Here is a 113,410-nt window from a genome sequence, read left to right on the forward strand (position 1 = left end):
ATCATCTTTAGCTAGAGTGCTTGCGGCGTGAAGCAGCCGCACCGGGATGTGGGGTGCCCCGCACCCCACATCACCACTCCGGGGGTCCGCAGCCCTCAGCGAGGCGACTCCGGTGGCCGCTGGCGTGGCATGTTCGGCCGTGTGCCCGGGGGCAGCGGGTAGCGGCCGGCCGACGACCCGCCCTCGCCCCGGGGCCCGCCCACGCCACCCACGCCGCCCACCACGGACTGGATCCCCAGCGGCGCAGGCCCCGCCCGGAACTCCACCATCCAGTCCGCCGTCTCCGACCGCACCAGCTCCGTCACGTCCTCCGAAAACCGCCGCAGCACACCCAGGCACCGCTCGGCCGCCTCGCTCGCGGTCCCCTCGGCAGGGCCGAGGACCTCCCGCACACTCTCCGACGCCCAGTCGAACTGCAGCGCCTGCAGCCGCCGGTGCACCGCCTGCGCCGTGGCCATGTCCCGCATCCAGCCGGACGTGAGCCCGAAGTACCGGTCGCAGCCCATGCACGCCGCGCCGATCAGCAGCGCCAGGTAGCCCCACACCGCCGTCCCGTCCACCGCCCCGGCCAGGTCGACGAGCGGCAGGGCGGCCCCGGTGATCACGCCGGCCGCTGTCCCGATCCGCAGCGCACGCGCGCTGCGGCGCTTCCACGACCGGTCGGCCAGGTACCAGTCGGCGGTACGCAGCGCACCCGCCTCCACCCACTGGTAGAGCTCGTCGAGACGCTCGGCGGGCTCGCCCCAGTCGCCGAGCGGGAACGGCCGCCCGGTCAGATCGGGCAGATCGCCTTCGCCGTTCGACCGCCCCGAGAATCGCCCGTACGACCGCCCGTGCGACCGCCCGGGCAACCGCTCGTCGGCGCCCCTGCTCTCCCTCCGGGCGGGCCCCTCGGGCTGCATCTCCGGCTGGCTCACCGGGCACTCCTCTGCGCTTTGTTCATGACGTGCGGGACGTGACGTTACGTGACGCAACATGACGTGAAGTAACGCCTGATGCGCGCAGCGCATACGCGTGCCCTTCCTACCGCCGAATGGTGGGCGGCGGGGCCGACATGCCGGTATTTCCGGCCGGAAGGAGGTCTTGGTCAGGTAGTGCGCGCAAACCTTCTCACCCGAAAGAGTCGCTTCGTACGGCATGGGGCAGGGCGCCCGGCGAACACGTAGGCTCGCCATACCGAACAACCGTCGTCGAAGTGCCAGGAGTGACCGTGATTCCCGGTGGTGGCCAGCCCAATATGCAGCAGCTGCTCCAGCAGGCCCAGAAGATGCAGCAGGACCTCGCGAAGGCCCAGGAAGAACTGGCGAGGACAGAGGTCGACGGCCAGGCCGGCGGCGGCCTCGTCAAGGCGACCGTGAACGGCTCGGGGGAGCTCCTCGGTCTCACGATCGACCCCAAGGCTGTCGACCCGGACGACACGGAGACGCTCGCGGACCTGATCGTCGCCGCGGTGCAGGCCGCGAACGACAACGCCCAGCAGCTCCAGCAGCAGAAGCTCGGCCCGCTGGCCCAGGGTCTTGGCGGCATGCCCGGCCTCCCCTTCTAAGGCGGCCCCGCAGCAACTACCGTACGTATTGAGCAAGGCCTGCAGGACAAGCAGCACCAGGACGAGCAGCACCAGGACGAGCAGTACCAGGAAGGCAATCCGTTGTACGAAGGCGTGGTCCAGGACCTCATCGACGAGTTGGGCAGGCTGCCCGGCGTCGGTCCCAAGAGCGCGCAGCGGATCGCCTTCCACATCCTCCAGGCCGAGCCCACCGACGTCCGCCGCCTTGCCCACGCCCTCCTGGAGGTCAAGGACAAGGTCCGGTTCTGCTCGGTGTGCGGCAACGTCGCACAGGAGGAGCGGTGCGGGATCTGCCGCGACCCGCGCCGCGACCCGGCGGTCATCTGTGTCGTCGAGGAGCCCAAGGACGTCGTCGCGGTCGAGCGGACGCGGGAGTTCCGCGGCCGCTATCACGTACTCGGCGGGGCCATCAGCCCCATCGAGGGCGTCGGCCCGGACGATCTGCGGATCCGCGAGCTGCTTGCGCGCCTCGCGGACGGCACCGTCACCGAGCTGATCCTGGCCACCGACCCGAACCTGGAGGGCGAGGCAACCGCCACCTATCTCGCCCGGATGGTCAAGCCGATGGGTCTGCGGGTGACACGCCTGGCCAGTGGACTCCCCGTCGGGGGAGATCTTGAGTACGCCGACGAGGTCACGCTGGGCCGTGCCTTCGAGGGGAGACGATTGCTCGATGTCTGACGCAAAGCCTGACGTCAACGCGAACGCCAACACTAAGCTGCTGCATGCGGTCGCGCAGGACCCGGACGATTTCGCCGTCCAGATCGCGGACCAGATCGAAAGCTTCATCGTCGCGGTCACGGAAGTGGCCAAGGGCGACGAGCCCGACAGTGCGGTCCCGTTCCTCCTGCTGGAGGTGTCCCAACTCCTCCTGGCAGGCGGTCGGCTGGGCGCGCACGAGGACATCGTCCCCGACGAGCGGTACGAGCCGGACCTCGGCCCGGAGCCGGACGTGGACGACCTGCGGGAGCGCTTCGCCCGCATGCTCGACCCCATCGACGTCTATTCCGAGGTCTTCGACCCGTACGAGCCGCGCAAGGCGCCGGTCGCCTGCCGGATCTCCGACGACCTGGCCGACGTCATCACCGACCTCCGCCACGGCCTGGCCCACTACCGCGCAGGCCGCACGTCCGAAGCCCTGTGGTGGTGGCAGTTCTCGTACTTCTCCAACTGGGGCTCCACCGCCTCCGCCTGCCTCCGCGCCCTCCAGTCCCTGGTCGCGCACGTGCGCCTCGACCAGCCCCTGGAGGAGCTGGACGGCCTGGACACGGACCAGGACCTCGGCGAGGAGGAGCTGGAGAAGCAAGCCGGCAAGGTCATGGCGGAGGAACTGGCGGGCCCGCTCGGCCTGCGCACGGTGACGTGACCGTACGCCGCCACGAGCGGTGACCGGCATGTGAGCCACCCCACGTTCCGCGTACCGGACGTGCGCCGGGGCAGGCATCCTCACCGAGCAGGTCAGAGCCTGCCCGGGTTGCGTCTTGATCACATCATGAGCGGGACATCTCAGGATGTGATACGGCGTGGGCGGGCCCGGCCTGCTCGGTAAACTGAGCCGACCGCAGTAATGACTAGCGAGGAGCGCACGTGGGCCTTGTCGTGCAGAAGTACGGAGGCTCCTCCGTTGCCGATGCCGAAGGCATCAAGCGCGTCGCCAAGAGAATCGTCGATGCCAAGAAGGACGGCCACCAGGTCGTTGTCGTGGTTTCGGCGATGGGCGACACGACGGACGAGTTGATCGATCTCGCCGAGCAGGTATCCCCGATCCCTGCCGGACGTGAATTCGACATGCTGCTGACCGCAGGTGAGCGGATTTCCATGGCCCTGCTGGCCATGGCGATCAAAAACCTGGGCCACGAGGCCCAGTCGTTCACGGGCAGCCAGGCAGGTGTCATCACCGACTCGGTCCACAACAAAGCGCGCATCATCGATGTCACGCCGGGCCGTATCCGCACCGCCCTCGACGAGGGCAACATCGCCATCGTCGCCGGCTTCCAGGGTGTGTCCCAGGACAAGAAGGACATCACCACCCTCGGCCGGGGCGGCTCGGACACGACCGCGGTGGCGCTGGCCGCGGCGCTCGACGCCGAGGTCTGTGAGATCTACACCGATGTGGACGGTGTCTTCACCGCCGACCCCCGGGTCGTGAAGAAGGCCCAGAAGATCGAGTGGATCTCCTTCGAGGACATGCTGGAGCTCGCCGCCTCCGGCTCCAAGGTGCTGCTGCACCGGTGCGTCGAGTACGCACGTCGATACAACATCCCGATCCACGTCCGCTCGTCCTTCTCGGGCATGCGCGGGACCTGGGTCAGTCACGAGCCGCAAGGGGACCAGCAGGTGGAGCACGCGCTAATCTCCGGAGTCGCCCATGACGTCTCCGAGGCCAAGGTCACGGTCGTCGGTGTGCCGGACAAGCCGGGCGAGGCCGCGGCGATCTTCCGTGCCATCGCGGACGCCGAGATCAACATCGACATGGTCGTGCAGAACGTCTCGGCCGCGACCACCGGCCTGACCGACATCTCCTTCACCCTCCCCAAGACCGACGGCCGCAAGGCCATCGACGCCCTGGAGAAGGCGAAGGCCGCGATCGGGTTCGAGTCGCTTCGCTACGACGACCAGATCGGCAAGATCTCCCTGGTCGGCGCCGGAATGAAGACCAACCCGGGCGTCACGGCGGGCTTCTTCGAGGCGCTGTCCGACGCGGGCGTGAACATCGAGCTGATCTCGACCTCCGAGATCCGCATCTCGGTCGTGACCCGCGCCGACGACGTCAACGAGGCCGTGCGCGCCGTGCACACCGCCTTCGGCCTGGACAGCGACTCCGACGAGGCCGTCGTCTACGGGGGCACTGGAAGGTGACTCGCAAGTGACTGGCAAGCCGACACTCGCGGTCGTCGGAGCGACCGGAGCCGTCGGCGCCGTCATGCTCCAGATCCTGTCGCAGCACGCCGACGTCTGGGGCGAGATCAGACTCGTCGCCTCCCCGCGCTCGGCCGGCCGGAAGCTGGTCGTACGCGGGGAGGAGACCGAGGTTCTGGCGCTGTCGGAGGAGGCTCTGACAGGCGTCGACGTCGCGATGTTCGACGTACCCGACGACGTGGCCGCCCAGTGGGCGCCCATCGCGGCCGGCCTGGGCGCGGTCGTCGTGGACAACTCGGCCGCCTTCCGGATGGATCCTGAGGTGCCGCTGGTCGTGCCCGAGGTCAATCCCCATGCCGTACGGGTCCGCCCGCGCGGCATCGTGGCGAGCCCCAACTGCACGACGCTGTCGATGATCGTTGCCATGGGCGCGCTGCACGCCGAGTTCGGACTGACCGAGCTGGTCGTGTCTTCGTACCAGGCGGTGAGCGGCGCGGGCCGGGCCGGCGTCGACACGCTGCGCACCCAGCTGTCCCTCGTCGCCGGTACGGAGCTGGGCATCAGCCCCGGCGACGTACGACGGGCCGTGGGCGACGACAACGGCCCCTTCCCCGGCCCAGTGGCGCTGAACGTGGTGCCGTGGGCGGGATCGCTGATGGACGACGGCTGGTCGTCGGAGGAGCTGAAGGTCCGCGCCGAGTCGCGGAAGATCCTGGACCGGCCCGATCTGCGGGTCTCGGTCACCTGTGTCCGGGTGCCGGTGATCACGACGCACTCACTGGCCGTACACGCCCGCTTCGAGGGCGAGGTCACGGTCGACCGGGCGCACGAGATCCTGGCCACGGCGCCGGGTGTGGTGCTGTTCGACAACCCTGCGGCGGGCGAATTCCCCACGCCCGCGGACGTGGTGGGGACGGACCCGACCTGGGTGGGGCGCGTGCGGCGGTCGTTGGACGACCCCACCGCACTCGAACTCTTTGTGTGCGGCGACAATCTCCGTAAGGGAGCCGCCCTCAACACCGCCCAGATCGCGGAGCTCGTCGCAGCGGAGCTTCGAGCCGCGTAACTCCGGGCGTCGTAGAGCGGAATTCTTTGTAGGATCTGTGAACGCTCTGTGATCAAGTCGAACCTTGAACGACTTGGCTGGATTTCACTTGAACGCGGGCGTTGGTGTGTTCGATTATTCGCTCCCCGCCTTACTGCAACCGGCAGTTGGGAGGGGAGCGTCTTTGCGGTCGCCCCGACAAGGCGTCACGACATATGGGGCATTCAGGAGGGCGGGTACGCATGAGGGCGTTTGTTACACCGTCAAAAGCGGTGCCTCGCGCGTACAACCCTGGCGGGGGGAAGCGTGTCCAACAGGCGTGGCAGAGGTTCTCGACATCACAGTGGTCCCGGCTCGCGGCGTGGCAGTGCGCCCCCTCCGGCGACCCCGCACACCCGGCGGCATGCCGGTGATCGCACCCATGCCGACGGCGCGTCCCGCCCGTATCCCGTCCCCGCGCGAGGGCACTGACGACGCCATGACCGCGGGCACCACAGTCGACCACCTCACCGAGACCTACCGCGCGCACTACCGCTCGCTGCTCGGCCTCGCGGCCCTGCTGCTGGACGACACGGCCTCCTGCGAGGACGTCGTCCAGGAGGCGTTCATACGCGTGCACTCGGCGCGCAACCGTGTGCGCGACCCCCAGAAGACCCTGGCCTACCTGCGCCAGACCGTCGTCAACCTCTCCCGCTCGGCGCTGCGCAGGCGCATCCTCGGGCTGAAGCTGCTCTCGAAGCCGATGCCGGACATGGCGAGTGCGGAGGAGGGGGCGTACGACCAGCTGGAGCGCGACGCGCTGATCAAGGCGATGCGCGGCCTGCAGCGGAGGCAGCGCGAGGTGCTGGTGCTGCGTTACTTCGCGGACATGACGGAGGCCCAGGTCGCCGAGACGCTGGGGATATCGCTGGGCTCGGTGAAGGCGTACGGCTCACGCGGAATAGCGGCGCTGCGCGTCTCCATGGAGGCGACGGCATGAGCGGCAAGCAAGAGCGGCACGGGCCGGACGGGCCGTTGAACGACCTGACTGGAAAAGCGATTGTGAACGACGTGCCGAACGAGAGCAACGACCTCGGCAAGGACGACGTACCCGGCAAGAAGGACGACGTACCCGGTACGGACGGGCTCGGTACGGACGAACTCGCCCTGCGCCGCCTGTTGCACGGCGCCGTGGACGAGCTCGAACCCTCCCAGGGCGCCCTCGACCACCTGCGCAAGGCGGTCCCCGCCCGGCGCGCGAGGCGGCGCCAGGCTGTCGTCGGCATGGCAGCCGCCGCGCTCTTCGTCGGCACCGCGATCCCCGCCTTCGTCCATGTGTCGAACTCCGGCAGCGCGTCGGACGACCGCCCCTCGATCGCCGGCCACGGGCAGGAAGCGCACGGCGGCACGGGCGGGGAGAAGGACGAGGACGGTGGCAAGAAGGAGGCAGGAAACCCCTCGGACAAGCCGACCTCCAAGGACGAGAAGAAAAAGAAGGACAAGGAAAAGGGCAAGGAGAAGGGTTCGTCGGGCGGCGAGGGCACGGGCAGCGGCTCGGGCGGCGACGTTCCCGGCACGGCGGCCGCGGCCGCGCCGACGTGCGATCCGAGCCAGCTCGCCGGCACTGCGGGTGTGGGCGTACCCGACGCCGAGGGCAAGGTGTACGGGACCTTCCGCATCGCCAATGTCTCCGGCCAGGAGTGCGCGGTCGCAGGCAGCGGCGCGGTGAGCTTCCAGGCGATGGGGGCGGCCGACCCGGCACGCATCAACGTGGTCGAGCACACCTCGGGGGACGCGGCGACCGGACTGCCGGACCCGTCCATGGAGACGACCGGCCTGGTGCTCGCACCGAACATGTCGTACGAGGTGAAGTTCGCCTGGGTGCCGACGGACACCTGCCCGACGGTCGACCCCACCCCCGACCCCACGCCGACGGAAGACCCCAGCACGGGCGGTACGACGGACGGCGGCGCCGCGAGTGGTGGCGGTGCCGGCGGCGGTGGCGAGGGCGAAACGGAGCAGACGGGCACCGAGACGCAGCTCGGCAGCGAGGACGGCGGGACCACGGCGGAGGGCAGCATCTCGGTGAGCCACACGCCGGACGTGGGGTCCCCGAGCTCGCAGGCGACGATCTCCAACGCGTGCGCGGGCACGATTTACCGGACGGGCGTGCTGGCGGCGTCATAAGGCGCAAGCCGTCAGCCGTCAGCCGTCAGCCGTTGGCCGTGAGGTGACGGGGCGGGCGCGGCCGGGAGGGCTGCGCCTCAGCCGCCGGTGCCGACGGAGGTACGTCCCTCGTCCTCCGGCAGGATCCCGAGCGCGAGATCCCGGGCGGCCTCCGCCTCCCGGCGCATGAGCCGGAACCACATGAAGAGCACGAATCCGGCGAAGACGAACCACTCGCCCGTGTAGCCCAGGTTCTGGAACGCCTTGAGATCGAGGCCACTGCCCTGCGGCGCGACAGCGGGGACGGGCTCCATCCCGCCGTCGGCCTTGCTGAGGGTGATCCAGGCGTCGTACACGTCGTACGGCACGAGATTCACCAGCGACGCGGCGCTGATCATGCCCAACTGCCCCTGCGGCAGCCCGCCTCCCGCGTGCACACCATCGGTGCCCGCGTTCTCGGAGGCCTGGAGCGCACCGGTCACGGTGACCTCGCCCGAAGGCACGGCGGGGGCCTTGGTCCCGGCCGGCAGCCACCCGCGCACGACGGGCAGGGCCTTGCCGTCGTCGGTGCGCAGCAGGGTCAGCACGTAGGAGCCACGCTTGCCGTCGAGCTCCCGCCCGGGCACGACGAACTGCTCCGCGTACCGCCCGGTGGCCGTGGCAGGCCGCCCCGATGTCTCCTGGTCGACGGGCAGCAGCTCGTCGAGCGGTACGGCGGCCTGCTTGCCGGGGCCGGGCTTCTCCTCGGCGTCCTGGTGGGACTCGACGCGGTCTTCGAACCGCCCGAGCTGCCACGACCCCATGAAGACACAGAAGGGGATGGCCAGCACGACGAAGAGGTGGATCCCCCACCAGCGGGGCGTCAGCAGGAACCGGTACACCCCCCAAAGGTACGTTCCCCCGACCCCCGCCCCACCGCCCGGGGTCCACTCGGCCACCGCGGTGGGGCGCCCCCACCCGCGTCAGCGCAGATACCGCTCCGCGAAGTCGAGCTCTAGCCGCACCTGCTTGATCCGTTCCTCGACCACCAGCGACCCGTGACCGGCGTCATACCGGTACACCTCGTGCGCCGCGCCCCGCTTCTCCAGGCGCCTCACGTAGTTCTCGACCTGGCGGATCGGGCAGCGCGGGTCGTTGACGCCCGCCGAGATGTAGACCGGTGCCCGCACCGCGTCGACGTACGTCAGCGGCGACGACGCCTCGAACCTCTCCGGCACCTCCGCCGGTGTACCGCCCAGCAGCGTCCGGTCCATCGCCTTCAGCGCCTCCATCTCGTCGTGGTACGCCGTGACGTAGTCGGCGACCGGCACCGCCGCCAGCCCCAGCGCCCAGGACTCCGGCTGCGTGCCGAGCCCGAGCAGCGTCAGATACCCGCCCCACGAGCCGCCCGCCAGCACCAGCTTCGCCGGGTCCGCGAGGCCGGACGAGACCGCCCACTCCCGGACCGCCGCGATGTCCTCCAGCTCGATCAGCCCGACGCGATGCTTCAGCGCGTCCGTCCACTCGCGCCCGTACCCGGTCGAACCCCGGTAGTTGACCCGTACGACCGCATAGCCGTGGTCGACCCAGGCCGCGGGCCCGGCCGCGAACGCGTCGCTGTCGTGCCAGGTCGGCCCACCGTGGATCTCGAAGATCGTCGGGAACGGCCCCTCACCCGTGGCCGGCCGCTGCACCAGCGCATGGATGCGCCCGCCCGGCCCGTTCACCCATGCGTCCTCCACCGGCACCGACTCCGGCGCCGTCATCCCCGGAGGGTCGAGCACGACGTCACCCGACGTCGACCGCACCACCGGCGGCTCCGCCGCCGACGACCACAGGTACTCCACCGACCCGTCGGGCCTGGCCGTCGCGCCCGACACCGTTCCGGTCGGGGTCGGAACCTCCACCAGCTGCCGCGTCGCGAAGTCGTACCGCAGCAGCTCACTGCGCGCCTCGAAGCTGTGGGCGACGAGCAGCGCGGAACCGTCCGGATACCACTCGGCCGACACGTCGCCCGGCAGCTCGATCCCCAGTTCGGTCTCCTCGCCCGACCTCACGTCCCACACCATCGGCTCCCAGCGCCCGCGCCGCTGGTGCCCGACGAGCAGCCGGGTGTCCCCGCCGACCGGCGCGAAGCCGAGCACCTCAAGACCGAGCTCGACCTCTCCGCCCTTGGTGTCGTCCAGCTCGGCCACCGTCGTGCCGTCCAGCCGCATCACCCGCAGCGCGGGGTGCATCGCGTCGCCGTGCTCGGTGTGCTCGATCGCGACGAGCGTCCCGTCGTGGGAGAGGTCCCCGACCGCGGCCGACTCCCGGTGCCGGTAGATCTCGACGGGCTCTGCCCCGGGACGTACGACATGGACCGTCGACCCGTCCTCGTCGGTCGACCGCCCCACGACCGCGGTTCCGTCCCGCCCGATCGCGAGCCCGCCGGGGTACGACGCCTCAAGACCCGGCGTCGCGGGCTCGTCGTCGCCGCCGCCGAAGGGCTGGCGCATCCAGACTCCGAACTCGTCCCCGTCCGTGTCACTGAACCACCAGATCGACTCCCCGTCGGGAGTCAGCAAGCCGTCCGTTGTCCCGTTCGGCCGGTCCGTCGCCCGGCGCTGCGCCCCGGTCACCCGGTCCCAGGCGTACAGCTCGTACGTCCCGGTCGCGTTGGACACGAACAGCGCGCGGTCCGGCGCGTCGTCGGCCCAGTCGGGCAGCGAGACGCGCGGCGCCCTGAAGCGCTTCTCCCAGTCGGGCATGGACCCGGTGATGTCAGTCATTCCCCCATTCTGCTCTGCCCCACTGACAGTCGGTCCGGCGGCCGACGCGGTCCGGCGGCGGAGCCCCAACTACTTCCGCCCACGGCTCAGTTACCGGCCATGGCCCCATAGGCGGCGAGCGCGACGAGAGTGGCAGCACCGGCCAGCACCGCGACGACCAGCCGGGAGGACACCCCCCGCTTCTTCGCCCCCTCCTTCTTCGCCGGTCTTCGTTGCCGAGCCGGTCCCGATCGCCGCGTCTCGGCGCCGGTGCTCTCGGCGGCGGTGGCGGTGTCCGCCAGGAGGCGGCGGCAGGCCGCGGCCAGCTCGCCCGTACCGCTGGACAACGGCATCACAGTCTCCGCGCGGGCGGGTGCGGTCGTTCCGCCGTCGAGGAGGCGGCCCGCCCGTATGAGCACCTCGCCGCGGGTGCCGGTGGAGGCCAGGCTGATCCACCGATGGATGTGGTCGGCTCGAATGACCATGCCGCCGGTCCGGTCGCGGTACACCGTGTGCTTCTGCCACAGAATGGCCGCCAACTGGTGTGTCGTATCGCTGAGTTGTGCGCGCAAGGTCCCCCCTTGTTGTGGCACGTACGGGACAAGACCCGCACTCTAGCGACCGTGACCGACAACTCAGGCGTGGCCCTCCTGACTGGAGGACCACGCCTGACGGGGTGTACGAAGCGTCGCCTACGTGATCTTCGACGAGCGCAATATGTCTGCGATCACCGCACGCAAACGGTGCACCAGCTCCCAGCCGGGGTGAACGGCTGCTGATCGGGCGACGTTGGAGAAGTACTCGGCGCTCGACACCTCCCCCGCCATCCATCGCCGACCGGACTCGATGATCTCTACCTCGGGCTTACCCATTGTGATCCCCCAGGATTGCGGCAGATCGACCTCACGGTAGGGACGCAGGACGTCTAGCGGGTCAATTCGCCTGTCTCAACTCTCCTTACCCGTAATACGGGTAGCCTTACCTCCTTGCTCACCTTGAGCCTGTTGAGGTACGCCAGTTCCACTTCCGCCGGCCGCGCCGTTACCCATCGCGTGAGCGGTACCAAGCAGTCTCGCCACGGCTCGCACATACGACTCGCGTACACGCTTTTTCGTCAGCTGATCGGGATTCGGCGCGTCAATAACAAGAACCCCTTGAGGCTCGTTCCCCGCATAGACCGGCGCAACGATGGCGGACCGGCATTTATTGCCCAGGTCGATGCGCAGATTACCTTCCGTATGCCGGTTGTCGCGAATATAAACGATATCTTTTCCGTTTATGGCGTGGAGAAGGTCGTCCTCGTATCTTTTCTCGAACCGGTCCGGCGCATTCTCCACCTTGTGGGACTCCGCCAGCTCCAGGTGCTTCCCGTCGGCCGTCAGCGCGTAGAAGACCGACCGCGCCTTGGAGTTCGCGTGCTGCGCCGCACAGGTGATCAGCCGCTCCTGGATCTTCGTCAGCCGCTTGGCGGTTTCGGCTGGTCGCGTGGCCAGCATCCCCATCTCGTCGGCCACCGCTGAAATAACCGCTTCGATCTCGATAATTGCGTTGCGCCGGTCGCGTCGCTGGGCTAGTCGGGTGAGGACAGGAGCCAGGCACGCCGACAGGATTCCGGAGGCAATGTAGGTGAACCTCAAAGCGCCGGTGCTCCGGGGTATCTGTGTTCCGAAGAAGAAGGTCAATCCCGGTGAAAGGATGGGGAGACTGACAAAGCCGAGCCATTTGTAAATTTTCTTTATCGACATCGCACCTTCTTCGAGAGGCCGAGCCCGCAAAAGTTTTCGTTTTTTCTTCCGATGGGCGGACGAACCGAAGTCAGCATTATGTCGGAACTCCCGGGGGCAGGGAGCCCCTATAGCGGCCGGAAAAGACCAAGTAAGACCGGCGCATCGAGGCACCCCAGCCACCCCGAACACTCCGCGCGCCCCCACCGGGCCACCATCCACGACCGCGGGGCAAGCCGCCGGGGCCCCCGCGAGCGGGGAGCGAGGAAGCAGGGCACAAGAAACAGGTCAGGCCCGGTCCCCCTGAACGGAAGACCAGGCCTGACCTGGTGTTACAGCTGTCGGGGTGGCGGGATTTGAACCCACGACCTCTTCGTCCCGAGTAAGACACGGGACTGACAAGCCGTGAGCTGGCTGCGGAACTCGCCTGGAAACCGGCCCGGGTGAGGGGACTGATGGGGATGCCGGACAGCCGCCCTGTGCTCAGACTCGTCTGACGAGCTACGCGCGGGGCGGGGCCCGATTCGCGTTGGTCAGGCTGCCTTGGGCTGGGAGTCGGCGAGGTCGTTCAGGACCGCGTTGACCACGGGCCAGCACATGTTCAGTGTGTCGCGGTCCGGGGCGTGAGCCTGGCGGATTTCGGCGCGCGGGTGGACGAAGTTCCGGTACTTGCGTAGCTCGTGGCAGAAGCGCTCGACGTCGGCGCCGATCCAGCCTGCGTCGTGGCACGTCTTGATCAACGCGTCCAGATGCACGTTGTCCGGGGACCTGTTGCCGAGCAGTGATGCGTCGCGTTCTTGGACCACATGAACCAGGACGCCTTCGAGGAGGCTGCCGAGCATGATGATGGCGGCCACGTGGGCGCCGTTGGCGTAGCACGTGCGTGCCTCGTCTAGACGGTGCTGGAGGAGGCCAGCCATCTGCTGGTCGCTGATGAGGTCGGTCATGGCAGCTCTGAGTTCGACCGGGCCCTGGCTGCCCGGGTAGGCGAGAGAGGGGTCGCAGGCGACGAGGCGGGGGCGTCCACCTGGGTTCTCCAGGCGTACGCCCTCGTGGACAAGGAAGGCGTTGACCGCGGCGACGACGGCGGGCAGCTGCTCGGGTTCGCCGAAGTATTCGCGCGGGTCGGCGAGTCGGAGCAGGACTTTCTCCAGCTCGGTGGGGTCTTCTCGGCGTTCAGTGAGCCGGGCGAGGGTCCAGTCCATGCGGTAGCCGTCGTACTCCGGAACCTGCTGCCAGTCGGCGTGCTCCAGGAACTGGGCGATTTCATAGCCCTTTCGGTAGTAGAGGTGGTCGTCGCCGCAGATGACGCGGGCCAGCTCCTCCAGGGTATTGACGTCCAGGATGCCGAGTGGGGACTGCGGGGTCATGCCGGGCCTTCCGTGCTGTTGACGTCGGTTTCGTCGTCTTCGGTCATTTCGAGGGCAGCGACCGGATCGGTCGCGTCTGGGCCATCGGGCGAGTCCGCCAGGCCCTCGTCAGAGGAGAGGTCGAGCGGGGTCCACTGCACTCCGGCGGACGCGGAGGCCGCATGGGGCCGGTCGTCGGCGCCGTCGAACGTGGCCGGACGGATGCCAAGCCGGTTCAGTTCTTCCCACAGGCCGGCCAGGGCCTCGTCGGGGTCGAACCGGAACTCGCTTTCGGGGATGCGCCAGAACGTCCAGCCCACCCTCTGCAGTTCGCGATCACGCTGCTGGTCGTGCCGGATCTGTTCGGATGTCGAGTGGTACCGCTCGCCATCGCACTCCACGGCCAGGCGCCCCCGCGCCCCTACGACGACGAGGTCAATGCGTTTGCTTCCTGCCGGGCACTGCGGGATGACGTGATACCCGCGGGCTTTCAGACGCAGGTAGACGTGCTGCTCGAAGAGCGATTCGAATGGCTTCTGCGGGACCTCGCTCGACACCTCCCCGATGTCGTCGGAGTTGGCCAGTGCGGCTGGTGGGTTCTCCATGTAGGCAAGGAGGTTGAGGCGGAGGTCTCCCGACTTCAGGCGGTCTGGCGGAACCGAGTAGAAGAGCCGCATCTGGTCCTGGGCTCGGGATGCAGCGACGTTATAAGCCTGTCGCTCGCTGCGTGCGCCACCTGCGATGCGCGGCGGGTCAGTGGCAACCATCGACAGCAGGATGACGTGCCGCTCGTCGCCCTGGAACGAAGCGGGATTGCCCACCCGGATCTGGTGGCGCTCGCGGACCGGCGCCGGAATCCGCTCGTTGATCAGCTGTTCCAGGAACTTGACCTGGCCGATCGGTCCCTGAAGGGTGATGACGCCCATGGTCTTGTCCCGGTAGGCGGGGTCCTCCACCAGCTGGGCCAGGCAGTCAACGATGGCCTCGGCTTCCTTCGGGTTGCGGAGCCGACTGTCACGTCCCTGGGTGACGGCTCCCTCGACGAAGTGCGTCACTAGAGGGTCGAGGCGCTCACCGCCGAACTGGCGCAGCGGCTGCAGCTTGTTGTTGTAGAAGGTCTGGGAGGACCAGCCGATGATCTCGGGCATGCACCGAAAGTGCTCCTCCAGCCGGATCACCTTCGGGAAAAACGTGGAGAGCAGCTGGTAGAGGTTGGTGGCGGGGCCGTAGAGAGTGCGCAGACTCGGAGGCATGTCCGGCAGGTGGGAGATGAGCCGGTCATGGATCGCCTGGTGACGGCCCATGCCACTGAGCGAGGGCGCGCACTGCTTGTCGTCCCCCACGACGATCACGCGAGGAGCGAGCCACATCAGGAACAGCGCGTCCATGCCCGCCTGACTCGCTTCGTCGACGATGACCACGTCGAACGCGTCTCGCTTGGGCGACACCATCTCAGCCACCTGCGAGATGGGCATGACCCACGCGGGTACCGCTCCCTGCGCCGTCCTCATGGCGTCGTGCGCCGCGGCACGGTAACGGCCCGCGCTCCGGCCCTTGCCTTTGCCGTACGAGGCCATGTGGGTGCGGTATGCCTGGAGTGCGGACCGCTGCTCCTGTGTCATGCGCTCCAGGCAGTGCAGCCGACCCCAGGTGGCGGCGAGTTCACCGGTCAGAGTCTCCAGGTTCCTCTCGCATTGGGCGAGTTCGCCTTCAAGCTGACGCTCACGGCCCGGGGTGCGCTGGCGGCGTACAAATGCGGAAGCCATTGCCCAGGCCCACGCCTCGGCCAGTGAGTCCAGCCGCGCCTCCCATGCCGGATCGTCGGGTTCCTGCGTCAGCTGGTCGGCGAGCAAGGGGTGTGCCCTCCGAACGCTGTCCAGAAGCACGGCGCACCGGCGCCGGCGGTGCTCACGCCGATGTGCTTCCCGCAGTGCCTCGAGCTCCTTGGCGTAGCGGTCGATGTCTTCCTCTCGGACGGCCTGGGCGGCGGCCAGCGCTTCGGCGGCGGGGTGAGAACCTTCCACCGGCGTACGGAGGTGCTCCTCCCATGTGGCCAGCTGGGCCATGGCTTCATCGGCCGCCCGCTGACCGGAGAGGGCAGCCAGGGCCGTGGTGAAGTCCTGCCAGGCCGGGCGGGAAGTGAAGGCGATGTGCAGGCCGTGACGTACGAGCAGTTCGTCGATGCGCTCGCGGAAGGCGCCAAACGCGTCGACGTGCTCCAGGCGTGCGTATGCCTCGGTCAGGGAGGCTAGACGGAGTTCCACCGGGCCTTCGGATATGGGGACTCCGGCCTGGGCCCACCGCTCTGCGAGCGTGGCAACGGAGGAGCGGGCGCGCAGGTGGGCGAGGACGGAGTCGAGATCCTCCAGTGTTTCGGGAGAGCGACCGTTTACGGTGCACGTGTCGAGGAGCTCCTGAGCGGCCTTCTGCGCCTTCGCGGCACGGAAGCTGCCGCGAGCCCGCAGCTTGCCACCCGAGGCGAGGTGGTCGCGCAGTGCAGAGCCGGTCGCGAGCATCGCATCGGCCCGCTCGGCGGAGAGTTGCTCGGGCACGATGACGCGTTTCATCCCCTGCTTGTCCAACTGGTCAGAGACAGCGGTGAGTTGATCAGCGAGTCGGGATACGCGACGCCATAAGGCGAGGTTGTCGCGGGAGAGCCGGTCCGAGAGGGCCTTGGTGGTCCACCTGTCGGTATCCCACTGCCTGGCCCACGGTGGCAGACCGAGGTGGTGCAGGGCCGTACGGCAGTCACCCGCGAGCGAGGTCAGTTCATCGGTGACGGAAGCGTCGAGTTGGGCGAGGTGGCCGCGAATGCCAGCCGCTTCGGGGGAAAGGCCGTCATCGGTGACGCGGCCGGCCGCGAGTGCCTGGGCCAGGTCATTGGGGGAGGGGAGGGTGTCCGGATCCGGCAGAGTGCCGCCCGCGCGTGGCTCAGCCGCGCCGTCGCGCAGCAGGCTCAGCAGTTCTGCTGCCTGCGCGGGGGACAGCGGGGGAACGGATGGGGTCGGCCCCTCATCCGGAACCAGGCCGATCCAGGAGTGACGTTCGGCGTTGTCGCGGACGCACTGCACGATTGCGGCGAGTGTGCCGGCGTATCCGGGGGCGATTTCCCGGTGCCGGTAGACCTCAGCCTCCCGTAGCGCGATCACCTGCTCGGTGAGCGTGCCGATCCTTCCTCGCACCTCTTCCCGGCGTGCGGAGAGCTGACGGATCTCGTCCCGAAGCTGCTCGGGGTCGCTGGCGGCGACCTGGTCGGTCAGGGCATTGATCGTGCGTTCCAGTTCGTCCGTCCCGTCCTGCCGTGCGGAGCTGAGAAGGAGGACGCACAAGTCCCTCACCGCAGGCGGAAGCTTGTCCCGCAGGACCGTCAGGGCCTGATCGCGGGCGCTGGTCACCAGGACCCTCTGCCCCTGGGCGAGTAGTGCGGAGACCAGGTTGGCGATCGTATGTGTCTTGCCGGTACCCGGCGGGCCTTGCACCACCACGCCCGTGTCGTGCTCCAGCCGCCGCAGTACACTCCGCTGCCGTTCGTTGGCCTTCCCCGGGAAGAGCGGGTCGTCCCCGAAGAGGGGCGGGATCTCACGACCGTCCCAGTTCGTGCGCTCCTCGGAGCTCAGGGGCAGTACCAACTGAGCGAGCCCCAGGGGCGCGTGCGCCTCGGAGGCCACGCTGTCCGCGATCCGGTCGTAGAAGCCCAGCAGGGCATTGCGGTCCCGTGGACGCACCACCAGCGCAGGAGCGTAAGTGAGCCGTGCGACTGCCTCCGGCTCGCGTGGCGGCTGCCACTCGGCACTGAACGCCACCGGGCGCTGCAGCACTCGCTCTTGCCACTGGGCCAGCTGCTCCAGGGCCTCCGCTCCAAGCAGGTGCAGCGACTGGGCGGCTATCTCCTCCGCAAGCGCGGCCGAGCGCTCGGGAGCCCAGCCGTCATCGGTGTCGAGGAACGCCTGATCCTCAAGCCGCACCGCCCCCTCGGCCATGAGGCGGACCGTGAGCCGGGCGGTCTTGCGGTCCACCGAGGTCTCCACCCGGTGGGTGAGCAGATGGCGGTGGACGGCGTCACCGCGCGGATCGCTCCACGTCAACAGGCCGGTGACCAAGACGAGTTCGAGCTGGTCGTCCTGCTGGGTCAGCTTCTGGTGCCAGTGGTAGACCTGCTCGTACAGCTCCCGAAGGGCTCGCTCCGCACGCTCCCGCTCCGCCCACCGGCGCCAGCGATCGAGCCACGGACCGTAGACCCGCAGCACTTCGGCCGCATCCTCTCGGCGGACGGTGTGATCCTCCGCCTCCTCCAACCACTGGCGGCCATCCGCGGCTCGCATCAGCTCCCGCCCCGGTCCCTCGATTGCGAGCGGCGGATCACCGCCATCCGCATCCTGGCACCGTTCCGCGGATACCCATCCATCCAGCACATCCGGCAGAGGCGGCGGTGCCGTTTGCGGCACGTGGTCGAGCGTGAGCAGTAGACCGTCGACTCGGTCCGACGGGCGCCGTACGGAGGTGGGCAGGTCAGCCAGCCACAGGCGTTCCCGCGAGCGTCGGTCGTCGCGTAGACGGTTGTGGCTGCTCTGTACGACCTCTTTGAGGAAGCCAATCAGACCGGTGGTCTGTCCAATGACGTCAGGGTCGTTCGCGGCGCGTCGCGGCACGTTCACCTGTCTTCCCTCGGCTGGTGGCGAACGTTCCAGAATGAGGCCGCCCGACAGGCGGGACAACACGTGCACCGAGAATGGCGCGATATACGCGCTGTTCAGGCTGGATCGACGTGCTGTCACGAAGAGCGCGTCGGTAAGCGACGTGAACACTCGGCCGGGCAGGAACGAGGTCGGCATCCACCGGTGCTCGTACCGCCGGAGAACAGACATCAGCCACTGGCCGATCTGTGCCCTTACCGATGTCCGTGGGCGCTGCCGAGACTGCTACTCAAGACAGGGGGAGGCGTGGGTGGCAGCACGAAAACGACGTCGATCGGCTGCGCGGAAGCGCCGCGAGCAGCGGCTCAAGACGGGCTTGATCGGCGGTGTGGGCTGCGTCGTCCTGCTGGTCGTGTTCTGGCAGGCGATCTGGCCGTACCTCGTCGGCGGGCTCGTTCTCGGTGGAGCTGCCACTGGCGCGTGGTGGCTGTGGCGTACGAACCGACTGATCAAGGGACGTGATCATCGGTGGCGCCGGGAGGAGGCTCTCAAGGCCGGCCACCGAACCCTCACCGAGGTGGATGCGATGTCGGGTGGCGAGTTCGAGGACTTCGTCGTGGACCTCTGCCGACGCGATGGATGCACCGAAGTTCGCCGGGTGGGTGGCTCTCACGACGATGGCGCGGATGTGTTGGGGCGTCTGCCGGACGGCCGGAGCATGGTGATTCAGTGCAAGCGTTACTCACCGAAGAGCAGGATCCCAAGCCATGAGGTCCGAGACCTGCTGGGGTCGAGGGTTCACTTCAGGGCCGATGTCGCGATCTTCGTTACGACCACGTACTTCACCGGACCATCTGAGCGGACCGCAGTGCAGAACGGCGTCATCGCGGTCCACCGCGACCATCTCGGTTTGTGGAACAACGGCGCCTCGCTCCTGTCGCTCAGCGAGGTGAACGGGTCGGGGCAGGGTGAGCGCAGGCATCGCGCCCGCTGGAAGCAGACATACGAGTAGGACCTGCCGCCAGCGGGGTGTCGGGTGCACTGACGGCGCATAGGCTGGGCTGGCCGGGTTTCATCGTCTGCTCCGTTGGGCGCTGATTCGGGGACGCAGCTTGTAGGCGACCTTGGCCACGCCCTCGCGCTCACTCCATAGCCCTGACCCTGATCGCATGAGTGTCCAGCCGCTGACCTCGTAGGGCATGAGTTCGCCAACTCTGAGCTGCCCCAGGAGGTGGGTCAGCTCCTTTGCCATCCGTAGATCATGTTCGCGTACCGTGCATGTCCTCCCCATGGCGCAGAACACTGCCGACACGCTGCATACGCTCGCCTGCGACTACCTGCCCGACGAGATCGCCGAGCGGTGGATCGGACTGCTGCGGCCGGGGCCTGCGCCTGGTGAAGGCTACGGGTACAGATCCAATCGTGGGTCGGCCTGCCGGAGGTTCCGCAGAGGAAGCTGCGCGGCGCATTCCGCCAACTTCTACGGGCAGTGGTACGGAACCAGCCCACTGTCGCGGAGAGGAGGAGGACGGCGTCGGCCGCGCGAGGCCGGTGGGAGTGACGTCGACTCGCTCGAGGTCCGCCAGGCCGTCGGCGCGAGGGTGAGCGTCGTCGCTGACGTGGGGGTCGGCCGCCTGGACCTCCGCGCCCATGCCGATGAGCAGCTCCGCGATCCGCGCCGCCGGCGTCTCGCGGGCGTCTCCGGTGTTGGCCTTGTAGGCGAGGCCGAGCAGCAGTATCCGGGAGCCGTTCACGGACTTCTTGCGTTTGTTGAGCCCGTCGACCAGGCGCCGGACCACGTAGTCAGGCATGTGGTTGTCGTCTGGGTGATGCGGGCAGCGTCCGTGCTCCAAACCGTAAGCTGCGACTCGCATATGTCACGGGGCATGCAACCGGCAGGCAGTGTGCGCTTGTGTACCAGGCATGAATCGGAATCTCGCTGGCCCCACAGGTGCCCCTAACCCCAACATGAACGAGCGCACAGTCGAGTTGTGGCGCAAGCGGCGGGTACGGAGGCGCTTGACCCACGTACTGGGGGCGCTTGGGTGTCTGATTCTGCTGATCGGAATCCCATGGCTCGTATGGCGCGGACCGTACATACTCGACGGCGAATACCTGGACCGGGATGAGCTGGCGAAGGGATCAGCGGCGCTCGTCACTGGCCTGCGTAGCGCTCTAGTCTCCATGCTTACCGCGATCGGGGTCGGCGTTGCCCTGATATACACCGCCCGCACTTATCGCCTCACACGGCGCGGTCAGATCACTGACCGATTCAACAAGGCGCTGGAATGCCTCGGATCCGAGCACGAATACGTGCGCATCGGCGGCGTCCTCAACCTGGAGCAGATCGTTCAGGATGCCCCGGAGCAAGCAGCCCCGGACGCCGCCCGCGTCCTCGTGCATTTCATCCGCAACCGCGCGCCGAAGGCACAACACTCTCGCCGCAAGTGGATGGCGCGCATGCGCAGCGGGGACAACACCTCACTGCCACTCGAACCTGCAGCCGACGTACAGGCTGCCCTCACGGCCCTCACCAGCGATGTGATGCGCCTTCACGCCGATCCGCGTGTGGTCGTCCTCGACCTTCACGGACTACACCTGGCGGGATCCACGTTGCCCGGTGTCGACCTCACCGATACGCACCTGGAAGGTGTCGACCTTACCGGCGCGGATCTGAACGGCGCGACGCTGGCGATGGCCAACCTGAACGCAGTGCGGCTCACCTCTGCCAACCTGATTGATGTAGATCTGACCTATGCGGGGCTGGAACAAGCCGATCTTCGAGGAGCAGATCTCCGACTCGCGAAATGGGACAAGACCGACCTGCGCGGGGCTAACCTTTCGGACGCCAGCGGCCTGCCTGCGAACCTTCATGAGCTCGCGCGCATCGATGACCGGACTGCACTTCCGGGATATCTTCGGTCCCCGAAAGGAGCCCGAGGAGCAGTGCGCCGCTGAGCGTACGAGAGTCGGCGGTGGCGCCACGGCTTCGGCCAAGGTCGACGTTGAGGACGGCGCGCTCGCTGCCGCGATCGCCAAAGACGCCGTGGCCGACTTCAGGCTCCTGCTTTCCCACGCAGCCCTATGAGGCCAGGCCGTTCCCGGTTGCCGTCCGGTGCGGCCTCGCTGTCTCTCCAGGCGCTACCGAGAGCCAGCTGCGGTGGGTCCACATCCGGGAGCCGATTCTGTAGTCGGCTCCCAAATGGCTCCCACAACATCGTAATGAGCCCAGCTGATGGCACCCTCGTCTTACTCTCCCGTTGCTGGCGCTCGCCTGATGATGTCGGACAGCGGTCCGCGATAGGTGGTGCCGAGCTTGCTCACCATGCCCATGGTGGGACCGGGGCCGTTCTTCATACGACTCACGTAGTTTTCGGGTAGCAGTACCCGGTCGCCGACCTCAAGCGGTGTGCTCCCGCACCAGCGGTAGGCGTATCCGCCGACGTCCACAACCTGATGGCCGTCGATCTCGTACACGCGCTTCGCGTCGTCCAGTTGTTCCTCAAGCGCTTTGACGCGCTGTTCCAACCGTTCGATCCGGGATCTGGAGAAGCTCGCGCTGCTCTCGCTGCCGGATTTGTAGCCTTCGCTCCATCCGCGTTGGTGAGCCTCGGCCACGGCTTTGTCCTGCTCCGTGGCATGCGTGCCGCACGCCACGTCCGAGCCCGATATCCGGATCTTGCATGGGTTCCCGGAGCGGGTCGGGCGCCCGCAGGTGCGGTTGTGCTGGTCGGTCATGTGAGATCCCCCTGGGAGAAGCTAACCGTGATCCTCTCTCAAGTTTCTGCCGAGGGGACGGCGGAAACCAGACATACCTCGGAACTGTTGATTAGTGCGTGGCGGCGCCGTCGACCTGGCTCAATGGACGTATGGAGACCGGGGAACGCTGGGCGTATCGGGCCACACCGAAGGAGCTGGGTGGCGCGGTGCGCCAGGTGGAGATTGTCCGGGTCCGCGGCTCTGGAAGATCAGGGCGCGTACATGTGCGGTTCCTGGATGGTGATGAGGCTGGCTTGCAGGAGTGGGTGAGCCCCACCTGCCTGGTGGCCTCGTGGAGTGACGTCGAGTCCTTCAGGGCGGATGACACGGCGGAGCTGGCTCTGGCCGAGGCGTCGAGGGAGGTCCGGGGCAGCGCGGAGTTCGAGGCGGCCCGGATGATCCTCGGTTTCGTCCGGCCCAAGGGCCGCTTGCGTCTGCGCAGAGCGGTGGCTGACGCGGGGGTCCTGGAACTGGGCCACCTCGACGAGACGGCACCGCTCGTCGGCGCGGATCCCGCCGGACTACGGGGCGATCCCATGGTCCACGAGGACCGCAACGGCCTCTGCACGGCGGGCTGGCCGGTCACCGAGCGGATCGCACGGCAGGTTGCCCGGCGCCTGGCCGAGGAGATCCTGCCCGAGGTAGACCGCAAGCAGCAGGCAGTGGACGAGGAGCGCGCCCGGCCCGCCTACTACTCGTACCACCGTCGGGACGACCGCAAGCTGGAAGCGGAGGCAGCCGCCTTGCGCACGGTGCGGGAGTGGTGCGGTGAGGACAAGACGGAGCGCTATGACGAGCTGGTCGCCCTACGCGCCGAGGTGCTGAGACTTGGAGAACTGGTGGAACGGGCAGTGAAAGCGCTCCGGGACCGGGGACATGGCGTCATCGCCTCCACCATTGAGCGCGACCTTGGCGTCCATATCGCCAGCCTTGATCCTGACGTACGTCGATGATGCCTCGCCACGGCTCTGGCTCCGGCTTGGGCGGCGCGGGCTGCGTCACTGGTTTCTCCTTCTCCGGTCGGTGTGGGTGCCAGCCGTCGAGAAACGGCCGCAGCTGATCTCCCGTCGGCTCCGCGTGGAAGTTGAGGGAAGCCAGGCCCTTGCCGTTCAGGGTGGGGTCGAGCCGGTCGGCCTCCGCCTTCCCCCAAGCCGACCACTCCCGCAGCCTCTCGGCTTCGATGGCGTTGTCCGACGTGGTGGCGGCGTCATCCAGAGCGGCGCAGAAGGCTCGGATTTCCCCGGCGGCCCGCCACCGCTCAAGGGCCGTTCCGAAGTGCTCGGCCCGACCCGCCTGAACTGCCTTGATCGAAGCGACGCTGACGACCGCCTCCCACTCCCGCCGCGTGCGCTCTTCCCGTTCCGCTTCCAGGCGCTGGCGCTCTGCCTCCTGCCGCTCCTCTCGCAGACGCTGCTGCTCCGCCTCACGTTCCAGTCGAGCCCGCTCCTGCTCCTCCGCGCGTGTCTTCAACGCCCGGAAGACTGAACCGATCTGCTCCTCCAACGGCTTCTTGGCCGTGTCGGCCCATTCCTTCTTCCAGCCGTAGCTGTAGCCCGATTGCTGGCTGACCAGCAGCTCCAGTTCGCCGGACGGCTCGAACTTCTGGGTTGGGGTGACACGTTGCCAGTCGTACGTACGGCGGCCCGGCTGCTTGGGGACGTACCGAACCGGTTTCTGCCGTTCGCGGAAGATGACCTCGTACGTCCTGCCGTGGACGGTGAGCAGCGGCCTCGGCTGTCTGCGCTTCTTCGACACCGCGATCTCGCCGTGGCGTGCGAGGGCTTGCTCAGCGAGGAGCCGGAGCAGGGAGAGTACCCGGGGGAGGACCTGCTCCGAGATCTCGAAGGCGCTGTAGTCCGCGGTGACTGCGGCGATCACGTCCTCGACATCGGTGATCACACGGCTGCGCGCCAGCCGGACTCGGTTCCACTCGGTCTCGTCCTCGCCGGTCACCCTGAGCAGGCCGAGGAAGAAGTCCCCCTTCGCCCGCCCGCTGTACTTCAGGTGGTATCCCTCGGGGGCACACTGCCGCGCAGCGTCGAACGCCCTGCGGTAGCGCGCCCGCTCCCCGTCGCTGGGGTTCGGGATCCGGAGGAACCGCCCAGCCTGCCGTACCTCCGCGATCAAAGCGGCGCCGACTTCCGCAGGCGACGGCCGCGGGGACTTCGCTGCACGCTGCGGCGCTGGCTCCGTCTCGGCCGAGGCCATGGCTTGCTCCTGTGGTGGAGGGACCGGTCGTGCCTTTGGCTCAGAAACCCTCGAACGTCGCTTGCGCGGAGCCGGTTCCGGCCGGTCTGGATGATGGCCGTGCTCCAGGTAGTAGCGTCCCGTGTCGGTAATCTCCGTCTGCCACTTCCCACCCTGCTTGGGCATGGTGATCAGGCCCCGCCCCTTGAGCGCGCGGGCGGTAACGGCGAGCTCGGGGCTGTCCGACGTGACGGGATCGGTTCCGTCTCCGATACGGGTGAGGAGGGCGAGCTGCCGATCATTTAACGGAGACCATGGGTGCATGGCTGTCGTCGTACCGTCTGTGGTCTCCTCGGCACAAGCCGTGGGGGTGGCTCTTCCGGGGCGCACGCGGCGCACAGCGCGCTCGAAGGCGGAGCGCCGCTCGCTGGGAGCCACCGGGGAGCCGGTTCTCGAAGTCGGCTCCCAAATGGCTCCCAAAACGGGTCCGCATAGCAAATCAGGCCCGGTACTGATCTCTCAGTACCGGGCCTGACCTGGTGTTTCAGCTGTCGGGGTGGCGGGATTTGAACCCACGACCTCTTCGTCCCGAACGAAGCGCGCTGCCAAGCTGCGCTACACCCCGATGCCGCGCGCGTTGCGGCGACATCGATTACTTTAGCGGACGCGCGGCCGGAGACGAAATCCGGTTTCTGCGGCCGCTGCCACCGTACGCCCGGGTCAGGGGCGCTCCGTCAGCGTCAGCAGGGTCGCCTCGGGCGGGCAGGCGAAGCGGACCGGGGTGTAGCGGTTGGTGCCGCAGCCTGCTGAGACGTGGAGGTACGAGCGGTGGCCGCCGGCCTCGTGGGTGGAGAGGCCCTTGACCCGGGCGGTGTCGAGGTCGCAGTTGGTGACGAGCGCCCCGTAGAAGGGGATGCAGAGCTGGCCGCCGTGGGTGTGGCCGCCCAGGATCAGCGCGTAGCCGTCGGCCGTGAACGCGTCGAGCGAGCGCAGATACGGGGCGTGGACGACGCCGATCGAGATGTCGGCGCCGGACTCCGGGCCGCCCGCCACCTCGTCGTACCGGTCGCGCCTGATGTGCGGGTCGTCGACGCCGGTGAAGGCGATCTCCATGTCGTCGAGCTTGAGCCGGCCGCGGGCGTTGCTGAGGTTCAGCCAGCCCGCCGAGTCGAAGGCGTCGCGCAGCCGCTCCCAGGGGTTGTGCACGACGCTGACTGCCGGCGCGTTGCCGTTGAGGCCGTGCTTGCCCTGGGCCTTCTCGATGAGATAGCGGGCGGGGTTGCGCAGCTTCGGCCCGTAGTAGTCGTTGGAGCCGAAGACGTAGACGCCGGGGAACTCCATCAGCGGGCCGAGCGCGTCCAGTACCTCCGGCACGCCCTCCGAGTCGGAGAGGTTGTCGCCCGTATTGACGACGAAGTCGGGGCGCAGGCCCGCCAGCGACTGGAGCCACCGCTGCTTCTTGCGCTGCCCGCCGACCATGTGGATGTCGGACACCTGGAGTACGCGCAGGGGCCGCGCCCCCGGGGGCAGCACCGGCACGGTGACTCGCCGGAGCCGGAACGAACGGGCCTCGAAACCGGCGCCGTAGGCGAGGCAGGCCGCGCCAACAGCCGTGATTCCTGCGGTGACTTTCAGGGGGACCCCGTAACGTGCGCGCATACGACCATCGTCGCAGACCACCCGTGCGCAGGAAATCAGCGGGCAGTCATGCGGCCGCACCTGCCACACTGAGCCCCATGACCTCGCTCAAGTCCAAGCTCCAGGAAGACCTCACCACCGCCATCAGGGCGCGTGACGAGCTGACCTCGTCCACGCTCCGGTTGACTCTCACCGCGATCACCAAGGAGGAGGTCGGCGGCAAGACGGCGCGCGAGCTCTCCGACGACGAGGTGCAGAAGGTCATCGCCAAGGAGGCCAAGAAGCGCCGCGAGGCGGCCGAGGCCTTCGCCCAGGGCGGCCGGACCGAGTCCGCCGAGCGCGAGAAGGCCGAGGGCGCGATCCTCGATGCGTATCTGCCGCAGCAGCTGAGCGACGACGAGCTGACCGCGATCGTCGGGCAGGCCGTCGAAGAGGCGAAGGCGGCGGGCGCCGAGGGGCCGCGCGCGATGGGTGCGGTCATGAAGATCGTGAACCCGAAGGTCGCAGGCCGCGCCGAGGGCGGCCGGGTGGCAGCCACGGTGAAGAAGCTCCTGGCGGGCTGATCACGGCAGCGGCAGCGCAGCGGTAGTAGGAGTACGCAGTAGGTACGCGAAAGGGGCCCGGTGGAATCCACCGGGCCCCTTTCGCGTACCTACTGCGTCCTACGGCCAGTTCCCGCCGTTGTCGTTCCCGCCGCGGCCGTGGCCGTTGCCGCCGCCGATCAGATCCGGCGGGATGGAGATGTCGGGCCAGGGCTTGTCGCCACCGTCGCCGGGCTTGCCGTCGTCGCGGCCGTCGTCGTCGCGGTCTTTGTCCTTGTCCTTGTTCTTGTCCTTGTCGGGCTCCGGAATGTTGACCGTGTTGAAGCCGGGCGCGGGTTTGCCGGCCAGCGCGCCGCTCATCGCGTCCTTCCAGATCGGACCCGGGACCTGACCGCCGAACACCTTGTCGTGGTAGACCCCGCCGATCGTGATGTTCACCATGGGGATCTGCTTGGCGCCGGCCGCGCCCACCCAGACCGCGCCGGCCAGGTTCGGCGTGTAGCCGACGAACCAGGCGTTGTGGCGGCTGTCCGTGGTACCCGTCTTACCCGCGTTGTCCCGGCTCGTGAGTCCCGCCTGCCGGCCCGTACCGGAGTCGACCACGCCCTTGAGCAGGGTGTTTATGGTGTCCGCCGTCTCCTCGGACATCGCCCGCGAGCAGGTCGACCGGGGTACCGGCAGGTTCTTGCCCTGTGCGGTCTTCACCGACTCCAGGAAGATCGGCGTGCAGTACGTGCCGCGGTTGGCGAAGGTCGCGTACGCGTTCGCCATGGTCAGCGGCGACATGCCCTCCGTACCCAGCGAGATCGCGGGCACTTCCTTCAGCTTCTCGCCGTTGGCCTGCACCACACCGAGCTTGCCTGCCATCTGCGTCACCGGGCAGATGCCGATCTCGGAGATCATCTGGACGAAGTAGGTGTTGACCGACTTCGCCATGGCCTCCTTCATCCGGTACGGGCCGACCTCGGCCTCGTTCTCGTTCTCGACCTGGTCGCCGCCGGAGTTGACCCAGGGCTTGTCACAGGTCTGTACGGGGCTCGGGTACGGCATGTCGTACGGCGCCGGATAGCTCTTGGTCGCCGGAATGCCGGACTCTATGGCCGCCGCCGCCACGAACGGCTTGAAGGTCGATCCGGTCGGGAAGCCGTAGGCCGAGCCGCCCCTGTTCTTGTCGGCCGAGAAGTTGATCACCGTCTCGTTGGTCCCGAAGCCGTAGGGCCTGGACTGGCCCATGCCGAGGACCTTGCCGGTGCCGGGCTCGACCAGCGTGACGGCCGTCGCGATCTTGTCGGACTGGTAGACGTGGTTCTTGATCGACGCCTGCACCGACTCCTGCGCCTGCGGGTCGAGCGTCGTACGGATCTTCAGGCCGCCCTGATTCCAGATCTTGGCCCGGTCCTCCTTCGTCTTCCCGAAGGCCGGGTCGGCGTGGAAGACCTCGCGCACGTAGTCGCAGAAGAAGCCCGCGCCGCTGACCGCCGTAATGCAGCCGTTCTTCGGCTTGCTGACGTTCAGCTTGATCGGGGTGGCCTTCGCCCGGTCGGCAGCGGCCTGCGAGACGTCGCGGACGTCGGCCATGCGCTGGAGCACGGTGTTGCGCCGCTTGGTCGCCTCTTCGGCGTCGTTGACGGGGTCGTAGCGGCTCGGCGACTGCACGATGCCGGCGAGCAGCGCGGCCTCCTCCAGCTTGAGGTCCTTGGCGGACTTGCTGAAGTAGCGCTTGGACGCGGACTCGATGCCGTACGCCTGCTGCCCGAAGAAGGTGATGTTGAGGTAGTTCTCAAGGATTTTCTTCTTGCCCAGCTCTTCCTCGACCTGGATCGCGTACTTGAGTTCGCGCACCTTGCGGCCGAGCGTCTGCTGGGTGGCCTGGGCGACCTTGGTGGGGTCGTCGCCGGCCTCCTCGACGAAGACGTTCTTGACGTACTGCTGGGTGAGGGTCGACGCGCCCTGCGACACGCCGCCCGACTGGGCGTTGCGGTTGACCGCGCGCAGCACACCCTTGAGGTCGATCGCCCCGTGGTCGTAGAAGCGCGCGTCCTCGATCGCGACGATCGCCTTCTGCATATGGGGGGAGATGTCCTTCAGGTCCACGACGGTGCGGTCACGCGAGTAGACCGTGGCGATTTGGCCGCCCTGCGCGTCCAGGATCGTGGTGCGCTGACTCAGCGGTGGCGTCTTGAGGTTGGCGGGGATCTCGTCGAATCCCTCGACCGTTCCCTTGGCCGCGAGACCCAGCGCTCCGGCCGCCGGCAGTGCGATGCCAGCCAGCACGGCTCCGGACAGCGCGGCGACACCGACGAATTTGGCGGCCTGCTGGGTCCCCGTGAGACCCCCGCCCGAGCGCTTCTTTGGCATGAGGGCAGCCTACGTTCTCATTCGCCGGACACACGTATATGCCTTGGCCTAAGCTGCTCTCAACTGTCACAGCGGTGTGGTTTCGCATCAAGCCCCCTGGCATCAAAGGCCTCAACTCCGTCAGTCCCGAATCTGGCAGAGCTGTGTCCGGAGCTTGTCCAGAGCTGTGTCCGAATCAGCCTTATGCGTCACGTGTTGCCCGTTGTGACTCGGCTGAACTGCCCCGCTTCGCCGGGTTGATCACGTATGCCCTTGCCTCACTCCGTCGGGTGATCTGTCGCTTACGCATAGTCCGTTCGGGCCATTCAAGATTGGGCCCGAAGGGGGTGTTGCGCTGTGCCCACCTTCCGTAACGTCCTCAACTGGTGGCGGTGAATATGCCGCTGCCGCCGTGGGGGAGCCTCGATTCGGGAGAGGACGGCGCCGGCATGGGCTGGGTAACCGACTGGAGTGCGCAGGCAGCCTGCCGCACTACCGATCCGGATGAACTGTTCGTACAAGGTGCAGCGCAGAACAGGGCCAAGGCGGTGTGCACCGGATGTCCGGTGCGGACCGAGTGCCTGGCTGATGCGCTGGACAACCGCGTCGAGTTCGGCGTTTGGGGCGGAATGACGGAACGGGAGCGGCGCGCATTGCTGCGCAGGCGCCCCACCGTCACCTCCTGGCGCCGACTGCTGGAAACCGCACGTACTGAGTACGAGCGCAGCACGGGCATTCTGCCCGAAGGCGAAGAAGACGAGGCGTACATCGAGTACGCAGCGGTGGGTTAGACGGACTGGACAGAAGTGCCGAGGGAATCGGCGTGATCGGTGGCGACCAGGTCGCCGATCGCCCGTAGCCCCGCGAGGTCGTGCACATCGCCGGGCAGGGCAGCCACTTCGGCCACGGCGACCTCGGGGTGGAGTGCGGTGAAGCGGTCGCGCGTTCGCTGTTCACGCGCGAGCACATGCATGCGTTCGGCATGCAGACGCAGCAGACCCGCAGTCAACTGCTCGACGGAGTGGCCCTGGTTGTTGTCCGATGTGTCATTGCCCGGGTTGTCATGACCCGCGTTGTCACTGGCCGGGAGGTCATGGTCCGGGAGGTCATTGTCCGGTGAGGGAGCCGGATCCGGGGTGCCCGGTGCGGTCTCGGCATCGGGAGAGGCGGCCGAGGAGTCACGAACTCCAGCCTTCCCGGCCTCCTGATCCACAATGCGACCCTCGCCAAGATTTTCTGCGGCGGCAAGTGCCCGCTCGGCCGACAGCTGAGGGGCGCCGCTGCCGTGGACCCTGTTGAGTACGAGTCCGGCCAGCGGCATCTCCTCCGCCGCCAGCCGCTCGACGAAATACGCCGCCTCGCGCAGCGCGTCCCGCTCCGGGGCGGCGACCACCAGGAACGCCGTGCCGGGCGCCTGGAGCAGCTGGTACGTCGCGTCCGCGCGGGTGCGGAAGCCGCCGAACATGGTGTCCATGGCGGCCACAAAGGTCTGCACGTCACGCAGCAGCTGGCCCCCCATCAGCTTGCTGAGGGTGCCCGTCATCATCGACATGCCGACATTGAGGAACTTCATCCCGGCCCGGCCGCCCACCTTCGCGGGAGCCATCAGCACCCGGATGAACTTGCCGTCCAGGAACGACCCGAGCCGCTTCGGCGCGTCCAGGAAGTCCAGCGCGGACCGGCTCGGCGGGGTGTCCACGACGATCAGGTCCCACTCGTCGCGGGCACGCAACTGGCCCAGCTTCTCCATCGCCATGTACTCCTGCGTGCCCGCGAAACCGGCTGACAGGGACTGGTAGAAGGGGTTCTCCAGGATCGCGCGGGCCCGCTCGCCGTCCGCGTGCGCCTCGACGATCTCGTCGAAGGTCCGCTTCATGTCGAGCATCATCGCGGACAGTTCACCACCGGCCGACTCGTCCACGCCCTTCACCCGGCGAGGCGTGTTGTCGAGCGCGTCGATGCCCATGGACTGGGCGAGCCTGCGCGCCGGGTCGATGGTGAGGACGACGACCTTCCGGCCGCGCTCGGCCGCCCGTACACCCAGAGCCGCCGCCGTCGTCGTCTTGCCGACGCCGCCCGCGCCGCAGCACACGATGATGCGGGTGGCGGGGTCGTCGAGGAGCGGGTCGACGTCCAGGACGGGAGACGCGTCCATGGTGCTGATGCCGGTCATGCTGTCCGTCGTGGTCTTCACGGTCACGAAGTCCCCCCAGGGGCGATAAGGCTCCGCAGTTCCTTCGACAGCCGGTAGAGCCCGGCGAGGTCCACACCGTCGCCGAGCAGCGGGAGTTCGTACGTCACCAGGTCGAGCCCGGCCAGTACGGCGCGTTGCTCGCGCTCCAGCTCGACGCGCTGCGCGTGCTCGGCGGCCTGTTCCAGCAGTGGGTCGACGAGGCGTTCGGCGAGGCCGCCGCGCCGCGCGCCGCCCAGGCCGGCCAGCGACAGCGTCTTGGCGACGGCGCTGCGCTGCTCGCCCGCCGCGGTGCGCAGCGCCTCCTCGTCGAGGAGGTGCGGGCGGACCATGTTCACGATGACGTTGCCGACGGGCAGCTCGGCGGCGTGCAGCTCGGCGATGCCGTCGGCGGTCTCCTGGACCGGCATCTCCTCCAGCAGCGTCACCAGGTGCACAGCGGTCTCGGGCGACTTGAGTACCCGCATCACGGCCTGCGCCTGATTGTGTATCGGGCCGAACCTGGCCAGACCCGCCACCTCGTCGTTCACATTGAGGAAGCGGGTGATGCGGCCGGTGGGCGGCGCGTCCATCACGACGTAGTCGTACGCGTAACGGTTCTTCTTGTCCCGGCGGCGGACCGCTTCGCATGCCTTGCCGGTCAGCAGCACGTCTCGGAGACCTGGCGCGATGGTGGTGGCGAAGTCGATCGCGCCGAGCTTCTTGAGCGCCCGGCCGGCCCCTCCGAGCTTGTAGAACATCTGGAGGTAGTCGAGAAGCGCGCGTTCGGCGTCTATCGCGAGGGCGTACACCTCCCCGCCGCCCGGTGCGACCGCGATCTTCCGCTCTTCGTACGGAAGCGCTTCCGTCTCGAAGAGCTGCGCGATTCCCTGCCTGCCCTCGACCTCCACGAGGAGGGTGCGTTTGCCCTCTGTCGCGAGGGCGAGCGCGAGGGCCGCGGCCACCGTGGTCTTTCCGGTACCGCCCTTGCCGCTGACGACCTGGAGCCTGCTCACGTCTTTGAGCCTAACCAGTCGATGCCCGGGCTACGCAGGAGGTGTCTGTGGCAGGCACTACAGTCGGCGTATGACCAAGTGGGAATACTCGACCGTGCCCCTTCTCGTGCACGCGACCAAGCAGATTCTGGACACCTGGGGCGAGGACGGCTGGGAGCTCGTCCAGGTCGTGCCCGGGCCGAACAACCCCGAGCAGCTGGTGGCCTACCTGAAGCGGGAGAAGCAGGCATGACCGGTGTGGTCGAGGCGAAGCTCGCAGAGCTCGGCCTGACGCTTCCGGAGGTCGTCCCTCCGATCGCCGCGTACCAGCCGGCCGTGCAGTCGGGCGTGTACGTCTACACCGCGGGCCAGCTCCCGATGGTCGAGGGCAAGCTTCCGTGCACCGGCAAGGTCGGCGCGGAGGTCACCCCGGAAGAAGCCAAGGACCTGGCGCGTACGTGCGCGCTGAACGCACTGGCCGCCGTCAAGTCGGTCGCCGGTGACCTGGACCGCATCGCGCGCGTCGTGAAGGTCGTCGGCTTCGTCGCGTCCGCCGCGGACTTCACCGGACAGCCTGCTGTGCTGAACGGCGCGAGCGAGCTGCTCGGCGCGGTGCTCGGCGACAAGGGCGTCCATGCGCGCAGCGCAGTCGGTGTGACCGTGCTGCCGCTCGACGCCCCGGTCGAGGTCGAGATCCAGGTCGAGCTGGTCCAGGACTGACCACTCGAACATCCCGGTAGTTGGTCGTAGCATCCGGCCATGTCCAATGGTCAGTGGTACCCACCCGAATGGCCCGACCGGATTCGCGCCCTGGCGAACGGTGACCTCACGGCCGCGACCCCGAAGCGGGCCGCGACCGTGATGCTGCTGCGGGACGGCGATTCGGGTCCCGCCGTACACATGCTGCGCAGACGCGCCTCCATGGCTTTCGCCGGAGGCGCGTACGCCTATCCGGGCGGCGGCGTCGACCCGCGCGACGACGACCACCAGGTGGGCTGGGCCGGGCCCTCGCTCGATGCCTGGGCGCTGCGTCTGGGCGTGGACCCGGCGTCGGCGCAGGCCATCGTGTGCGCGGCGGTGCGTGAGACGTACGAGGAGGCGGGCGTGCTGCTCGCCGGCCCGACGGCGGACACCGTGGTCAGCGACACCACGGGCGACGACTGGGAGGCGGACCGGCAGGCGCTGGTCGCCAAGGACCTGTCCTTCGCGGACTTCCTCCAGCGGCGGTCACTGGTGCTGCGCTCCGACCTGCTGGGCGCGTGGGCGCGCTGGATCACACCGGAGTTCGAGCCGAAGCGCTTCGACACGTGGTTCTTCGTGGCCGCGCTGCCGACGGGGCAGCGGACCCTCCCCCAAGCTCTCGACTCCGTTCGAGCAGGGGGAACCCCCATCCAAGCTCTCGACTCCGTTCGAGCAGGGGGGACCCCCATCGCTTCGTCCGAGGCCGACCTCGCGATCTGGATCACTCCGGCGGAGGCGGCCGCGGGCTACGACAAGGGCGAGCTGCTGATGATGCCGCCGACGATCTCGACGCTGCGCGCACTCCAGCCGTACGCAACGGCCGCCGAAGCCCTTGCGGGGGCGGCTGGGCAGGACATGACGCCCGTACTCGCGCAGGCGCGGCTGGTCGGCGACGAGCTGGTACTGAGCTGGCCGGGTCATGATGAGTTCACGAAGCACATCGCGACGGGGCGGGAGGTGCCGGATGAGTGACGCAGCCGCACTGCCGGGTCAGCCCCGTGGCGGGGTGCTCTCCGGGCCCGCCACCGACCGGGCGGTCAATGTCCTGGCGCCCAACGCCTCCGCGATGACGCTCGACGGCACCAATACGTGGATCGTCTCCGAGCCGGACTCGGATCTGGCGGTCGTCATCGACCCGGGGCCGCTCGACGACGTACACCTGCGGACCGTGATCGACACGGCGGAGAAGGCGGGCAAGCGCGTCGCGCTGACCCTCCTCACGCACGGGCACCCCGACCACGCGGAGGGCGCGGCGCGCTTCGCCGAGCTGACGCGTACCTCTGTACGGGCCCTGGATCCCGCGCTGCGGCTCGGGGACGAGGGGCTGGCGGCCGGGGAGGTGATCAGCACCGGGGGCTTGGAGATGCGCGTCGTGCCCACACCGGGGCACACCGCCGACTCGCTCTGCTTCCACCTGCCCGCCGACGGGGCCGTACTGACGGGGGACACGGTCCTCGGGCGCGGCACGACGGTCGTGGCGCACCCGGACGGGCGGCTCGGGGACTACCTCGACTCGCTGCGGCGGCTGCGCTCCCTGGCGGTCGACGACGGGGTGCACACCGTGCTGCCGGGGCACGGGCCCGTACTGGAAGACGCCCAGGGCGTGATCGAGTACTACCTTGCGCACCGCGCGCACCGGCTCGCGCAGGTCGAGACGGCCGTCGAGAGCGGGTATGCCAGCGCGTCGGCGGTGGTGGCCCATGTGTATGCGGACGTGGACCGGTCGCTGTGGCCGGCGGCGGAGCTCTCGGTGCTTGCGCAGCTGGAGTATCTGCGGGAGCACGGCCTGATCTAGGACGCGCGGACGTAGGACGCGCGGACGAGCTGATCCGGCGGGCAGGCGCGGGGCCTGACAGTACGCCGTATGCACGCGAAAGGGCCGCCCCCCTGGTGTTCCAGTGGGCGGCCCTTTCCGCGGTCGTACGGGCGCGTCGCGTACTAGCGCGAGCGCTTCGCGAGGCGCTCCACGTCCAGAAGGATCACCGCGCGCGCCTCCAGGCGCAGCCAGCCGCGGCCCGCGAAGTCCGCGAGGGCCTTGTTGACCGTCTCGCGGGACGCGCCGACCAGCTGGGCCAGCTCTTCCTGCGTCAGGTCGTGCACGACGTGGATGCCCTCCTCCGACTGCACACCGAAGCGGCGCGACAGGTCGAGGAGCGCGCGGGCCACGCGGCCCGGCACGTCGGAGAAGACCAGGTCGGACATCTGGTCGTTGGTCTTGCGCAGTCGGCGGGCGACGGCGCGGAGGAGGGCCGTGGCCACCTCCGGGCGGGCGTTCAGCCAGGGCTGGAGGTCGCCGTGGCCGAGGCCGAGCAGCTTGACCTCGGTCAAGGCTGTTGCCGTGGCCGTACGTGGGCCCGGGTCGAAGAGCGACAGCTCACCGATCAGCTCACCGGGGCCGAGCACGGCCAGCATGTTCTCGCGGCCGTCGGGGGAGGTGCGGTGCAGCTTCACCTTGCCCTCGGTCACCACGTACAGGCGGTCGCCGGGGTCGCCCTCGTGGAAGAGGGCGTCGCCGCGAGCGAGCGTCACCTCACTCATCGAGGCGCGGAGCTCCGCGGCCTGCTCGTCATCGAGCGCCGCGAAGAGCGGGGCGCGCCGCAGAACGTCGTCCACGAGTTCTCTCCTTGTCGACCTGCTCAGGGGGACCGTGGTCACCATGATGCCGGACGGTAAAACAGTGCGATCAATCACAAGTTTGACGTACCGGCGTGCCGGACTGTGCGGCAGGGGGCCGATTGGGTTGGCAATTGGCTGTGACCGGGGCGGATGTCCGTGCCGGGCTTTAGGCTGGCCGGGTGTCCAAAACGCCGGTGAGAGCGCAGGCCAAGGGGGCCGGACAGGTGACTGAAGGCCGTAATTCCGCTGTGGGCGAACAGTCCCCGGCTCAGCCCAAGCATGCCGCAAAAGTACCCAAATTGCCCAAGGCGGCAAAGAGCCCCGCGCCCGAGTCGCGCCTGGCCATGGTCCGCCGCGCCCGCCGGATCAACCGTGAACTGGCCGAGGTCTATCCCTACGCCCATCCCGAGCTCGACTTCGAGAACGCGTTCGAGCTGCTGGTCGCCACGGTCCTCTCCGCCCAGACCACCGACCTGCGCGTCAACCAGACAACGCTGGCGCTCTTCGCCAAGTACCCGACGCCCGAGGACATGGCGGCAGCGGACCCGGAGGAGCTGGAGCAGATCATCCGGCCGACGGGCTTCTTCCGCGCCAAGGCCCGGGCGCTGCTTGGCCTGTCAGCGGCCATCAGGGACAACTTCGGCGGCGAGGTCCCCGGCCGCCTGAAGGACCTGGTCTCGCTGCCCGGCGTCGGGCGCAAGACGGCGTTCGTCGTGCTCGGCAACGCGTTCGGAGTGCCGGGCATCACCGTCGACACGCACTTCATGCGGCTCGCCCGGCGCTGGAAGTGGACCGACCAGGACGACCCCGTGAAGATCGAGGCCAAGATCGCCGAGATCTTCCCCAAGAGCGAGTGGACGATGCTCTCGCACCGCGTGATCTTCCACGGCCGCCGCGTCTGCCATTCGCGCAGGCCGGCGTGCGGCGCCTGCCCGATCGCGCATCTGTGCCCCTCGTACGGTGAGGGCGAGACGGATCCCGAGAAGGCCAAGAAGCTCCTCAAGTACGAGATGGGGGGCCAGCCGGGGCAGCGGCTGAAGCCCCCGGCGGCGTATGTGGAAGCGGGAGGTGCTCCCGGGAAGCCGGCGCCGCCCGTGGGCGAGGCCGGGTGACGGCACTACGCGGCCGGATTGCGCGGCCGCGGACGGCATTACGCGGAACCATCCGGCCCGTGACGGGCGTTGTGACGACGGGGGTGCCTATGACACGTGGGAGCGAGACGTACGACGGCAGGACGGCCGAGGCGGCCGGGCTGCCCGAGGTCACCGTGACGAGCCGTGGGCTGCCCGAGTGGCTCGAACCGGTGGAGCGTGTCGCCCGGTCCGTACGCCCCGAACAGCTCAGCCGCTTCCTGCCGCCCGAAAGCGGTGCGGGGCGCCAGTCGGCCGTACTGATCCTGTTCGGCGAGGGCAGCAGCGAGAACGGCGGGCCCGAGCTGCTGCTCATGGAACGGGCAGGCAGCCTGCGCTCGCACGCCGGGCAGCTGAGCTTTCCCGGCGGCGCCCTCGATCCCGTCGACGGCGACCCGGAGACGGCCGGACCCCTGCGGGCGGCGCTCCGCGAGGCCGAGGAGGAGACCGGACTCGACCCCTCCGGCGTCCAGATCTTCGGCGTGCTGCCGCGCCTCTACATCCCGGTCAGCAGCTTCGTCGTGACGCCAGTCCTCGGCTGGTGGCGCGAGCCGAGCCCGGTCGGCGTGGTCGATACGGCCGAGACGGCCAGCGTTTTCACGGTCCCCGTGGCGCATCTCACGGACCCGGCCAACCGCGTGACGAGCGTGCACCCGCGCGGCCACACCGGACCGGCATTCCTCGTCGAATCCGCCCTGGTCTGGGGTTTCACAGCGGGCGTCATCGACAAGATCCTTCACTTCGCGGGCTGGGAGCGGCCCTGGGACCGCTCCCGTCAGGTCCCGCTCGACTGGCACGCATGACAGGGTGGCTCACGTGAACGTCCTGGACATCGTGTTGCTGGTCGCGGCGGTTTGGTTCGCGATCGTCGGATATCGGCAGGGATTCGTCGTCGGAATCCTGTCGGTGATCGGCTTCCTCGGCGGCGGCCTCGTCGCGGTCTATCTGCTTCCCTTCCTCTGGGACCAGCTGACCGACGGCTCCGAGGTCAGCTCGACAGCCGCCGTCGTAGCGGTCATCGTCGTGATCGTGTGTGCCTCGGTGGGCCAGGCCTTCACCACCCACCTCGGCAACAAGCTCCGCAGACACATCACCTGGTCGCCCGCCCGCGCCCTGGACGCCTCCGGCGGCGCGCTGGTCAACGTCGTCGCGATGCTGCTGGTCGCCTGGCTGATCGGCTCCGCGCTCGCCGGTACCTCCCTGCCCACGCTGGGCAAAGAGGTCCGTAACTCCAAGGTGCTCCTCGGCGTCTCGCGTGTGATGCCCGAGCAGGCGGACACCTGGTTCACGGACTTCAGCTCGGTCCTCGCGCAGAACGGCTTCCCGCAGGTCTTCAGCCCCTTCTCCAACGAGCCGATCACCGAGGTCCGGGCCCCGGACCCGGCGCTGGCGGGCAGCCCCGTGGCCGCCCGCGCCAAGAAGTCCATCGTCAAGGTCGTCGGCACGGCCCAGAGCTGCGGCAAGGTCCTCGAAGGCACCGGTTTCGTCTTCGACAACCGCCGCGTCATGACCAACGCCCATGTCGTCGGCGGCGTCGACGAGCCGACCGTCCAGATAGGCGGCGAGGGCAGGCGGTACGACGCCACGGTGGTGCTCTACGACTGGGAGCGCGACATCGCGGTCCTGGACGTGCCGAGCCTTCGGGCACCGGCGCTCCAGTTCACCAGCACCGACGCCCGCAGTGGCGACGACGCGATCGTCGCGGGCTTCCCGGAGAACGGCGCGTACGACGTGCGCTCCGCCCGCGTCCGCGGCCGGATCAACGCCAACGGCCCGGACATCTACCACCGGGACACGGTCCGCCGTGACGTCTACTCGCTCTTCGCCACGGTCCGTCAGGGCAACTCGGGCGGCCCGCTGCTCACCCCCGACGGCAAGGTGTACGGCGTCGTGTTCGCCAAGTCCCTGGACGACCCCGACACCGGTTACGCCCTGACGGCCGACGAGGTCCGCGAGGACATCCGTCTCGGCCGGGCCGCCAACCAGCAGGTCGACAGCCAGGGATGCGCGCTCTGAGAGGCCTTCACACATGCGTCTGACGATCCTGGGCGGCGGCGGCTTCCGCGTCCCTCTCGTGTACGGGGCGCTGCTGCGCGACCGTGCCGAGGGCCGCGTCACCCACGTCACCCTGCACGACCTGGACCCGGCCCGCCTGACAGCCATCGCCCGGGTCCTCGCCGACCAGGCCGACGGGGTTACGGACGCCCCGGCCGCGCCGTCTGTGAGTGTCACGACCGACCTCGACGACGCCCTGCGCGGCGCCGACTTCGTCTTCTCCGCGATCCGGGTGGGCGGCCTGGAGGGCAGGGCGGCCGACGAGCGCATCGCCCTCGCCGAGGGCGTCCTGGGCCAGGAGACGGTCGGCGCGGGCGGCATCGCGTACGGACTGCGTACGGTCCCGGTGGCCGTCGACATCGCGCGTCGCGTGGCGCGGCTCGCCCCCGACGCCTGGGTCATCAACTTCACCAACCCGGCGGGCCTCGTCACGGAGGCGATGTCCCGCCACCTCGGCGAGCGCGTCATCGGCATCTGCGACTCGCCCGTGGGCCTCGGCCGCCGCGTCGCCCGCGTCCTCGGCGCCGACCCCGCGCGGACACGGCTCGACTACGTGGGCCTGAACCATCTCGGCTGGCTCCGCGGCCTGTACGCCGACGACGCCCCCGACCACGACTTGCTGCCGGCCCTGTTCGCCGACGAAAGCGCCCTGACCTCCTTCGAGGAGGGCAAGCTCTTCGGCGCCGACTGGCTGCGCTCGCTGGGCTCGGTGCCCAACGAGTACCTGCACTACTACTACTTCAACCGCGAGGCGGTCACCGCCTACCGCGAGGCGAAGCAGACCCGAGGCGCCTTCCTCCGCGACCAGCAGGCACGCTTCTACGACGACATGGCGGACCGCACCTCCGGCGCCCTGGCCGCGTGGGACCGTACGCGCGCCGAGCGGGAAGCGACGTACATGGCGGAGAACCGGGAGGCGGCGGGCGCGGGGGAACGTGCCGCCGACGACCTGGAGTCAGGCGGCTACGAGTACGTCGCGCTGGCCCTGATGCGGGCCATCGCGCGCGACGAGCGCACCACGCTCATCCTCAACGTCCGCAACGGCGCCACACTCTCCGTGCTCGACGAGGCAGCCGTCATCGAAGTCCCGTGCCTGGTCGATGCGACCGGAGCCCGGCCCGTAACCCCTGTTTCGCCGCTGACGGGCCATGAGGCGGGCCTGGTGGCCGCCGTCAAGGCCGTCGAGCGGTGCGTACTGGAGGCGGGGGAGAGCGGGTCGGAGCGTGCGGCGGTGAAGGCGTTCGCCCTGCACCCGCTCGTCGACTCCGTCCAGGTGGCGCGGCGGCTGCTGGAGGGCTACCGCAGCGCGCACCCGGGACTCGGCTACCTCAGGCGCGACACTCGCGACACTCGGGATATTCGCGACACCCGAGACGCTCGCGACGCTCAGTCGCGAGGATGACGGAGCCGCGCCGAGACCCAGCGGGCCCGGCGGCGGAGAATGCGTGGAATGCCCATTGCCCGGGGAGGCGGGCCGTGGCCCTGATCCTGCGGACCGCCCCCTTCGTGGGTGCTCAGCGCTGTGGCGGAGCGGCGGTTGCGTGCTGCGTCACCGTAGTCGTGCGTCCAGCCCATACCCCGACGTTTGCCCGTGCCCCAAGGTCCGTAATCGCTTCGGGGGCGGCCAATTGGCCTATGCGCCAGGCAATTGGCTGTTCGTAGGACAAGCGTTCAACTTTGCTTACTGGTCGCGTTCAGCGGTCGGCCTCACCGGTCGGGTTCGGGATCCTTCAGCCAGTTCACCAGCTCCGTCGAGAACGCCACCGGATCCTCCTCGTGCGGGAAGTGTCCGAGACCGTCGAACAGCCGCCACCGGTACGGCGCTTCGACGTACTCCCCGGAGCCCGCCGCGCTGCGTGTGCGCATCACCGGGTCCAGCGAGCCGTGCAGATGCAGCGTCGGCACCCGTACAGGACGCTTCATGCGCCGGTTGAACTGGATGCCGTCCGGCCGTGCCATCGACCGCACCATCCACCGGTACGGCTCGATCGAGCAGTGCGCCGTCGACGGGATCGACATCGCCCGCCGGTATACGTCGACGTCCTCGTCCTCCGGCAGCCGCGGCCCCGACCAGTCGCGGATCAGCCGCCCCACCAACGCCGAGTCGTCCGCGACGAGCTGACGCTCGGGCAGCCAGGGACGCTGGAATCCCCAGACGTACGATCCCGCCCGCGACTGCGAGACGTCGGACAGCATCGCCGAGCGCCAGCGCCGCGGATGCGGCATCGAGGACACCGCGAGCCGCCGCACCAGCTTGGGCCGCATCACGGCCGCGGTCCACGCCAGGTAACCGCCCAGGTCGTGCCCGACGAGCGCAGCGTCCGGCTCCCCGAGTGAGCGCACCACGCCGGTGATGTCGAGCGCGAGGTTCGCCGGGTCGTAACCTCGGGGCGTACGGTCGCTGCCGCCCACGCCCCGCAGATCCATCGCGACAGCCCGGAATCCGGCGTCGGCGAGCGCGGTCAGCTGGTGCCGCCACGTCCACCAGAACTGCGGGAAGCCGTGCAGCAGAAGCACCAGCGGCCCGTCACCGGCTTCCACGATGTGGAAGCGCGCGCCATTGGCCGCGACGTCCCGGTGGGTCCATGGACCATCGGGACGTACGACAGAAGCTGGCGTGCCGGAGCCGTTATCAGGGGCGGTCATGAGGTCGAGCGTGCCACAACCTCGCCCTTGACACCGACCTGGCGGGGGTGCGGCTTGACGCTCTGGAGTACGGCGGCGGTCTGCTTGGCCGAAGAGATGGACTTCTCCGGCGGCTTGACCTTCTTGAACTTCGAGACGGCCAGCAGCGCCAGGAGTCCTGCCAGCAGCAGAAACGCTCCGCCCACGATCAGGAACGACCAGGCGAGCCCGAGCCCCAGGTTGTGGATGCCGTACGCCGCGGCGAAGCTCAGCACCGGCAGGGAGAAGAGCGCGAACACCCCCGCGATCCCAATGGCGGTGCCGCCCAAGCCGACGCGCTTGACGTCCTGCCGCAGTTCGGCCTTGGCCAGCGCGATCTCGTCGTGGATCAGGCCGGACATTTCCGCGGTCGCCGATGCGACCAACTGGCCGAGGCTGCGGTCGACATTGTCAGCGGTGCGGACGGGGTCGCTCATCGCTCTCTCCCTCTTCTCGTCTGCATCCACATCCACAACCACATGCAGATGGTGGATCTGATGTCAGATCATGCCGGACTGTCGTTGTTGGTGCGTGATGCACCCGCGAGTTCCGCCAGCCGTCGGTGCTCCGCGGCCTTCGCCTCGTGGATCGCGGCCATCCGCAGGTGGTACGCGGGCTCGTCCTGCTCGTAGATGTCCGGAATGCCGTCGTGGTCCTCGTCGCGCTCCTCCTCCTCGCAGAGCGCGCGGTACCTGCGTACCCGCAGCTTGAGCAGGATCCCGGAGAGTACGGCGGCGATCAGCGACCCGATGAGTACGGAGGCCTTGACCTGGTCGGTCAGCCCGGCGTCACCCGCGAAGGCGAGTTCGCCGATGAGCAGCGAGACGGTGAAGCCGATGCCGGCCAGCGCGGCGACGGCGAAGACGTCGGGCCAGGCCAGGTCGTCGTTGAGTTCGGCCTTGGTGAAGCGGGCCGCCAGCCACGTACCGCCGAAGATGCCGACGGCCTTGCCGACCACCAGGCCGAGGACGACGCCGAGGGTCTCCGGCCGGGTGAACACCTCGCCGACCGCGTTGCCGGAGATGGTGACACCGGCGGAGAAGAGTGCGAACAGCGGCACGGCGAGGCCGGCCGAGACGGGACGTACGAGGTGCTCGATGTGCTCGCCGGGGGAGTGCGCCTCGTCGGCGTCCTTGGTACAGCGCAGCATCAGGCCCATCGCGACACCGGCGATGGTGGCGTGGACGCCGCTGTTGTACATCAGGCCCCAGATGACCAGGGCGAGCGGTACGTAGATGTACCAGCCGCGCACGCGCTTGCGCAGCAGCACCCAGAAGACGGCGAGACCGGCGACGGCGCCGCCGAGCGCGGCGAAGTTGAGGTCGCTGGTGAAGAAGACCGCGATGATCAGGATCGCGAAGAGGTCGTCCACGACGGCCAGGGTGAGGAGGAAGGCGCGCAGCGCGGACGGCAGCGAGGTGCCGATGACCGCGAGGACGGCGAGTGCGAAGGCGATGTCGGTGGCGGTGGGGACGGCCCAGCCGTCCATGGAGCCGTCGCCGATGACGTTGACCAGGGCGTACACAAGGGCGGGTGCGGCCATGCCGGACAGCGCGGCTATGACGGGGAGGGCGGCGGCTTTCGGGTCGCGCAGTTCACCGGCGACCAGCTCACGCTTGAGCTCGATGCCGGCGACGAAGAAGAACACGGCGAGCAGACCGTCGGCCGCCCAGTGCTGGACGGAGAGGTCGAGGCCGAGCGAGGCAGGTCCGATGTGGAAGCTGCGTATGGACTCGTAGCTCTCGCTGAGCGTGGTGTTTGCCCAGATCAGCGCGGCGATCGCGGCCACGAGAAGGAGCACGCCACCGACGGTCTCGGCGCGCAGTGCGTCCGCGAGGAAGGTGCGCTCGGGGAGTGAGAGGCGTCCGAGGAATTTGCGCTGGTTGGACGGGGTGGGCGTGCGGGTGGGCGCGGGCACGGGCGAGGACCTCCGGTCGGGTGGGCAGCATGAAGCACGTTGCCGACCAGACTTCCCGGCGCACCTGTCGAGTATTGACGCGTTCCTGACGCAGCCAACACTCTACCGGGGGCGCGCAAGGGCATATCCGGCGATCTTCACCATACGAGGAGGAAGGGCACCCGGCGCGCGGAGCCGGATGCCCTTCCTCTGGTTGCGCTCTTGGTTGTGCTTTTGGTCGTGCTTTTGCTTGTGCTTTTGTGACCAGGTCAGTCCTCGCTGCCCGCGCTAGGCAGCTTGGTCTGGATCAGGTCCATGACCGAGGAGTCGGTGAGAGTCGTGACGTCGCCCAGCTGGCGGTTCTCCGCGACGTCGCGGAGCAGTCGCCGCATGATCTTGCCGGAGCGCGTCTTGGGCAGTTCGGCCACCGGGAGAATGCGCTTGGGCTTGGCGATCGGGCCGAGGGTGGTGCCGACGTGGTTGCGGAGCTCGGTGACGAGGCCGTCCGACTCGGCCGCCGTACCGCGCAGGATCACGAAGGCGACGATGGCCTGGCCGGTGGTCTCGTCGGCCGCGCCGACGACGGCCGCCTCGGCGACGGAGGGGTGCGAGACGAGGGCCGACTCGACCTCGGTGGTCGAGATGTTGTGGCCGGACACCAGCATTACGTCATCCACCCGGCCGAGCAGCCAGATGTCGCCGTCATCGTCCTTCTTGGCGCCGTCGCCCGCGAAGTACTTGCCCTCGAAGCGCGACCAGTAGGTGTCGATGAAGCGCTGGTCGTCGCCCCAGATCGTACGGAGCATCGACGGCCACGGCTCGGTGAGGACCAGGTAGCCACCGCCGCCGTCGGGCACCTCGTTCGCCTCGTCGTCGACGACGGTGGCGGAGATGCCGGGCAGGGCGCGCTGGGCCGATCCGGGCTTGGTCTCGGTGACGCCGGGCAGCGGCGAGATCATCATCGCGCCCGTCTCGGTCTGCCACCAGGTGTCCACGATCGGCGTCTTGCCGGCGCCGATGTGCTCGCGGTACCAGATCCATGCCTCGGGGTTGATCGGCTCGCCGACCGAGCCGAGGACCCGGAGGCTGGACAGGTCGAACTTGGCGGGGATGTCGTCTCCCCACTTCATGAACGTACGGATCGCGGTCGGCGCGGTGTAGAGGATCGTGACGCCGTACTTCTGGATAATTTCCCAGAAGCGGCCCTGGTGGGGGGTGTCGGGCGTGCCCTCGTAGATGACCTGCGTCGCGCCGTTGGCCAACGGCCCGTACACGATGTACGAATGCCCGGTCACCCAGCCGATGTCGGCCGTGCACCAGAAGACGTCGGTCTCCGGCTTGAGGTCGAATACGGCGTTGTGGGTGTACGCGGTCTGGGTGAGGTATCCGCCGGAGGTGTGCAGGATGCCCTTCGGCTTACCCGTCGTACCGGACGTGTACAGGATGAAGAGCGGCTGCTCGGCCTCGAAGGCCTCCGGCGTGTGCTCGGCGGACTGGCGGGCGACGATGTCGTGCCACCAGACGTCCCGGCCCTCGGTGAAGGCGGTGTCCTGGCCCGTACGCCGGACCACCAGGACGTGCTCGACCTGCGGGCACTTGGCGACGGCCTCGTCGATGGCGGGCTTGAGCGCGGACGGCTTGCCGCGCCGGTAGCCGCCGTCGGAGGTGATGACGAGCTTGGCGTCGGCGTCCTGGATGCGGGAGGCGACGGCGTCGGCCGAGAAGCCGCCGAAGACGACCGAGTGCGCGGCGCCGATGCGGGCACAGGCCAGCATCGCCACGACTGCCTCGGGAATCATCGGCAGATAGACGGCGACCCGGTCGCCCTTCTGGACGCCCAGCTCGGTCAGGGCGTTCGCGGCACGCGACACCTCGTCCTTGAGCTCGGCGTAGGTGATCGCGCGGCTGTCGCCCGGCTCACCCTCGAAGTGGATGGCGACGCGGTCGCCGTTGCCGGCCTCGACGTGGCGGTCCACGCAGTTGTACGCGACGTTGAGCTTGCCGTCGGCGAACCATTTCGCGAACGGCGGGTTCGACCAGTCGAGGGTCTCGGTCGGCTCGGTGGCCCAGGTGAGCCGCCGGGCCTGCTCGGCCCAGAAGCCCAGCCTGTCCGCCTCGGCCTGCTCGTACGCCTCCGCCGTGACATTGGCGTTCGCGGCCAGCTCGGCAGGCGGCGCGAAGCGGCGCTCCTCTTTCAAGAGGTTGGCCAGGCTTTCGTTGCTCACGACATCTCCCTTTCCCAGGGCGTCCGGTGTGTCCCGTGCCTAGCTCATCAGTCCCGTGCCCGGGTGACAAGAGCCTTCCGGGAATTGGTTTAGACCTCTGAGCTGCGGCAGACCGCATCCGAGAGGGCCATACGGTCTCACGTACGGGGGGCCTGTCCGGTTCAGGCACGCGAATCTTCGAGTGCCGCGGGGCCGATGCGGTCGAAGACCTCGGCCGTTTCGCCGGTCCGGGAGCCGTCCTCCAGCAGGTACGCCTGGGCCTCGCCGACATGGAAGTACATGCCGTGCAGTTCGAGCGTGCCTTCGGCGAGCCGCCGCCGCACCGCCTCGTGCATGCGCAGGTGCTCCAACTGCTGGACCACATTGGTCAGGCAGAGCTGCTCGATCGCATCGGTCGGCAGCCGTCCGGAGATCCTTGCCCACGAGTGGTGCCTGCTCTTCATCCGCTGCAGGCTGGGCAGTCCGTGCTGAAGCCAGCGCCGCAGCGGTGTCTGCCCGGCGCCCGGCGTATCGAGGGGCGTGTCGAGCGGCGTATTGAGCAGGGCCTGCATCGCGCCGCAGCCGGAGTGGCCGCAGATGGTGATGGTCTCCACCTGGAGCACGTCCACGGCGTATTCGACGGCCGCGCCGACCGAGTCGTCCGAACTCTCCGCGCCGGGCGGCGGAACGAGATTACCCACGTTCCGTACGGTGAAGAGGTCACCGGGACCGCTGGCCGTGATCATGCTCGTGACGAGCCGGGAGTCGGCGCAGGTAATGAAGAGCTGCGACGGCTGCTGCCCCTCGCGGGCGAGGCGGGCCAGCTCTTCGCGCACCAGCGGCGCCGTATTGCGCTGGAACGCGCTGACCCCGCTGGCGAGTTGGCCGCTGCCGGTTCGGCCGCCCGGCGCGACGGGCGGGGTGGCCGCGTGGTCGTCGCAGTGGTGGTTGCGCCAGGGTGTCCAAGGCCGGCAGCAGATGTGGGCGGCCGTGGCGGGTCCCGAGAACTTGCCCGAGCGCCCGGCGACCTCGACCCGGCCGCCGTGCGCGACATGCGAGTCCTGCCAGTCCTGGAGCGCTTCGTACGCCGCGTGGTCCATGAAGGACCCGTCCAATTCGACGACGACGTCGGTGCCTTGCGGGACCTGGTTGAGTGTCCGGCTCAGGCGGGGAACGGCCAGAAAGGTCAACTGACCGCGAACCCGCACATGCTGGACGCCGTCCGGCGTCGTCTCGGTGGTGATGCGCGTCTTGGCCAGCCGGTGCAGCGCGACCCCGACCGCGACCGCGCCGCCGATCGCCACGCCTTCCAGTACGCCCGCGAGCACGACGGCGGCCAGTGTCACGGCGTACACCAGCATTTCGCGGTGGCGTGTCACGGTCCTGAGGTGGGTGATGCTCACCATCTGGACGCCTACGACCATCACCAGCGCGGCCAGGGCGGCCAGTGGGATCAGGTCGAGGACAGGCACGAGGAGCAGGGCCGCGATCACGATCCACAGGCCGTGCAGCATGGTGGAGTGCCGGCTGACTCCGCCCGCCGCCACGTTCGCGGCGCTGCGGACGGCGACTCCGGTGACGGGCAGTCCGCCGAGCGCGCCCGAGACGATGTTGGCCGCGCCCTGCCCGGCCAGCTCCCGGTCGAGGTCTGCACGCGGAATCCTGACCGTCGGACGCTTGCGGGCGGCCACCAGCTTGTCGACGGCGACGGCGGACAGCAGGGACTCGACGCTGCCCACCAGGGTGATGGTGAGCACAGCCGCGAGAATGCCGAGAACCGGGCCTTCGGGCAGCTCGGGCAGGGCGTGGCTGCGCCAGGACGGCAGGTCGACGCGCGGCAGGCTCAGCCCGGCGAACGCCGCGACGGCGGTGGCGGCGGCCACCGCGGCGAGGGCGGCCGGGATTTTCCGGACCATCCGGCCCGTACGCCCCGGAACGCGTGGCCAGAGCAGCAGGACGGCGATGGTCAGGGCGCTCACGGAGAGCGCGACGGGGTGCAGGTCGGCCAACTGGGCGGGCAGGCCCCGGACGTTGTCGACGGCCGAGCTCTGCGGCGTGCCGCCGAGGACGATGTGCAATTGGGCGAGGGCGATGGTGACGCCGATGCCGGCCAGCATGCCGTGCACGATCGCCGGGCTGACGGCGAGGGCGGAGCGGGCTACCCGCACGGCGGACAGGGCCAGTTGGGCGACACCGGCGAGGACGGTGATGGCGCACGTGGTGCGCCAGCCGTAGTGCTGGATCAGCTCGGCAGTGACTACTGTGAGCCCGGCGGCGGGCCCGCTGACCAGCAGCGGAGCACCGCCGAACCGGCCGGCCACGATGCCGCCGACGGCGGCGGCGACGAGGCCGGCCTGGAGTGGTGAGCCGGTGGCGAGGGCGATGCCGAGGGATAGCGGCAGCGCGATCAGAAACACGGAGATCGATGCGGAGACATCCGCGGTGGTGGGGCAGGCAGGCATAGTTCCCGTCTCCTCCGGGGCAGCGCGGTCGCGGAACGTGGGACGCGGCCGTGGGTCACGGCATGCAGCGGCGGGATTTCTCAACTCTCGGTAAATGAATCGTAATGCAGAGTAAAGAGCGAAGGGGTGATTTCCGGCGCATATGGGTCAGCCATTCACCCGATCCGGTGATTAAGCATTTTTACCGGCTTGTCACACAATTCCTTCCGCTCGGGCGTGCGAGGTTGGCCGCGCCGTGTCGGCTTCAGCGCAGGGAACCCGAGGGAAGAGGTGGGCGGATGATGGCCGCCACGAAGAGGATTGCCGTCGGCGTCGCCGCCTTCACCATGGCGGGTGGGCTCGCAGCCTGTTCCGGCCTCGGTGTCGGATTCGGTTCAGGATCCGGTGAATCCGGTGAACTCGGTACGGAACAAGGCGCCCACGGCGCGAAGAAGGAAGCCCCTGCCGCGCCCAAGAGTGCGGTGCGTCTGATCGGCGACGGCTCCACTGCGTACACCGGAACTCAACCCCATCAGCTCAAGCCCCATCGCCTGAAGGCGGGTCAGAGGCCTCCGCAGTTCGTGGTCTTCTCCTGGGACGGAGCGGGCGAGGACAGCCAGCGGCTCTTCTCCCACTTCCGCAACGTGGGCAAGAAGTACGACGCGACGATGACGTACTTCCTCAGCGGCGTATATCTGCTGCCGGAGGACAAGAGGCACCTCTACGAACCACCACAGCACCCGGCGGGCCGGTCCGACATCGGCTTCAACGACGTCGTGGGAATCAGCGACACCGTGGACCAGCTCCGCGGTGCCTGGCTTGAGGGCAACGAGATCGGTACGCACTTCAACGGCCACTTCTGCGGCAAGAACGGTGGCGTGGGCACCTGGTCCAAGGAGGAGTGGAAGAGCGAGATCGCGCAGGCCAAGGCCTTCGTGAAGCGCTGGAAGACCAACGCGGGCCTGAAGAACACCGAGCCCCTGCCGTTCGACTACGACAAGGAGCTCGTCGGCGCCCGCACGCCCTGCCTGGAAGGGCAGCGGAACATGATCCGGGCCGGAAGAGAGCTGGGTTTCCGCTACGACTCCAGCGGCGTCGGCAAGCAGGTGTGGCCGAAGAAGACCGACGGCCTGTGGGACCTGCCGCTGCAGTTGGTCCCGGTGCCGGGACGGGCCCTTGAAACGCTCTCGATGGACTACAACTTCATGGTCAACCAGTCGGGAACCGTCAAGGGTGATCCTTCGCAGCACGAGGTCTGGGGCAACCAGATGCGCGACGCACTGCTCCGGGCCTTCGGCCGTTCGTACAACGGAAACCGCGCCCCGCTGATCATCGGCAACCACTTCGAGTCCTGGAACGGCGGCACGTACATGCGCGCCGTCGAGGAGACGATCAAGACGGTCTGCGTGCAGAAGGAGGTGCGCTGCGTCTCCTTCAGGCAGCTCGCCGACTGGCTGGACGCGCAGGACCCGGCGGTGCTGGAGAAGATGCGCACCCTGGATGTCGGCCAGGCCCCGAAGGAGGGCTGGGCATCATTCCTGACCGCCCAGCCCGAGGCCGCCTCGCCCATGCCTGCCCCGCCCGCTGCCGCTCCGCCCGCTGCCGTCCCGCCCGGGGCCGTCCCGAACGTCGTCGGCCCGCCTGCCGACGCCCACACACAGCTGACCCCCGGCACGGGAGCGACGCATCCGGTCACGCCGGCTGAGGGGCGCTGACCTCCGCGAATCGCTCACTGAGCACGAAGGCGGGGTCGACCTGCGCAGCCAGGTCGACGCCCGTCTTCGCGTTTCCCCAGCTCTCCGCGTTCTTCAGGTGGAAGTGCACCATCTGGCGCGTGTAGCGCTCCCAGTCGCGGTGCGCGTACGAGTCCTCCGCGGCGTTCTGCAGCGCCTGGAGGGCCAGGCGATTGTCCGCCTCCAGCAGCTCGAAGCGGGACGGGCGGCCCTTCTCCATCGCACGGACCCACTCCGATGCCCCGACGGTGATGAGGAGGTCGTCGCCCACCTGCTCGCGCAGGAAGTCGATGTCGTCCTGACCGTGCACCTTGTTGCCGACGACCTTGAGGGATACGCCGTAGTCCCGGGCGTACTCCTTGTACTGGCGATAGACGGACACGCCCTTTCGGGTCGGCTCCGCCACCAGGAATGTCATGTCGAAGCGGGTGAACATGCCGGAGGCGAAGGAGTCGGAACCGGCCGTCATGTCCACCACGACGTACTCTTCGGGGCCGTCGACGAGGTGGTTGAGGCACAGCTCGACCGCCCCCACCTTGGAGTGGTAACAGGCGACACCCAGGTCGGACTCGGTAAAGGGGCCGGTGGCCATCAGCCGGATCGGGCCGTCGTCGAGCTCCACGGTGCGGGCGCATGCGTCGTACACCGGGTTGTCCTCGGTCACTCGCAGAAGGCGCGAACCCTCGCCTGGCGGCGTCGTCTTGATCATCGTCTCGGCGGACGTGATCCGGGGGTTGGTGCCGCGCAGGTAGTTCTTGATCAGGGGGAGGTGCGCGCCCATCGCGGGCAGCTCCGCGGACTCCGTCTCGTCGAGACCGAGGGCGGCGCCCAGGTGCTGGTTGATGTCGGCATCCACGGCTACGACCGGGGCCTCGTTGGCGGTGAGGTGGCGGATGAACAGCGAAGACAGCGTGGTCTTGCCGCTGCCGCCCTTACCCACGAAAGCGATCTTCATGTTCACCAAGGGTAATCCCATGATTGCGAGCCGTGTGTGCAGTGAGTGAAGAAGACCACTCCAAGGTGGGGCGGGTGGTATTGCTGCGTAGGCTCCTTACCTATGAGTACGACACCTGATCCACTCGCGGCGCTGGGCGAACTTCCTGGCGTACCCGAGGCCGTGGACTCCGTACGCAAGGCCGTGGACCGGGTCTACGGACACCGCGTCATGCGGCGTCGCAGCAATGAGATCACCGCAGAGGCGGCGCTGCGCGGGGCGCGCGGTTCGGCGGCGCTCGCGGGCGCGGACTGGGCTCTGGAGGAGGTGCGGCGGCGTACCGACTTCAGCGTCGACGACGAGTCGCGAATCGTCGGCGCTGCGCTGCGGCTGACCGCGGAGGCCGGCCAGTTGCTCTCGATCTGGCGTCAGTCGCCGCTGCGCGTGCTGGCCAGGCTGCATCTGGTCGCGGCGGGCGGCGCGGGGATTTCGGACGACCTGGTCGGCAGGCCGAGGCTCGCGGGGGAGCCGGTGGACGAGCCGCTCATCGAACTTCCGCTGCCGGGCGCCGACGAAGTGGCGGGCCGGCTCGAAGGGCTCTCGGAGCTGATCATCGCGGGCGGCTCGGCACCGGCGCTGGTGACCGCGGCGGTGGTACACGGCGAACTGCTCGCGCTGCGCCCGTTCGGCTCGCACAACGGCCTGGTGGCCCGCACCGCGGAGCGGATCGTGCTGATCGGCAGCGGGCTCGACCCGAAGTCCGTGTGCCCGTCGGAGGTGGGACACGGGGAGCTGGGGCGGGCGGCGTACGCCGCTGCGCTCGACGGTTATGCGTCGGGCACGCCGGAAGGTGTGGCGGCGTGGATCGTGCACTGCGGACGTGCAGCCGAACTGGGCGCCAGGGAATCTACGGCCGTGTGCGAGGCGCTCCAGCGCGGGGCTGCCTGAACTTCCCGCGTACGCCAATCTGCGTACGCAATGCGCGCCTGTACAAGTGCCCGTACAAAGGGTTGCGGCGGTACCAATGAGTGGTACCGCCGCTGGCATGTCCGCCGGGTTACCAAGCGTCCTCGATTTTTGCCCATCAGGTCGGGAACTTTGCCCGTCACCTGGTGCGGCTGGCCCGTAATCGACGGGTCGACGTCGCGTGGGTGCCCGGCTTTCATGCTCGGTCCGTGGGGCCTTCTTGCGTTTTAAGGTGATCCTCTCGGATGTCCTTGGTCTCGCGGGCCGTAAATCCTTTCTACTCCAGTGGACGCATAAGTGAAACCCCTGGCGCCGCTTCTTTACTTTTAGATTCAAATGCGGGTAAAAACTCCACGTCGGGGACGGGGTAGGCGGCCGGGCCTGCGGCTGACGTACCAGACCAGACCCGCGGTGGCGGCGGCCGCACCCACTGCGGCTGCCGCGACGAGCGCCGGACGGGGCGGCATGGAGAAGGCAGGCAGCCGCTGCTTGAGGCGGACCGGACGGTTGAAGACGAGAATCGGCCACTCGCGTGCGAGCGCCTCGCGGCGCAGGGCCCGGTCCGGGTTGACCGCGTAGGGATGGCCGACCGACTCGAGCATCGGGATGTCGGTGGCCGAGTCGCTGTACGCGTAACAGCGCGACAGGTCGTAGCCCTCCGACTCGGCGAGTTCCCTGATGGCCTCGGCCTTGGTGGGGCCGTAGGCGTAGTACTCGATCTCGCCCGTGAAGCAGCCGTCGTCGCCGACGACCATCCGGGTCGCGACCACGCGGTCGGCGCCGAGGAGCTCCCCGATCGGCTCGACGACCTCGGCTCCGGAGGTGGAGACGATCACGACATCGCGGCCGGCGGTGTGGTGCTCCTCGATGAGGGAGGCCGCCTCGTCGTAGATGATCGGGTCGATCAGGTCATGCAGCGTCCCGGCGACGATCTCCCGGACCTGCTGGACGTTCCAGCCCTTGCAGAGTGCGGAGAGGTACTCGCGCATCCGCTCCATCTGGTCGTGGTCGGCGCCGCCGGCGAGGAAGACGAACTGCGTGTACGCGGTGCGCAGAACCGCGCCCCGGCTGATCAGTCCACCTTGGTAGAAGGACTTGCTGAAGGTCAGCGTGCTCGACTTCGCAATGACGGTCTTGTCGAGGTCGAAGAAGGCGGCTGTTCGCGGCAAGGAGTGGTTTTCCACGAGGCGAGCATATGCGCCCACCATTCGGCGTACGCTGTGGCGCGTGGGTTTGCCTGAGAAGGCTCTCGGGTACACCATGGAAGTCACGGATCGTTCGCGACCGTGCTACCCCGGTCCGACTCCTCCCCCCCCGAGTCGGCCGTGGAGACGACCCCCGCTCTCCCCCCCGGCGGGGGTCGTCGCATGTCCGGATGCGTTTCGGGCCTTCGGTTCTGATCATTTCTCCCCTTTGTGGACCTTGTCGCGCCGGCCTTCCACTCATGAGACTCATCACGCTGTGTAGTGGTTCCGCAGCTCTCGGAAGTCACTGGTATAGGTGAACGGGATATTCACAAGTGATGAGTTGTCCCCAGTTTTTCGGCAAGATCCACACGATTTTCCTGATCCCCGCACGGTGATTCCGTTCGCGAAGTTCGCGGACAGAAGGAATCGCAGTGAGAGGGGGCGGAGATCGTGGCTGTATCAACTACTTCCGACGGACTGCCGACCGCCGAAGGGCGCCGGGGCGGACCGCTGATCGTCACCGAGGACGTCGACCTGCTCGACGATCTGCTGCGGCTGTGCGCCGCGGCCGGTGCCGAGCCGGAAGTCCACCACGCCGTGCCGGAGCGCAGGGGCGGCTGGGAAGGTGCCCCGCTGATCCTGGTCGGCGACGATGCGGCCGACCGGGTGCGCGGGGCAGTGCTCGGGCGCGGGGCCGCCCGCAGGCGCGGCGTGATGCTGGTGGGCAAGGACCAGGACGACCCCGATGTCTGGCGCCGGGCGGTCGAGATCGGCGCCGACCATGTGCTGCGGCTGCCCGACGCCGAGTCCTGGCTGGTCGAGCGCATCGCCGACGTGGCGGAGGGTGTGGGACGGCAGGCGCTGACCGTGGGGGTGCTCGGAGGCCGGGGCGGGGCAGGGGCTTCGACGCTGGCGTGTGCGCTTGCGGTGGGAGCGGCTCGCTGCGGGCAGCGCACGATGCTCATCGACGGTGATCCGCTGGGGGGCGGTCTCGATGTGCTGCTCGGCGGGGAGGCCGTGGAAGGCATGCGGTGGCCGGATTTCGCCGAATCCAGGGGGCGCGTCGGCAGCGGCGCCCTCGAAGAGTCGCTGCCCGAGCTTCATGCGCTGCGCGTGCTGAGCTGGGACCGTGGTGACCGGGTGGTCATTCCCCCAGAAGCGATGAGGGCGGTGCTGGCAGCCGCCAGGCGGCGCGGCGGGGTGGTGGTCGTGGATCTGCCGCGCCGGGTCGACGAGGCCGTGGCCGAGGCGCTGGCCCAGTTGGACCTCGGGCTGCTGGTGGTGCCCGCGGAGCTGCGGGCCGTCGCAGCGGCGAGCCGGGTGGCGTCGACCGCGGGCATGGTCCTGAAGGACCTGCGGGCGGTGGTGCGCGGGCCGTACGCCGCGGGGCTCGACGAGGACTCTGTGGCACGGCTGCTGGGGCTTCCGCTGGCCGGTGAACTGCCGGTGGAACCAGGGCTGCTGGAGGCGCAGGCGGGCGGGACGCCCCCGGGCGGGAGTGCGCGCGGGCCGCTGGCCCGGTTCTGCACGGCGTTCTGGGAGCAGGCGCTGGCCGGGGGCGGTGTCTCATGAGCGCGGAGCTTCTGGACGCCGTACGGCAGCGGCTCGCGGAGAGCGGGGCCGAGCCGACACCGGCCAGGGTGGCCGCCGCCTTGCGGGCCCAGGGGCGTCTCCTCGGGGACGCGGAAGTGCTGGGCGCAGCCGAGGAGTTGCGCTGTGAGCTGGTGGGGACTGGGGTGCTGGAACCGCTGCTCGCGGATCCTTCGGTGACGGATGTGCTGGTGTCTGCGCCCGACCGGGTGTGGGTGGACCGGGGCGGTGGCCTTGAGCTCACCCGGGTTTCCTTCCCGGACGCGGCGGCGGTGCGCAGGCTGGCGCAGCGGCTCGCGGCGGTGGCCGGTCGGCGGCTGGACGATGCGAGGCCGTGGGTGGACGCGCGGCTGCCGGACGGGACACGCATGCATGCGGTGCTGCCGCCTGTGGCGGTCGGATCGACGTGCCTGTCGTTGCGGGTGGTGCGGCCGAAAGCATTCTCGCTGGAGGAGCTGGTCGCGGCGGGGACGGTGCCGCCCGGCGGCGACCGGGTACTGCGGGCGCTGATCGAAGCCAGGCTCTCGTACCTGATCAGCGGGGGCACGGGCACAGGGAAGACCACGCTGCTTTCGACGCTGCTGGGACTGGTCGGGGAGCGCGAGCGGATCGTACTGGCCGAGGATTCGGCGGAGTTGAAGCCCGACCATCCGCATGTGGTGCGGCTGGAGTCGCGGCCCGCGAACCAGGAGGGCGCGGGTCAGGTCACGCTGCAGGACTTGGTGCGGCAGGCGTTGCGGATGCGGCCCGACCGGCTGGTGGTCGGCGAGGTGCGAGGCGCGGAGGTGGCCGTACTCCTGGCGGCCCTCAACACCGGGCACGAGGGTGGCTGCGGGACTGTCCATGCCAATGCGGCGGCGGATGTTCCGGCGCGTCTTGAGGCGCTCGGTGCGGCTGCGGGCCTCGACCGGGCGGCGCTGCACAGTCAGTTGGCCGCGGCGCTGTCGGTGGTGGTCCATCTCGTACGGACCCGGGGCGGATTGCGGCGGGTCGCGGAGGTCCATGTCCTGGAGCGGGACGCGGCGGGCCTTGTGGTGACGGTGCCGGCGCTGCGGTGGGGTGCGGAGGCCTTTTCGTACGAGCGCGGATGGACCCGGCTGCGGGCGCTGATCGGGGGTGCGTTGTGACGGGGGCCGGAGTGGGGCCTGTGTGTGCGGCGGCGGTCTGTGCGGGGGCGGCGGCCTGGCTGATCGGAGGACGGGACGGCGACCTGCGGCGGGCGCGGCTGATGCTCGCGGGCGGTGCGGTGGACCCGGAGGCCTCGCCGACGCTGTGGGAGCGGCTGTTGTCGACGGCGCGCGGGCGGCTGGGGCGGGAGTGGCTGTGCGTGCCGGTGGCGGTGCTGCTCGCCGTACTGGCGGCGTCGGTGCTGCCGTTGGCCATGGGCGCGGTGGCGGTGCCGCTGGTGCGGCGCAGGCTGCGGGCGGGCGTGCGGCGGCGGGAGCGGGAGCGGCGGGCCGACGAGGTCATCGCGTTGTGCGGTGCGGTGGCCGGTGAGCTGCGGGCGGGGAGGCAGCCGGGGCAGGCGCTGTTCGCCGCCGCTGCGGGGACCGGTGGCCTGGGCTCGTCGGAGGCCGACGTGATGGCGGCGGCCCGGTTCGGCGGGGACGTACCGGAGGCGCTGCGCAGAGCGGCGCGGGAACCGGGGGCGGACGGGCTCGTGGGGGTCGCCGCGTGCTGGCGGGTGGCGGTGGACGGCGGGGCCGGTCTTGCGGCCGGGCTCGACCGCCTTGAGGGCGCGCTGCGTGCCGAGCGCGACCAACGGGAGGACTTGCGCGCTCAGTTGGCGGGTGCTTGGGCGACCGTGGCGCTCCTCGCGCTGCTTCCGGTGGCGGGGCTGCTGATCGGCAGTGCGCTGGGGGCCGGGCCGCTTCTGGTGCTGCTGCATACGCCGGCCGGGCTCGGGTGCCTGTTGGCCGGCGGGTTGTTGGAGGGTGCGGGTCTCTTCTGGGCCAGGCGGATCGTACGGCGAGGAGAGGGCGCGTGAACGGCGAAGTTGTCCACAGGCTGGGGGTGATGGTTTCCATCGCGGCAGCGGTGGTGTGGGCTGCGTTCGCGCTGGCCGGGCGGCGGCGGGAGCGGTTGCTGCGCAGGCGCCTCGCGGCGCTGCTGGCCACGGAGACGGCCGGTGGGGCGGGTAGGGCTGGAGCGACCGGCGCGCGGTACGGGCGGAGGTGGCCGCCGCGCGGGTTCCGTGCGTGGGCTCTGCGGTGGGGTCCGCCGCTGGGGGCGCTTGTCACCGGCTATGTGCTGGTCGGCGGGGTGATCGGCTGCTTGGTCGGGGTAGTCGCGGCATACGGCACGGTGCGGTGGCGGCGAGGACGTGGGGCGAGCGACGGGGACGTCCCGGTCGATGTCCGTCAACTTCCGCTCGCCGCCGACCTCCTGGCGGCTTGCATCTCCGCCGGGGCGGGGCCGCGCGAGGCGGCGGAGGCGGTCGGGGAGTCGCTGGGCGGGCCGGTGGGCGACCGGCTGGCGCGGACCGCGGCGGAATTGCGGCTCGGGGGAGATCCGACAGATGCCTGGGGCCGGTTGGGCGCGATACCGGGCGCCGCGGGGCTGGCCCGCTGTCTGGAGCGGGCGGGCGCCACCGGGGCTCCGGCGGCGGAGCCCGTGACCCGGATGGCCGAGAGCCTCAGGGCGCAGCGGGCGCGGGAAGCCGCGGCCCGGGCGCAGCGGGCGGGCGTGCTGATTGTCGGCCCTGTCGGGCTGTGCTTTCTGCCCGCGTTCCTGGTGGTCGGAGTGGCGCCCGTGGTGATCGGACTGGCAAGCGGACTGATGAACAGCAACTGATCTGTGAACGGCAACTGACCTTGGGGGCTGACATGTGGGTGTGGATGCGAGCGCGAGTGCGGGTGTGGGCAGAGGGGCTGGTGCGCAGGGCCGGGCTTTCGGACGCGGGAATGACGACGTCCGAGTACGCCGTGGGGACGATCGCGGCGTGTGCCTTCGCGGCGGTTCTCTACAAGGTCATCACGAGCGACATGGTCGCCTCGGCGCTGGAGTCGGTCGTCGGAAAGGCACTCGATGTGCCGTTCTGAGGCCGGTGCGGACCGGGGCTATGTCACGGCGGAGGCGGCAGTCGTGGTGCCGGCGACCTCCGCGCAGATCCAGTGTGTGGACGCCGCGCGGGCCGGGGCGAGGGCGGCCGCGCGCCAGGAGCCGGCGGGTGCGTCCGTGGACGCGGCCGAGCAGGCGGCGCCGCGCGGGGCGCAGATCTTGATCAACAGGGAGGGAGATCTGGTGCGGGTGGCGGTCGAGGCGCCCGCACCCGGGCTCGGCGCGCTGTCGCTGACGCTGCGGGCGGAAGCGGTCGCGCAGGCCGAGGAGACCGTGGGGGCGGCGTCATGAGCGGTGGGTGGAAGACCGGAAGGAGGCTGGGCAGGGCGAGCGAAACGGGCGACCGGGGGTCGGCCACGGTGTGGGCGGTCGTGGCCATGGCGGTGCTGGGCGCGGTGTTTGCAGGCCTTCTGGCCATGGGGCAGGCGGTGGTGGCCCGGCACAGGGCAGGCGGCGCCGCGGACCTGGCAGCGCTGGCGGCGGCGGGGCACTGGATGCGGGGAGAGTCCGCGGCCTGCGGCGAGGCGGCCGAGGTGGCCGCTGCTCAAGACGTACGGCTGGTGAGCTGTTCCGTGTACGGGGAGGTGTCGGACGTCACGGCAGAGGCAGGCGTAGGGCCGTACAGCGTGGCGGTGAGGTCCCGCGCGGGCCCCGCGGGACCAGTTGCCGCAGGACTCACTCCGCAGGGCTCTCAGGGGCCTCAGGGGGCTTCGGGGCTCCCTTGAGCAGTACGGAGAGCACGCGGACGGCGGCTCGCTTGTTCAGGGGATCGTTGCCGTTGCCGCACTTGGGGGACTGGATGCAGGACGGGCAGCCCGCCTCGCACTCGCAGGAGGAGATGGCTTCACGGGTGGCGGTCAGCCACTCGCGGGCGGTGTGAAAGGCCCGCTCCGCGAATCCCGCGCCGCCCGGGTGGCCGTCGTACACGAACACCGTCGGCAACAGGGTGTCCGGGTGCAGCGGGACGGAGACGCCGCCGATGTCCCAGCGGTCGCAGGTGGCGAAGAGCGGGAGCATCCCGATGGAGGCGTGTTCGGCGGCGTGCAGGGCGCCGCCCAGCTGCTCGGGGTCGACGCGGGCGGCGTCGAGCTGGTCCTCGGTGACCGTCCACCACACGGCGCGGGTTCGGAGCGTACGGGGAGGGAGGTCGAGTCTCGTCTCGCCCAGCACTTCGCCGGTGATCAGTTTTCGGCGCAGGAAGGAGACGACCTGGTTGGTGACCTCGACGGAGCCGAAGCACAGGCGGCCTTCGCCCCAGGGGATCTCGGTGTCGGTCTCCAGGACGGAGATGGCGGTGGTGTCGCGGGCGGTGGTCGAGTACGGCGGGTTGGCCTCCTCGACCAGGGCCACAGGACCGTGGGGATCCTCAAGGTCCAGGTGCTTCACCAGATAGGTCCGGCCCTGGTGGAGGTGGACGGCGCCGTCGTGGACGGAGGCGTGCGCCGCGGATGCGTCGACCGTGCCGAGCAGCCGGCCGGTAGCGGCCTCGACGATCTGGACGGGACGGCCGCCCTCGCCCCGGATGTCGGTGAGGTCGGCGGCCCGCTCCCGGCGTGTCCAGTACCAGGACTTGCCCCGGCGGCGGAGCAGATTGGCGGCCTCCAGCTGCGGCATCAGGCCGGCGGCGGCAGGGCCGAAGAGTTCCATGTCGGCATCGGTGAGCGGAATCTCGGCGGCAGCGGCGCACAGATGGGGGGCGAGGACGTACGGATTGTCGGGATCGAGGACGGTGGACTCCACCGGCTGCCGGAAGAGCGCCTCGGGGTGGTGGACGAGATACGTGTCCAGGGGGTCGTCGCGGGCGACGAGGATCGCCAGGGCGCCCTCGCCCGAACGGCCCGCCCGCCCCGCCTGCTGCCAGAGGGAGGCGCGGGTGCCCGGATATCCGGCGATGACTACGGCGTCCAGGCCCGAGACGTCGATCCCCAGTTCGAGTGCGGTGGTGGCGGCGAGGCCCAGGAGCTCGCCGGAGTGCAGGGCGCGTTCCAGGGCGCGGCGTTCCTCGGGGAGGTAGCCGCCGCGGTAGGCCGCGACCCGTTGCGGGAGCGAGCGGTCCACCGCGCCCAGGCGTTCCTGGGCGATGAGGGCGATCAGCTCGGCGCCGCGCCGGGAGCGTACGAACGCGACCGACCTGACGCCCTGCACGGTGAGGTCGGTGAGGAGGTCGGCGGTTTCGGCGGTGGCCGTACGGCGTACGGGCGCGCCCTTCTCGCCCTGCAGCTCGGTGAGCGGGGGCTCCCAGAGGGCGAAGACCAGCTCGCCGCGAGGGGAGGCATCGTCAGCGACCTCCCGGACGGGGAGGCCGGTGAGGCGGCCCGCGGCCACGGCCGGTTCCGCTGAGGTCGCGGAGGCGAGGAGGAAGACGGGGTTCGCGCCGTAGCGGGCGCACAGGCGGCGAAGGCGGCGCAGCACCTGGGCGACGTGCGAGCCGAAGACGCCGCGGTAGGTGTGGCACTCGTCGATGACGACGTAGCGCAGGGCACGCAGGAAGGAGGCCCAGCGGGGGTGGGAGGGGAGTATTCCGCGGTGCAGCATGTCGGGGTTGGTCAGGACGTAGTTGGCGTACTGACGCACCCATTCGCGCTCTTCCACCGGCGTGTCGCCGTCGTAGACCGCAGGCCGGACCGCGTTGCCCAGAGGGCCCGCCAGGGCCTTCACGGAGCGGCGCTGGTCGGCGGCGAGGGCCTTGGTGGGGGCGAGGTAGAGGGCGGTCGTGCCGCGCCCGTTCGGGGCCTCGGAGCCGTCGAGGAGGGCTGTGAGGACGGGGGCCAGATAGGCGAGGGACTTGCCGGACGCCGTGCCGGTGGCGATCACGACGGATTCGCCGTCGAGGGCGTGCTCCGCGGCCTGTGCCTGGTGGGTCCAGGGGTGCTCGATCCCGGCGGACTGGATGGCCGCGATCACTTCTGTTCGGATGCGATCGGGCCAGACTGCATGGCGACCGGCACGCGGGGGCAAGTGCTCCGTATGAGTGATGCGCGTAGCCCGGCTCTCCCCCGCGGTGAGCCGGCCGAGGACTGCACCCGGAGAGGGGCGCGCACCCGCGCTCTCCTGAGGTCTACTGGGACGGAGATTCTTGGCCATCGGCACCGAGTGTGTCACTGGCTTGACGGACAATGGTCGCAAGGCGTCGTGCATGCCTGCTGGTAAGTGATTGAATGCCATCGCGGCTGGCGTTCCGTCCTCTGGCTCCGCCGGGGAGACCTCAGGGGGGCGGCCGCTCGATAGCAAGGTGCTGGAGGATCCGTGGACCTGTCCCTGTCGACTCGCAATGTTTCCGGGCCTGGTGGCGACCGTACGGTCGTCGAGGTCGGTGGCGAGATTGATGTGTATACCGCGCCCAAGCTGCGCGAGCAGTTGGTCGAGTTGGTGAACGACGGCAGCTACCACCTGGTTGTCGACATGGAGGGCGTGGACTTCCTCGACTCCACCGGCCTCGGCGTGCTCGTGGGTGGACTCAAGCGTGTCCGGGCCCATGAGGGCTCGCTGCGTCTGGTCTGCAACCAGGAGCGCATTCTCAAGATCTTCCGAATTACCGGGCTGACCAAGGTGTTCCCCATTCACACCTCGGTCGACGAAGCCGTCGCGGCCACCGACTGACGGCTTCCGGGAGACTGGAAGAAAGATCAGGGGCACCGGGCCATTGGCCCGGGCCTCTGAGAAGCACGCTCGTACGTCCGAGGGGGACGCATGGCCACCGTTGAACTCCGCTTCAGCGCCCAGCCCGAGCACGTCAGGACGGCCCGCCTGGTGGCGGCCGCCGTGGCGCGTCGGGCCGGGGTCGACGAGGCGGTGCTGGACGAAGTCCGACTCGCGGTCGGCGAAGCGTGCTCCCGTGCGGTGGGACTCCACCGCAACCACGGCATATCGGATCCGGTCCGGGTCGTGCTGACCGAGGAGGAGAAGTCGTTCTCCATCGAGGTCGGGGACGGGGTGTCCGGGGCGGCTCCCGGGGTTCGCGGTTCCGCGGACTCCGAGGTTCCCGGCGCGGACTCCGACGCCGATGCCGACGGTGAGGACGAGATGGGGCTGGCCGTCATCAGTGGCCTCGTCGACGACGTGGAGGTCATCGCCGGTGAATCCGGCGGTGTCATCCGCATGAGCTGGCCGACGACACCGGAGACCGAGCTCCCCTGACCCTTCCGTGATCCTTTTCCGGTCCTTCGGGATCGGATCCCTCCGTGAGGCCCTGCTGAGCAGGGCCTTTCGTATTTTTCTTGATCTTTACGCTAGATCATTACGTAATCGTCAATGCGTTTGCCCCATTACCGCTTTTGAGGGGATTGGCGGAACGTGATCATTTGCTGAGTGGCAACCGAAGGACAATTCCGTTTGCGGCACTCTGTTTTGATCAGGTTCCGCTCCCTACAATCCGTCCACATCTTGAGCTCTGAGCGTCAAGGAGGACGAATGGCGGGGCTTTTCACCTCAGATCGTCTGGACCACCCCTCAACTCTCGCGGCGGAACTCACCGACGGGAACCGGCTCATCGTGATCGCCATCGCCGCAGTGGCACTGGCGGCGCTGGTCGTCGCCCAGCTGCTGGTACGTCAGGTGCTGGCGGCCGGCGAAGGCACCGAGAAGATGAAAGAGATCGCGGCGGCGGTGCAGGAAGGCGCAAATGCCTATCTTGCCCGTCAGTTGCGCACGCTCGGCGTTTTTGCCGTCGTGGTGTTCTTCCTGCTCTTGCTGCTGCCGGCGGACAACTGGTCGCAGCGTGCGGGACGTTCGGTGTTTTTCCTGGTCGGCGCGCTTTTCTCGGCGGCGACCGGTTACATCGGCATGCGTCTTGCCGTACGCAGCAATGTGCGCGTGGCAGCCGCCGCGCGTGAAGCGACACCAGCCGAGGGCGAGCCGGAAAAGGATCTTACGGCCGTCTCTCATAAAGCGATGAAGATCGCTTTCCGTACGGGTGGCGTGGTCGGCATGTTCACGGTGGGCCTCGGCCTGCTCGGTGCCTCCTGCGTCGTTCTCGTCTACGCGGCCGACGCGCCCAAGGTCCTGGAGGGATTCGGACTCGGCGCAGCGCTCATCGCGATGTTCATGCGAGTCGGCGGCGGCATCTTCACCAAGGCCGCCGACGTCGGAGCCGACCTCGTCGGCAAGGTCGAACAGGGCATCCCCGAGGACGATCCGCGCAACGCGGCAACCATCGCCGACAACGTGGGAGACAACGTCGGCGACTGCGCGGGCATGGCCGCCGACCTGTTCGAGTCGTACGCCGTCACGCTCGTGGCCGCGCTCATCCTCGGCAAGGTCGCGTTCGGGGACGCCGGACTGGCCTTTCCGCTGATCGTCCCGGCGATCGGCGTGGTCACCGCGATGATCGGTATCTTCGCGGTCGCCCCGCGGCGCGCCGACCGCAGCGGAATGACGGCCATCAACCGCGGCTTCTTCATCTCCGCGGCGGTCTCGCTGGTCCTGGTGGCGGTGGCGGTCTTCGCCTATCTGCCGTCCTCGTACGCCGACCTGGACGGCGTAACGGACGCCGTCGTCAAGGGGCACGAGGGTGATCCGAGGGTGCTGGCGCTCGTCGCCGTCGCCATCGGCATCGTCCTCGCCGCTCTGATCCAGCAGCTGACCGGATACTTCACCGAGACCACCCGACGCCCCGTCAGGGACATCGGCAAGTCCTCGCTGACAGGACCGGCCACCGTCGTACTCGCCGGTATCGCCATCGGCCTGGAATCCGCCGTCTACACCGCGCTGCTGATCGGCCTCGGCGTGTACGGCGCGTTCCTGCTCGGCGGTACGTCGGTCATGCTCGCCCTCTTCGCGGTCGCCCTGGCCGGCACCGGTCTGCTCACCACCGTCGGTGTCATCGTCGCCATGGACACCTTCGGTCCCGTCTCCGACAATGCCCAGGGCATCGCCGAGATGTCCGGCGACGTCGAGGGCGCGGGCGCGCAGGTCCTCACCGACCTGGACGCCGTCGGCAACACCACCAAGGCCATCACCAAGGGCATCGCCATCGCCACCGCGGTTCTCGCGGCGGCGGCACTCTTCGGCTCGTACAAGGACGCCATCGCGACGGCGCGCGACGAGGTGGGGGCCAAAATCGGCGAGCTGGGCCTCCAGATGGACATCTCGCAGCCCAACAACCTCGTCGGCCTCATGCTGGGCGCCGCGGTCGTCTTCCTCTTCTCGGGGCTTGCGATCAACGCGGTGTCCAGGTCGGCGGGCGCAGTCGTCTTCGAGGTGCGGCGGCAGTTCCGCGAGCACCCCGGGATCATGGACTACACCGAGAAGCCGGAGTACGGCCGCGTGGTCGACATCTGCACCAAGGACGCGCTGCGGGAGCTGTCCACACCCGGTCTGCTCGCCGTGCTGACACCGATCGCGGTCGGCTTCTCGCTCGGCGTCGGCGCGCTCGGCTCGTTCCTCGCGGGCGCCATCGGCACCGGCACGCTGATGGCCGTCTTCCTCGCCAACTCCGGGGGCGCGTGGGACAACGCCAAGAAGCTCGTCGAGGACGGCCATCACGGCGGCAAGGGCAGCGAGGCCCATGCCGCGACCGTCATCGGCGACACGGTCGGCGACCCGTTCAAGGACACCGCGGGTCCCGCCATCAACCCACTGCTGAAAGTGATGAACCTGGTGGCGCTGCTCATCGCTCCCGCGGTGGTGCAGTTCAGTTACGGCGCCGACGCCAATGCCGGTGTGCGGGCGGTGGTGGCGACCCTCGCCATCGTCGTCATCGTCGGCGCGGTGTACGTGTCCAAGCGGCGCGGCATCGCCGTGGGTGACGAAGACAACTCCGCGGGCGGATCCGGGCCGGTGCCCAGGCCCGCGGAACCACCGGTGGCGACCAAGGTCGTCTCGTAGTACTCGTAACACCTGCTCAGAAGGCGGGCGGGCGGCACAGTCTGACGTGGCGTCCGCCCGCTGCCTGCTGTTCCGGGGCAGTTTCGTGAGCTGTCTCTCCCTTGGTGCAAATGGCTTCAATACCCCATGGACCGGACGTACGACACGCGGTTGTCGCCCACTTGGCGTGTATGTTCCGGGGCCGAGAGCCTTGGAAGGGACCAATCCGGTGAACAAGAAGTTTGCGGCCGCACTGTCCGGCGGTGCGGTACTGGCAATGGCAATGACTTTGTCCGGCTGTGGCGACGACGATGACGACAAGGTCAACGACTGGGCGAAGACGGTCTGCGACCAGGTGCAGCCTCAGTTGAAGAAGATTTCCGACGCCAATGCCTCGATCCAGAAGCAGACCGCCGACAACAGCAAGCCCGTCGACGTCCAGAGGACGGACTCCGCGGCCTTCCAGCAGATCTCGGACGCCTACAAGGCGATGGGCAGCGCCGTGGACAAGGCGGGCGCCCCGCCCGTCGAGGGCGGCGACACGACGCAGAAGGACGCGGTCAAGGAGCTCAACGCCTCCTCCACGGCGTATGCCGGTCTGAGGCGGCAGGTCGACGCGCTCAACACCAAGGACCAGGCGAAGTTCGCGGACGGTCTGAAGGGCATCGCGGACGAGCTGGACAAGATCAGCAAGAGCGGCGACGAGGCGCTCCAGAAGCTCCAGTCCGGCGAGGTCGGCGAGGCGATGGCGAAGCAGCCCGGCTGCCAGAAGCCGTCGCCGGGCGCTTCCAAGACGGTGACACCCAAGGCGTAACCAAGCGGGGCGTACAGCGCACGTACGGGATGCGTACGGGGCATGTACGGCGCGCGTACGGACCTTCCGCGCGGCTCGGTGTCCCAAAGTGGGGGCCTGAGCCGCGCGGCTTTTGTCAGTGGGAGCGGCGACAATGGCCGGGTGAGTACGACCAGCCTTCCCGCGCCCGAAAGCTCCGCCCGCCTCCGCGACGCGTTCCTCGCCGCCGACTTCACCGCCGACGGGCTGCTCGAGCTGCTCGGCGCGCCCGCGTACGCCGCGCTCGCCCGCAGCGAGACTGTGCCCGCTCTGCGGGCCACGCGCGGCGACAGCCCGCTCGAGACGCTCGTCCGGCTCTTCCTGCTCCAGCAGACCGTGGCGCCCGCCCGCGCCGCGGCCGCACTGCCCCTGGAACAGTGCCTGGCGGACGGCTGGCTGGTGCGTGAGGGGGCGGGCGGTGCCGACGGAGTACGGGCCACTGTGGACGTACGCCCCTACGGCGGGGACGCCGGCCAGGACTGGTTCATCGTCTCGGACCTGGGCCGCGCGGTCGGCGGCCCCGGCGGCGCGGGAACCCGCGACAAGGGCGTGGTCCTCGGAGTCGGCGGCGCCTCCACGACGCTCGCCGGAATCACCGTCCGTACGCCTGTCTCCAGCGCCCTCGACCTCGGCACGGGCTCCGGAATCCAGGCACTGCACGCCGCGCAGCACGCCACCCGGGTCACCGCGACCGACCTCAACCCGCGCGCCCTGCACTTCACCCGGCTGACCCTCGGGCTCTCCGGGGCACCCGAGGCCGAGCTGCACGAAGGCTCGCTCTACGAACCGGTGGGCGACGAGACGTTCGACCTGATCGTGTCCAACCCGCCCTTCGTCATCTCCCCGGGGGCCCGCCTGACGTACCGCGACGGCGGGATGGGCGGGGACGATCTGTGCCGCACGCTCGTTCAAGGAGCGGGGGAGCGGCTGAACGTAGGGGGGTATGCGCAATTCCTCGTCAACTGGCAGCACGTCGAAGGCGAGGAGTGGCAGGAGCGCGTGAGCTCCTGGGTGCCGCGCGGATGTGACGCGTGGATCGTGCAGCGCGAGATGCAGGACATCACGCAGTACGCCGAACTGTGGCTGCGCGACAGCGGCGACCACCGCACCGGTCCCGAGGAGTACGCCGCGCTCTACGACGCCTGGCTCGACGAGTTCGAGGCCCGCAAGACGAAGGCCGTCGGCTTCGGCTGGATCACGCTGCGCAAGTCCGGCGCCGACATCCCCTCGATCACCGTCGAGGAGTGGCCGCACCCGGTCGAGCAGCCGCTCGGCTCTGTCGTCCAAGCCCACTTCGAGCGCCAGGACTATCTGCGGACGCACGACGACGCGGCGCTGCTCGCGGGCCGTTTCAAGCTCGCCGACGAGGTCGTGCAGGAGCAGATCGGGCTGCCCGGCGCGGAAGACCCGGAGTACGTCGTGCTGCGCCAGAACCGCGGCATGCGGCGCGCGACGAAGGTCGACACGGTCGGCGCGGGCTTCGCCGGGGTGTCCGACGGATCGCTCAGCGCGGGTCGCATTCTCGACGCCATCGCCCAACTTCTGGGCGAGGACCCGGTGCTGTTGCGCGACCGTACGCCCGAGGCGATCCGGATGCTGGTCGAACAGGGCTTCCTGGAGCCGCTGGACGAGGACGGACCGTAGGCAGCGGCGGCTCGATCTGTACCACCCACGCGTCGTTCACCCGCAGTTTGTGCCCAGGTCACCGGGCGGTGTTCCCGGGCTGCCAGCCTCACCGTCCGGGGAACCAGGGGCGCCGAACGGTGAGGGGTACGGGGATGGAAAGCGGGCCAGCGATCTTCGCGGCGACGGCGTTCACGCTGTTCGGCGCCGGGCTGCTGTGGTGGACAGGGGCGCGTGCGCTGCACCGGGCGCCGGTCGCGTACGGAGTGAGCCCCGTGATCTCGTTCGCGCTGGCGACTGTGTTCGGCTCGGCCTTCCTCCTTCTCGGGGTGTGGTGTTTCGGCCGGATCTGATCGGAAGAGATCCACACGGGATCCACACGGGGTCTTCGAGGGGGCGCCGCAGAGGTGGTCGGCCGGTCCGGGCGGCAGGAATGCCGGGAGTCGGGTTACCGTTCGAGTGGCCGTTGCGGGCTTTTGCCGTTTGACACGGGGACGGGTTGTACCGTCACACTCCGCAGCGTCACGTAGAGACCACTGAGTGTCGACCGGAGAGAAGAGCCAAGTTGTCCCCGACCAGCGAGACCGCACACGGCGGCCGCCGACTCGTCATCGTCGAGTCGCCCGCCAAGGCGAAGACGATCAAGGGCTACCTGGGCCCTGGTTATGTCGTCGAGGCGAGCGTCGGGCACATCCGCGACCTCCCGAACGGCGCCGCCGAGGTGCCCGACAAGTACACGGGTGAGGTGCGCCGCCTCGGCGTCGACGTAGAGAACGACTTCCAGCCCATCTATGTCGTCAATGCCGACAAGAAGTCGCAGGTCAGGAAGCTCAAGGAGCTCCTCGCGGAGTCCGACGAACTCTTCCTCGCCACCGATGAGGACCGCGAGGGCGAAGCCATCGCGTGGCACCTCCTGGAAGTCCTGAAGCCCAAGGTTCCGGTCCACCGGATGGTCTTCCACGAGATCACCAAGGACGCGATCCGCGAGGCCGTGTCCAATCCGCGCGACCTCAACAAGCCCATGGTCGACGCACAGGAGACGCGCCGCATCCTCGACCGTCTTTACGGCTACGAGGTCTCGCCGGTCCTGTGGAAGAAGGTCATGCCCCGGCTGTCCGCCGGCCGTGTCCAGTCCGTCGCCACACGTCTTGTCGTCGTTCGGGAACGCGAGCGCATCGCGTTTCGTTCTGCTGAGTACTGGGACCTGACCGGGACGTTCTCCACGGGACGCACCGGTGACGCCTCCGACCCGTCCTCTCTGGTCGCCCGCCTGACGGCGGTCGACGGCAGGCGCATCGCCCAGGGCCGCGATTTCAACTCCGTGGGACAACTGAAGAGCGACGTCCTGCACCTCGACGAGGACAACGCGCGGTCGCTGGCCGCCGCCCTCGCCGACTCGCCGTTCGCCGTCCGCTCGGTCGAGTCCAAGCCCTACCGCCGCTCGCCGTACGCCCCGTTCCGTACGACGACGCTGCAGCAGGAGGCCTCGCGCAAGCTGGGCTTCGGTGCCAAGGCGACGATGCAGGTCGCCCAGAAGCTGTACGAGAACGGCTTCATCACCTACATGCGTACGGACTCCACGACGCTCTCCGACACCGCGGTGTCGGCGGCCCGTGCCCAGGTCACGCAGCTGTACGGCGCCGACTACCTGCCGGACAAGCCGCGCACGTACGCCGGAAAGGTCAAGAACGCGCAGGAGGCGCACGAGGCGATTCGCCCGTCGGGTGATCGTTTCCGCACGCCTGCCGAGACCGGCCTCACCGGCGACCAGTTCCGTCTCTACGAGCTGATCTGGAAGCGCACCGTCGCCTCCCAGATGAAGGACGCCGTCGGAAACAGCGTGACGGTGAAGATCGGCGGCCGGGCGAGCGACGGCCGCGACGCCGAGTTCTCCGCCTCCGGCAAGACGATCACCTTCCACGGCTTCATGAAGGCGTACGTCGAAGGCGCCGACGACCCGAACGCAGAGCTCGACGACCGCGAGCGCAGGCTCCCCCAGGTCGCACAGGGCGACGCGCTCTCGGCCCAGGAGATCTCGGTCGACGGGCACGCGACCAAGCCGCCGGCCCGCTACACCGAGGCCTCGCTGGTCAAGGAGCTCGAAGAGCGCGAGATCGGCCGCCCGTCGACGTACGCCTCGATCATCGGCACGATCCTCGACCGCGGTTATGTCTTCAAGAAGGGCACGGCCCTCGTCCCGTCCTTCCTGTCGTTCGCCGTGGTCAACCTGCTGGAGAAGCACTTCGGCCGACTCGTCGACTACGACTTCACCGCGAGGATGGAGGACGACCTCGACCGCATCGCGCGGGGCGAGGCCCAGGCCGTGCCGTGGCTGCGGCGCTTCTACTTCGGTGAGGGCGAGGCAGCGGGCGGTGCCGCGGACGCCGGCAACGGCGACGGCGACCACCTCGGCGGCCTCAAGGAGCTCGTCACCGACCTCGGTGCGATCGACGCCCGCGAGATTTCGTCGTTCCCGGTCGGCGAGGGCATCGTGCTGCGCGTCGGCCGCTACGGCCCGTACGTGGAGCGCGGCGAGAAGGACGCGGACGGCCACCAGCGCGCCGACGTGCCCGACGACCTGGCGCCCGACGAGCTGACCGTCGAGTACGCCGAGGAGCTGCTGGCCAAGCCGAGCGGCGACTTCGAGCTGGGTGCGGACCCCGAGACGGGCCGCCAGATCGTGGCGAAGGACGGCAGGTACGGGCCGTACGTCACGGAGATCCTTCCCGAGGGCACCCCGAAGACCGGCAAGAACGCGGTCAAGCCGCGCACCGCCTCACTCTTCAAGTCGATGTCCCTGGACACGGTGACGCTGGCGGACGCGCTCAAGCTGATGTCGCTGCCACGCGTGGTCGGCACCGACGCCGAGGGCGTCGAGATCACCGCGCAGAACGGCCGGTACGGCCCGTACCTCAAGAAGGGCACGGACTCGCGCTCCCTGGAGACCGAGGACCAGCTCTTCTCGATCACGCTCGACGAGGCGCTGGCGATCTACGCCCAGCCCAAGCAGCGGGGTCGCGCGGCCGCCAAGCCGCCGCTCAAGGAGCTGGGTACGGACCCGGTGAGCGAGCGTCCCGTGGTCGTGAAGGACGGGCGCTTCGGCCCGTACGTCACGGACGGCGAGACCAACGCGACGCTGCGGACCGGCGACAGCGTCGAGGACATCACGCCTGAGCGGGGCTACGAGCTCCTCGCCGAGAAGCGGGCCAAGGGCCCGGCGAAGAAGACGGCCAAGAAGGCTCCGGCCAAGAAGACCGCAGCGAAGAAGACGGCCGCCAAGAAGACGACGGCTGCGAAGAAGACCGCGGCGACGAAGAAGACGGCGACGGCGACGGCGGCGAAGAAGACCACCGCCAAGAAGGCTCCGGCGAAGAAGGCGACGGCTGCCTCTGCCTCCAAGCCCGCGTCCTCGGACGACGAGTAGCCGAGCAGCCGAGCGGTCGCCGGCCGAGCAGTCGAGTAGAAGCACCTCATTGGGGAAGCCCCTGGCGCCGTTACGGTGCCAGGGGCTTCCCCGTACGCGGCGTCGGAGCAGACGTATGTTCGGGCGCGGCCTCCGGGGAGTAGCGGGGTCCGGATAGGCTGGGCGGATGACGCGAGCCGAGCAGCCAACGGTCGTGAGCCCCACCTCCGACGCACTAGCCGCAGACTCACGCGAGCGAGCCGTACGGGCCCTGCTGCGCCTTCCTCCGCTCCGGCGGTTGTGGAGCGCACAGCTCGTCGGCAATATCGGCGATGCCCTCGCCCTTCTCGTGCTGCTGTTGCTGTCGCTTCAGGTAGCGATCTCGGAAGGGTCGTTCGGCGGTGGTTATCGCGGTGCGGCCCTCGTGGTCGCCGCCGTGTTCGGGGCTCGGATCCTTGCCACCTTCCTCTTCGGAGCCCTGCTTCTGGGCCCGGTCTCCACGCTGACCGCACCATCCGGGCCGCTCGACCGCCGCTGGACGATGATCGGCGCGGACGGGCTGCGGCTCGCTCTCCTCGTCGTCGCACCGCTGTGGATAGACCTGGCCCCGGACCAGGCTCAGGCGGTCCTCCTGATCACCGTCTTCGTCGCCGGCGTCGCCGAGCGCTTCTGGACGGTCGCCAAGGAGAGCGCCGCCCCCGCGCTGCTGCCCGCCCCGCCCCCGGAGGGCGCGACGGTACGGCCGCTGCCCGACCATCTCGACGCACTGCGCCGCCTCTCCCTGCGTACGAGCTTCGTCGCACTGCCGGCGGCCGCCGCCGTGCTGCTGGTGGCCACGTTGGTCGGCAATCTGCTCGGCTCGGGCATCGACTGGTTCTCGCAGCACCAGGCGGCCCTCGGCTCGTACGTTGCCGCAGGCCTCTTCTCCGCGTCCGTATCCACGCTCTTCTTCCTGGAACTGCCCGACGCGCAGACGCCCCGCGCGCGCTCCCCCCTGGAGGGCCTGCGCCGCCCCAAGACCGGCACGGGTGTCGACAAGGGGCGTACGGGCGCGATCCGGCTCCTCGTCGTGGCCTGCGCCGCAGTCGCCGGAGCCATCGCCTCCGCTGCGGCTGTCGCCGTACTGCACGCCAAGGACCTCGGAGGCGGCCCTGCCGCCTTCGCCCTGCTCTTCCTCGCCCTGACGGGCGGCACGGTGATCGGCATCCGCCGCGCCGGGAAGGTGCTGCCGACCCTGTCGCGCCGACGGCTGCTCTCGCTCGCGATCGCCGTAACCGGCGTGGCGCTCCTCGCCATGGGCCTGGTGCCCGACACGGCGACCGTCCTCATGATCACGTTGCTCGCGGGCTTCGCCGCCGGGGTGGCGGCCAATACCGGCCACACGCTGCTCGACCAGGAGACCGAGGACTTCCGGCGTGCGCGTACGACCGAGCACCTCCAGGCCGTCGTACGCGTCTACGTGGCCCTCGGCGCAGTCGTGGCCCCACTGCTGGCCGCCGCCATCGGCCCGCACCGCCTGGCCAACGGCAGCTTCGTCTTCGCGCACGGCGGGGCGGCGTTCACGCTGATGCTCGTCGGCGCGCTGCTGCTGCCCGTCGCCGCGCTCGTTCTGGCCAAGGCGGACGACCGGCAGGGCGTATCGCTGCGCCGCGACCTGCGCGAGGCGCTGCGGGGCAGCGACACCGAGCAGGCGACCTCCGCCACCGGTTTCTTCATCGCCATGGAGGGCGGCGACGGCGCAGGCAAGTCGACCCAGGTCGAGGCCATCGCCGAGTGGATCCGCGCCAAGGGCCACGAGGTCGTCGTCACCCGCGAGCCCGGCGCGACGCCCATCGGCAAGCGACTGCGCTCGATCCTGCTGGACGTGTCCAGTGCGGGTCTTTCGAACCGTGCGGAGGCGCTGCTGTACGCCGCCGACCGTGCCGAGCACGTCGATTCCGTCGTACGCCCTGCGCTGGAGCGCGGCGCCATCGTCATCACCGACCGGTACGTCGACTCGTCCGTGGCCTACCAGGGCGCCGGCCGAGACCTGTCGCCGACCGAGATCGCCCGCATCTCGCGCTGGGCGACGGACGGACTCGTACCGCATCTGACCGTGCTGCTCGACGTCTCGCCGGAGACCGCGCGCGAACGCTTCACGGAGGCGCCGGACCGGCTGGAGTCAGAGCCGCCGGAGTTCCACGCGCGGGTGCGCCACGGCTTCCTGACGCTGGCCGCCGCCGATCCGGGGCGCTACCTGGTGGTGGACGCCGGCCAGGACCCGGAATCGGTCACCACGGTCGTACGCCACCGTCTGGACCAGATGCTGCCGCTCTCCGACGCCGAGGTGAAGGCGCAGGAGGACGCGCGGAAGGCGGCGGAGGAAGAGGCACGCCGACGCGCGGAGGAGGAAGCCGCGCGCAAGGCGGAGGAAGAGCGCCTGGAGCGGGAGCGGCAGGAACAGCTCGCCAAGCTCCGTGCCGAGGAGGAGGAGCGCAAGCGCCGCGAGATCGAAGAGGCGCGGCAGCGCGAGGCCGAACGGCAGGCGGAGGAGGCCCGGCAGCGCGCCGAGGAGGCGCGCAGGCTCGCGGAGGAGGAGCGGGTACGCCGCGAGGCCGAGGCGAAGGCACGGGCCGCAGAGCAGGAACGGCTGCGGAGGCAGGCGGCGGAAGAGGCGAGGCTTCGGGCGGAGGCGGAGGAGCGCCGCCGCGAGAAGCAGCGCAAGGCGGAGGAAGCGCTGCTGCGGGCGGAAGAAGCGCGGCGGGTGGCGGAGGCGGCGGCTGCGGCTTCTGCGGCCGCGTCTGCGGCGTCCGATGCGTCTGGGGCGTCTGGGGCGTCTGGGGCGACTGCGGCGTCTTCGGAGGCGCCGGTTGCTCCGGCGTCGCCTGCTTCGGACAACGAGCTGACGGTGCCGACGCCGGTGGTTCGTCGCGACGACGACGTGACGCAGGCGATGGCGACGCCGCGTATTGATATGCGGAAGCAGGTTGAAATGCGGAAGCAGGATGTGGCGCCTGAGGCTGGGGCGTCGCCTGCTTCCTCGTCGGCTGACGAGACTGCTGTGCTCCCGCCTGTGCGGGACGTGGGTCCCGCAGATGAGACGGCCGTCCTTCCGCCGGTACGGGATGCGCGTCCCGCCGACCCGTCGGACCGCGTGCCGCCGGGTTACTTCCGGGACGAGCAGGCCGGGCGGGACGGTGCGGAAGACGGCAACGACCGTACGCGCGAACTGCCCCGGTTCGACCCGGAGGCACAGCCTCCGGCCGCGGGTGCCCGTACGCGGCGCCGGTCGGACTGGGCGGAAGAGACGCCGCTCGACGACTTGCCGTCGCTGGCGGACGAGCTCCTTGGCGGGCGCGAGGCGGACGAGGACGACGGCGGCGGCAGGGGCGGCCGCCGGGGCCGGTAGTCGGCCGGTGCGGTTGGGGGGTGCGGGTTGCTTGCGGCCTGCCTGCGGCGCTGGTCCCCTCGCCGCCCCTTCCCGGATGGGCTGGGGGAAACCGGCCCGCTGTCAGGGGAAACCAGCCCGCTGTCAGTGGCGTGTCCCACAATGGGGGACAGCCAGCAATTCAACGCAAACAGCACGGGCAAAGGCGGTAGCACCATGGCCGTATGGGACGACCTGGTCGGGCAGGAGCGCGTGCAGGCGCAGCTCGCTGCTGCCGCTCGTGACGCCGACGCGCTCGTGACCGCTGTCGCCGACCGCTCGGGGGCCACCCTCGCTCCCGCCGCGTCGAAGATGACGCACGCCTGGCTCTTCACAGGGCCGCCGGGCTCCGGACGGTCCACCGCCGCCCGGGCCTTCGCCGCCGCCCTTCAGTGCACCAGCCCGGACCGGGCGCTCGGTGGGGCACCCGGATGCGGGTTCTGTGACGGGTGTCATACGAGCCTCGTCGGTACGCACGCCGACGTGGAGGTCGTCCGTACCGACCTGCTCTCCATCGGCGTGAAGGAGACCCGCGACCTCGTCAGACGCGCCCAGCTCTCCCCGGCGACCGGCCGCTGGCAGGTCATCGTCCTTGAGGACGCCGACCGCCTCACCGAGGGCGCCGGCAACGTGCTGCTCAAGGCCATCGAGGAGCCCGCGCCCCGCACGGTCTGGCTCCTGTGTGCGCCCTCCCTGGAGGACGTGCTGCCCACCATCCGGTCCCGCTGCCGCCACCTCACGCTCAGCACGCCGTCCGTCGAGGCCGTCGCCGACGTCCTGATCCGGCGCGACGGCATCGACCCCCAGGCCGCCACGATCGCCGCCCGCGCCACGCAGGGCCACATCGGGCGTGCCCGCCGCCTCGCCACCGACGAGCGAGCCCGGGCCCGCCGTGCCGTCGTCCTGAAGCTTCCGCTCCGGGTCGCCGACATCGGCGGCTGCCTGAAGGCGGCCCAGGAGCTGGTCGACGCGGCAGGTGAGGACGCCAAGCAGGTGGCCGAGGACGTCGACGTCAAGGAGACCGAGGACCTGAAGGCGGCGCTCGGCGCGGTGTCCGGCGGCCGGATGCCGCGGGGCACGGCGGGCGCGATGAAGGAGCTGGCCGACCGGCAGAAGCGCCGCTCGACGCGTACGCAGCGGGACAGCCTCGACCTGGCGCTGACCGACCTGACCGGGTTCTACCGCGACGTGCTGGCGCTCCAGCTCGGCTCGCGGGTCGCCCTCGCCAATGAGGATGTACGGGACTCACTCGACCGCATCGCGCAGGGCTCGACCCCCGAGCGCACGCTGCGCCGCATAGAGGCGATCATCGCGTGCCGCCAGGCTCTGGACCGCAATGTCGCGCCGCTGCTCGCGGTGGAGGCGATGACGGTGGCGCTGCGCGCCGGCTGAGCCCGCCGCACTGGTGACTGCGCCGCCCTGCTGTTGACCGCGCCGCACTGATGACCGCGGTTGACCGTGCCGCGCTGCTGACCGGCCGGACTGTTGACCGGCTCACTCGTACGAGCAGGTGTACGCACGATCCGTCATCGCCGCACTACGCTCCGAGAATGGACACCAGGCGCCTGATCCGGCTCTCTGCCACCGCCCTCGCGACCACGAGTCTGCTCATCTCCGGTTGTTCGCCGGGGGGTTCGTCGCCCCGTGCCTCGGCGTCCGTGCCGCCCGAATCGGTCCCGGCCGCCCTCAAGACGTATTACGAGCAGAAGCTGAAATGGCGTAAGTGCGGCGCCCCCGGTTTCCAGTGCGCCACGGTGAAGGCCCCGCTCGACTACGAGGACCCGGAGAAGGCCGACATCGAGCTGGCCGTCTCCCGCAAGAAGGCCACCGGCCCCGGCAAGCGCCTCGGCTCCCTCCTGGTGAACCCGGGCGGTCCCGGCGGCTCGGGGATCGGCTACCTCCAGTCGTACGCGGCCATCGGCTACCCTGCGCCGGTCCGCGCCCGATACGACATGGTGGCGGTGGACCCGCGCGGCGTTGCCCGCAGCGAGCCCGTCGAATGCCTGACGGGCAAGGAGATGGACGCGTACACCCAGGTCGACCAGACGCCCGACGACAGGCCCGAAACGGACAAGCTGGTCGAAGCTTTCAAGAATTTCGCGGCCGGCTGCGACAAGCACTCGGCCGAGATCCTGCCGCACGTCTCCACGGTGGAATCGGCGCGCGACATGGATGTCGTACGCGCCGTACTGGGCGACGAAAAGCTGAGTTACGTCGGAGCCTCGTACGGCACCTTCCTCGGCGCAACGTACGCCGAGCTGTTCCCCGGCCGCGCAGGCCGTCTCGTACTCGACGGCGCGATGGACCCGGCTCTCCCCGCCCGCGAGATGAACCGCGACCAGACGGCCGGCTTCGAAACCGCCTTCCAGTCCTTCGCCGCGGACTGCGTCGAGCGCAAGGACTGCCCGCTGGGCACCGGCACCACCGACGAAGCCGGCGAGCGCCTGAAGGAGTTCTTCGACGACCTGGACGCCAAGCCCGTCCCGACCGGGCAGAGCCGCCCCCTCGGCGAATCCCTCGCGGCCACGGGTGTGATCGCCGCGATGTACGACGAGTCGGCCTGGACCGATCTGCGCGACAGCCTCACCCGCGCCATGGGCGGCGACGGCGCGAGCCTGCTCGCCCTGGCCGACACCTACTACGAGCGCTCCGAAGACGGCTCGTACACGAACCTGATGTTCGCCAACGCCTCCGTGAACTGCCTGGACCTCCCCCCGGCCTTCACCGGCCCCGAAGCCGCAAGCGCCGCGCTCCCCTCCTTCGAAGAGGCATCCCCGGTCTTCGGCGAGGGCCTCGCCTGGGCCTCCCTGAACTGCAGCTACTGGCCCACGAAGGCCACCGGCACCCCACACCGCATCGAGGCGAAGGGCGCGGCCCCGATCGTCGTGGTCGGCACCACCCGCGACCCGGCGACCCCGTACAAGTGGGCCCAGTCCCTGGCCGACCAGCTGGCCTCGGGCACCCTCCTGACGTACGACGGCGACGGCCACACGGCGTACGGCCGGGGCAGCGACTGCATCGACACGGCGATCAACAACTACCTGCTGGAGGGCACGGCCCCCGAAGACGGCAAGAAGTGCCCCTGACCTGCGGAAAGGCGGGTAGGACGGGCGTGTTCGGAGCACCCTCGGAATCTGTGTAGACTTGGGCGCGCTGCTGATCGCACCATGGTTCGGCAGCGGCGCCGCCTTAGCTCAGTTGGCCAGAGCAACGCACTCGTAATGCGTAGGTCTCGGGTTCGAATCCCGAAGGCGGCTCTGTAGAAGCCTCAGGACTCACTCGCCGTGACCTGGGGCTTTTGCTTTTCTGGAGTGGACTGAGTCGGGATAGCGACAAATTCTGCCTAAGCGTGTCAGGGCTTGATGAGTCGGCTGTCGAAACCGGAGCGCAAGAGGCGCTTGTAAGCGTCATGGATATCCCCGGGTACTTCCTGCTCGAGGGCGAACCCGAGCCGCGGGTACTCGATCACTCGTTGCAGGTCGCCGACGAGCATGTCTACGACGAGTTTCTCGTCGCCGATGGCCTTGATGTAGTCGTCGAACTTGAGCGGTTCGGAAGCGCAGACGACCTCGACCTCGGGCCACAGCTTGCGGCATGTGGCGTAGGAGCGGCGCTCCATGTACGGCTTGGAGATCAGGAGCAGCGAGGAGGCCTCGACACTCGCCGCGCGGAGCGCCTCGCGCGAGAGCGTGATGTTCTGCCCGGTGTTGGCTGCCTCGGTCTCCAGGAGGATCGCGTCGTCGGGCACGCCCAGACCGAGCGCGTGCTCGCGGTAGTGGACCGCCTCGCCGCGCGGGAAGCGGGCCGCTGTGGTCGGGCTGTTGCCGCCGCTGAACACGACCACGGGGAAGAGCCCGGCGCGGTACAGATCGGCCGCGGCCGTCGCTACGCCGAGGTCGTGGCTACCGAGGGCGACCGCTACCGAGCAAGGGCGCGGCTCGTGGTGCATCTGGTGGTACTGCCAGATCAGGCGGGCGTCGTTCCACTGTGCGTCGGTGAGCGTGCGCTGCATCGTCACTCCGGTGTGAACTCGTATTGCAGCTCGTATAGATGACCGGCCTTAACCATGATGGTGGCTTCGATGGGGCGGTGGTGGTCGCTGTAGACGACGCGCAGGGTTCGAAGGACCGGGAGATCGCTGGGGAGTTGAAGTGCCCGGTACTGCTCCTGGGTGGGAACTCGCGCGGAGATCCTGTCCACGCTCTGCCGGGGTGGGTAGCCCAGCTCGGCGAGGAGCGTAGGCGTACCGCCCTTGATCTTGCGGCGCTCCGTCATCGCCGTACCCCGGCCAATGTCCATGGGGTAGTAGGACGTGACCAGCTCCGTCGGCTCGTCGTCGAGCATGAGCACCTGGCGACGCAGCAAGGCCGTACCGCCCTCGGGAAGGTTCAAGGCTGCGGAGACGTCCGCAGGGGGTGTGGCTTCCCCGACTTCGAGCAGTCGGCTCCGCGCCTGCGCGCCGTGCTTCGCCGCTTCGGTGAGCCAGCGGTACGGCGCTCCGGACTCCGCCGGGGCCATGAACGACGCGGGTCGCATGGTCCGCTGCCTGTGCTCGCGTACTGTCACGGCCGCGCCTGCCCGCCCGATTACCAGGCCCTCGTCCTTGAGGAGCTGCAGGGCCTTCTGGACTGTGGCGTTCGAGGCGTCAAACCTGGCCTTGAGTTGCACGGTTGACGGCAGTTTGGCCCCGGGGCCGAGGTCGCCGCTCATGATTTCGTCGCGCAGGTCCGCGGCGATCCGCTCGTGCAGAGAACGGTGGTCGTACGCGTTCGCTTCGGTCGTGGGCACCGTTATCCGATCCTGATCTCGTATCGCAGCCGCTGGCGGTCGGCGGGCATGGTCATCATGTCCACCTGAATTGGCCGGTCGTGGCCGTCCAGCGTGATCCGCGTCAGTTGCAGGACAGGCTCGTGCGGCCCGGTCTGCAACGCCTCCCGTTCCTCTGCGCAAGGCATCCGGGCCGTCACGTCCTCACGGACGCGTACGCCAACGTGCCCGAGGTCGGCGAGGAGCGTGACCGCGCCACCGGGAATCTTCGCTGTCTCGGCGAGGCGGGTGCCCCGGGCGATGTGCGAGGGGTAGAAGGTGTCCGTCAATTCGCAGGGCTGGCCGTCGAGATACATCATGCGGCGGCGTACGACGACATCCTCCCCTTCTGTAACCCCGAGCAGCTCCGCCACCTCGGGTGGCGCCACGACTTCGCCTGCATGAACGATGCGCTGAGTTCCTCTGCGGCCTCGGGAAGCTGCCTCAGCACCCCAGGTATCGGGCTGCCCCTTCGCCTGTGGCTTCAGATACGGCGTCGAAGTGCTGACCCACTCACCGCTGCCCACGGCATCCTCCTGCACAGGTGACGATTTGCGAACCTTGCTGCTTTACACGGTAAGCGCATCACTGACGGTATCCACTTGGGGCCCCACGACCTTGCTACCTTTCGCGAATGGCAGTATGGTTCTCTCGAGCCTTCAGCCCAGGATCAAGGTGGTGTTCACCGTGTCCCTGTCACGGCAACAGCGGTTTCCCCGATCTCGCGTCTCCGTCCGCGCTGCGCGCGCCTTCGTTATCGGCACCGTTACGGAGTGGGGCGTTTCCGACCGGCAGGACGACATACGGCTGTGCGTCTCCGAGCTGGCCACGAACGCCCTGCTCCACGGAGTTCCGCCGGGGCGGGAGTTCTGCGTGAGACTCAGCACGGACGGTGAACTCCTCCGGATCGAGGTACGGGACAGCGGGGACGGGTGTCCCCAGGTCCTGTCTCCGTCTGCCGACAGGAGCACGGGACGCGGGCTCCACCTGGTGAAGGAGTTGGCGGACGACTGCGGCGTCGTCGAGCACACAGTCGGCAAGACCGTGTGGCTTGCCTTCAAAGTCACATCCGTATCGGAAGGAGCCCGCTGAATGGAACCCTTCGAACGTGCCCGACTCGACGCCTACTTCGGCCGGATCGCCTCACGCTTCGCGCCCGCCGAGCGCCCTGCCGCGTTCCTGATCACGCACCTCCTGCCGGAGCGCCCAGCGTTCGTGCGGGGCGTGGCGGGTGTGACCGAGCTGCGGGCAGTGCTGCCCAAGCCGAAGTCCGTGCATGCCGAGGCGTTGCGCCAGGTCGAGGGCGACGGGCACGCGTGCGACAAGCTGTCGCGCGAGCTGTTCGCCGATCCCGAGCGCGCCGTGCGGTACGTCGAGGCGCGCGCCGCAGGGCGCCGTGTCGTCCTGCTCGATGTCGGTGGGTACTTCGCCCCGTCGCTCGAGGCGCTGTGCGATCGCTTCTCGGGGCAGATCCTCGGCGTGGTCGAGGACACCGAGAACGGGCACCGTCGCTACGCCGACCTCGACAAGCTGCCCTGCCCGGTCGTCTCGGTGGCCCGCTCGCCACTCAAGGACCCCGAGGACTTCCTCGTAGGCCAGTCGGTCGTGTTCTCGACCGAGGCGCTCATGCGCAGCCGGGGAGACATCCTGCACGGCCGTACCGCGCTCGTGATCGGCTTCGGCAAGCTCGGGTCGAGCATCTCCCGTCTGCTGCACGCCAAGGGCGTACGGGTCACGGTGTACGACATCGATCCCGTACGCCGTACACAAGTACTCTCGCAGGGCTTCACGGTGGCCCGTGACCGCGAGGCCGGACTCAGCGACGCCGGGCTCGTACTGTGCGCGACCGGGGCGCTCTCGCTGCGCGGTGAGGACTTCCCCAGGCTGCGCAACGGCGCGTACGTCGCCACCGTGACCAGCAGCGAGGACGAGCTTGAGCTCGCCGGACTGCCGGACGTGTACGAGCGCGCTCACATCGGCGAGCACGTCACCCGCTACCTGACGACCGGCCACTACTTCTACCTGCTCAACGGTGGCAACGCCGTCAACTTCCTGCATGGCGCCAGCGTGGGGCCGTTCATCTTCCTCGTACAGGCCGAGATACTCGCCGCTTCCGCCGCGCTTGGCCGCGGCGGCCTTGACCCCGGAATGCACGAGATCAGCTCGACCGACCGCGCCACTATCGCCGCGACCTGGCTCGACTACTTCAACCGGTGAGGAGACACCCGGTGCCCATCACGCCCGACCATATCCGCGAGACCCTTGACGACTACCTCGACGCTCACCCCGACGAGATGTGGCGGCTCGCCTCCATCCCCGAACTCCTCGACGCCGAGGCTGACCTCGCGAGCCGGAAGGAGTTCCGCGGCCACGTCACCGCGGGGGCGATCCTCGCCGACCCCGCCGGCCGTGTGCTCCACATCAAGCACCTCGCCCTGAACCGCTGGCTCCTGCCCGGCGGACACCTCGAGGCCGACGACACCAGCCTCCTCGCCGCCGCGCAGCGCGAGTTGACCGAGGAGACCGGCATTACGGCCTCGGCCGTCGTGGCTGCCGGACACCGCCCTGTACACATCGACGCCCACCACATCCCCGCCAACCCTGCCAAGGGTGAGCCCGATCACCGGCACTTCGACTTCCGGTTCCTCTTCCGAACCTCGGCCGATGTCGTCGAGCTGCAAACCGAAGAGGTCACGGCCGCGGCCTGGCGCTACGCAGATACGATCGAGAACGAGACCCTGCGCAGCCGGGTCCTCGAGGCGCTGTGCTGACGAGACCGGTCGCCCCGGTGCTGTGATCCCCTGCGCGCGCCGTGGCGGCCCTTCTGGGGTAGGGCCCTTCGTCTGGACGCCGGGCAAATGCGTAGTCAGGAGATGCGCTGCCGTCCTAGCCTGCGAAGGTGATCGAGGAAGAAGATACAGACGGCTCCGCCGTTTACGTAGGAGACGGCGGTCCGCGCGCGATTCGGTTGCGTCTCTACGAGCCGATGAGGCCATTCCCAGAGGATGGGGACGACCTGATGCTCGACTTCCTTGTGAACGCGCGCGGCGAATGGCTGTGCGTCGAGGTGTCAGTGAGGACGTGGGGTGGTGACGGTCTTGATGCCTTTCTCGAGGAGCTGGCGGAAGACTTCCGGGGATGGGAAGGAGCGCGGTCGTGGCGTTCGCTTGAACGCGATCTGACGCTCTCGGCAGAGCGCGGCCCGGGTGGCTACGTTCACCTGACGTGGGGGCTGCATGACCGGCCACCGTCTAGCGAGTGGCACTTCGAGACCACCACTGTGCACGCGCCGGGCGAGGCCATGCGCAACCTCGCCGCCGATGTCCGCGAGTTCTTCGCGAGCTGCCCGTGACGCCTCCTCCTACTCCTGGCGGCGGCCTGTTGGACCTCGATACGGCATGGGATTCCAACTGGCCCGGCGCGCTGCCACTCGGGCACCTGCTCCGTACAGCCTGCCCGGACCGGTGGGTGCGCTTACACAGTCTTCCGGAGTCCAAGCGGTACGCCGACACCGAGGAGGAGTACACGATCCTGCTCGGCCGTCAGCATGCGCTTCTCGCCGATCTCTATGCCCCGCCGGAACTCCGCGTGATCACCTGCGAATGGAGCGATGACCCATCCCCGCATGGTCGGCAGGCCGACTTGGAGCACGTCGTACCGGGCGACTATTGGCGAACCGTCCTCGAAGACGAGACCGAGGAACCGGAGTTCCGGATCTACACGCACCTCTATGCGGGGCTACTTCCGAACCTGACTACAGCCCTCAATCCGCTGCTGTGCATGGTCGCCGATTTCGATACCGCAGGAGTCATCGTTGCTCCAGCAGATCTTGGATGGCTCGTCCACCCGTATGACGGTGGGATCGACGTGATCGCCCCGACCCAGGCCGATCGCGACGCACTACGCGAGCGGCATCCTGACTGGCTCTCTCAACACCTCGGGGGCCTGTAGGCCGCTCTTTGCCTCACTCAGTGGCTGCTCCGGATGCGCAAGCAATGAATCCCGATTACAGCTCGACCAGGAATGGGCGTGCGGCAGGCCGGCCGTAGGCGAGGATGCGCGGTAGCACGTCCCGCATGCGGCCAACGTCCTCCGGAGGAGCGCGCAGCACAACCTCGATAACGGGTTCGTCCAAACCGAGAGAAGCCAAGGAATCAGGGTCGAGAACGACTCGCAGCACATCACCGTTGAGCGTGACCTCGCGTACGCAGCCGTAGGCGGTCCCCTGGTCGGGCGTGACCAGGCAGTGAGTGTCGAAGCCGAGGGACACCTCTTGGGCGTCGGGCTCCTCGAAGTCGCACATGAAGATCAGAGAGAAGGCGTCACCATCATCAGACTCGGCGACTCCCGCCATCATGCAGTCGTCTTCGTCTTCGTTGTCGAGCCCGCAGGCGACCTGCGCTATGAACCTGTAAGTCATGCGAGCGTTCTACCAGCAGCCGCGGACAACGATGGCGGCGCAGCCTCGCGCAATCGGCGTAGGTCAATCTGTGGGCAAGGCGAGCCAGTGTGAGCCGCACGCCGGCCTCAGGACTCAATCGCCCTGATCTGGGACTTTGCTTCGCTGGGCAGGTCGCTCACTGCGGTGGTGACCCGGGCTCAGTTCCAGCCCGGGGCCGGTGGCAGTGGCCAGTTGGGTGGATCCGGGACTGGACCGTCGGCAGTGACTGCGGCGTCGGGCGAGCGCCTCGGTGCCGGCCCGTGGCGCGGGGTCGGCATCTGTGCGGGCGACGGCCAGCAGCCATACGTAGGCGTCGGCGCTGCTGGCCACGTGGGCGGCGACGTGGCCACGGGTCCAGCCGGGCAGCGTTGAGGGGCTGCGCAGCTCCGTGTCGGTGAGGGTGGCTGCGAAGCGTGCGCCGGAGCGGGATATTTCGCTGATGACGTGGGACAAGTCCATGCCGACCACGTGCCTCATGGGCGTCCGCTAAAGCGCGTCCACCGCGCTCACCTTCCAGCCCTCGGAGGTACGCGTCAGGGTCATCCGCACCCGGTTCAGGTCTACGCGTGGTCCGGTGATTTGGGTGCTCTTCGTGACCTGGTTCATGAAGAGCAGGATTACGGCCTTGTCGGGGGAGGCCGATACCACCGAAACCGCTGCCGAACCGTCGTCGCCCGGCGGCTTCGCCACGGTGGCCTTGACCACCCCTCGGTACTTCTTGGCGGTCGGTGCGACCACGGTCTTTGTCGTCTTGCCGTACTCCTTGAGGAAGGAGCCGGTGAGGTGGCCGCGGGCGGTGGTGAAGTCGCGGTCCAGGTGGCGGTAGTCGTACGACAGGATGGTGGGGGCCGCTTGGCGCGCTGCCGCCAGTGCGTCCGTGCGGGCCTGGTCCGTCCGCTGGGCTTCCCGGTGGTCCAGGGCGAGTGCGGTGGTTGCGGCCAGACCCGCTACGACCAGGACCGCCAGGGCCGCGCTGAGCAGGCCGGAGCGGCGGCTTGACGGGCCTTTGGGGTGGATGGGATCGGTTGCTGCGTCTGGGGCTGGCTCGGTAGATATGTCCGGCTTGATTGCTGGTGCTACGGACAGCGTTCGGGACGAGATGGGTTCGGGCCTGCCTGCGCGGCGTGCCTTATCGGCTCGCTTGGCCGCGGCGCGGGCGGCCGCTGCCACTCGGACGGCTTGGTTCGCCACTGTGGGTCTCCTTACGGGTGGTGCGATGGTGCTGGTGGTGTTCAGCCGACGAACTCGACGTTCGAGGTCAGCCAGCGACCGTCCTCGAACACCAGGTCCAGCTGCAGCCGGTAGTTGCGGGCCGTGCCCTGGGGAGCGGCGCTGTTGGTCACCTTGCTGTCGGCCACGACCAGGACACGGGCTGAGCGCTCGTCTGCCCTCGCGATGCCCGCATCCAGTACCTGGCCTTCGGATACCGACTTGTTGGCGGCTACGAGCTTTGTGAGCTGTGCGGTCTGCGCCGTGAACTGCTTCTTGAAGTCGCCGGTCGCGCCGTTCAGTACGTTCTTGCTGTCGCGGTCGTAGTGGCGGTAGTCGAGCGAGGTGAAGTTGAGCGCGGACTGGCGGGCCGCGGTCAGGATGTCCTCGTGCCGCTGGTCGGTCTCATTGCGCTCGTACCACTGGACGCCCAGCCAGCCGGACGCGGCCGCCAGTACGGTGGCCACTACGGCGAGTCCGGCAGGGAGCGCCCTGCCGCGGCGGGCGGCGCGCAGGAGGACGGCCCAAAGGCGGCGCACAGGGCGGGTTGCGCGGGTCGTGAGCGTGTGGGTCATGCCATTGGTCCTACTAGCAGCCATTGCCATGAGTCCTTTCCGAACAAGTTCTGTTCTCCGCCTGTCGAGCCGATCTCGACGGGCCTTCCGGTCGGGCTGCCGGCGCCCGGGGTGTTCTGGGCTCCGCGGACCGATGTGTCGCCTCCGCGCGGCGCTGTGCAGCGTGCGTCGGTGTTCGCCGGGCGGTTCGTGGTGTCCGACGGGTCGCGGCGCTGCGTCTCGTAGCCCTGACGGCACGGCGGTGGGTCGTCGGCGTTGACCACCATCCCGAAGTGGGTGGTGCCGTCACCGGGGATGACCGTATGGCTGCCCGCCACCACCACCGGGAAGGTGACCAGCATCTGTTCCACGCCGGGGAGCCGGGCGACGGTGATCTGGCCGCCGCTGATCAGGTTTCCCAGCAGGACCGGGAGGTGGGGCTCGTTCGACTTCAGCAGCGAGTTCATCTGCTGGGCGGCGGATGTGCCGTTGCCCATCAGGGCGCGCAGGTCGCCGTCGCTGGACTTCAACTGGGCGGTCAGGTCTGCCAGATCGCTGGAGAACGACTTGATCGCCGAGCCCTTGTCTGCCTGGGTCTTCAGAACCTTCCGCGAGTCCTCGATCAGCGAGATGGTCTGAGGGAGCGAGTCCGATGCCGACTCGACCAGGTCATTGCCCGAGTCCACCAGCCGGGTCAGATGCGGGCCTGTGCCGGCGAACGCCTTGCCCAGTTCGTCGACCGTGATCCGCAGGTCCTGCTTGTCCACCGAGTTGACCAGCCGGTCCAGGCTGAGGATCAGGTCTGTGGTGGGTACCGGCACCCGGGTGTTCCGCCGGGCGATGCCGCTGCCGTCATGGAGGTACGGGCCGCTCCCGGCACGTGGCTGAAGATCCACATACTGCTCGCCGACGGCCGAACGGTTCGCCACGACCGCCAGAGAGTCCGCCGGGATCTGCGGAGCGTCCCCCTCAAGAAGGAGCGCCACCGAGACCCCGCCCGCGCCGGTCAGCCGCAGATCGCCGACGCGGCCCACCGGGACCCCTCGGTACGTGACCTCGGCGCCCGAGTAGATGCCTCCGGAGTCGGCGAAGTCGGCTCGTACGGTGTATCCGCGGTCCAGGATGCGGTCGACCAGTCCGGTGTACTCGGCGCCGACGTAGGACACCCCGAGGGCGGTGACCAGGGAGAATGCGACCAGCTGGGCTTTGACCGTACGTGTGATCACGGTTGCATCCCCTTCAGCATGAGCTCCGCCAGAGCGAGGTCGAAGTCGGAGCCGAAGTCGGAGCCGAAGCCGCCGTACGAGGGGTAGTCGCCGTACGACGAGTAGCTGCTGGTGCACACCGGCGGGCACAGCACGTCCCCGTCTCCGCCGTCCTCGTCTCCTTCTCCTGGCGGCCGGTTCGAAGGGGGTGAATCCGGCAGCTCCGGTGCGTCCGGCAGCTCCGGGGTCTCCGGAAGGCCCGGCGTTTCGGGGAGTTCGGGGACGCCGGGGACGTCGGGGGTCCCGGGCAGCGTGGGCTTTCCGGGCTTGGCGGGCTTCTTCGGGTCGTCGGCGAGGTTGCCGTAGATGCTGTTGAGGTCGAGATCGGCGGTGACTTTGAGGTTGACGTAGTCGCCCTTGATGGCGCCCACGACATTGCGCGGGAACGGGTACGTCGTCAGCAGCTCCAGCGCGTTGGGCAGATCGCTGCCCGCCTTGTTCAGCTGCTGGAGGATCGGCCGGAGACTTCGCAGGTTGGCGGTCAGGTCGGCGCGCGACGCGTTGATCACCTTCGTGCCCGTCTTGCCGAGCTTCGAGAGGGAGGTGAGCATCGTGGTCAGCTTGGTGCGCTGGTCGGCCAGCACCTTCAGTGCCGGCGGCATGGTGGTGATGGCCCGGCCGATCGTGGCCTTCTCCTTCGCGAGCCTCTTGGCGAGCTTGTCGATGCCCTCCAGCGCGCGGATGATCTCGGCGCGCTGCTTGTCGAGGCCGCCGATGAAGGTGTCGAGCTCGGAGAGCAGGGACTTGACCCGGTTCTCGCGGCCCTCCAACGCCTTGTTCAACTCCGTGGTGATGGTGTGGAGCTGAGCCACCCCACCACCGTTGAGCAGGGCGGAAAGCGCCGAAAGTACCTCTTCGATCTCCGGATTGCGTCCGCTGCGGGACAGTGGGATCTTCGCGCCGTCGGTCAGCCTGCCCACGGGTGCGACGTCCGTCGGGGGCGAGAGTGATACGTACTTCTCGCCGAGCATGCTGGTCTGGCGCAGCTCGGCTGTCGCGTTGGCGGGCAGCTTCACCGAATCGGCGACGCGAAGTCGCACCTTGGCGTGCCAGCCGTCCAGTTCGACCTTTTCGACGGCGCCGACGGTGACGTTGTTCGCCTTCACCGTGGACTGGGGCACCAGATCCAGTACGTCTCTGAACTCGACGGTGACACGGTAGGCATGGCCGTCCGCGGCGGCGCCGCCGGGCAGCTGGACGTCGTACAGGCCATTGAATTCGCATCCGGTCAGCAGCAGCGAACCGGCAGCCGCCCACAGGGCCGCCTTGCGAGTACTGGAGATTGTGCTCATGCGCGGGCCTCCAGGATTCCGCCCAGCGTCCTGTCGACCGAGCCGGAGCCGGAACCCGACACCGCCCCCGCCTCCCCGGTCACAGGGTCGGCCTCGGGCAGCTCCGGCAGTGAGTCGAACAGCTTCTTCAGGTCCCGGCAGTCCGCCTTCTCCCCGGTCGTCTTGAGCACGGAGCAGAGCAGCGCGGCCGGGTCCTGGGAATGGTCGGGGTTGTTGCGGGTGTCGAGCGTGCCGGACTCCGGGTTGTATGCGTTCTGGAGGTTGGAGAGCCCGGCGGGGGCTACGTCGAGCAGCTCCTCCAGGGCGGCGCGCTGGGTGACCAGCACCTTGGTCACTTTGGAGAGGCCCTTCACATTGGCGGTCAGCGCCTTCTTGTTGTTCTTCACGAAGTCGGCCACATCGGCCAGCGCGGCCGCCAGGTGCTTGACCGCCGCCGCCAGATCCTTGCGCTCACCGGCGAGTTGCTCGGCGACCTTGGCCAGGCTGTCGTTGAACGACCGGACGCTCTTGTCGTCGGCCGCCAGCGCGGCCGTGAACACCTGCAGGTTCTGTACGGTCCCGAACAGGTCCTTCCGGCCGCCCGACAGCGTGGTGACGGCCTGCGAGAGGTCCTCGACGGTCTGATGCATCTGATCGCCCTGCCCCTTGAGGTTGTCCGCGCTGACCCCGAGGAGTCGGGACAGCGAGCCGTCCTTGTTGGCGCCCTTCGGGCCGAGCGCGTCCGCCGTCGTACGGAGACTGTCGAAGACGCGGTCCAGCTCGACCGGCACGGCCGTGCGGTGCTCGGGAATGACGGCGCCTGCCTTCATCGCCGGGCCATCCCGATAAACCGGAAGCAGCTGTACGTAACGGTCGCTGACCACCGAGGAATTGATGATCGCGGCCTTGGCGTCCGCGGGGACCTTGCGTTCCCCCTCGTACTCCAGCTCGACCCGGACCCGCTCGCCCTCCGGCGTGATCTTCTTGACCTCGCCGATCCTGACGCCGAGGACACGTACGTCGGAACCGGGATAGATGCCGACGGTGCGCGGGAAGTACGCGGTGATCCGGACCCTGGGCGACTCCGGCCAGTACACGACGGCCAGTCCCGCGACGACCACCAGTGCGGTGACGAGCGCGATATGACGGACCGCGATACGACGGATGAAGCGGTTGTTTCTGATCACCGTGATCCCTCCGTCCGCGGGGTCACCGGTGTGGGGGCGACCATGTTCTGGATGTAGCTGTCGAACCAGCGGCCGTTGCCGAGGGTGTTGGTGAAGACCCGGGCGAAGGGCGCCATCAGCTTGACGCTGCGGTTGAGGCTCTCCTGGTTGCGTTCCAGCAGCTTGACCACCGCGTTCAGGTTGCTGAGGGCGGGGCCGATCTCCTTGCGGTTGTCCTCGACCAGGCCCGAGAGCTGGATGCCGAGGGCGACCGAGCTCTTGAGCAGCGCGTGGATGACCTGGCGTCGTTCGGCGATCTCCTTGAAGAGCTTGTCGCCGTCCTTGACGAGCTTGGTGAACTCGCCCGACCGCTCCGAGAGCACACCGGTGACACCGTTGGCGTGGCCGAGGAGTTCGCGCAGTGCCTTGTCCCGGGAGGCGATGGTCCGGGAGATCTTCGACAGTCCCTTGATGGACGCCCTGACCTCGGCGGGCGAGTCCTCGAAGGTGGCCGAGATGGTGTCCAGGGCGGTCGCCAGTTCCTCCGTGTCGATCTTCTCCGTGGTGGTCGTCAGGTCGCTGAAGGCCTCCACCACGTCGTACGCCGCCACCGTCCGGCTCAGCGGGATCTCGCTGCCGGGCCGCATCTGCCCGGGGCCCTTCGGTTCCAGTGCCAGGTACTTCGCGCCAAGGATCGTCTTGATCCGGATGGACGCGCCTGTCCTGGTGCCGAACTCCGGGCCTCCCTTGATCCGGAAGGTCACTTTGACGTGGTCTTCGTCCAGGTCGACGTCGTCGACCTTGCCCACCTTGACCCCGGCGATACGGACTTCGTCGCCGGGCTTGAGGCCGCCCGCCTCGGAGAGCGCCGCACTGTACTTCTCGCCGTTGCCGATCAGCGGCAGGCTCTCGACGTTGAACGCCGCGGCGATCAGCAGCGCGATGGTGGTGAGGCCGACGGCGCCGATCGTCACGGGGTTGCGCTCACGGAAGGGAATCACCGGCCACACCTCGCCCGCGCCACGTGCAGTTCGGGTGTGATCACTTCGGAGGTCTTCGGCAGCACGATCCGGCCGTCGAAGTCGCACAGGTAGAAGTTGAACCAGGAGCCGTACGAGGCGGTGCCCGTCAGCTTGTTGAGCTTGTTCGGCAGGCGCTTCAGGACGCCCTCCACAGTCTTCTCGTTGTCCTTCAGCGTTCCGGCGAGCTCCGACAGCTCCGCGATGTCGGTCTTCAGCGGCGGGCGGGTGTCCTTGAGCAGGCCCGATGTGGCCTCTGCGAGGCCGTTGATGCCTGCCAGTGAGCCGCCGATGGCCTTGCGGTCGGCCGACAGGCCCGAGATCACCCGTTGCAGCTGCGCGAGGAGATCGGAGAAGCGGGTGCTGCGCTTGTTCACGGTTTTCAGCACGGTGTTGAGGTTGTCGACCACCGAACCGATGAGCTTGTCGCGGTCCGCGAGCGTCGTGGTGAGGGATGCGGTGTGCGCGAGCAGGCTGTTCACCGTGCCGCCCTCGCCCTGCAGGGTCCTGATGATCTCGGTGGCGAGCTGGTTGACGTCCTTCGGGCTCAATGCCGCGAACAGCGGCTTGAATCCGTTCAGCAGCGCGTTGAGGTCGAGCGCCGGCTCGGTACGGGAGAGCGGGATCTGTCCGCCGTCCGGCAGCCGCTTGCCGTCCCCGGCGCCTTCCGTCAGCGCGATGTACCGCTGTCCGACCAGGCTCCGGTAGCGGATGACGGCACCGGTGCTGGTGAGCAGCGGCCGGTCGCGCGAGACGCTGAAGGTGACCTCGGCCAGCGTCCGGTCCTTGATCCTTATGGACTCGACCTCGCCGACCCGTACCCCGGCGACCCGGATGTCGTCGCCCTCCTCCAGGCTCGTTACGTCGCTGAACACCGCGCTGTAGGTGTCCTGGGGCGTGAAGGAGACATTGACGATGGTGGCCGCGAGTACCGCGGTCGCCAGCACGGTCACGACGGTGAAGATGCTGAACTTGACCAGTTGTGCGGTAGTCGAAATCGCGCTCATACGACGCTCACCGCCGTTCCGCGGGCCATCGGACCGAAGAGCAGGGTCGCGACAGCGGGCACCTCGTCGGCAGGCACACCCATGACCGGGGCCACGAGCGAGGCGACGGCCCGCTGCTCGGCCGCCGTGCCGGAAGTGCGGGACGCACCCGACTTGCCGGACGCACCGGACGTGCCTGACGTACCGTCGTTGAGCTTGGTCGGTGGGGCGGGAGTCCCGGGGTTCGGCAGACCTCTGCAGTCGGGTCCTGAGCGATCGGCATAGCGCGGTTCCTCGCCGGGTTTGTAAGGGGGCCGAGGGTGGACGAATTCGAGCGTGATGCGCATCTCCCCGCCCCTGAACGTCTCTTCGGCCCGCGCCTCCTGCTGCACCAGACCGTCGAGCAGGCAGGGGTACTCCGGCGAGTAGCGGGCAAACAGGGCCAGAGTGGGACGGGATACGCGGCCCAGAGTGATGAGCCGTTCGCCGTTGTCGTCGAGCACGCCTTCCGCGGTGTCCGCGGCGGTCGCCGTCCAGGTCAGCACCGACGCCAGCTGGTCCTCCTTCTCGACCAGAGTCCGGCTGGTGGTGAGCGTGTTGTCCAGGATCCGCAGCAGGTCGGGGGCGGCTTCGCTGTACACCTCCGCCACATCCGCGAACCGCGAGATGTCCTCCTTGATGGACGGCATGTGCGGGTTGATCTTGCGCAGGTAGCCCTCCAGGCGTACGAGGTTGGCGCCGATCCTGTCGCCGCGCCCTTCGAGCGCGGTCGCGAACGCGGACAGGGTGGCGTTCAGGTCGGCGGGCCGTACGGTGCGCAGCAGCGGCAGCAGGTCGTTCATCAGGCGCTGGAGTTCGATGCCGACCTTGGTGCGGTCCTGGGTGATGACGTCACCGGCGCGGATGTGCCGCGCCGAAGGGTTGCGCGGGGCGACCAGGTCGACGTACTTCTCGCCGAACAGCGTCTTCGGCAGCATCCGGGCATGGACGTCGGCCGGGATGAGCGCGACATGTTCGGGCTTGAGCGCGATGTCGAGGGTCGCCTTCTTGCCGTCGGCGCGCACCTCGCGGACCTCGCCGACCAGCAGGCCGCGCAGCTTGACGTCCGCGCGCGGCTCCAGCTGGTTGCCGAGGGCGCTCGCCTCCAGCGTGATGCGGACGGCCGGGGTGAAGACCTGCTGGTAGACGGCGACGGTCAGCGACAGCAGCAGCGTGATGACGACGAGGAAGACGATCCCGTACAGCCGCAGTTTCGTGGCCCGGGTCAGAGTCGGTATCGGTATGGGCATGGGCCTACCCCGCTATCCGTACGGTCGTGTTGGCGCCCCAGATCGCCAGGCTGAGGAAGAAGTCGAGGATGTTGATGGCGACGATGGACGTACGCACGCCACGGCCGACCGCGACACCGACCCCGGCGGGGCCCCCGCTCGCGTAGTAGCCGTAGTAGCAGTGGACCAGGATGATCACGACGGCGAAGACGATGACCTTGCCGAAGGACCACAGGACGTCGACCGGTGGCAGGTACTGCTGGAAGTAGTGGTCGTACGTGCCGGCGGACTGCCCGTAATAGCCGGTGGTGATGGTCCGGGCGGCGAAGTACGAGGAGAGCAGCCCGACGACGTACAGCGGGATCACCGCGACGAAACCGGCGATCATCCGGGTCGTGACCAGGAAGGGCAGCGACGGGACGCCCATCACTTCCAGCGCGTCGGTCTCCTCGCTGATGCGCATGGCGCCGAGCTGGGCGGTGAAGCCCGCGCCGACGGTCGCGGAGAGGGCGAGCCCGGCGACCAGTGGGGCGATCTCGCGGGTGTTGAAGTACGCGGAGAGGAACGCCACGAAGTTGGAGGTGCCGAGCTGGTTCAGCGCGGCGTACCCCTGGAGTCCGACCTCTGTGCCGGTGAAGAAGGAGAGGAAGGCGATGACGCCGACCGTGCCGCCGACGACGGCCAGGGCGCCACGGCCGAAGCTGACTTCGGCGAGCAGGCGCAGGACTTCCTTCTTGTAGCGGCGCAGGGTGCGGCCGGTCCAGGCGAGGGAACGCCCGTAGAAGACCAGCTGGGTGCCCAGCTCCTCCAGGGAGCGTCCGGCACCTTTCAGCGGATTCGGCAGAGTCATCGCTATCCCCTCTGCGGAACGAGTTGGAAGTAGACGGCGGTCAGCACGAAGTTCGTCACGAACAGCAACATGAAGGTGATGACCACGGACTGGTTCACCGCGTCGCCGACGCCCTTCGGCCCGCCCTTGGCGTTCAGGCCCTTGTACGAGGCGACGATCGCGGCGATGGCACCGAAGATCAGTGCCTTCAACTCGGCCGCCCAGAGGTCGGAGAGCTGCGCGAGCGTGGTGAAGGAGGCCAGATATGCGCCTGGTGTGCCGTTTTGCAGGACCACGTTGAAGAAGTAGCCACCGGCCACTCCGACCACCGAGACGAGGCCGTTGAGCAGGACCGCGACGAGCATCGTGGCCAGCACCCTGGGCACGACCAGCCGGTGGATCGGGTCGATGCCGAGCACCTGCATGGCGTCGATCTCCTCGCGGATCTTGCGCGCCCCGAGGTCCGCGCAGATCGCGGTGCCGCCGGCCCCGGCGATGAGCAGGGCCGTGACGATGGGGGACGCCTCGCGGAGGACTGCCAGGACCGAGGCGGCGCCGGCGAAGGACTGGGCGCCGAGCTGCCGGGTCAGGCTGCCGATCTGGAGCGCGATGACGGCGCCGAACGGGATGGCGACCAGGGCGGTGGGCAGGATGGTGACGCTGGCGATGAACCAGGCCTGCTGGATGAACTCACGTACCTGGAAGGGCCGGCGAGGGAGAGTCCTGAGGACATCCAGCGCCATGGCGAAGAGGCTGCCGGAATGCCTGAGTGCTCCGGTGGGGGACAGGCTCATGCGTCCCTCACCTCCGCCGCTTCTGCGGAGGCCACGGTTTCTGTGACCTCTGCGGTTTCTGTGACCTCTGCGGTTTCTGTGGCCTCTGCCCTCTCTGTGGCCTCCGCGGGCTCCGCTGTCTCCTCGGCTTCTGCGGCCTTCCCGGCCTCCGCCTGGTGGAGCCGCTCCTCCCGTTCGGCGATCGCCTGCCACCGGGGCGGGCGGGTGACACCGGGGCTGGGCAGCAGGCGCGGGGTGATGCCCGCCCCGGAGGCCCCCTTGCCGCCCTTCGGTCCGCGGTGGTCACCGGCGTCGAGCTGGGCGAGCTCCTGCTCGACCTGGGCGGCGTCCTTCTCCTCCGCCATGCCGATCGGGCCCTGCATACGGCCGTTGAGGAACTGCCGTACGACCGGCTCGTCGCTCGCGAGCAGCTCCTCGCGGGGGCCGAACATCACCAGCTCGCGCCGGAACAGCAGCCCGATGTTGTCCGGGACCTGCCGGGCGGACGCGATGTCGTGGGTGACGATCAGGAAAGTCGCGTCGATCTGCGCGTTCAGGTCCACGATGAGCTGGTTGAGATAGGCCACGCGCACCGGGTCGAGCCCCGAGTCCGGCTCGTCGAACAGAATGATCTCCGGGTCGAGCACCAGCGCCCGCGCCAGCCCGGCCCGCTTGCGCATGCCGCCGGATATCTCGCCGGGCAGCTTGTCCTCGGCGCCGATCAGGCCGACCATGTCCATCTTTTCGAGGACGATCCGCCTGACCTCGCTCTCCGGCTTACGGGTGTGCTCGCGCAGCGGGAAAGCGATGTTGTCGTACAGATTCATCGAACCGAACAGCGCGCCGTCCTGGAACAGCACACCGAAGAGCTTGCGCACCTCGTACAGGTCGCGTTCGCGGAGTTCGGTGATGTCCTTCCCGGCGATCCGGATCGAACCCCGGTCCGGCTTCAGCAGGCCGACGAGCGTCTTGAGGAACACCGACTTGCCCGTACCCGAGGGGCCGAGCATGACGGACACCTCGCCGGCGGGCAGCGTCAGTGAGACGTCCTGCCAGATGACCTGGTGGCCGAAGGATTTCGTCAACCCTTCCACACAGATCTCGACACCCATCCGGTTCACCCTTCAGCGGGGAGCAGCTCTGACATCTGCTCTACGGGGAAGGGCGGCGCGTCCGTCGCGAAAAGGCGAAGATTTTTTACGGGGGCGAATTCAGCGCGTAATCAAGGGCGAGGTCGAGGGGGAGGTCGAGGGCGTGGACCCGGTCGTGGGCAGCGCGGGGCCGGGCACCGTCCGCAGCGACGGCGACACCTCCGGTACGGGCACCTCCGGTACGACGACCTCGCGCGCGGCCGCCTCGGGTACGGCGACCTCGGGCACCGCCACCCCGGGCACGTCCGGCACGGTCGCCCCAGGCACCTCCGGCACCTCGGGAACCTCGGGCACGGCCACCTCGGGCACCTCCGCCACCTCCGGCAACACCCCGAGCAGCCCGGACGGCGAGGCCCCCGGGCTCGGCGGCACTGAGCCGGCCGGGGAAGCGGAGTCCGCCGCGCCGTGGTCGGATCGACCGGACGAGGCCGGCGGCGTCCCGTGCCTCGCCGTGTCCGTCGCGTCCGCCACCTCCGACGTCGTGGTGCCTCGCGGAGCGCGGGGCTCGTCCGGCTCGTACGCGAAGGGAAGGACCAGACCCATCACGGCCAGCGTCGCCGCCGCCGTGGATGCGGCGGCCACGGCCTGGACGTTCCCGCCCGCCTGAGTCCGGCTGCGCCCGCACAGCCACAGGACGAGCCCGAGCGTGCCGGCCAGCGAGTTGCGCAGCGTGCGCCGGGCCCTGGCCAGCAACGACTCGACCGCCTGGTAGCTGAGCCCCATCTCCGTGGCGACCTGACCGACATCCCGGTCCTGCGCCTTCAGCCGGAGCGCTTCCGCCTGGCGGGCGGGCAGCTCCCGGCTCTGGAACGCCAGCCACTTCGCTTCCGCCCGGTCGCACACCGCCTCGTCGACGGGGACCGGGCCGGGTGCGGTGAGTGTCGGACTGCTGCGTACCTGCGCCTCGCGATTGACCTGCCGGTACCGGTCGACGCACAGGCGCATGGTCACCGTCGTCAGCCAGGCGCCCAGCCGCGCGTCGTCGAGATGCGGGTTCTCGGCGGCGCGCAGCATCGCTTCCTGGACGGCGTCCTCGGCGTCCTCGGCGCTCATGGACCTGCGGCGGGCAACTCTGAGCAGCTGCTCGCGGTGGCTCCACATGCGCTGCCACCGCGCGCGGGCCAGTTCGTCACCGGGCAGGGCCGGGTGAGGAGGATGCATGTCCGTCGTCGCCATGAGGGCCCCTTCGCGCTCACATCTGACTGCAGGGCGGTGGCGACGTTACCGCCCGGTATCCGGAATTGTGGAGGGCCGGAGCGCGAGAGATGCCTAACCGTTGCTGGTGAGCGGCCCGGCCCCCGGCTCAGCCCCCGGCAGGACGCCGTCGTCCGGCAGCTCGACCACGGTGCCGGGAAGGGTGACGGCGGGCGCCGCGGACGTCGGACCGCTGCTCGGACGGTCACGCGTCGGTGAGGGCGTGGGCTTGGGCGTGGAGGGGGTAGGTGCGGGTGTGGGCCTGGGAGAGGGCGACGCGCCGGTACGCGGGCGCGGGCTGTCCGGCTCCTTCCGACGGGTGCTGGGGGAGTCCGGTTCTGCGCGCGGCCCTGTGCGTCCCTTCTTGTCCGGGACCTCTCTGTGTCCGTCCGTGAAGTACGCGAACCACGATGTGACGATGCGCAGGTACTCCCGGGACCGGTTGTAGCTGAGGACCGCACGGTCGAAGTCGTACGGCTCGGAGAGGTCACGACCGCCCGCACACAGGTAATGCCCCGCCGCGAGGGCCGCGTCGTAGACGTTGTGCGGGTCGGCGCTTCCGTCGCCGTTGCCGTCGGCGCCCCACATGGCCCAGGTGGACGGGATGAACTGCATCGGGCCGACCGCGTGGTCGTACGAGCTGTCGCCGTCGTACGCGCCGCTGTCGGTGTCCCGGATGGTGGCGAAACCGCGGCCGTTGAGCTGCGGGCCGATGATGGGCGAGTACGTCGTACCGCCCGCGTCCACCGCGCCGCCCCGCGCCTGCGCGGACTCCACCTGGCCGATCGCGGCGAGCAGCTGCCAGCGGAGACCACAGAGCGGGGTGCTCTTCGCGAGCGCCGCCTCCGACTTCCTGTACGCGTCGAGGACCGTGGCGGGCACGGCTCCGCCACCCGGACGCGCGGCCGGAGCGGCCTTGTCGCGCACCGACAGAGCCTGAGTCCCGAGTGGGGGGGCAGCTCGGTGTAATAGGACGCATCGCCGGGAAGGGCCCGGTCCGGCTGCCCGGCGACCTTCTCCGCGGTACTCGTGGCCACTGGGCTCGGCGCCTGTGAGGCGGTCAGTGCCGCCATGGCCGCTGCCGCGGCTGCCGTTCCCGTAAGGCCCCTGCGTATCCGGCCTGGTATTCGCCCTGCGATCCGTCGCGCCATGTGCCGGACCCCTCCCCATGTCCCCGCCGCACCGGGAGTCGGCGCGGCATTCTTCACCTGCTCTACGGGGGGAGGCGGCTTGTCCGTCGCGGAGGTTTTGTCACATCTCCGGCTCGAACGGCGTCAGGACATGCCGAAGTAGCGCACCCAGACATACACGGCCGCGAGCGCGACGGTCACGGCCGTGACGACCAGGCCGTACTTGGTGAACTGCCAGAAGGAGATGGGCTGCCGGTTGCGTTCGGCGATGCCGAGTACGACGACGTTGGCGCTGGCACCGATCGCGGTGGCGTTGCCGCCGAGGTCGGCGCCGAGGGCGAGGGACCACCACAGGACGTGGTCCGCGCCGCCGCCCATACTCTCCACGAGGTCGCTGGTGATCGGCGCCATCGTCGCGACGTACGGGATGTTGTCGACGATGCCGGAGAGGGCCGCGGAGGCGCCGAGCAGCAGCATGGAGCCGCCCAGCTCGTGCTCCCCGATCACGTTCGCGAGGGACTCGGAGACCTCACCGATGACGCCGGTCTCGATCAGGCCGCCGATCATGATGAACAGGCCTGCGAAGAAAGCGAGGGTGGGCCACTCCACCTCGGCGAGCACTTCACCGGTCCGCACGGTGGAGACGGCGATCAGCAGGCCGGCGCCGAGCAGTGCGACGACGCTGGGTTCGAAGTGCAGCACGGGGTGCAGGACAAAGCCCGCGACGACCAGCACGAGGACGATCAGGCCCTGGATGAGCAGCCGCGAGTCCCGGATCGCTTCGCGCTCCTCCAGCGCCATGACTTCTTCGGCGCGCTCCTCGTCGTACAGGAAAGACTTACGGAAGAGGAAGCGGCACAGCGCGATCAGAACCGGTAGCAGCACGACGCACAGCGGTGCGAGGTGGACCAGGAAGTCGTTGAAGGTCAGGCCGGCGCGGCTGGCGATGATGATGTTCGGCGGGTCGCCGACGAGCGTGGCCGTGCCGCCGACGTTGGAGGCCAGGACCTCGGCGATGAGGAACGGCGCGGAGGGCAGCGCGAGCCGCTCGCACACCAGCAGGGTGACCGGGGCGATCAGCAGGACCGTGGTGACGTTGTCGAGCAGTGCCGAGGCGATCGCGGTGATGACGATCAGCATGACCATCACGCGGAAGGGTTTGGCCCTGGCTCTCTTGACCGACCAGATGGCCAGGTACTCGAACATGCCGGTCTTCTTGAGGACTCCGACGATCATCATCATGCCGAGGAGCAGGAAGATGACGTTCCAGTCGATGCCGCTGTGCTCGGAGTAGAACGCCGACCTGTCGTCGGTGGCCCCGATCGCCAGCATCAGGGCGGCGCCGCCGATCGCGGCGGCGGCGCGGTGGATCTTCTCACTGATGATCAGGGTGTAGGTGCCGATGAAGACGACGATCGCGGCCCAGCTCTGCCAGTCGTTCATGATGCTCCGGTCGGTCGGCAAAGAGACGTGTCCCTTGTCGCCGACCAGGCTTCCCGGCACTCCGCGAGGGACCATACAGGGTCTTTACGGCTCCTTGGCAGACCCTTTAGTGCCCGGCCGCGCCGGGCACCAAGGGCCCCCGGCCGCTCAACTGATGCGTCGGAGCAGGGACTCCAGCAGGTGCGAGGCGGTGATGACGCCGAGCAGGTGCATAGCCTGCTTGTCCTTCTCGCCGACAGCGACCAGCGGGCTTCGCACCTGGGCCATCAGGGCGGCCACTTCCAGCGCGGTGTCGTCGGGTGCCGCCACCGGCGGCGGGGCCGCCGACCTGGGCAGACACTCCTGTACGGTCCGTCCCCTCAGTACTTCGCAGAGCCGGTCGGCGTGTCGCTCGTCGATGACCGCCGCCAGCGTCGGGTCCTCGATCACATAGCCGGGGACGACCACTTTGATCATCTGGGACGCGGGCAGGATCGCCTGGGGAGCGCCGTGCTCGTCGACGACGAGCAGTGCGGGCAGCCGGTGTTCGGCCATCAGCCGGGCGGCGTCCATCGCGTCCGTGTCGAGGCCGACGGTTTCGTAGTCCTCGGCCAAGTCACGTGCATGCATGTGGCGGACTCCTGTCACTTGCAGAGGGTTCTGTACGAAGCGTCACGCGCAACGGCCGCCACGCGAAGGTGGCGCGCGGCATTACGTTGCATAATCTTGGCGCGGTGTCGGGCGACTCCGGCGGCAGCGACCGGGAGGCCGGCAGGTGGCGGTACACATGATGCGGGTACGTCCGTCGCTGCTTGCCGCGCATCCGGCTCGCAGCGTCGTACTGGGCTTCGCCTTCGTGACGCTCATCGGCGCGGCATTGCTCGCGCTTCCGGCCGCCACCGAGGAGCGTGCCGCGGCTTCATTCCTGACCGCCCTGTTCACCTCGACCTCCGCGGTGTGCGTGACCGGTCTCGCGGTGGTGGACACCGGGACGTACTGGAGCGGCTTCGGTGAAGGCGTCATCCTCGCGCTGATCCAGATCGGCGGCTTCGGCATCATGACGATGGCGTCGCTTCTCGGCCTGCTCGTCTCCGGCAGGCTCCGGCTCCGGATGCAGTTGACCGCGCAGGCGGAGACGAAGAGCCTGCAAATCGGCGACGTACGCCGGGTGCTGCTCGGCGTCGCCGGGTCCACCCTGGTCGTGGAGCTGGCGGTGGGCGCGATGCTCGCACTCCGATTCCGCTTCGGCTACGGGAACACGATCGGCGACGCCGTGTATCTCGGCTTCTTCCACGCCGTGTCGGCCTTCAACAACGCCGGTTTCGGGCTGCACGCCGACAGCCTCACGCGGTACTCCCAGGATCCCTGGGTGATGCTGCCGGTCGCGGCCGCGGTCATTCTGGGCGGGATCGGGTTCCCCGTGCTCCTCGAAATACTGCGCCACCGCAACCGGCGGCGTACGACGGGACGCCGGAACTGGACCCTGCACACCAGGCTCACTCTGATCACCAGCGCCACCCTGCTGGTCGTCGGCACGGTGCTGACCTGCCTGCTGGAGTGGGGCAACGAAGAGACCTTCGGCCCCTTCGACTGGAGCGAGAAGATCCTTAACGGCTTCTTCCATTCCGCGATGAGCCGCACCGCCGGGTTCAACTCCCTCGACACCGGCGCCCTGAACGCCTCGACGCTGCTGCTGACCTGCATGCTCATGTTCATCGGCGGCGGCAGCGCGGGCACGGCGGGCGGCATCAAGGTCACCACCTTCGCGGTGCTGGCCGCCGCGATCGTCGCCGAGGTGCGCGGCGAGACCAATTCGGTTGTACTGGGCCGCCGCCTCGCTCCGCACGTACTGCGTCAGGCGCTGACCGTGGCCCTGCTCGGGGTGGGGCTCGTGATCGCCGCGACGCTCGCCATGCTGTCGCTGACCAAGGCACCCTTCGAGGCCGTGCTCTTCGAAGTCGTCTCCGCCTTCGCCACTGTCGGTCTTTCCACCGGAATCACCGCGGACCTGCCCGGCCTTGGGCAACTGATCCTCATTCTGCTGATGTTTATGGGCCGTCTTGGCCCGATTACGCTGGTTTCGGCGCTGGCTCTGCGTGAACGGACCCGCCGCTTCGAGCTACCTGAGGAGCGACCCGTCATTGGCTAGATATCTGCACTCCCTGCGCAGGCGCAACAGCAGCCGTATCCGCGGCCGCGGCAAGCGGCTCGCCGAGCAGTACCCCGGGCAGCACGGCGACCAACGGGTCGCGGTGATCGGCCTGGGCCGGTTCGGCAGCTCGCTCGCCAACGAGCTGACCCGGCGCGGCTGGGACGTACTCGGCCTGGACACCGATCCCCGGCTCGTCCAGAAACACAGCGACATCCTCGCCCACGCCGCGGTCGCCGACTGCACCGATCCGGAAGTCCTGCGCCAGCTGGGCGTGCACGAATTCACCAGCGCGGTCGTCGGCATCGGCACCGACATCGAGGCCAGCATCCTGGTCTCCACCAACCTCCTCGAAGCCGAGGTGCCCAACATCTGGGCGAAGGCGATCAGCCGCCAGCACGGGCAGATCCTGGAGCGTCTCGGTGTCCACCATGTCGTCCTGCCCGAGCACGAGATGGGCGAGCGCGTGGCCCACCTGGTGACCGGCCGGATGCTGGACTTCATCCAGTTCGACGACGACTACGCCCTGGTCAAGTCTGTCGCTCCGGAGGTCGCCACGGGGCTCCCTCTCGGGCAGAGCCAGGTGCGCTCGAAGTACGGAGTGACCGTTGTCGGCATCAAGCGTCCCGGGGAGGACTTCACGTACGCGACGGCGGAGACGGTGGTCGAGAAGGGTGACGTAGTCGTCGTCACCGGCAGGACCCGTGCGGTGGAGGCATTCACCGATCTGGCCTGACCGACCTGGCCCGAGGGTGTACTTGAGTGCACCCTTGCTCGGTGTTTACGGCCATCGGCACGGCTCTTCGCCGTCCGTAGCGTCATTTCTGACGGCACAGCAGGTGCCACGAGGGAGTGATGGGGACATGTTCCGCCGTAAAGACCACCGTCAAGACCACCGTAAAGATCAGAAGCACAGCCGCAGGGGCGCAGAAGCGCTGCGTCTCGTATCGGTCAGCAAGGTGTACGGAACCGAGGAGAGCGCCGTGACCGCGCTCGACCGGGTGACGCTGAGCCTGCCCGCCGGAACCTTCACCGCGGTCATGGGGCCGTCCGGATCGGGCAAGTCCACCCTGCTCCAGTGCGCGGCGGGTCTCGACCGGCCGGACGCCGGTCAGGTCATGGTGGACGGCGAGGAGATGACGGGCGGCACAGAGTCCGAGCTGACCAGGTTCCGGCGCCGGCGGATCGGCTTCGTCTTCCAGCAGTACAACCTGCTGCCGACCCTGACCGTCGAGCAGAACACCACCCTCCCGCTGAAGCTCGCAGGCCGGCGCATCGACCGGGCCAGGGCGCAGCAGATCCTCACCCAGGTCGGCCTCGGCGACCGGCTCGGGCACCGTCCCGACCAGCTCTCCGGCGGGCAGCGGCAGCGCGTCGCCATCGCACGGGCGCTGGTGACCGAGCCCAGTGTGGTTTTCGCGGACGAGCCGACGGGGGCGCTGGACACGCGCAGCGCGCGGGACGTGCTGCGGCTGCTTCAGGGCGCGGTACGGGTCCATGGCCGGACCGTGGTGATGGTGACGCACGACCCGGTGGCTGCTTCGTACGCCGACTCCGTGCTTTTCCTGGCGGACGGCCGGCTGGCCGGCCGGCTGAACGCGCCGACCGTGGACGCCGTCGCCGAGCGGCTCGCGCACCTGGGCGACAGCGTGGACGGCATGGACGGCATGGACCACGGCGTTGTCGAAGTAGGGGTGTGAGGCATGTTCTCGCTGGCCATGCGCTCCGTCCGGCAGCGCCCCGGGCGCTTCGTCGCCACCCTGCTGTCGGCCTTCCTGGGGGCCGCGATCATCATGACGTTCAACTCGATGCACGACACGGCGGGCGCGAAGGGCGTCGACGACGTCAGCTCGGAATCGCTCACCGTCGCGGCGTCCGTGGTCGGCGGCTACGGCACGCTTCTGGTGTTCTTCGCCGTCGCCTCGACCCTCACCGTCAATGTGCGGCAGCGGAGCGGCGAGATCAGCCTGCTGCGCAGCACCGGCGCCACTCCCGCCCAGATCAAGCGCATGATCGTGGGTGAGTCGGCCGTCGTCGGACTGGTCGGGGCCGTGCTGGCGATCGGGCCCGCGATGCTCGGCGGTGAGGCGCTGCTCGGCATGTTCCGCGACAGCGGGCAGGTCGCCGACAGCGTGGAGTACGCCTTCGGGCCCATCGCGCTGATGTCGGGCATCAACACCACGCTGCTCGCCTCGGTGGGCGCCGCGTTCCTCGCTGTCCGGCGGGCTACGAAGGCCGCAGCCGGTGTCCGTAAGGCCCGGGGGCGGGCCCGGAGGATCGCCGGTTACGGCGCGCTCGTGGCCGGTACGGCGTCGGTGCTCACCACCTTCGCGATGGACGGCACCGACCCCATGACGATGGCACCCGCGGCGTACGGCGCCATTCTGCTGGCGGTGGGTTTCGCGGTCTTCTCGCCGGTGCTGCTGGGGGGCCTGCTCGGCCGACTCGGGCGGCCGATCATCGCGCTCTTCGGTGCGAGCGGCTATCTGACCGTCCACAACATGCGCCGACGCGCCTCGGAACTGTCCGGGGTGCTGATGCCGCTGATCCTCTTCACCGGCATGGCGACGGGGACGCTGTACATGCAGGCTGTCGAGAGCGACGCGATCAAGGCGTCGGGCCTCACCAAATCGGTCGAGGACAAGAACCTGGAGACGCTGAACCTCGTGGTCGTCGGCATCATCGTGGTCTTCTCCTGCATCATGCTGATCAACAGTCTGTACGCCGCGACCTCGTACCGGGGCCGGGAGTTCGGCCAGCAGCGGCTCGCCGGGGCCACCCCGGGGCAGGTGCTCGGGATGGTCGGCTGCGAGGGGCTCGTGCTGACGGTGACCGGGGTGTTCTTCGGGACTGTGGCGGGGATCGCCGGGATCGTGCCGTTCACCGTGGTCCGTACCGACTCGGTCCTGCCGGGCCGGGGCTTCGGGATCTGGCTGGGCATCGTGGCGGTCGCCGCTGCGGCAACTCTGGTCACCAGCCTCGGCACCGCCCGCCGGACGCTCCGTACCCCGGCGGTGGGGGCGGTGGCGGTGGCCGCTTGATCCGGTTGATCCGGGCAGCCGGGATCCGCGCAGCCGGGACGGCCGCTTGGACCGAAGCCCAGGTCAGGAGTCCAGGTCAGGGAGTCAGGTCAGGAGTCCAGGCCAGTCGACGACTGACCTGGACTCCTGCGTTCCGGCACGTCAGGCGCCGGTCGCTCCGGGCACCGGCTTCAGCACCACGAAGTCCGCGCCGGACGGGTCGACGCACACCGCGAGGCGCCCCACTCCCTCGGCGTCCTCCGGGCCCATCTGCACGCTTCCGCCGTTCCCCGTGACCTTGGCGACGGTGTCGTCGCAGTCGTCGACCGCGAACACCGGGTGCCAGTACGGGCGGCCGCCGGTCAGCGTGAGTGCGTCTGTGGGGAGCTGCATGATCCCGCCGTGCATGCGCTCGTCGGGCTGGCCGGCGGGAATGATCATCGAGTACGTCCCACCGTCGCCCGGCAGCACCATGTCCTGGCTCTGCCAGCCGAAGAGGCTGCCGTAGAACTCCTTCGCGGCGGCCGAGTCGGTCGTGTAGAGCTCGGTCCAGCACAGGCCGCCCGGCTGGTCTGCCACTTCCAGCCCCTTGGTCTTCCCCGGCTGCCAGACGGCGAACTGACCGCCCTGCGGGTCGGTGTACTGCGCCATCCGGCCCTCGCCGTCGGCGTCCATCGGGGCGACACGCACCTTGCCGCCGTTCTGCTCGACCGCCGCGGTCGTGGCGTCGGCGTCGTTCGTATTGAAGTAGATCATCCAGGCCGAGCGGGCCCCCTCCTCGGTGAGCAGGCCGATTCCGCCGACGGTCTTGCCGTTCTGCTTGAAGACGCCGTACTGGCCTCCCTCCGGCGTATCCGGATCCATCGGCTGGAAGTCCCAGCCGAGCACCGAGCCGTAGAAGGCCGCCGTGGCAGGTACATCAGGGGCGCCGATGTCGATCCAGCACGGAGAGCCGGGCACGAAGTCGGTGGTGATCATGACGCTTCCTCTCGCAGATCCGCTGTGAAATCACCTGTCGATTCAGCGTGGCATCCGCCACTGACAATCGCGCGCCGACCGCGAGGGCCGTCGGCAGGCGGCTGTCATCGGCGTCAGTGCGCACCGTCAGGGTCTGCGGCTCCATACGTCGAGTGCGGGACGCCCTTCGCCCAGCGTGACGCCGCCGGTCGGCGACCAGCCCCACGAGCGGAACGCCGCCGCGGCCGACGTGTTCGCCGGTGCGACGAGCGTGGTGACCAGATCGGCGTCGACCCGGGTGAGCAGGCGTTCCTGGAGGCGGGTCGCGATACCGCTGCGGCGGCGCGTGGGGGTCACCATCAGTTCGACGACGACGAAGACCTTGCCCGGGGCGGCGAGCTCCGTGTCCGCGACGGCCTCCGGTACGTCCCCGCGCATACCGTGCCACCACTCGCCCTCCCGGTGCGGCGGGTAGCCGTATATGCAGCCGGCCAGCGTTGTCTCGCTGGCGACCAGCATGTCGAAGCCGGGGCGCTGTACATCGTCGGCGAAGCGCTTCAGGAAGCCCCGCCGGTCGTGGTACTCCTGGTCCGTCTCTCCGCGGTACGCCGCGACGTACAGGTCGGCGATGGACTCTCGTTGCTGGTCGGCCTGCCATCGGGTCAGCCGCCGCAAGAACACCTCTGTCATGCCGTCATCGTGACAGCGCGGCGGTATTCCGGGAACGTCCGGGCGCAGTCGGCTGTCGCCGTGAGCAGCCGAAAACCCCGGTCACTCACCTCAATGACCGGGGTTCTCTCTGGCCCCGAATCCGGCCGCGGCGGCACACTCCCCCGAGTGCGGCTGCGCTTCCCCCGCCGAGCGCCGGCGGACCGGATTCGATGGATAGATCAAAACAGCCGCCGCCAACAGATCGCTAACATATGGCCAACGGTCATTCCGGTTGCCGGTCTTGGAGGACGCGGATGCGATTCGGCCTGCTAGGTCCGCTGACCGTGTACGACGACGAGACGGGCGAGCACCGTCCCGTACGCAGCGCCAAGGGCCGCGCCCTCCTTGCCGCACTGCTGACGCGCCCGAACCGCGTCGTTCCCGTGAGCGAGCTGAAGGCCGCGCTCTGGGACGACGAGCCGCCGCCGTCCGCCCACGCCTCCCTCCACAACCACGTCACCCGCCTCCGCCGCCTGCTCGCCGAGGAGGACCGGCTGCGCGCCGTACCGCCCGGCTATCTGCTGCGCGTCGGTCCCGGCGAGCTGGACACGGACGTCTTCGAGCAGCGCGTACGGGCGGCCCGCGCCGCGCACGCGCAGGGCGACTGGGCCGAGACGGTGGCCCGGGCCCGGGGCGCGCTGGAACTGTGGCGGGGCACGCCGCAGGACGCGGCGCCCGCGCTCGTACAACGGCTGCGGGAGGCGAGGCTGCTGGTGCTGGAGTGGCGGTACGACGCCGAGCTGCACCTAGGCGGTCACGAGGGCGGCGCACTGGTGCCGGAACTGGCGGCGCTGGTCGCGGAGTTCCCGTTGCGGGAGGCGTTTCACCGGCAGCTGATGCTCGTACTGCACCGGTCGGGCCGGCAGCCGGAGGCGCTCGCCGTCTTCCAGTCGCTGCGCCGGACGCTGGTGGAGGAGCTGGGCGTGGACCCGGGCCCGGCGGTCCAGGAGGCCTACCAGGAGGTCCTCCGCGACCCGGCCCCGGCGGTTGCTTCCGCTCCGCCGTCCGAACCGGAACGCCGCTCACCCACGCCTGGGCCCCGTACGCCACACCCTGCCCAACTGCCTCCCCCACCAGCCCATTTCACGGGCAGATCGGACGTAGTCACGGCCCTGTGCGCCGCGCTCACCGGCGCGGCGCCCGGGCCCCATGTCGTCGTACTCAGCGGCATGGCCGGTGTCGGGAAGAGCGCGCTCGCGCTGCATGTCTCGCACCGGTTGCGTGGGGAATTCCCCGGCGGGCAGCTGTATTTCAACCTCCACGGGGCCACCCCCTGCATGGCTCCGCTCACCGTCTCGCAGGTCCTCTGCGCCCTCCTCCGTGACCTGGGTGTCGACCCGTGCCGCGTGCCCGAAGAGGCGGACGCCGCGGCCGCGTTGCTGCGCTCCACGCTGGCGCCGACCCGTACCCTCCTGGTCTTCGACGACGCGGCGTCGGCCGCCCAGGTGCGGCCGCTGCTGCCCGCCGGGGCCGGTTGCGCGGTCATCGTCACCAGCCGGTCATCGCTCGCCGCCCTCGACGGCGCGGTCCGGTTCCCGCTCGCTCCCCTGTCGGCGCGCGACAGCACCGACCTGCTCCGCAGCGTTTCGGGGCGCGGGGAACTGCTCGACGCCGGGGACGCGGAGCGGCTCGTCGAGCGGTGCGGGCGGCTGCCGCTCGCGCTGCGTGTCGTCGCCGCGCGGCTCGCGGCCCGGCGTGCGCTGGCCCCGGGCGTACTGGCCGGGCTGCTCGACGCCGAGGCGGGCCGCCTCGATCACCTGGAGTACGACGACCTGAGCGTGCGGAGTTCGCTGTCCGTCGCGCACGACGCGCTGAACGGTTCCGACCGGCGCCCCGACCTCGACGCCGCCCTCGCCCTGCGCCGCCTCGGCGCGCTCGATCTGCCCGAGTACGGTGCGCCGCTGGTCGCCCGCCTGATGGACACCGGCGTTCCGCGCGCGGCCGCCGCGCTCGACAGGCTGGTGGACGTCGCGCTGCTGGACGAGGTGTCGTACGGCCGGTTCGCCCCGCACGACCTCGTACGGGACTTCGCCCGCGAGCTCGCCGCCCGCCACCACACCGCCCCCGACCTGGACGCCGCCGTGGAGCGCGGCCTGCGCTGGTACGCCGAATCCGCCCGGCAGGCAGGGCTTGCCCTCCTCCCGCCCGGCCGCGAGGGCGAGATCCGGGTGCCGCCGCCGATCGACCCCGTCACCGCCACGCCCTTCGACTCGGAGGCGGCGGCGTTCGCGTGGGGCGACCGTGAGCTGCCGCAGCTCGTCGCGCTCGCCGAGAGATACGCGTTCACCTCGGCGACCGCCCGCCTGCTGATCCGGGCCTGCTTCCCGTACCTCCAACGCAGGGGCAGGCTCCAGGAGCTGATCGCCCTCAACCGGCTCGGGCTCGGCGCCGCGCGGCACGCCGGTGACACCGAGGCCGAGGCGCACGCCCTCACCGACCTCGCGGGCGTGCATTTCATGAGCGGCAGGAGAGAGGAGGCGATGGTCCTCAACGACGAGGCGACCGCACTGTGGCGCCGGCTCGGCGCCGACCACCGAATCCAACGCGGCCTCGCCAACCGGGGCATGCTCTGCGAACGCCTCGGCCGTCACGCCGAGGCCGCCGAGGCCCTCGAACAGAGCCTTGGCTACGCGCGTCGCCTCAGCGACGACCATGGCGAGGCGATCATCCTCAGCCACCTCGGCAATCTGCACGAGCACACCGACGCCCGCGCCGCCATCGGCTACCACGAGCTCAGCCTCGCCGCCGGCCTGCGGCTCGGCAGCGCGTTGCTCCAGTACAGCGCGCACTGCAACATCGGCTTCGCCCACCTCACCCTCGGCGAACAGGACGCCGCCCTGCCCCACTTCGACGAGGGCCTGCGCCTCATGGGCGACGACGGCGACTGGCAGACACAGTCCCAGACCCGCCTCGGCCGCGTCCGCGCCCTGCGGGCCCTCGCGCGCACGGGTTACGCCGAGCAGGAGTGCACGCTGCTGCTCGACCGGGCCCAGGAGCGCGGCGACACCTACACCGAGGGCCTCGCGCGGCACGAGTACGGCCACCTCCTGCGGGCGGCGGAGCGCGAGGCGGAGGCGTTCGCCCAGTGGCGGCTGGCCCTGGCGGCGCTCGACGGTACGGATACGAGTGTCCGCGGCGAACTCGACGCCCTTCTTGCCGACTCCGGGTGAAACATTTCGCCTCCGCCACCGGGTCAGTGGGGTGACGGCGAGCACCAGTGAGAGTCGGGGGAGGACATGCGACCGTCGCGCACGGACGCGTCCGGGAGTTCGCGGCGGGGCGTTCCGCCCGTCTCTTCCGGTCGGCGTGCCTGCTGACCAGCGTCGACACGCATCTCGCCGAGGACCTGGTGCAGGAGACGCTGGGCCGGATGTACATGCCGGATGTACATGCTGTGGGGCCGGGTTTCCAGGATCGGCAACCCGGCGGCGTACGGCCAGACCGTTCTCGTACGGACCTTCCTCACCCACCGGCGCCGCCGCTCGGCGGGCGAGCTTCCCCTCGCCGAACTCCCCGACAGTGGTGGCAGCGCCCCGGGTGACGACCCGGCGCTGCGGCTCGCGCTCCTCCAGGCGCTGGCGCAACTCGCCGGTCAGCCGCGCAGCTCAGGGCGATCGCGCTCAGCGCGAAGTGGGCGTCGATCAGGTAAGCCGTGAGCCGTGGCCCGGGGCGGGGGCTGGTTCACTTCGCGTCGGCGTAGCACTCCACGATCGCCGTGGTGAACGGAAACCGCACCGGCGTTTCCCCGAAGGCGATCCGCCCGGCCAGGTCACCGGCCGCGCGGATCGCCTCCGCGACTGTCTCCGCCTCCTCGGCCGGGCAGTGCACGATCACCTCGTCGTGCTGGAAGAAGACCAGCTCCGCCCGGAGCCCGGCGGCGTTCAGCGACTGCCGCAGCGCGGCCATCATCAGCAGCGCCCAGTCGGCGGCGCTGCCCTGCACCACGAAGTTCCGCGTGAAGCGGCCGCGTGCGCGGACATTCGTCGAGGCGTACCCCGGGGTGAACTCCCGGTCTCTCGCGCCAGTTTCCTCCTCCTCTTTCTCGCCCTCTGTTCCGCCTGTTCCGCTGTCCTGCGGAATCCCCGCCTCGCCGTCGTCGCCCGAACCGACCGCAGGCGGGCAGGTCCGCCCCAGCCAGGTCCGTACCAGCCGCTGCTCCTCGCCCGCGCGCGCCGCGTCGTCGACATACGCGACGGCACGCGGGAAGCGTCTTCGCAGCGCGGCCAGGTTTTTCAGGCCGTCGCCGGACGTCTGCCCGTACACCGCGCCGAGCACGGCGAGCTTCGCCATGTCGCGGTCACCGGCGAACGCCCGGTCGGAGACCGCCTTGTAGAGGTCGCCCGGCTGGCCCGCCACGTCCATCAGGCCGGGGTCGCGCGAGATCGCGGCCAGTACGCGCGGCTCCATCTGGTCCGCGTCGGCGACCACGAGCCGCCAGCCTTCGTCCGCGATCACCGCACGCCGGATCACCTTCGGGATCTGCAGAGCGCCGCCGCCATTGGTCACCCATCGCCCGGTGATCGTGCCGCCCGGCAGGTACTGGGGTCTGAAACGGCCCTCGCGCACCCAGTCCTGGAGCCAGCCCCAGCCGTGGGCCGTATAGATCCGGTACAGCTTCTTGTACGCGATGAGCGGACCCACTGCGGGGTGGTCGACCTCCTCCAGCTCCCAGCGGCGGGTCGATTTCACCTTGATCCCGGCCTGCCCGAAGGCCTTGATGACATCTGCGGGCAGCTCCGGGCGGACGCGCCGCCCGAACGCCGCCGACACTTCGTCCGTCAGCTCCGCCAGGCGTCTCGGCTCGCCGCCGCCCGCATACCGTTCCCCGAGCAACTCCGCCAGCAGCACCCGGTGCACGTCCGCCCGCCACGGCAGCCCCGCCCCGTTCATCTCGGCGGCCACCAGCATTCCCGCCGACTCGGCGGCGGTCAGCAGCCGCATCCGGTCGGGGGTCTCGGCGGCGTCGTGCCTGCGCTGCTGATCGGCGTACACCTCAAGGAGGGCGTCGAAGGGAACTGCCACTGGCTGCGGTTCGAAGAGCGACGATTGTGATCCGGGCTCGGCGGCGCGCTGCGGTGGATCGGGCGGTACGGGCCGGTCGTGCAGCCGGGCCCAGGCCGCGGCGGCCGAATGCGGCTCACCGTGCCGGCCCTCGTGGCCGAGCAGCAGTGACTCCGCGTCCTCGATGTCGTAGCAGCGCTCGACGCGGACGCCGGCGGCAAGCAGCCGCGGATAGATCTCGGCGGTGGACCGCCATACCCAGCGGCCGACGCCGGGCCTGGCCGCGACCGCCGCCGCGAGGTCTGCCTCTTCGCGCACGCCGCCGGCCGGCCGCCCGTCCCGCCCCAGCGGCACGAGCAGCGCTCCACCGCCGTCGGTCGGTGCGACGGCCCAGCGATTGCTCATGGGTGCGAGTCTGGCACCGACCACTGACAGTGGCGTCGGCGGCGAGCCGACGGTGCGCGCTGCCTTCCCGAACTGGGCCCCCAGGCCCCAGGACGCCCTTGAGGACCGGGGTCTGGGGCGGAGCCCCAGTTGGGGGTATGCCTGGCCCTACCTTCCGGCCCCGCCCGCCCCCCATTCGTGGTCCCCTTCCGAAGCTGGGACCATCGCAGGTGGCGGGTGGTGTGCGGTCGCGGTCGCGGTTGCGGTTGCGTGAGGAGGCATTTCGGTGGAACCGGTGGAACAGGTCGAGAAGGCGGTCGCAGCGGCGGTGTACGCCGAGGGCGACGCGGGCCTGGACCTCGGCGCCTCGCTCCTCGCCGCCGCACCGTGGGCCGAAGCGGGCCGCGAACTGCTGCGCCGGGGCGAGGAGTTCGTACGCCGAGCCTGGGAGCGCGGCTGGCAGCCCGCCGATGTGGCCCGCATGGTCCGCCGCGAGCTCGACGACCGCCACGTCCGCCTGGCCGCCGACCTGATCGCGGCGGAGAACCGACGGTACGCGCGAGCACGGCTGGCGCCGCGCTGGGAGGCCCAGCTCCGCGACCTGGAGGCGGCCGAGGCCTGGTGGGGAAGCGACGAGGCGTACGCCGACGCGCTCGCCGGGCGCGAGAAGGCGGACCGCTTCTCACTCGCGACGGCGCTCCTCGAACTCTTCCGCCTCCTGATCCGCCTCCCCGCGATCGAGTCGGTGGGCCCGCCCCCGGGCGAGCCCGTGCACGTAACCGCACCTTCCGCCGGTGACCACGGCGAGCCGCGCATGCTCACCCGCATCCGCGCCCTGCTGGCCAAGGCCGAGGCGACCGACTACCCGCAGGAGGCGGAGGCGCTCACCGGCAAGGCGCAGGAGCTGATGGCGCGGCACAGCATCGACGAGGCGCTCCTGGCCGCGCGCGGGCACACCGGCGATACGCCGGCCGCGTGCCGGATCGGCGTGGACGCGCCGTACGAGACGGCGAAGGCGATCCTCCTGGACGCCGCAGCCTCCGCGAACCGCTGCCGTGCCGTGTGGAACAGCAGCTTCGGCTTCTCCACGGTCGTCGGCTTCGAACCGGACCTCGAATCCGTCGAGTTGCTCTATACGTCGCTGCTGGTGCAGGGCACGTCGGCGATGACCCGTGCGGAGGCGGCCCAGCGTGCGGGCGGCCGTAAGCGGACCAAGGCGTTCCGTCAGGCGTTCCTGACGGCGTACGCGAGCCGCGTGGGCCACCGCCTGTCCGAAGCCACGGAGCACGTCACGGCAGCGGAGGAGGAGACGGACGGCTCGCTGCTGCCGGTACTGGCGGCGCGGGACGTGGCGGTGGAGGACCGTACGGAGCGGATGTTCCCGGAGACGACGTCGGCGCGGGTGCGCGGGGTTACGGACCACGCGGGCTGGGAACACGGCACGGCCGCCGCGGACCGGGCGGACATGCCGAGGGCGCGGCGCCCGATCCGCCCCGGAAACTGAGCGGCGGCACGGCCCCACTGTCCAGTACGGTCGGCGGGGCCCGTAGCCGCACAACTCTGGAGCTCGACGTGCCTCCCGAAAGCCGCCTCTACGAAATCCAACTCGGCGTCTACGCAACGCAGGAAGACGTACAGGCCCTCGCCGACGGATGCGCCCGGCTCCTGGACAGCCGCCCATGGCCGCACCGCCTGAGCGTTGCCGGACAGGGGCAGACGACCGAACCGGGCGGCACACCACTCGCCGAGTTCTACGACGACCTCCCGGAGGAATGGCAGTACGGGCACGGGGGCGCCGATCCCGGTACGCGGGAGATCCATGAGATCCGGGTGGGCGTGCTGGCGTCACGGCAGCAGATGGACATCCTGCGCGACGAGCTGAGCCGAGTGGCCTGCCCGGACCCGGACCATGCCTCGCCGTGCCCCACGCCCTGGGCGTCCGGCTACACGGAGGCCGAAGGCGAGTACCTGGAACAGCGGTACGGCGACCTGCGCGAGTCCGTGAACACGTAGGCGGGAGGGGGCAGGTCGCCAACCTGCCGGACAAGTTGCGGTGGCGATTGCTGCACTCGTATCCACGCCCCCTACGACAACCACAGCCACACCGCGCACCGCCGCCGCAGCCCTTACGACCTGGATCCACTTCACAAAACGCCGCACCTGGCCCGAGTCCGCCCAGCTCTGGAAAGCGCTCAGTGCGCTGAGCGGCGTTGTAGCGAGCGAGCGCGAAGTCGCCGGCGAAGTCCGGTGAGCTGAACCTGGCATGGCCTGTGGCGACGATCTCTCGACATGGCCATGCGGTCCACTCGCCTCTCGTCATCGTGCAGCTCAGACAAGGGGCAGCATCCGGGCCGCCGTTGAAGGAAGGGCTCACGGTCGGGCCACGCTCCGCCCACTGGCTGCCGGGACCCACTCCCAGGAGTGAGGATTATCGGGTTGAACGGCGATGGGCCGCGGCCCCCGTGAGGGAACCGCGGCCCAGGCATGCGCAAAGCCCGTACGCATGTGCAAAGCCCGTACGCCTGTGTGCCCGTACGCCGGGCAGCAGGTCAGGAGGCAGGCAGCTTCGGGAAGTCCGTGGGAACTCCCTCCGGCAGCTTCTCGCCGGAGGACTTCTTGAAGGTGTCCTCGATCCCGCTGCCCCACTTCACCGTGATGGTGTTGCCGTCCGCACCCGGTGTGACAAGTCCGGTTGTACGGTCGGCGTTCCCGTCGGCGCACTTGAGTTCCAGCGTCACCTCGTCCGCCTTGGCGACCTTGCCGGAGCAGACGTGCTCGCCCGCCACGGCAGCGTCCGAACCCTGGACGATCAGCGCGACGATCTTCCCATCGGTCGTCGCGATCCAGGATCCGGTGACATCGGCCACCGCGCCTTCGTCTCCGCCCGCCGACGGAGCGCCGGCGCCCGTCTCCTTGCCCTTGTCGCCCTCGACGTTGTCCTTGCTCTCGCTGCTGCAACCGGTCAGCGCGAGGGCGGCCGCAATGGCGGCAGCGGCGGCGGTGTTACGTACGTGCTTGCGCACTCCGGACTCCCCAGTTTTGGTAGGTCAGAACGCGCCAAACTACCAGGAGGACTTTCGAATTCCGGGCAGGTATCCGGCGTGCGCCTGCTCGCGCATCCGCACGCGCGAGAGGCCGAACTTCCTGAGGTGGCCCCGGGGTCGGCCGTCCACGCTGTCCCGGTTGCGTACGCGCGTCGCACTCGCATCGCGCGGCTGACGTCGCAATTCCTCCACCGCCGCGTCCCGTTCGGTCACGGACGTCCCCGGCCTGCGGATGATTTCCTTCAACTCCGCCCGCCGTACGGCGTACCGCTCGACGACCGACTTCCGCCGCTCGTTGCGGGCGATTTTGCTCTTCTTGGCCATCAGACCTTCACTCCCCGCGCACGGATCCGGGCAACGGCGGCCTCGACGCCGATCGCGTCGACGGTCTTGATCGCCCTGGCGCTGAGCGTGAGGCGCACATGGCGTCCTTCGCTCGCCAGCCAGTAGCGCTTGCGCTGGATGTTGGGGTCGAAGCGCCGGGACGTGCGGCGGTGCGAGTGGGAGATGTTGTTGCCGAAGCCCGGCTGGGCGCCGGTCAGCTGGCAGTGGGCGGACAAGGTCGATCACTCCTCTTTGATAATGGGAACCATTTCCATATACTAACCACATGGCACGCAACGAAGTCCGCCCGATCATCAAGCTCAGGTCCACGGCGGGGACCGGTTACACCTACGTGACCCGCAAGAACCGC

103 protein-coding genes, 2 tRNA genes and 2 pseudogenes (2 of these 107 only partly in view) are annotated in these 113,410 nt (G+C 69.2%); 55 read left to right on the plus strand and 52 right to left on the minus strand.

Annotated elements, in window-relative coordinates; genetic code table 11:
- Positions 1 to 15: the final stretch of a hypothetical protein gene (locus PXH83_RS15915; RefSeq protein WP_214921588.1), read on the plus strand. It extends 636 nt beyond the left edge of the window; 15 of the gene's 651 nt are visible here — the last part of the coding sequence; its start codon lies beyond the left edge, outside the window; the stop codon is at positions 13 to 15.
- Positions 16 to 95: 80 nt separating this feature from the next.
- On the opposite strand, the gene PXH83_RS15920 is transcribed toward PXH83_RS15915, so the two are convergent.
- Entirely contained in the window at positions 96 to 917 is an 822-nt protein-coding gene (locus PXH83_RS15920) for an SLATT domain-containing protein (RefSeq protein WP_274560975.1), read from the minus strand.
- A gap of 293 nt (positions 918 to 1,210) precedes the next feature.
- On the opposite strand from PXH83_RS15920, the gene PXH83_RS15925 reads away from it, so the two are divergent.
- From PXH83_RS15925 to PXH83_RS15955, 7 genes are all read left to right on the plus strand, one after another.
- Positions 1,211 to 1,546 carry a YbaB/EbfC family nucleoid-associated protein gene (locus PXH83_RS15925; protein ID WP_214921589.1) on the plus strand — a complete coding sequence of 112 codons (336 nt, stop codon included), beginning with the start codon at positions 1,211 to 1,213 and terminating at the stop codon, positions 1,544 to 1,546.
- 102 nt (positions 1,547 to 1,648) lie between these two features.
- The gene (gene recR, locus PXH83_RS15930) at positions 1,649 to 2,248 is read left to right on the plus strand and encodes a recombination mediator RecR (RefSeq protein WP_274560977.1); all 600 of its coding nucleotides are present in this window, start codon (positions 1,649 to 1,651) and stop codon (positions 2,246 to 2,248) included.
- Complete coding sequence (locus tag PXH83_RS15935) at positions 2,241 to 2,933, plus strand: DUF5063 domain-containing protein (RefSeq protein ID WP_274560979.1); 693 nt, start codon at positions 2,241 to 2,243, stop codon at positions 2,931 to 2,933. The genes recR and PXH83_RS15935 overlap by 8 nt, the downstream gene beginning before the upstream one ends.
- 221 nt (positions 2,934 to 3,154) lie before the next feature.
- A complete protein-coding gene (locus PXH83_RS15940) occupies positions 3,155 to 4,426 on the plus strand; it encodes an aspartate kinase (protein WP_274560981.1) in 1,272 nt (423 codons plus the stop codon).
- Positions 4,427 to 4,433: 7 nt separating this feature from the next.
- Positions 4,434 to 5,492: an aspartate-semialdehyde dehydrogenase gene (locus PXH83_RS15945; RefSeq protein ID WP_274560982.1), complete on the plus strand. Its 1,059-nt coding sequence runs from the start codon at positions 4,434 to 4,436 to the stop codon at positions 5,490 to 5,492.
- Positions 5,493 to 5,790: 298 nt separating this feature from the next.
- Positions 5,791 to 6,450 (plus strand): SigE family RNA polymerase sigma factor, encoded by a 660-nt coding sequence (locus tag PXH83_RS15950; RefSeq protein ID WP_214921573.1) that lies wholly within the window; start codon positions 5,791 to 5,793, stop codon positions 6,448 to 6,450.
- Entirely contained in the window at positions 6,447 to 7,637 is a 1,191-nt protein-coding gene (locus tag PXH83_RS15955; RefSeq protein ID WP_274560983.1) for a hypothetical protein, read from the plus strand. Before PXH83_RS15950 ends, PXH83_RS15955 begins: the two co-directional genes overlap by 4 nt.
- A gap of 77 nt (positions 7,638 to 7,714) precedes the next feature.
- On the opposite strand, the gene PXH83_RS15960 is transcribed toward PXH83_RS15955, so the two are convergent.
- From PXH83_RS15960 to PXH83_RS15990, 7 genes are all read right to left on the minus strand, one after another.
- Positions 7,715 to 8,497, minus strand: a complete 783-nt coding sequence (locus PXH83_RS15960; protein ID WP_274560984.1) for an SURF1 family protein — start codon at positions 8,495 to 8,497, stop codon at positions 7,715 to 7,717.
- Positions 8,498 to 8,578: 81 nt separating this feature from the next.
- Entirely contained in the window at positions 8,579 to 10,366 is a 1,788-nt protein-coding gene (locus tag PXH83_RS15965) for a S9 family peptidase (protein ID WP_274560985.1), read from the minus strand.
- 86 nt (positions 10,367 to 10,452) lie between these two features.
- Positions 10,453 to 10,917, minus strand: coding sequence for a hypothetical protein (locus PXH83_RS15970; RefSeq protein ID WP_274560986.1), 465 nt, complete (start codon positions 10,915 to 10,917; stop codon positions 10,453 to 10,455).
- 120 nt (positions 10,918 to 11,037) lie between these two features.
- Positions 11,038 to 11,217, minus strand: coding sequence for a hypothetical protein (locus PXH83_RS15975; RefSeq protein ID WP_274560988.1), 180 nt, complete (start codon positions 11,215 to 11,217; stop codon positions 11,038 to 11,040).
- Positions 11,218 to 11,292: 75 nt separating this feature from the next.
- Positions 11,293 to 12,090: a GAF domain-containing protein gene (locus PXH83_RS15980; protein ID WP_274560990.1), complete on the minus strand. Its 798-nt coding sequence runs from the start codon at positions 12,088 to 12,090 to the stop codon at positions 11,293 to 11,295.
- Positions 12,091 to 12,602: 512 nt separating this feature from the next.
- Positions 12,603 to 13,439, minus strand: coding sequence for a hypothetical protein (locus PXH83_RS15985; protein WP_274560992.1), 837 nt, complete (start codon positions 13,437 to 13,439; stop codon positions 12,603 to 12,605).
- Entirely contained in the window at positions 13,436 to 18,073 is a 4,638-nt protein-coding gene (locus tag PXH83_RS15990) for an AAA domain-containing protein (protein ID WP_274560994.1), read from the minus strand. The genes PXH83_RS15985 and PXH83_RS15990 overlap by 4 nt, the downstream gene beginning before the upstream one ends.
- Before the next feature lie 34 nt (positions 18,074 to 18,107).
- Here PXH83_RS15990 and PXH83_RS15995 point away from each other — a divergent pair, with 34 nt between their 5' ends.
- Positions 18,108 to 19,064 carry a restriction endonuclease gene (locus tag PXH83_RS15995; RefSeq protein WP_274560995.1) on the plus strand — a complete coding sequence of 319 codons (957 nt, stop codon included), beginning with the start codon at positions 18,108 to 18,110 and terminating at the stop codon, positions 19,062 to 19,064.
- Positions 19,065 to 19,567: 503 nt separating this feature from the next.
- On the opposite strand, the pseudogene PXH83_RS16000 reads toward PXH83_RS15995, so the two are convergent.
- A pseudogene (locus PXH83_RS16000) lies at positions 19,568 to 19,872 on the minus strand (UDP binding domain-containing protein); the annotation flags it as partial.
- A 199-nt stretch (positions 19,873 to 20,071) separates the two neighbouring features.
- Between PXH83_RS16000 and PXH83_RS16005 the strand changes: the two are divergent.
- Positions 20,072 to 21,010: a pentapeptide repeat-containing protein gene (locus PXH83_RS16005; RefSeq protein ID WP_274560996.1), complete on the plus strand. Its 939-nt coding sequence runs from the start codon at positions 20,072 to 20,074 to the stop codon at positions 21,008 to 21,010.
- A gap of 291 nt (positions 21,011 to 21,301) precedes the next feature.
- Here the strand turns inward: PXH83_RS16005 and PXH83_RS16010 are convergent, their stop codons facing one another.
- Positions 21,302 to 21,790 carry a hypothetical protein gene (locus PXH83_RS16010; protein ID WP_274560997.1) on the minus strand — a complete coding sequence of 163 codons (489 nt, stop codon included), beginning with the start codon at positions 21,788 to 21,790 and terminating at the stop codon, positions 21,302 to 21,304.
- Between the two features lie 131 nt (positions 21,791 to 21,921).
- On the opposite strand from PXH83_RS16010, the gene PXH83_RS16015 reads away from it, so the two are divergent.
- Positions 21,922 to 22,764, plus strand: a complete 843-nt coding sequence (locus PXH83_RS16015; RefSeq protein WP_274560998.1) for a PE-PGRS family protein — start codon at positions 21,922 to 21,924, stop codon at positions 22,762 to 22,764.
- Here the strand turns inward: PXH83_RS16015 and PXH83_RS16020 are convergent.
- The 3 genes from PXH83_RS16020 to PXH83_RS16030 form a co-directional block, all read right to left on the minus strand.
- On the minus strand, positions 22,694 to 24,322 hold the full coding sequence (locus PXH83_RS16020; protein ID WP_420803175.1) for a PE-PGRS family protein: 1,629 nt from the start codon (positions 24,320 to 24,322) through the stop codon (positions 22,694 to 22,696). The genes PXH83_RS16015 and PXH83_RS16020 overlap by 71 nt on opposite strands.
- Before the next feature lie 227 nt (positions 24,323 to 24,549).
- A tRNA-Pro gene (locus tag PXH83_RS16025) sits at positions 24,550 to 24,623 on the minus strand.
- 95 nt (positions 24,624 to 24,718) lie between these two features.
- Complete coding sequence (locus PXH83_RS16030) at positions 24,719 to 25,657, minus strand: metallophosphoesterase (protein WP_274561000.1); 939 nt, start codon at positions 25,655 to 25,657, stop codon at positions 24,719 to 24,721.
- Positions 25,658 to 25,734: 77 nt separating this feature from the next.
- On the opposite strand from PXH83_RS16030, the gene PXH83_RS16035 reads away from it, so the two are divergent.
- The gene (locus PXH83_RS16035; protein WP_214921054.1) at positions 25,735 to 26,199 is read left to right on the plus strand and encodes a GatB/YqeY domain-containing protein; all 465 of its coding nucleotides are present in this window, start codon (positions 25,735 to 25,737) and stop codon (positions 26,197 to 26,199) included.
- A gap of 99 nt (positions 26,200 to 26,298) precedes the next feature.
- Here PXH83_RS16035 and PXH83_RS16040 read toward each other — a convergent pair whose 3' ends face one another.
- On the minus strand, positions 26,299 to 28,536 hold the full coding sequence (locus PXH83_RS16040) for a transglycosylase domain-containing protein (RefSeq protein WP_274561001.1): 2,238 nt from the start codon (positions 28,534 to 28,536) through the stop codon (positions 26,299 to 26,301).
- A 428-nt stretch (positions 28,537 to 28,964) separates the two neighbouring features.
- Between PXH83_RS16040 and PXH83_RS16045 the strand changes: the two genes are divergently transcribed.
- Positions 28,965 to 29,306: a WhiB family transcriptional regulator gene (locus PXH83_RS16045; RefSeq protein ID WP_274562847.1), complete on the plus strand. Its 342-nt coding sequence runs from the start codon at positions 28,965 to 28,967 to the stop codon at positions 29,304 to 29,306.
- Here the strand turns inward: PXH83_RS16045 and bagB are convergent.
- Both bagB and bagA read right to left on the minus strand, forming a co-directional pair.
- On the minus strand, positions 29,303 to 30,688 hold the full coding sequence (gene bagB / locus PXH83_RS16050; protein WP_274562849.1) for an ATPase BagB: 1,386 nt from the start codon (positions 30,686 to 30,688) through the stop codon (positions 29,303 to 29,305). The two genes, PXH83_RS16045 and bagB, sit on opposite strands and share 4 nt — an antisense overlap.
- 23 nt (positions 30,689 to 30,711) lie before the next feature.
- Positions 30,712 to 31,701 (minus strand): ATPase BagA, encoded by a 990-nt coding sequence (gene bagA / locus PXH83_RS16055; protein ID WP_274561002.1) that lies wholly within the window; start codon positions 31,699 to 31,701, stop codon positions 30,712 to 30,714.
- A gap of 70 nt (positions 31,702 to 31,771) precedes the next feature.
- Here bagA and PXH83_RS16060 point away from each other — a divergent pair, with 70 nt between their 5' ends.
- Genes PXH83_RS16060 through PXH83_RS16075 form a run of 4 tightly spaced genes read left to right on the plus strand, consistent with a single transcriptional unit; the run spans position 31,772 to position 34,216 of the window.
- Complete coding sequence (locus tag PXH83_RS16060; protein ID WP_019355547.1) at positions 31,772 to 31,933, plus strand: Sp36 family protein; 162 nt, start codon at positions 31,772 to 31,774, stop codon at positions 31,931 to 31,933.
- Entirely contained in the window at positions 31,930 to 32,400 is a 471-nt protein-coding gene (locus tag PXH83_RS16065) for a RidA family protein (RefSeq protein WP_274561006.1), read from the plus strand. The genes PXH83_RS16060 and PXH83_RS16065 overlap by 4 nt, the downstream gene beginning before the upstream one ends.
- A 39-nt stretch (positions 32,401 to 32,439) precedes the next feature.
- The gene (locus tag PXH83_RS16070; RefSeq protein ID WP_274561008.1) at positions 32,440 to 33,393 is read left to right on the plus strand and encodes an NUDIX hydrolase; all 954 of its coding nucleotides are present in this window, start codon (positions 32,440 to 32,442) and stop codon (positions 33,391 to 33,393) included.
- Positions 33,386 to 34,216 carry an MBL fold metallo-hydrolase gene (locus PXH83_RS16075; RefSeq protein ID WP_274561011.1) on the plus strand — a complete coding sequence of 277 codons (831 nt, stop codon included), beginning with the start codon at positions 33,386 to 33,388 and terminating at the stop codon, positions 34,214 to 34,216. Before PXH83_RS16070 ends, PXH83_RS16075 begins: the two co-directional genes overlap by 8 nt.
- A 143-nt stretch (positions 34,217 to 34,359) precedes the next feature.
- Here the strand turns inward: PXH83_RS16075 and PXH83_RS16080 are convergent, their stop codons facing one another.
- Positions 34,360 to 35,034: a Crp/Fnr family transcriptional regulator gene (locus tag PXH83_RS16080; protein WP_014046869.1), complete on the minus strand. Its 675-nt coding sequence runs from the start codon at positions 35,032 to 35,034 to the stop codon at positions 34,360 to 34,362.
- 347 nt (positions 35,035 to 35,381) lie between these two features.
- Here PXH83_RS16080 and nth point away from each other — a divergent pair, with 347 nt between their 5' ends.
- From nth to PXH83_RS16100, 4 genes and pseudogenes are all read left to right on the plus strand, one after another.
- Complete coding sequence (gene nth, locus PXH83_RS16085; protein WP_420803226.1) at positions 35,382 to 36,149, plus strand: endonuclease III; 768 nt, start codon at positions 35,382 to 35,384, stop codon at positions 36,147 to 36,149.
- A gap of 89 nt (positions 36,150 to 36,238) precedes the next feature.
- Positions 36,239 to 36,970 (plus strand): NUDIX hydrolase, encoded by a 732-nt coding sequence (locus tag PXH83_RS16090; RefSeq protein ID WP_274561016.1) that lies wholly within the window; start codon positions 36,239 to 36,241, stop codon positions 36,968 to 36,970.
- Positions 36,971 to 36,983: 13 nt separating this feature from the next.
- Positions 36,984 to 38,183, plus strand: coding sequence for a MarP family serine protease (locus tag PXH83_RS16095; RefSeq protein WP_274561018.1), 1,200 nt, complete (start codon positions 36,984 to 36,986; stop codon positions 38,181 to 38,183).
- A 13-nt stretch (positions 38,184 to 38,196) separates the two neighbouring features.
- A pseudogene (locus PXH83_RS16100) lies at positions 38,197 to 39,555 on the plus strand (6-phospho-beta-glucosidase); the annotation flags it as partial.
- Between the two features lie 53 nt (positions 39,556 to 39,608).
- Here the strand turns inward: PXH83_RS16100 and PXH83_RS16105 are convergent.
- From PXH83_RS16105 to PXH83_RS16130, 6 genes are all read right to left on the minus strand, one after another.
- Positions 39,609 to 39,797, minus strand: coding sequence for a hypothetical protein (locus PXH83_RS16105; protein ID WP_274561023.1), 189 nt, complete (start codon positions 39,795 to 39,797; stop codon positions 39,609 to 39,611).
- 132 nt (positions 39,798 to 39,929) lie between these two features.
- Complete coding sequence (locus PXH83_RS16110) at positions 39,930 to 40,868, minus strand: alpha/beta fold hydrolase (RefSeq protein WP_214921044.1); 939 nt, start codon at positions 40,866 to 40,868, stop codon at positions 39,930 to 39,932.
- Positions 40,865 to 41,323, minus strand: a complete 459-nt coding sequence (locus tag PXH83_RS16115) for a phage holin family protein (protein WP_274561025.1) — start codon at positions 41,321 to 41,323, stop codon at positions 40,865 to 40,867. The genes PXH83_RS16110 and PXH83_RS16115 overlap by 4 nt, the downstream gene beginning before the upstream one ends.
- Positions 41,324 to 41,391: 68 nt before the next feature.
- Positions 41,392 to 42,804, minus strand: a complete 1,413-nt coding sequence (gene nhaA / locus PXH83_RS16120) for a Na+/H+ antiporter NhaA (RefSeq protein WP_274561026.1) — start codon at positions 42,802 to 42,804, stop codon at positions 41,392 to 41,394.
- A gap of 248 nt (positions 42,805 to 43,052) precedes the next feature.
- Positions 43,053 to 45,008: an acetate--CoA ligase gene (gene acs / locus PXH83_RS16125; RefSeq protein ID WP_274561028.1), complete on the minus strand. Its 1,956-nt coding sequence runs from the start codon at positions 45,006 to 45,008 to the stop codon at positions 43,053 to 43,055.
- A 161-nt stretch (positions 45,009 to 45,169) separates the two neighbouring features.
- Entirely contained in the window at positions 45,170 to 47,449 is a 2,280-nt protein-coding gene (locus PXH83_RS16130) for a bifunctional SulP family inorganic anion transporter/carbonic anhydrase (RefSeq protein ID WP_274561029.1), read from the minus strand.
- A gap of 278 nt (positions 47,450 to 47,727) precedes the next feature.
- Between PXH83_RS16130 and PXH83_RS16135 the strand changes: the two genes are divergently transcribed.
- Complete coding sequence (locus tag PXH83_RS16135) at positions 47,728 to 49,143, plus strand: polysaccharide deacetylase family protein (RefSeq protein WP_274561030.1); 1,416 nt, start codon at positions 47,728 to 47,730, stop codon at positions 49,141 to 49,143.
- Here PXH83_RS16135 and PXH83_RS16140 read toward each other — a convergent pair.
- Positions 49,121 to 50,122, minus strand: coding sequence for an ATP-binding protein (locus PXH83_RS16140; protein WP_274561031.1), 1,002 nt, complete (start codon positions 50,120 to 50,122; stop codon positions 49,121 to 49,123). The genes PXH83_RS16135 and PXH83_RS16140 overlap by 23 nt on opposite strands.
- 96 nt (positions 50,123 to 50,218) lie before the next feature.
- Between PXH83_RS16140 and PXH83_RS16145 the strand changes: the two genes are divergently transcribed.
- Positions 50,219 to 51,043 (plus strand): Fic family protein, encoded by an 825-nt coding sequence (locus PXH83_RS16145; protein ID WP_274561033.1) that lies wholly within the window; start codon positions 50,219 to 50,221, stop codon positions 51,041 to 51,043.
- A 350-nt stretch (positions 51,044 to 51,393) separates the two neighbouring features.
- Here the strand turns inward: PXH83_RS16145 and PXH83_RS16150 are convergent, their stop codons facing one another.
- Entirely contained in the window at positions 51,394 to 52,269 is an 876-nt protein-coding gene (locus tag PXH83_RS16150) for an HAD family hydrolase (RefSeq protein WP_274561034.1), read from the minus strand.
- A gap of 429 nt (positions 52,270 to 52,698) precedes the next feature.
- Here PXH83_RS16150 and ssd point away from each other — a divergent pair, with 429 nt between their 5' ends.
- Genes ssd through PXH83_RS16185 form a run of 7 tightly spaced genes read left to right on the plus strand, consistent with a single transcriptional unit; the run spans position 52,699 to position 57,623 of the window.
- Positions 52,699 to 53,820: a septum site-determining protein Ssd gene (ssd, locus tag PXH83_RS16155; RefSeq protein WP_274561035.1), complete on the plus strand. Its 1,122-nt coding sequence runs from the start codon at positions 52,699 to 52,701 to the stop codon at positions 53,818 to 53,820.
- Positions 53,817 to 54,965 (plus strand): TadA family conjugal transfer-associated ATPase, encoded by a 1,149-nt coding sequence (locus tag PXH83_RS16160; protein WP_274561037.1) that lies wholly within the window; start codon positions 53,817 to 53,819, stop codon positions 54,963 to 54,965. Before ssd ends, PXH83_RS16160 begins: the two co-directional genes overlap by 4 nt.
- The gene (locus tag PXH83_RS16165) at positions 54,926 to 55,825 is read left to right on the plus strand and encodes a type II secretion system F family protein (protein ID WP_420803176.1); all 900 of its coding nucleotides are present in this window, start codon (positions 54,926 to 54,928) and stop codon (positions 55,823 to 55,825) included. The genes PXH83_RS16160 and PXH83_RS16165 overlap by 40 nt, the downstream gene beginning before the upstream one ends.
- A 29-nt stretch (positions 55,826 to 55,854) precedes the next feature.
- Positions 55,855 to 56,631: a type II secretion system F family protein gene (locus PXH83_RS16170; RefSeq protein ID WP_274562852.1), complete on the plus strand. Its 777-nt coding sequence runs from the start codon at positions 55,855 to 55,857 to the stop codon at positions 56,629 to 56,631.
- 44 nt (positions 56,632 to 56,675) lie between these two features.
- On the plus strand, positions 56,676 to 56,879 hold the full coding sequence (locus PXH83_RS16175) for a DUF4244 domain-containing protein (protein ID WP_274561041.1): 204 nt from the start codon (positions 56,676 to 56,678) through the stop codon (positions 56,877 to 56,879).
- Positions 56,866 to 57,189, plus strand: a complete 324-nt coding sequence (locus PXH83_RS16180; RefSeq protein ID WP_274561043.1) for a TadE family type IV pilus minor pilin — start codon at positions 56,866 to 56,868, stop codon at positions 57,187 to 57,189. Before PXH83_RS16175 ends, PXH83_RS16180 begins: the two co-directional genes overlap by 14 nt.
- Complete coding sequence (locus tag PXH83_RS16185) at positions 57,186 to 57,623, plus strand: Rv3654c family TadE-like protein (protein WP_274561046.1); 438 nt, start codon at positions 57,186 to 57,188, stop codon at positions 57,621 to 57,623. The genes PXH83_RS16180 and PXH83_RS16185 overlap by 4 nt, the downstream gene beginning before the upstream one ends.
- Here the strand turns inward: PXH83_RS16185 and PXH83_RS16190 are convergent.
- A complete protein-coding gene (locus tag PXH83_RS16190) occupies positions 57,574 to 60,063 on the minus strand; it encodes a DEAD/DEAH box helicase (RefSeq protein ID WP_274561049.1) in 2,490 nt (829 codons plus the stop codon). The genes PXH83_RS16185 and PXH83_RS16190 overlap by 50 nt on opposite strands.
- Positions 60,064 to 60,144: 81 nt before the next feature.
- Here PXH83_RS16190 and bldG point away from each other — a divergent pair, with 81 nt between their 5' ends.
- The 11 genes from bldG (at position 60,145) to PXH83_RS16245 (ending at position 76,223) form a co-directional block, all read left to right on the plus strand.
- Positions 60,145 to 60,498, plus strand: a complete 354-nt coding sequence (gene bldG, locus PXH83_RS16195; protein WP_093799810.1) for an anti-sigma factor antagonist BldG — start codon at positions 60,145 to 60,147, stop codon at positions 60,496 to 60,498.
- 90 nt (positions 60,499 to 60,588) lie between these two features.
- Positions 60,589 to 61,035, plus strand: a complete 447-nt coding sequence (locus PXH83_RS16200) for an ATP-binding protein (RefSeq protein WP_274561051.1) — start codon at positions 60,589 to 60,591, stop codon at positions 61,033 to 61,035.
- Positions 61,036 to 61,308: 273 nt separating this feature from the next.
- Positions 61,309 to 63,723, plus strand: coding sequence for a sodium-translocating pyrophosphatase (locus PXH83_RS16205; protein ID WP_274561052.1), 2,415 nt, complete (start codon positions 61,309 to 61,311; stop codon positions 63,721 to 63,723).
- Positions 63,724 to 63,931: 208 nt separating this feature from the next.
- Positions 63,932 to 64,516, plus strand: coding sequence for a small secreted protein (locus tag PXH83_RS16210; protein WP_274561054.1), 585 nt, complete (start codon positions 63,932 to 63,934; stop codon positions 64,514 to 64,516).
- 141 nt (positions 64,517 to 64,657) lie between these two features.
- Positions 64,658 to 66,178, plus strand: a complete 1,521-nt coding sequence (locus tag PXH83_RS16215; RefSeq protein WP_274561056.1) for a DUF7059 domain-containing protein — start codon at positions 64,658 to 64,660, stop codon at positions 66,176 to 66,178.
- 134 nt (positions 66,179 to 66,312) lie between these two features.
- Positions 66,313 to 66,510 carry a hypothetical protein gene (locus tag PXH83_RS16220; protein ID WP_274561058.1) on the plus strand — a complete coding sequence of 66 codons (198 nt, stop codon included), beginning with the start codon at positions 66,313 to 66,315 and terminating at the stop codon, positions 66,508 to 66,510.
- Positions 66,511 to 66,722: 212 nt separating this feature from the next.
- On the plus strand, positions 66,723 to 69,581 hold the full coding sequence (topA, locus tag PXH83_RS16225; RefSeq protein WP_274561060.1) for a type I DNA topoisomerase: 2,859 nt from the start codon (positions 66,723 to 66,725) through the stop codon (positions 69,579 to 69,581).
- Between the two features lie 166 nt (positions 69,582 to 69,747).
- Positions 69,748 to 72,948 carry a dTMP kinase gene (tmk, locus tag PXH83_RS16230; protein WP_274561062.1) on the plus strand — a complete coding sequence of 1,067 codons (3,201 nt, stop codon included), beginning with the start codon at positions 69,748 to 69,750 and terminating at the stop codon, positions 72,946 to 72,948.
- 195 nt (positions 72,949 to 73,143) lie between these two features.
- Positions 73,144 to 74,358: a DNA polymerase III subunit delta' gene (locus PXH83_RS16235; protein WP_274561065.1), complete on the plus strand. Its 1,215-nt coding sequence runs from the start codon at positions 73,144 to 73,146 to the stop codon at positions 74,356 to 74,358.
- A gap of 158 nt (positions 74,359 to 74,516) precedes the next feature.
- A complete protein-coding gene (locus PXH83_RS16240; RefSeq protein WP_274561066.1) occupies positions 74,517 to 76,052 on the plus strand; it encodes an alpha/beta hydrolase in 1,536 nt (511 codons plus the stop codon).
- A 97-nt stretch (positions 76,053 to 76,149) separates the two neighbouring features.
- Positions 76,150 to 76,223 (plus strand) — tRNA-Thr (locus tag PXH83_RS16245).
- A 95-nt stretch (positions 76,224 to 76,318) separates the two neighbouring features.
- Here PXH83_RS16245 and PXH83_RS16250 read toward each other — a convergent pair.
- From PXH83_RS16250 to PXH83_RS16260, 3 genes are read right to left on the minus strand one after another with little or no spacing between them, the layout of a single operon-like run.
- Entirely contained in the window at positions 76,319 to 76,978 is a 660-nt protein-coding gene (locus PXH83_RS16250; RefSeq protein WP_274561067.1) for a YdcF family protein, read from the minus strand.
- Positions 76,979 to 76,980: 2 nt separating this feature from the next.
- Positions 76,981 to 77,760, minus strand: coding sequence for a GntR family transcriptional regulator (locus PXH83_RS16255; RefSeq protein ID WP_274562854.1), 780 nt, complete (start codon positions 77,758 to 77,760; stop codon positions 76,981 to 76,983).
- Positions 77,757 to 78,299 (minus strand): GntR family transcriptional regulator, encoded by a 543-nt coding sequence (locus tag PXH83_RS16260; RefSeq protein WP_274561068.1) that lies wholly within the window; start codon positions 78,297 to 78,299, stop codon positions 77,757 to 77,759. The genes PXH83_RS16255 and PXH83_RS16260 overlap by 4 nt, the downstream gene beginning before the upstream one ends.
- A gap of 160 nt (positions 78,300 to 78,459) precedes the next feature.
- On the opposite strand from PXH83_RS16260, the gene PXH83_RS16265 reads away from it, so the two are divergent.
- The 5 genes from PXH83_RS16265 to PXH83_RS16285 all read left to right on the plus strand — a co-directional run bounded on the left by PXH83_RS16265 (position 78,460) and on the right by PXH83_RS16285 (position 81,723).
- Positions 78,460 to 78,864, plus strand: a complete 405-nt coding sequence (locus PXH83_RS16265) for an ATP-binding protein (RefSeq protein WP_274561069.1) — start codon at positions 78,460 to 78,462, stop codon at positions 78,862 to 78,864.
- On the plus strand, positions 78,865 to 79,989 hold the full coding sequence (locus tag PXH83_RS16270; RefSeq protein WP_274561071.1) for an adenosylhomocysteinase: 1,125 nt from the start codon (positions 78,865 to 78,867) through the stop codon (positions 79,987 to 79,989). It abuts the gene before it with no gap.
- Positions 79,990 to 80,000: 11 nt separating this feature from the next.
- Positions 80,001 to 80,543 (plus strand): NUDIX hydrolase, encoded by a 543-nt coding sequence (locus PXH83_RS16275; protein ID WP_274561073.1) that lies wholly within the window; start codon positions 80,001 to 80,003, stop codon positions 80,541 to 80,543.
- Positions 80,544 to 80,671: 128 nt separating this feature from the next.
- Entirely contained in the window at positions 80,672 to 81,124 is a 453-nt protein-coding gene (locus PXH83_RS16280) for a DUF6228 family protein (RefSeq protein WP_274561076.1), read from the plus strand.
- Between the two features lie 29 nt (positions 81,125 to 81,153).
- Positions 81,154 to 81,723 (plus strand): DUF3885 domain-containing protein, encoded by a 570-nt coding sequence (locus tag PXH83_RS16285; protein ID WP_274561079.1) that lies wholly within the window; start codon positions 81,154 to 81,156, stop codon positions 81,721 to 81,723.
- A gap of 55 nt (positions 81,724 to 81,778) precedes the next feature.
- On the opposite strand, the gene PXH83_RS16290 is transcribed toward PXH83_RS16285, so the two are convergent.
- The 17 genes from PXH83_RS16290 to PXH83_RS16370 form a co-directional block, all read right to left on the minus strand.
- A complete protein-coding gene (locus PXH83_RS16290; RefSeq protein WP_274561081.1) occupies positions 81,779 to 82,192 on the minus strand; it encodes an Imm10 family immunity protein in 414 nt (137 codons plus the stop codon).
- Positions 82,193 to 82,306: 114 nt separating this feature from the next.
- On the minus strand, positions 82,307 to 82,672 hold the full coding sequence (locus PXH83_RS32480; protein ID WP_274561083.1) for a maleylpyruvate isomerase N-terminal domain-containing protein: 366 nt from the start codon (positions 82,670 to 82,672) through the stop codon (positions 82,307 to 82,309).
- A gap of 27 nt (positions 82,673 to 82,699) precedes the next feature.
- The gene (locus PXH83_RS16300; protein WP_274561084.1) at positions 82,700 to 83,404 is read right to left on the minus strand and encodes a hypothetical protein; all 705 of its coding nucleotides are present in this window, start codon (positions 83,402 to 83,404) and stop codon (positions 82,700 to 82,702) included.
- Positions 83,405 to 83,445: 41 nt separating this feature from the next.
- Entirely contained in the window at positions 83,446 to 83,997 is a 552-nt protein-coding gene (locus PXH83_RS16305) for a hypothetical protein (protein ID WP_274561085.1), read from the minus strand.
- Positions 83,994 to 85,202, minus strand: coding sequence for an MCE family protein (locus tag PXH83_RS16310; protein WP_274561086.1), 1,209 nt, complete (start codon positions 85,200 to 85,202; stop codon positions 83,994 to 83,996). The genes PXH83_RS16305 and PXH83_RS16310 overlap by 4 nt, the downstream gene beginning before the upstream one ends.
- Positions 85,199 to 86,533 (minus strand): MCE family protein, encoded by a 1,335-nt coding sequence (locus PXH83_RS16315; protein WP_274561087.1) that lies wholly within the window; start codon positions 86,531 to 86,533, stop codon positions 85,199 to 85,201. Before PXH83_RS16315 ends, PXH83_RS16310 begins: the two co-directional genes overlap by 4 nt.
- Positions 86,530 to 87,654, minus strand: coding sequence for an MCE family protein (locus PXH83_RS16320; protein ID WP_274562856.1), 1,125 nt, complete (start codon positions 87,652 to 87,654; stop codon positions 86,530 to 86,532). The genes PXH83_RS16315 and PXH83_RS16320 overlap by 4 nt, the downstream gene beginning before the upstream one ends.
- A 41-nt stretch (positions 87,655 to 87,695) precedes the next feature.
- The gene (locus PXH83_RS16325) at positions 87,696 to 88,679 is read right to left on the minus strand and encodes an MCE family protein (protein ID WP_274561088.1); all 984 of its coding nucleotides are present in this window, start codon (positions 88,677 to 88,679) and stop codon (positions 87,696 to 87,698) included.
- Positions 88,676 to 89,704 (minus strand): MCE family protein, encoded by a 1,029-nt coding sequence (locus PXH83_RS16330; RefSeq protein ID WP_274561089.1) that lies wholly within the window; start codon positions 89,702 to 89,704, stop codon positions 88,676 to 88,678. The genes PXH83_RS16325 and PXH83_RS16330 overlap by 4 nt, the downstream gene beginning before the upstream one ends.
- Positions 89,701 to 90,972: an MCE family protein gene (locus PXH83_RS16335; protein ID WP_274561090.1), complete on the minus strand. Its 1,272-nt coding sequence runs from the start codon at positions 90,970 to 90,972 to the stop codon at positions 89,701 to 89,703. The genes PXH83_RS16330 and PXH83_RS16335 overlap by 4 nt, the downstream gene beginning before the upstream one ends.
- 4 nt (positions 90,973 to 90,976) lie before the next feature.
- A complete protein-coding gene (locus PXH83_RS16340; protein ID WP_274561091.1) occupies positions 90,977 to 91,801 on the minus strand; it encodes an MlaE family ABC transporter permease in 825 nt (274 codons plus the stop codon).
- Between the two features lie 2 nt (positions 91,802 to 91,803).
- On the minus strand, positions 91,804 to 92,574 hold the full coding sequence (locus PXH83_RS16345) for an MlaE family ABC transporter permease (RefSeq protein ID WP_274561092.1): 771 nt from the start codon (positions 92,572 to 92,574) through the stop codon (positions 91,804 to 91,806).
- Positions 92,571 to 93,665, minus strand: a complete 1,095-nt coding sequence (locus tag PXH83_RS16350) for an ABC transporter ATP-binding protein (protein ID WP_274561093.1) — start codon at positions 93,663 to 93,665, stop codon at positions 92,571 to 92,573. The genes PXH83_RS16345 and PXH83_RS16350 overlap by 4 nt, the downstream gene beginning before the upstream one ends.
- A 99-nt stretch (positions 93,666 to 93,764) precedes the next feature.
- A complete protein-coding gene (locus tag PXH83_RS16355) occupies positions 93,765 to 94,880 on the minus strand; it encodes an RNA polymerase sigma factor (RefSeq protein ID WP_274561094.1) in 1,116 nt (371 codons plus the stop codon).
- Positions 94,881 to 94,973: 93 nt separating this feature from the next.
- Entirely contained in the window at positions 94,974 to 95,825 is an 852-nt protein-coding gene (locus tag PXH83_RS16360; RefSeq protein ID WP_274561095.1) for a lytic transglycosylase domain-containing protein, read from the minus strand.
- Positions 95,826 to 96,172: 347 nt separating this feature from the next.
- On the minus strand, positions 96,173 to 97,471 hold the full coding sequence (locus tag PXH83_RS16365) for an ArsB/NhaD family transporter (protein ID WP_274562857.1): 1,299 nt from the start codon (positions 97,469 to 97,471) through the stop codon (positions 96,173 to 96,175).
- Between the two features lie 147 nt (positions 97,472 to 97,618).
- Positions 97,619 to 98,080, minus strand: coding sequence for a CBS domain-containing protein (locus PXH83_RS16370; RefSeq protein ID WP_274561096.1), 462 nt, complete (start codon positions 98,078 to 98,080; stop codon positions 97,619 to 97,621).
- Between the two features lie 145 nt (positions 98,081 to 98,225).
- Here PXH83_RS16370 and PXH83_RS16375 point away from each other — a divergent pair, with 145 nt between their 5' ends.
- From PXH83_RS16375 to PXH83_RS16390, 4 genes are all read left to right on the plus strand, one after another.
- Positions 98,226 to 99,599, plus strand: coding sequence for a TrkH family potassium uptake protein (locus PXH83_RS16375; RefSeq protein ID WP_274561097.1), 1,374 nt, complete (start codon positions 98,226 to 98,228; stop codon positions 99,597 to 99,599).
- Positions 99,592 to 100,335, plus strand: a complete 744-nt coding sequence (locus tag PXH83_RS16380; RefSeq protein WP_274561098.1) for a potassium channel family protein — start codon at positions 99,592 to 99,594, stop codon at positions 100,333 to 100,335. The genes PXH83_RS16375 and PXH83_RS16380 overlap by 8 nt, the downstream gene beginning before the upstream one ends.
- A 127-nt stretch (positions 100,336 to 100,462) precedes the next feature.
- Positions 100,463 to 101,299, plus strand: a complete 837-nt coding sequence (locus PXH83_RS16385) for an ABC transporter ATP-binding protein (RefSeq protein ID WP_274561099.1) — start codon at positions 100,463 to 100,465, stop codon at positions 101,297 to 101,299.
- A 3-nt stretch (positions 101,300 to 101,302) separates the two neighbouring features.
- The gene (locus tag PXH83_RS16390; RefSeq protein WP_274561100.1) at positions 101,303 to 102,640 is read left to right on the plus strand and encodes an ABC transporter permease; all 1,338 of its coding nucleotides are present in this window, start codon (positions 101,303 to 101,305) and stop codon (positions 102,638 to 102,640) included.
- A 141-nt stretch (positions 102,641 to 102,781) separates the two neighbouring features.
- Here the strand turns inward: PXH83_RS16390 and PXH83_RS16395 are convergent, their stop codons facing one another.
- Complete coding sequence (locus PXH83_RS16395; RefSeq protein WP_274561101.1) at positions 102,782 to 103,597, minus strand: VOC family protein; 816 nt, start codon at positions 103,595 to 103,597, stop codon at positions 102,782 to 102,784.
- Between the two features lie 126 nt (positions 103,598 to 103,723).
- The gene (locus tag PXH83_RS16400) at positions 103,724 to 104,266 is read right to left on the minus strand and encodes a GNAT family N-acetyltransferase (protein ID WP_274561102.1); all 543 of its coding nucleotides are present in this window, start codon (positions 104,264 to 104,266) and stop codon (positions 103,724 to 103,726) included.
- Between the two features lie 275 nt (positions 104,267 to 104,541).
- On the opposite strand from PXH83_RS16400, the gene PXH83_RS16405 reads away from it, so the two are divergent.
- Both PXH83_RS16405 and PXH83_RS32485 read left to right on the plus strand, forming a co-directional pair.
- Entirely contained in the window at positions 104,542 to 107,457 is a 2,916-nt protein-coding gene (locus PXH83_RS16405) for an AfsR/SARP family transcriptional regulator (RefSeq protein WP_274561103.1), read from the plus strand.
- Between the two features lie 213 nt (positions 107,458 to 107,670).
- Positions 107,671 to 107,943 carry a SigE family RNA polymerase sigma factor gene (locus tag PXH83_RS32485; protein WP_420803177.1) on the plus strand — a complete coding sequence of 91 codons (273 nt, stop codon included), beginning with the start codon at positions 107,671 to 107,673 and terminating at the stop codon, positions 107,941 to 107,943.
- 25 nt (positions 107,944 to 107,968) lie between these two features.
- Here the strand turns inward: PXH83_RS32485 and PXH83_RS16415 are convergent, their stop codons facing one another.
- Positions 107,969 to 109,693 carry a bifunctional 3'-5' exonuclease/DNA polymerase gene (locus PXH83_RS16415; RefSeq protein WP_274561104.1) on the minus strand — a complete coding sequence of 575 codons (1,725 nt, stop codon included), beginning with the start codon at positions 109,691 to 109,693 and terminating at the stop codon, positions 107,969 to 107,971.
- Between the two features lie 265 nt (positions 109,694 to 109,958).
- Between PXH83_RS16415 and PXH83_RS16420 the strand changes: the two genes are divergently transcribed.
- Positions 109,959 to 111,176, plus strand: a complete 1,218-nt coding sequence (locus PXH83_RS16420) for a DUF2786 domain-containing protein (protein WP_274561105.1) — start codon at positions 109,959 to 109,961, stop codon at positions 111,174 to 111,176.
- Between the two features lie 68 nt (positions 111,177 to 111,244).
- Positions 111,245 to 111,685, plus strand: a complete 441-nt coding sequence (locus tag PXH83_RS16425; protein ID WP_274561106.1) for a hypothetical protein — start codon at positions 111,245 to 111,247, stop codon at positions 111,683 to 111,685.
- 536 nt (positions 111,686 to 112,221) lie between these two features.
- Here PXH83_RS16425 and PXH83_RS16430 read toward each other — a convergent pair.
- The 3 genes from PXH83_RS16430 to rpmB are packed head-to-tail and all read right to left on the minus strand — an operon-like array spanning position 112,222 to position 113,276.
- A complete protein-coding gene (locus PXH83_RS16430; RefSeq protein WP_274561107.1) occupies positions 112,222 to 112,695 on the minus strand; it encodes a hypothetical protein in 474 nt (157 codons plus the stop codon).
- 39 nt (positions 112,696 to 112,734) lie between these two features.
- On the minus strand, positions 112,735 to 113,040 hold the full coding sequence (gene rpsN / locus PXH83_RS16435; RefSeq protein ID WP_274561108.1) for a 30S ribosomal protein S14: 306 nt from the start codon (positions 113,038 to 113,040) through the stop codon (positions 112,735 to 112,737).
- Complete coding sequence (gene rpmB / locus PXH83_RS16440; RefSeq protein ID WP_274561109.1) at positions 113,040 to 113,276, minus strand: 50S ribosomal protein L28; 237 nt, start codon at positions 113,274 to 113,276, stop codon at positions 113,040 to 113,042. Before rpmB ends, rpsN begins: the two co-directional genes overlap by 1 nt.
- A 50-nt stretch (positions 113,277 to 113,326) precedes the next feature.
- Between rpmB and rpmG the strand changes: the two genes are divergently transcribed.
- On the plus strand, positions 113,327 to 113,410 hold the 5' portion of the coding sequence (gene rpmG / locus PXH83_RS16445) for a 50S ribosomal protein L33 (RefSeq protein WP_138898864.1). The gene runs 81 nt beyond the window's last position; the window shows 84 of its 165 coding nt (coding positions 1-84); its start codon is at positions 113,327 to 113,329; its stop codon lies beyond the right edge, outside the window.

The sequence above is a fragment of the Streptomyces spiramyceticus genome, from assembly GCF_028807635.1.
Taxonomy (GTDB): domain Bacteria; phylum Actinomycetota; class Actinomycetes; order Streptomycetales; family Streptomycetaceae; genus Streptomyces; species Streptomyces spiramyceticus.

What these genes read in the sequence shown, in the direction of transcription:
- PXH83_RS15935 (WP_274560979.1), top strand. Translation starts at nt 2,241, where the DNA reads ATGTCTGACGCAAAGCCTGACGTCAACGCGAACGCCAACACTAAGCTG.
- PXH83_RS15955 (WP_274560983.1), top strand. Translation starts at nt 6,447, where the DNA reads ATGAGCGGCAAGCAAGAGCGGCACGGGCCGGACGGGCCGTTGAACGAC.
- PXH83_RS15965 (WP_274560985.1), bottom strand. Translation starts at nt 10,366, where the DNA reads ATGACTGACATCACCGGGTCCATGCCCGACTGGGAGAAGCGCTTCAGG.
- PXH83_RS15975 (WP_274560988.1), bottom strand. Translation starts at nt 11,217, where the DNA reads ATGGGTAAGCCCGAGGTAGAGATCATCGAGTCCGGTCGGCGATGGATG.
- PXH83_RS15980 (WP_274560990.1), bottom strand. Translation starts at nt 12,090, where the DNA reads ATGTCGATAAAGAAAATTTACAAATGGCTCGGCTTTGTCAGTCTCCCC.
- PXH83_RS15985 (WP_274560992.1), bottom strand. Translation starts at nt 13,439, where the DNA reads ATGACCCCGCAGTCCCCACTCGGCATCCTGGACGTCAATACCCTGGAG.
- PXH83_RS15995 (WP_274560995.1), top strand. Translation starts at nt 18,108, where the DNA reads ATGAGGCCGCCCGACAGGCGGGACAACACGTGCACCGAGAATGGCGCG.
- PXH83_RS16010 (WP_274560997.1), bottom strand. Translation starts at nt 21,790, where the DNA reads ATGACCGACCAGCACAACCGCACCTGCGGGCGCCCGACCCGCTCCGGG.
- PXH83_RS16015 (WP_274560998.1), top strand. Translation starts at nt 21,922, where the DNA reads ATGGAGACCGGGGAACGCTGGGCGTATCGGGCCACACCGAAGGAGCTG.
- PXH83_RS16020 (WP_420803175.1), bottom strand. Translation starts at nt 24,322, where the DNA reads ATGCACCCATGGTCTCCGTTAAATGATCGGCAGCTCGCCCTCCTCACC.
- PXH83_RS16030 (WP_274561000.1), bottom strand. Translation starts at nt 25,657, where the DNA reads ATGCGCGCACGTTACGGGGTCCCCCTGAAAGTCACCGCAGGAATCACG.
- PXH83_RS16035 (WP_214921054.1), top strand. Translation starts at nt 25,735, where the DNA reads ATGACCTCGCTCAAGTCCAAGCTCCAGGAAGACCTCACCACCGCCATC.
- PXH83_RS16040 (WP_274561001.1), bottom strand. Translation starts at nt 28,536, where the DNA reads ATGCCAAAGAAGCGCTCGGGCGGGGGTCTCACGGGGACCCAGCAGGCC.
- PXH83_RS16045 (WP_274562847.1), top strand. Translation starts at nt 28,965, where the DNA reads ATGGGCTGGGTAACCGACTGGAGTGCGCAGGCAGCCTGCCGCACTACC.
- bagB (WP_274562849.1), bottom strand. Translation starts at nt 30,688, where the DNA reads ATGACCGGCATCAGCACCATGGACGCGTCTCCCGTCCTGGACGTCGAC.
- PXH83_RS16060 (WP_019355547.1), top strand. Translation starts at nt 31,772, where the DNA reads ATGACCAAGTGGGAATACTCGACCGTGCCCCTTCTCGTGCACGCGACC.
- PXH83_RS16065 (WP_274561006.1), top strand. Translation starts at nt 31,930, where the DNA reads ATGACCGGTGTGGTCGAGGCGAAGCTCGCAGAGCTCGGCCTGACGCTT.
- PXH83_RS16070 (WP_274561008.1), top strand. Translation starts at nt 32,440, where the DNA reads ATGTCCAATGGTCAGTGGTACCCACCCGAATGGCCCGACCGGATTCGC.
- PXH83_RS16075 (WP_274561011.1), top strand. Translation starts at nt 33,386, where the DNA reads ATGAGTGACGCAGCCGCACTGCCGGGTCAGCCCCGTGGCGGGGTGCTC.
- nth (WP_420803226.1), top strand. Translation starts at nt 35,382, where the DNA reads ATGGTCCGCCGCGCCCGCCGGATCAACCGTGAACTGGCCGAGGTCTAT.
- PXH83_RS16090 (WP_274561016.1), top strand. Translation starts at nt 36,239, where the DNA reads ATGACACGTGGGAGCGAGACGTACGACGGCAGGACGGCCGAGGCGGCC.
- PXH83_RS16105 (WP_274561023.1), bottom strand. Translation starts at nt 39,797, where the DNA reads ATGGGCTGGACGCACGACTACGGTGACGCAGCACGCAACCGCCGCTCC.
- PXH83_RS16110 (WP_214921044.1), bottom strand. Translation starts at nt 40,868, where the DNA reads ATGACCGCCCCTGATAACGGCTCCGGCACGCCAGCTTCTGTCGTACGT.
- PXH83_RS16115 (WP_274561025.1), bottom strand. Translation starts at nt 41,323, where the DNA reads ATGAGCGACCCCGTCCGCACCGCTGACAATGTCGACCGCAGCCTCGGC.
- PXH83_RS16130 (WP_274561029.1), bottom strand. Translation starts at nt 47,449, where the DNA reads ATGCCTGCCTGCCCCACCACCGCGGATGTCTCCGCATCGATCTCCGTG.
- PXH83_RS16135 (WP_274561030.1), top strand. Translation starts at nt 47,728, where the DNA reads ATGATGGCCGCCACGAAGAGGATTGCCGTCGGCGTCGCCGCCTTCACC.
- PXH83_RS16145 (WP_274561033.1), top strand. Translation starts at nt 50,219, where the DNA reads ATGAGTACGACACCTGATCCACTCGCGGCGCTGGGCGAACTTCCTGGC.
- PXH83_RS16150 (WP_274561034.1), bottom strand. Translation starts at nt 52,269, where the DNA reads ATGGTGGGCGCATATGCTCGCCTCGTGGAAAACCACTCCTTGCCGCGA.
- PXH83_RS16160 (WP_274561037.1), top strand. Translation starts at nt 53,817, where the DNA reads ATGAGCGCGGAGCTTCTGGACGCCGTACGGCAGCGGCTCGCGGAGAGC.
- PXH83_RS16165 (WP_420803176.1), top strand. Translation starts at nt 54,926, where the DNA reads ATGGACCCGGCTGCGGGCGCTGATCGGGGGTGCGTTGTGACGGGGGCC.
- PXH83_RS16170 (WP_274562852.1), top strand. Translation starts at nt 55,855, where the DNA reads ATGGTTTCCATCGCGGCAGCGGTGGTGTGGGCTGCGTTCGCGCTGGCC.
- PXH83_RS16175 (WP_274561041.1), top strand. Translation starts at nt 56,676, where the DNA reads ATGCGAGCGCGAGTGCGGGTGTGGGCAGAGGGGCTGGTGCGCAGGGCC.
- PXH83_RS16180 (WP_274561043.1), top strand. Translation starts at nt 56,866, where the DNA reads ATGTGCCGTTCTGAGGCCGGTGCGGACCGGGGCTATGTCACGGCGGAG.
- PXH83_RS16185 (WP_274561046.1), top strand. Translation starts at nt 57,186, where the DNA reads ATGAGCGGTGGGTGGAAGACCGGAAGGAGGCTGGGCAGGGCGAGCGAA.
- PXH83_RS16190 (WP_274561049.1), bottom strand. Translation starts at nt 60,063, where the DNA reads ATGGCATTCAATCACTTACCAGCAGGCATGCACGACGCCTTGCGACCA.
- PXH83_RS16200 (WP_274561051.1), top strand. Translation starts at nt 60,589, where the DNA reads ATGGCCACCGTTGAACTCCGCTTCAGCGCCCAGCCCGAGCACGTCAGG.
- PXH83_RS16205 (WP_274561052.1), top strand. Translation starts at nt 61,309, where the DNA reads ATGGCGGGGCTTTTCACCTCAGATCGTCTGGACCACCCCTCAACTCTC.
- PXH83_RS16220 (WP_274561058.1), top strand. Translation starts at nt 66,313, where the DNA reads ATGGAAAGCGGGCCAGCGATCTTCGCGGCGACGGCGTTCACGCTGTTC.
- tmk (WP_274561062.1), top strand. Translation starts at nt 69,748, where the DNA reads ATGACGCGAGCCGAGCAGCCAACGGTCGTGAGCCCCACCTCCGACGCA.
- PXH83_RS16235 (WP_274561065.1), top strand. Translation starts at nt 73,144, where the DNA reads ATGGCCGTATGGGACGACCTGGTCGGGCAGGAGCGCGTGCAGGCGCAG.
- PXH83_RS16240 (WP_274561066.1), top strand. Translation starts at nt 74,517, where the DNA reads ATGGACACCAGGCGCCTGATCCGGCTCTCTGCCACCGCCCTCGCGACC.
- PXH83_RS16250 (WP_274561067.1), bottom strand. Translation starts at nt 76,978, where the DNA reads ATGCAGCGCACGCTCACCGACGCACAGTGGAACGACGCCCGCCTGATC.
- PXH83_RS16270 (WP_274561071.1), top strand. Translation starts at nt 78,865, where the DNA reads ATGGAACCCTTCGAACGTGCCCGACTCGACGCCTACTTCGGCCGGATC.
- PXH83_RS16290 (WP_274561081.1), bottom strand. Translation starts at nt 82,192, where the DNA reads ATGACTTACAGGTTCATAGCGCAGGTCGCCTGCGGGCTCGACAACGAA.
- PXH83_RS32480 (WP_274561083.1), bottom strand. Translation starts at nt 82,672, where the DNA reads ATGGACTTGTCCCACGTCATCAGCGAAATATCCCGCTCCGGCGCACGC.
- PXH83_RS16305 (WP_274561085.1), bottom strand. Translation starts at nt 83,997, where the DNA reads ATGACCCACACGCTCACGACCCGCGCAACCCGCCCTGTGCGCCGCCTT.
- PXH83_RS16315 (WP_274561087.1), bottom strand. Translation starts at nt 86,533, where the DNA reads ATGAGCACAATCTCCAGTACTCGCAAGGCGGCCCTGTGGGCGGCTGCC.
- PXH83_RS16330 (WP_274561089.1), bottom strand. Translation starts at nt 89,704, where the DNA reads ATGAGCGCGATTTCGACTACCGCACAACTGGTCAAGTTCAGCATCTTC.
- PXH83_RS16335 (WP_274561090.1), bottom strand. Translation starts at nt 90,972, where the DNA reads ATGCCCATACCGATACCGACTCTGACCCGGGCCACGAAACTGCGGCTG.
- PXH83_RS16340 (WP_274561091.1), bottom strand. Translation starts at nt 91,801, where the DNA reads ATGACTCTGCCGAATCCGCTGAAAGGTGCCGGACGCTCCCTGGAGGAG.
- PXH83_RS16345 (WP_274561092.1), bottom strand. Translation starts at nt 92,574, where the DNA reads ATGAGCCTGTCCCCCACCGGAGCACTCAGGCATTCCGGCAGCCTCTTC.
- PXH83_RS16350 (WP_274561093.1), bottom strand. Translation starts at nt 93,665, where the DNA reads ATGGGTGTCGAGATCTGTGTGGAAGGGTTGACGAAATCCTTCGGCCAC.
- PXH83_RS16355 (WP_274561094.1), bottom strand. Translation starts at nt 94,880, where the DNA reads ATGGCGACGACGGACATGCATCCTCCTCACCCGGCCCTGCCCGGTGAC.
- PXH83_RS16365 (WP_274562857.1), bottom strand. Translation starts at nt 97,471, where the DNA reads ATGAACGACTGGCAGAGCTGGGCCGCGATCGTCGTCTTCATCGGCACC.
- PXH83_RS16370 (WP_274561096.1), bottom strand. Translation starts at nt 98,080, where the DNA reads ATGCATGCACGTGACTTGGCCGAGGACTACGAAACCGTCGGCCTCGAC.
- PXH83_RS16385 (WP_274561099.1), top strand. Translation starts at nt 100,463, where the DNA reads ATGTTCCGCCGTAAAGACCACCGTCAAGACCACCGTAAAGATCAGAAG.
- PXH83_RS16390 (WP_274561100.1), top strand. Translation starts at nt 101,303, where the DNA reads ATGTTCTCGCTGGCCATGCGCTCCGTCCGGCAGCGCCCCGGGCGCTTC.
- PXH83_RS16395 (WP_274561101.1), bottom strand. Translation starts at nt 103,597, where the DNA reads ATGATCACCACCGACTTCGTGCCCGGCTCTCCGTGCTGGATCGACATC.
- PXH83_RS16400 (WP_274561102.1), bottom strand. Translation starts at nt 104,266, where the DNA reads ATGACAGAGGTGTTCTTGCGGCGGCTGACCCGATGGCAGGCCGACCAG.
- PXH83_RS16405 (WP_274561103.1), top strand. Translation starts at nt 104,542, where the DNA reads ATGCGATTCGGCCTGCTAGGTCCGCTGACCGTGTACGACGACGAGACG.
- PXH83_RS32485 (WP_420803177.1), top strand. Translation starts at nt 107,671, where the DNA reads ATGTACATGCTGTGGGGCCGGGTTTCCAGGATCGGCAACCCGGCGGCG.
- PXH83_RS16415 (WP_274561104.1), bottom strand. Translation starts at nt 109,693, where the DNA reads ATGAGCAATCGCTGGGCCGTCGCACCGACCGACGGCGGTGGAGCGCTG.
- rpsN (WP_274561108.1), bottom strand. Translation starts at nt 113,040, where the DNA reads ATGGCCAAGAAGAGCAAAATCGCCCGCAACGAGCGGCGGAAGTCGGTC.